The organism is Arthrobacter sp. SE2 (assembly GCF_058244265.1).
In genome coordinates this window covers 56930-168843 of sequence record NZ_JBZAYA010000006.1, presented here as the reverse complement: position 1 = coordinate 168843, position 111914 = coordinate 56930, and the positions used below count along the sequence as shown (strand labels likewise).

The window sequence follows — 111914 nt, the reverse complement described above, 5'->3', positions numbered from 1 at the left end:
CAGTACAGCGGCAGGCCCGTTTCTCGGGATCGTCGACGTAGCATACTCCTTAAGCGAAGGCCTCGACCTTTCCTCCCCTCTGACCCTGTCTTCCGCCAATGCCCGGTTGACCTTCCAGATCTAGGGCAATTCCGTAGTGCCGTTGGACAATCCTTTACCGGGCGCAGCGGGAAAAGCAGACTGACGACGTTGCTCGACCTTGCAGGTAATTCAAACCCGATGCCTAGCGATCTCGAGGTCACTCAAATGGAGGTTCTGTCTCCGTGGGATCGACGCGTTGCTCGGGCTTCGGAGTCGCCGCATGTGCCGAATCCGCGGGCGGAGCCCCAGGGCGCTTCAGCCAAGCGTTGGATTCCGAATCTCCGTGCGCGACAATCTCAACGGCCACAGAGTCCCAGCGATAGGCGATGGTACCGGCGGCTGGACGTTGCGATGTGATGTAGAACAGTCCGGGCCAAGCAAGGGCTCCGATGGGAGGCCCGTCCGGATCAGGATTCGCCAGGGTCACGCCGGCATCGTTTGCCACATCTCTGCCGACGTGAAATGGCAGCCCGACAACATCAGGCACCGTCACCCGATCGGCGAACCTCTCTTTCATTCTCCAAATCTAACTCCGAAGGTATCCGCTGTAACGGGTGCAAACCGTACGGTTGGGGATCCCTCTGCGTGTTGTTCGTTGTACTTGACCCCGCTCTCGGTTATCTGCACGGGCTCGGAGAACTCAACCTCGGCAGCACGCGAGCCGCCGTTGTGGAGCCGGAAGTCCAAACGGCACCAGAGCAGTATGTGCTCGCCATCGTCAATGGGCATCAAGTATTCCGCCGCGTCCAGCCCTGCGCCGTCAGGGAGAAGACACTTTGCGTGGGCGTCGGTCACGGTCACCACGGGCATGCCGGTGTCGATCCTCGCCTTCACGGCTTCGACGGCCATGAATATCGCCTGCCGCTGCTGCGCCTGGCTAAACCGGAGCGCCCGATACGCAGCGTCAGCGCTGCGCTCCGCCGCCTTCGCAGCTTTCGCGGTCGCAATAGTCTGAAGCCCGATCACGACGAGGGTCGCTGCAGTCACAAGAGCAGCAATCGCCGTCCAATTCCAGGAGTTTACGAAGTCAATCGCAAGGGCGAAGTCAATCGCAAGACTGGTGATGGCTTCCACGTCGAACCGCCTCTCACGTTCTTGAACAGGGCCGATCGTAGGTACAGTCCCCGATATCCTTGCAAAAATCGCACTCGGAATCGATCGTATCCGCCACAGCCTGCTGACGGCGCCCCGGAGCGAGGCGACACCGTGAGGATTCGGCGCCGGCTGGCGGGTGCCCGATAGCCTGCTTACGGGCAAGGTGCGAGGGCTCTTTGGACCGAACAACGTCCTCGGTTACTTGCCCACTGGTTCTGGGCCGTCGCCAACAAGGGTTCGGTGTCATTGTTCCCTCGTCTGGACCCCGCGGTTCCCTCGTCTGGACCCCGCGCCACGAAAAAGCCTGTGGCCTGGCGTGCCGGGGGCACCCAGTGAAGGGAAGGCATCGGAGAATTGATCAGGGCGTAGCGCTTGAACGAGCGTGCGGAATGGAAAGGATGACTGATGGATCCAACGGGTCAGAAACCAGGACTCCCACCGGGAGGCTGGTCTGCGGATCCCTACGGGTCAGGAACCTCCAAATGGGGAGACGGCGCCGGGCAAGCCGAAGGCGATACCGGCACCCAGAGTCCGCTGGCCGCACGGATCCCCGGACTACGGCTTCCCCGGCCTATGCTCGGAGCCCACGTGCGCGTGTACACCCCTTACATCTGGATGCTCCTTGCCGTGCCTGTCCTGGCTGCCCGCGGCGACGTCGTGCGCATGGTAGCGGCGATCCTCCACGCCGGCTCGGTCACGCCGGCCACCGTGGTTCTTTTCTCTGCCGTGATGTCCTTTGGTGCCACCGGTGTTCTGGGCTACCTGGACTGGCGGAAGCTGCGCGGCGTCGGGGTCGTACGGCCTTTCCATTGGATCTGGGCCTTCCTGCCCACGGTCTATGTCATCGGCCGGACAGCCGTCATCAGGAAAGTCGCCCCGCGCAGGGGCCTGGCACCGGTATGGGTGCTCATCGCCTCATTCCTCCTGATCGCGTTGTACCTCAACCATGCCATCTAGACACGCTCGCCCACACCATCGCCCAACAAACCGCAGGCTAACGCTCAGCGGCGGGACGTTCGGCTCTTCTGCGCAGATTCTTCTGCCTCGGCTTTGGCGGACTGAACTATCTCGAGGAAATCCGCCCGTTGCAGGTAGTCCTCTCCTGGTCCGCGGATGACCCTGCCTAGATATGGGTCGCGCTGCTCGAGTCTCGTGTTCCCGTATTGCAGGGTGGTGTAGCCGGCTTCTTCCTCGGCTTTTGTTTTTATCGCGACGTAGATGACCAGGACTGCGACTGAAAAGCCGCTCACGAGCATGGCAGCTGCAGCGGTGTACATGGGCCACAACAGGGGGGTGCCCGAAACGTTCAGGACGCCCATGATGGCGAGGAAGGCCAAAGTAATAGTCGTATTTCTGAGACGCATACGCATCAGGGCGTAGGCTATGGGCCCTCCAAGTAGCCGACGCTCAAGATCAGGGGTTACCAAGTCAAAGCTCCATATCCGCTCGTGAGTAAGTCGAGGGCAGGGTGCTCACGTCCGCCGGCTTCGTTCGCTTGAATACCCCATGCTGTCAGTGAATCACGAGGTTGCCGCGATTTGCCTGAGGACCGTTCAGGCGAAACGCCACACGGATAGCTCCGGACTCACACCATACGAGGCGGGGACATCCCTGATCGGTCCGAATTCGGCGGCCTGGTCAGTAGGCTCGTAGGTGGTCCTGGATCAGGCCGTCTCAGTGGTCCTCAATTGGGTTGACATACTCAGGAAGCATGAGCAAGAGCCGGGAACACAAGCAACAATCTTCGACGTGAGGTGCTGTATAGTGGCGAAAAGTAGCGGCCAACTCGGCTGGTGGTGCAGGGGAAAGTTATGGTCGAGGCTTGTTTGCCTCGGCGTGAGCCTGGGTATCGCAGCGGCATTAGTTCATCTTCTCAGTTACGCGTTGCCCACCTTCAACCCTGTCTTCGTCCTTTATTATCTGTTCGACCTATTCGCTGAAGTGCTTGTTATGACGGTGCTTGGGCTGGCAGTTGCCGGCGCAGTAATCGTTGCCATGTTGGCGGTGGCCGAGGAAGCGTCCAGCAAGACGCGGGCAGTTGTCACGGGAGTCGTTGCACTGATGACTTCAGGCGCAATGGCCTTTGCCCTCTGCAGCCTGGTTCAGTCAGGGAATCCCTGGGTAGTCTCGGGCGTCACAGGGGCTCTGGTAGGCAGCGCATTCGCCACGGTTACCTACCGCCACTCCTCCGAAGCCTGAAACAGGACCCGTTCCCCCGATTGCTGCTTACCCTCGTAGCCCCGACGACCGTCTTCGCCTAATAGGCCAATCAGAGGCTGACCATGCAAAACGGAGTGGCGCGGTGCCCGGAAAGGGATCGGTTTACCGGCGATCTGAGCGGTGTCTTGTCTCGTCGGCGTGACAACATGTGTCCGTGTCCTTCGATGTGTACTTCCAGCGCTTCAAAGACGGCGATGAGGCCCCAGGTGGCGGGGAAATAATGCGCCAGAGCCTTCAGTCATTCATCGTGCGTGAGAACCCCGAGCGGAATTTTGCACTCGTAGAGTACGGTGAGGGTTCGATCGACGTCTACCTTCGTGATGACAACATGCTGGCCAATCACATCGTTGGTGACAGGCCCTGGGACCTGCTCGTTGAAGGAGCTCGGGCCGCTGGATGGGTAATCCTCCCAGTGGGATGCCCACCCTGCATCACAGAAGGTTCGCAGCGAGGTCACTTGCCAGAAGGTCTCGGTCAGGACGTGGTGATGGTGTCTTCAGGAGAAGACTTGCTTCAAGTGATCCGCTCCGTGTGACAAGGGTGGCCGATGAGTGGGGTGCGCAGCCGGCTCTCTAGATACGGTGTCCGCAAGGGGATGGCGATCCTCTGCTGGGCCACATTGCTGCTGCCGGTCAGACCTCAACCTTGTACCCAAGAGTGAGGTCAGCTGCGTTGGCTCCTCTGATGCCCCAATTCACTTTGGGCGTCTCAGTGATAGTGATCTCAAGACTGTGCGGCGCGATTCCCGCTTCTACATCAACGCGGTGGAATAGCTCTGTGATCAGCGTGCGTTTCGCATCGTCTGATCGACCCTCGAACATGGAGATTTCGATAATCGTATAGTCCGTGCCGCGATCTTCGGGATGGATGAAATCGTCATCGTCAAGAGCGATAAAGCGCTGGAAACATTTGTCCGCAGGATATTCGAGAGCGGCCATGATCGCTCCATGAATCGCGTTTTTCAGTGCTGTCCGCCGCCGGCCAAGGCTTTCTCGATGCCCATAAACGATGATTTGTGCCATGCGAGCACGATACCCGAAAGCGAGATCGCGACTGCCCGTAAGCCGATCCCTTTACGGACGTGCCATATCGGACTCTTCATGCAGCCTCTATCTGTCCGCAGTTATCGATTCCAGGACGGCTTGGAACGCTGGGCCGACTAGGACCGCCAGGCCACCGGCCTCACGCACATGGGTAAGTTGTTCATAGCTTGTGCCGTTCCACCAGAAGACGTGTGGACTCACCGATCCGGGCGCATCGGCGTATCCCATGGCGCTGAAGCGGGCCATTCCGTTAAGCGCTGAGACGACGGTGGCGTCTTCGATGATGTGCCAGACGACTTGGTGCCGGTTCGGGACGCTCATGAGCCACCCGAAATCCTCTTGAACGCGCTGACCCGTGAGTTCTGTAGCCAAATCGGGAAGAAGCAGGGCCCGGCTCGCGGTGTATACAGATTCACCCAGGAGGGCGTTGAAGGTGCCCCCTCCGGGTGCGGGGAGGGTTTCGAGTTGTTCGATTTCCAACCCGCGGAGGTTTTCGATTCCCTGCCTTTGGAGGGTTTCCCATCCGCCGAACTTGTTCGCATTGTCATGGTTGAAAACCGCAACGGTGTCTGGGAGGTCCAGTGCGAGCATTTCGACGATGCCGGGTGCGAGCTCCCTGTGTGGGTAGCCGTCTATCCCTGGGATGCTTGTCCCGTCATAAAGCCGTGCGAAGGTCCGCCTCGCTACCTCTTGAGAGGCAAGGACGTCGAAGGGATCGGGTGCTTCGAAGCTTGCGAGCACGCGTTGAAGATGTTCGCGGATCACGCCCCGCCAATTGGACTGCGGCTGCTCATAACAAGCGGCAGCCACGTTCCAGAAGCCGAACTCCCGTCCGGAGTCATCGACAGCATGACCAGGGTGGATTTGAACTTCGAGTCCCATCTCGGCGAAGACTTCGCGCGCGATGGCTCGGAAGTTATTGGCGCCTGAAACCGTGAAGAACGTCAGATCGGAGTCAGCTGTCTCCGCCTCCGGAGACTTCCTCTTGAAGATACCCACAAGCTCGCTTTCGTTGGGACGGTCGATGGATTCAAGTCGACAATGGCTGGTCTGGGAGTTATCGATACCTCCCTGGCTCCACATGCTGAGCAAGATTCTGTCGCAATCCGACTGGAAACCATGCTTCGACCCGCCCGCCAGAGACCCACTCCAATGCCTCCCAGCGTGCTGAACCCAGTCCTCCCGCAGGTCCATGTCCGCATTAGGTCGGAGGCCCGCCTAAGCATCAAAACCGACTTTCGCGAACATCACGCTGCCCGTAAGCCGATCCCTATTAGGACGTTCCGTCATGCGTAGTCGGCTCTGCAGGACGAGAGGCGCCCGTGGGAGTGCTTGCATGACCGATCAGCAGCAGCCACTTATCCCGGTGCCACCCCAGCGGGATACTGACTGTTACTGGCTTCCCTATGAGGTCGGAGGTTTTGATCTGCGCCGTGGCAACTCGGGGCGAAACGCTGTTGTCTGCGTAGGTCACCGAATATCCGGTGTCGCTCACCCCGGTCCACTGCGAGATCATGGGAGCCGCATCGTCCATGGTCGCCAGATCGGGACCGGCGAGGCTCGCAAGGCGTCCGGGATCGCCGTCGTGGAGGGCAGCCATCACGGCATCCACCGTTTGCAGCCGCTTGTTGGCGTCGGGGGTCGAGAACACGTCGGGGGCCGAAGGATCCAACTCGCAGCTCGTGATCACGCCCGCAATCGCGACGGCGAGGAAGGTGAGCGCTAACGCCGTCCAAGAATGGGTACCACGCTGCCTCCGATTGGCCACTGTGGGAGTTCCCCGGAGCCCGCCGAGGGCCCAGTCCAACGCTTCGGACTGGCTCAGAGAATATCGGCACCCCTGTAAATGCACAATGTCCTGGCGCTTGAGGCGCCGTCCCGACGCGGTAGCCCCAGAGGCGTGGGAGCGGATCGGGTAGTGAGACACCATTCATGGCCTGAGCTCCGCAAAATGTCCCGATGTGTACGCTATCCCCATGAGCAAGTTGACCTCAGAGGGCAGTTTGTCGCGACGGATCCTGCGGGCGCTGAGGAGCTTATTTGCAGACGGGGGGCCATTGGCGCCTGGATGGGGCTTCGGCCGACGGAAGAATTAATAGGCCGGCTGGCGGCGCAACGTGAGGCCTGGCCGTCGGGAGCGACCCTGGTTGGATTCCGTCGGCTGTCCCATAAGACATGCCCTACCAAAATGCCGGGGTCACAACGCCTTCGCCATGGGGAGAAGTTCGTGCAGGCTTCTAATCGTAAGGTCTGGGACTGGTTCCGGGGTCGGGGCGCCTTCCCTGTTGAGCCAGACTCCGGTCCAACCTGCGGCTTGGGCTCCGGCGACGTCATTGGTCAGTGAGTCGCCGACCATGATTCGAGGTTCCCCGGGCAACAGGTCTGAGGCGATGTCGAAGATCCGGCGATCTGGTTTTTCGACGCCGTGGTCCTGGGACAGGACGGCGGCCTGGAAGCAATCTTCCAGGCCGAGGCGTTTCGGGTACGAGTTGCCGTTGGACAGGAGGCCGACGTGGTGGTTTCGTCGCAGCTCTGCCAGGACCGGCAGGACGTCGTCGTAGGGCATCACATCCGCGAAGCGACGCTGCAGGTAAAACTCGTTGAGGTGGGCCGCGAGATCGTCGTCCCCCAATCGCAGGCGGGCGAGGCTCTGTCTGAAGGCCTCGACGCGCACCTGCTCGAGGTTGGTCACTTGGCCCCGCAACCGTTCCGCGACGACCTCCCGGTCGGTGACGAATGCCTCGACGCTCATGTCTCCGGTCCCGGGCCGAAGCCTGCGGAGCTCGCCGATCGTGGCTGCCAGGGCCCGCCTCATCATCGCCTGGAAATCCCACAGCGTCTGGTCACCGTCAAAGAAGAAGACTGCCACACGGCCATCAAAACAGACGCGTGCCTCCGGCGTGAACTATGTCGCGGAGAGTCCCCGGTGCACGCCGTTACGAACGCGGCAGGGCCGTGCAGACGAGTAATGAAATTTGTGCAGACGACTCCTGAAAATGACATCAAAGCCGTCTCTGCCAGCCACAAAAGACACAACAAAATCGACGCAAAGAAACAGCTTGCCATCCACGGGTTTTGTTAGGCTCGGCAGTGTGGGACACAAAATCGGGTACGCACGATAGTTGCGCATGAGACGTGTCCGGCCTAGATGGTGTCGCACAATTCCAAGATGTCTTAACGTTGAACATCGGCGGGCGCGCGACTTCGTGTCTCACGATTGGCGGAACCTCCGAGAGTACCGAGGTCCAATCACCGTGGAATTCCGCACCCATTAGGATGCCAGGTGTCCCGCGGTGGGGACCACGGACATGTCTCCCCTGGTTTCGGCGATGATGATGTCGATGAGTCTCGACACCATTACGTTTCCCGGGCAAGGATGGGGGAGGTTCCAAACGGTGGAGCGAGGCTAAGGTCGACTGGGGATTGACGGCGGCGTGTAGTTAGCGGGGAACCCTGACGATACGGTCAGAGTGACTACAGTGCCGGTTGTGATCGGCGTCCCAGGCGCGGGCGATTCTTGGTAGATAACGCCGGCCGGGACTGACGTACTTGGCTCGCGGTCGACGATGAAGAGGGTTGGATTCTCGTTCATGACGGTCGTAACGGTCTCGGAGGTGATTGGCAGCCCAGACAACGTCGGAACGGTGGTCGGAGTGCTGCTCTGAGCTTTAGCCGTCGAGCCGAAGTACAAAAACCCCGCTGCCCCGATTACCGCAGCCAAGGAAGCCACTCCTATCGGCAAGAGGAAACGCCGACGACGTGTGACGCCTGCGGCGTCAGCAGTTGTAGAAGACATCGACCCATCCCGTGAACATGAACGAAAAACTGCAGGGGTTCGTGAAGTTGACGTACGCATAGCCGCAGCTGAGCGTGTTATCGGCAGTGTATCCGCCGGAGGTTATCGACACCAGCACCCGCGTTGACTGACTCGAAAATGGATGGTGAGTGGTTTCAGGTTGCTGCGGCGGTCTGATGGATGGGGTCGAAGCGGACGGTGAGGCCGAGTGCGTTGGCTTGTTTGGTGATGCGGCGCATGACCTGGGCGGGCTCGCGTCGGGTGAAGTGGTCAGGTCCGAGTTCGTGGTAGTCGAGGTTGTTCATGAGCATGTGCCAGATCGCGGTGAGCAGAGAATGCTCGATCGCGACGATGGCTCGTTGTTTGCCTCGTCTGGCAGCGAGGCGGTAGCAGCGTTCGCGGAGGTAGGTGTTTTTGGTCCGGGCTGCGCCCATCGCCGCGTTGCCCAAGGCGGCTCCTAGTGCTTTGTTGCCGTTTCGCCGGCCTCGTGGCTTCTTGATCCCGCCGGATTCGTGGCTGCCAGGGCATACTCCTGCCCACGAGGCCAGGTGCGCGGCGGTCCGGAACCTGGTCATGTCACCGCCGGTCTCGGCGATGATCACGGCGGCGCCTTTGCGGTCGATCCCCGGGATGGTCACCAGATGCTCGACCGTGTGAGCGAACGGGGCGAGTTCGGTATCGATCCGTGCGGTCACCTCGTCGATGACGGCGCCCAGTTCATCGATCCGGCGCAGGATGATTGCGCAGAGGAACGCGTGGTGGTCGTTGAAACGGCCTGTCAGCGCCTCGACCAACGCATCGTGTTTGAGCCGCAGCTTCTGTTTGGCCAGATCAGCGAGGACCTGTGGATCCCGTTCACCCTCGATGAGGGCCTGCATCATCGCTCGACCGGACACCCCGAGGATGTCGGTGGCCACCGCGGAGAGCTTCACGCAGGCGTCTTCGAGGACCTTCTCCAGCCGTTGCGCTTCCCGGTTGCGTTCCCGGACCGTGGTGGTCCGATACCGGGTGAGATCACGAAGTCGGCGGATCGGCTCGGGTGGGACCAGCGAGGGTCGCAGTAGCCCGCATTCGGTGAGCTGACATAGCCACGCTGAATCACTGACGTCTGTCTTGCGGCCCGGAAGCCCCTTGGCGTCGCGGGCGTTGACCAGCATCAACTCGAACCCGGCGTCCTCCAGCAGGTAATACGCGGGTTTCCAATAGTCGCCGGTGGCTTCCATCGTGACCACGCTGACCCGTTCGCTGATCAGCCAATCCTTTAACTCCAGCAGAGCATTCGTCATGGACGCGAAGGTTCGAACTTCCTGCCGCCTTTTACCCGTCCGGTGCGAGTCCGGCGCCCGGACACATGCCTTGACGTCACGCTTGCTGATGTCCAAAGCGGCACACCGTTCTTGTAGCGCTTCCATCGCTCGTCCTTTCTCCGGTCTGTCTCGGCGGTGCCGCCCGGGGAGGCCTGCAGGACGAGAGAGTCTGACTCACGTGCTCGAAGCAACAATCAGTAGTTCCTGTCGGCGGCCTCCGGTCTCCAAACTCATTTGCGGGCTCCAACCGCACCAAGTCAACGCGGGGTCACCGGGCGACCACAGAATTTTCCTCCATCCGTGGCGCGGCCGGTAGGCGGCCGATCAACTCATTTGAAAAGCTCCGCGTAGCGGCGTGGTTCGCAAGTGTGGCGGCGGTTGGGGGCTATGCCCGTTTTCATGGAGCTAACGATGGCCCAGCGGCAAGCTGTGACGAAGAAGAAGGCCCTCGCCTATAAGGGTGCTGATCGTGCAGGGAAGTCCCGGATCCTGAACGAACTGGTCGAGCTGACCGGTTGGCACCGCGACTACGCCAGGGCGGAGTTGCGGGATGCCCTGGTGTTGAAGATCGTCAGACCACGCCCGGGCTGGACCGCGCTGTACGGGCCTGATCTGCTGCCGGCCCGCATCAAGTGCTGGGCTGTGTTGCGCGCCCCTGCCGGCAGGCTGCTCGCCCCGATGCTGGCTGTCCTGGTGCCGCTGCTGCGCCGGGACCGGGAGCTTGAGCTGACCGATGAACAGGCCGGATTGCTGATCCGGATGAGCGCAGCGACCATCGACCGGAAACTCGCCGGCGAACGGGCGAAACTTTTCCCGCGGGGACGGTCCCGTACCAAGCCGGGCACGCTGCTCAAATCCCAGACCCCGGTCCGTACCTGGGCCCAATGGGATGACGCCGTCCCGGGGTTTGTGGAGATCGACCTGGTGGGCCACGAGGGAGGCAGCAGTTTCGGCGAGTTCTGCTGCACCCTGACGGTGACGGACATCGCCACGCGCTGGACCGTGAACCGGTCGGTGCGGAACAAGGCTGCCAAATGGGTCTTCGAGGCCCTCGAACACGTCACTGCCGTGTTCCCGTTCCCCGTCATCGGCATCGATTCAGACAACGGTTCCGAGTTCATCAACGAGCATCTGCTGGCCTACTGCCACGCGCACCAAATCACGTTCACCAGATCCAGGCCCGGCAACAAGAACGACGGAGCCCACGTGGAGCAGAAGAACTGGGCCAGGGTCCGGGAACTGGTCGGCTACCTGCGCTACGACACCACCGCGGAGCTGGAGAAACTCAACGAGATCTGGGAGCTTGACCGTGTCTTATCCAACTACCTGCTGCCCCAGCAGAAGCTACTCTCCAAGCAGCGGCACGGAGCGAAAGTCACCAAGAAACACGACGCCCCCGCCACACCCCACCAACGCGCGATCCGGCATGAACGGATGCACAAACGCCCGGTCATCCAGATGAACGCCGCCTTCAAACGCATCAAGCCCGGCGCCCTCTGCCGCCAGATCCTGGCGCTCACCGGGCAGCTGGAAACACTGGCCTTAGCCAAGAAACCAGGACCCGTCAACCGCGCCTGGAACCACTAGGCATCGCGGAGGCTCTTCAACGAGGCAACGAAACCACTCATCCAGAGGTTTTCACGTCAGGCAACGTATTACTCTTCCCGGAGGTATTGCAATGAGGCAACAGGTAGGCTCCGCAAGGGCGCAGCGGCCCAGGGACCGCCATCCAAAGGGGATTGCCTCTCGCCGCGGAAGGCGGCGAGACCTACTGTGGAGTTATGGACGCGACAGCAGCTCACGCCTTTGCGACTCCGCCGGTATCACTCCACCGCCCCACCACTGCCGTTGAAGACATCATCACCCTCGCGGCCGGCGTCTGGCTCCTCACCGGAACCTATGTTGACGGCTGGGCGCACAACAACCTCCGCGACCTCGAGACGTTCTTCACTCCGTGGCACGCGATCCTCTACTCGGGCTTCGCGGCCTGCGCCGTCTGGATCGCTGTCCTGACCTGGCGCCGGCACGCCCACGGCGCGCGGTGGACCGAAGCGATCCCCGCCGGCTATGGGGCCGCAGCTGCCGGGGTCGTCCTCTTCCTCGTCTCCGGAGCGGCCGACTTCGCCTGGCATTCGGTATTCGGCATCGAGCAGGGCCTCAAGGCGCTATTCAGCCCGTCCCATCTGGGGCTCGCGACCGGCGGATTCCTCATCCTCAGCGCGCCGTTCTCCGCAGCATGGCACTCACCCGTGCGGTCATGGCCGCGGCTGATGCCCGCCGTCGTGAGCGCCATGCTCTCCGGCATGGTTGCGGCGTTCATCCTGCAGGAGTTCGCGGTCTTCGCGCGCCATGGACTCATCCAGACATACGCCGGCGCTGCCGGGGCGCAGCCCGCGGTGACGGTTCCGACGTCGTCAAGCATCATGGTCTCTTTGGCATCGTTCTTCGTCTCAACGGCCGTGCTCTTCGTGCCCGTCCTCTTGCTGTCGCTGCGCTGGCGCCTTCACGCCGCGGTGCCCGCGGCCATGGCGCTGCTCCCCTCCGTGGCCCTTCAGATCATGGTCGCGCTGCGGGACGCCTGGCTCGTGCCGGTGGCCCTTCTCGGTGCCGTCCTCGTCGGAGTGGTGTGGACGGTGGTGCGACCCAAGCCGGACAGCCACGCACGGCTCATGACTGCGATCAGCCTCGCCCCCGTCGTGTTCTGGGCCCCGTACTTCGCCGGTGTGGCGCTGCACGACGGGGCGCTCAGCTTCTCCCCTGAAATTTGGGGCGGGACGCTCGCATGGACCGGACTCGAAATGCTCGCCCTCGCCGCGCTCACGCTCAAGGTGCGAGCCACTGCAGGCACCAGCCCGGTTTCACCAGCCCGCTGACTTGTCAGCAGCGCCGATCATGTCGCGCGGATTGCATCCCCTCACTGACGGAGTTCGAGAGCGTCGAGCAACCGCTTCACCGAGCCGCCAAGGTTCCAGTCGGTAGCGAGACGCTCGAGTTCTATGCGTGAATCTCCGACGACGGGACGCAACCTCGCTCCCGCCTCGTCGAGAGTGGGCAGTGCGAGGTCGCGCACGACGTTCACAACAACGGGCGCAACCGCCAGATAATCCGCGGAGGCAGCGAGTTTCGACTTCACGGCCGCCGACAGCCCGCTGCCTGGATCGATCGCAGCCGCGAGCAACGCGTCGAGCGTGCCGTACTCCGCGAGCAACGAAGCCGCCGTCTTTTCGCCGATCCCGGCGACCCCCGGCAGCCCGTCGGAGGGGTCGCCGCGCAACGTCGCGAAGTCGGCGTACTGCTCGGGCAACACACGATACTTTCCGACGACGACGGCATCGGTCACGATCTCGAGGTTCTTCATGCCCCTCGCCGTGTAAATGACCCGCACCTGGCGGGCGTCGTCGACCACCTGGAACAGATCGCGATCACCCGTCACGACGTCGACAGGAAGCTCCGCGTGGCTGGCATAGCTACCGATGACGTCGTCGGCCTCATGCGCGGCAGCCCCGACGACGGCGATCCCCGCAAGGCGGAGCACCCGCCGGATCATGGGAACCTGCACCTGCAGCGCATCCGGCACCACTTCGACGTCGGGAGCACCAGGTATCGCCTCCGCGACCCGATGCGACTTGTACGTCGGAATGAGGTCCACCCGCCACTGCGGACGCCAGTCCTCGTCCCAGCACGCCACCAGATGCGTCGAACCATAGTCGGAGGTGAGCCGCGCAATCATATCCAGCAGGCCGCGAACAGCGTTCACCGGGGTGCCATCGGCCCGGAGGATCGAATCGGGCACTCCGAAGAAGGCGCGAAAGTACAGCGAGGCCGTATCGAGGAGCATCAGGCGGTGAGGCATAACCGATCCTTACATCCACAAGCGGCAAAGGGCAGGTGCTTCCCGGTCTCCCCGAGAAGCACCTGCCCTCTGTGAAGACGTGTTACTTCTTGGCGCGGCGGCGAATCACCGCTGTGGAGGCTGCGCTGGCGGCCAAAGCACCTGCGCCCACCAGCGACCACAGGACCAGGTTGGACTCGGCACCGGTGTTGGCCTGGCCGCTTCCGGTGCCCGCGGCGGTAACGCTGGAAACAGCAGCAAGACCGGAATTGCCTTTGCCGTTGCCGCCGCCATGGTTGCCGCCCCCGTTATTGTTGCCTCCGCCGTTGCCGGAATTCACAACCACGGCTGCCCAGCGCCTGTTGCCGGACGTGGCGCCGACGGCGCCGATCATGTAGTTGCCACCGTCCATGAAGGTAATGGAGGTGGAGAAAGCGCCGGTGCCGTCAGCAATAACGCTGAAGTTGGACGGAGCGGGCCTCCCACCGTCCGAAGCCTTCTTGCCGCCGGTCCGCTCGAACGTGATGTTGACTGTTTCGCCGGCGATGTAGCCGCTGCCGGAGAAAGTGATGGATTCGCCGCGAGCTATGGTTCCGTCGGAAACGGTTCCGTACTCATTGCCCGGCGCCGGGTAGGTGGTGGATGCTACGGCCGGCGCGGTGCCAGCCAGTGCCAATGTTCCTGCAAGTGCAAGCGCTGCAATAGACTTCTTCATTTGTCCCCCCTGAGACGAATTACGAAATTCACGTGAATAGTGGGGAATATAAATCCCCATGCGATTGCGTGCTGAAATCCCAAATGTCTAGCCAGCGACGACGGTATCATTCACAGCAGCTTAGGTCGATAACGTGGGGGGCAGCCCTTCATTTCTTTCCCTGAACCGCTATTTGTGACGTGTCGCGCTGGGTGGCGGCCCAGCTGGCGAGGACCTTCAGGGCGTCCTCGGAGGGTGTCCCGGGGTCTGCCGTATAGACGTTGATGCGCAGTCCCGGGTCGGCGGGGAGCTCCAGCGCTTCAAAGCTCAGGTCCAAGTCGCCGACGATCGGGTGGTGGAGGTGTTTGCGGCCGGCGCGGTGGTACTTCACGTCGTGACGGGCCCACCGGGTGCGGAACTCCTCGCTGCGAGTGGAGAGTTCACCGATCAGGTCCGTGAGGTCCTTGTCGTACGGGTTTTTTCCGGCGGTGGAGCGCAGGACAGCAACGATGTCGTCCGCTGCGCGTTCCCAGTCGGCGAAGAACTCCCGCGCTTTGGGGTTCAGGAAGGTGAATCGCGCGCTGTTCGGCGGGGTGGCCACCTCTGCCATCATGTCCAGATAGAGTGCACGGCCCAGTTCGTTGGCGGCGAGGACATCCCCGCGGTCGTTGCGGACCCAGGCCGGTGCGGCAGTGATCGCATCGATGACGCGTTGCACGCTCGGCCGCACGGTCTGCGGGCTGTGCCTGCGCCGCACCCGGGGCGAAGCGGAGGCTGCGCGGGCCAAGTCGAAAAGGTGGGCCGTTTCGGCGTCGTCGAGCTTCAATGCACGGCCGAGAGCTTCGAGGACACTATCCGAGGCGCCGGAGAGGTTTCCGCGCTCGAGGCGTATGTAGTAGTCAATGCTCATCCCGGCAAGCATCGCGACTTCCTCGCGGCGCAGCCCGGAAACGCGTCGGTTGCCGCCGTAGACCGGCAGCCCGGCCTCATCGGGGGTGATCCTTGCGCGGCGGGAGGTCAGGAACTTCCGCACGTCGTCGCTATGTGTCATGGGACCACGCTACGCGCGGTCGACGGGACGAGGGAGGCACTGGCGTTACCCGGAACGGCCGTGACTCCCGGCCCGCACGGAATCACGGTTGCATGGAAAGCATGAAACCTGCACCGGCAACAGCCTCCCACCCGGGAGCGATCCTGGCGATCATCCTCCTCAGCTACTTCATGATCCTCCTGGACAACTCGGTCATCTTCACTGCCTTGCCGAGCCTGCAGGCGGATCTGCGGCTGAGTACCGGTGAGCTCTCCTGGGTTCAGGATGCTTACACGCTGGTCTTCGGTGGCCTGCTGCTCCTCGGATCCCGGGCAGGAGACCTCCTCGGCCGCCGGCGGGTTTTCGTGTTCGGGCTTGTGGTGTTCTCGATCGCCTCGCTGCTGATCGGCGTCGCACCGGAGGGCTGGTGGGCGATCGCCGGCCGTGCCGTGCAGGGTATCGGGGCTGCGGTCATCGCGCCCGCCTCGCTCTCCCTGCTCACCGCGAGCTTCCCGGAGGGCCGGGAGCGCACCCGGGCCGTGGCTCTGTACGGCGCCACCGCAGGGATCGGCGCCAGCCTGGGGCTGGTCATCGGCGGTGCCCTGGCCCACTGGATCTCCTGGCGGGCAGGGTTCTTCGTCAACGTGCCGATCGGCGCCGCGATGATCGCACTCGCTCCCCGGTTCATCCCGGAATCAGGCCGGGCCCGAGGCCGCTTCGACACATTCGGCGCGCTCAGCGCCACCCTCGGTGTCGGAGCTCTCGTGTTCGGCATCATCAACACCGCCGACGCCGGCTGGAACTTACCGGTCACCCTCACAGCCGCCAGCGCCGGCGTCGTGCTCCTCCTCGTGTTCGTGCTGATCGAACGCACGGCGGCCCAGCCGATCATGCCGCTGCGCCTGTTCCGGAGCCGCCGCCGCACCGGTGCCTACGTCGCCCGCTTCCTCTACCTGGGGGCCATGATCGCGTTCTTCTTCTTTACCACCCAGTTCATGCAGGAAGTGCTCGGCTTCGACCCCCTGCAGGCCGGTCTCGGGTTCCTGCCCATGACGGCCGTGAACTTCGCCGTCGCGATGAGCATTCCCGGGCTCGTTGGAAAGATGCCGGGCTCGCTCCCGCTCCTCGCCGGGATACTGCTCACCCTCGCCGGGATGTTCTGGCTCAGCCGCGCCGGCATCGACTCCAGCTATCTGCCCGGGGTGGCCCTGCCGATGATCCTCATCGGAGCCGGCCAGGGCCTCGCGTTCGCGCCCCTGACCTCCTTCGGCATCACCGGAGCCCCCGCGTCCGACGCCGGCGCGGCATCGGGGCTGGTGAACACCTTTCACCAGGTCGGCACCTGCCTCGGGCTCGGCATCGCGGTCGCCGCGGCAGCCACGGTCCCGGCGGCGGGTTCCGCCGTCGTGCACCTGGCCGCGCAGGTCAGTACCGCACTCACCACGGGCAGCATCCTCCTGCTCCTGGCACTGGCTGTCACCGCGGTCCTCATCCTGCCCGCCGACCTGGCAGCCCGCCGCACCAGAACGTTTCCTGCGGCGCGGCCCGTGGCCCTGGCCGAGACCACGCGCTGATCCACCAACCCCGCACTTCAAGGGGTACTGACGTGCACTCCCACATCCCCGCACATCTGCATACCGTGAAAGGCATGGACATGGAACTAACACTCAACAATGGCGTCACAATGCCCGCCATCGGGCTCGGCGTCTTCCAAAGCGCCCCCGAACAGACGACGGCGGCCGTTGAGGCCGCGCTTGCCGCCGGCTACCGGCACATCGACACCGCCGCCGCGTACGGCAACGAGCGGGAAGTCGGCGACGGCATCCGCCGCTCGGGACTGGATCGGGCGGAGGTGTTCATCGAGACCAAGGTCTGGGTCAGCGACTACGGCTACGACCAGACGCAGCATGCCTGGGACAAAGCGACAGGCAAGCTCGGCGTCGACTACCTTGACCTGCTCATTCTGCACCAGCCCGCCCCCGACCGCTTCGAAAAAACGATTGGCGCATACAAAGCGCTGGAGACATTGCTCGCCGACGGGCGGGTGCGGGCGATCGGCGTCAGCAACTTCATGCCGCACCACCTGGAGCAACTGCTCGACTCGACCGACATCGTCCCGGCCGTGAACCAGATCGAACTGCACCCCTACTTCACCCAGCCCGACGTCCGGGCCGCCGACGCCGAACACGGGATCCTCACCCAGGCCTGGTCGCCCATCGGCGGGATCACCTTCTACCCCGGCTGGGGCCAGGAGCGGCGGAACGTCATGGAAGACCCGGCAATCGCCGCCATCGCACGGGCCTACGGCAAGAGTCCGGCCCAGGTCATGCTCCGCTGGCACCTGCAGCAGGGCCGCTCGGCTATCCCGAAATCGACGAACCCGGCGCGCATCGCCGAAAACTTCGACGTCTTCGACTTCGAACTCAGTGCCGCCGAGCTCGCCGCCATCGACGCTCTCGACACCGGCAACCGCAACGGTCCGGACCCGGACGAAGCCCGGCCGGAGCGCTTCGCCATGGTCATCCCCGAAGCCTAAGACTCCAAGACCTACGACAGAGAGAAGGACCCACCATGGAATACCGTCCCCTCGGCCGCACCGGCGTGCAGGTCAGCCCCTTGTGTCTCGGTGCGATGATGTTCGGCCCCTGGGGCAACAACGACACCGCCGACTCCACCCGCATCATCCACCGCGCCCTCGATGCGGGCATCAACTTCATCGACACCGCCGACGTCTATTCCGGCGGCGCATCCGAGGAAATCGTCGGGCAGGCACTGGACGGGCGGCGTGATGAGGTGTTCCTTGCCACGAAGTTCTTCATGCCCATGAGCGAGGACCCCAACCAGCGCGGGGGCTCCCGCCGCTGGATCATGCGGGCGGTCGAGGACTCCCTCCGACGCCTGAACACCGACTACATCGACCTCTACCAGGTCCACCGGCCCAGCCCGGACACCGACGTCGAGGAGACCCTCGGCGCCCTCAGCCACCTTGTCCGTCAAGGCAAAGTCCGATACATCCGTCAGCACGTCCGAATGCCCGCTTCGATATGAGCAGCCCGGCCAACCAGCGAAAGCTCGACATCGTCGAAGAACTCGCCCAGCTCGCCGAACAGGCCGGACTGACGCTCATCGAGCTGGCCATCGCGTTCGTCATCAACCACCCCGGCGTCACGGCCGCGATCGTCGGACCGCGCACCATGGAACAGCTGGAGTCCTACCTGCCCGCCGCGGACATCACACTGAGCCCCGACGTGCTGGACCGCATCGACCGGCTCGTCGCACCAGGCGTGACCGTCAACCCGGAGGACAACAGTTACGGAGCCCACGAACTGACGCCGCTGGCACGACGACGGTGACCGACATGACCCAGCACGTTCGTAGAAACGGCTGATTCCGAGGCGGCCGAGAAGGGGCCGAGCTGTCCTTCAACGGCCCACCGGGTTTCCTCCTCAATGAGATCGGCGTTGATCCGCGCGCCGGTGATGACGCCTTCGGCCGCCGCGGTGATCACTTGGGCCATCAAATTGGAGACATTGCCCGCTGCATACACACCCTGGACGGCCGTCGCACCCGTAGCGTCGGTCTCGACAAACCGGCCCACCCCCATGGGGTGCACCTGAGTAGTTAGCCCGAGTGATTCCAGAACCGCGGACCTGGCCTCCATCCGTGCACTGACAGCCAAGGCCTGTATGTCGAACGAGGATCCCTGGCGGAGTGTGAGGCCCGTGAGGACACCGTCGACAGCGTCAACAGAGACCACGGCGCCGTCGACGACTGTCACGGACCGGGCGCCGAGCTTGTCCCACTCTTCATTGGCGGGTTCCACGGTGTCATTGAGGAAAAGGGTGATACTAGGGGACCACTGTCTGAACAACAGTGCCTGATGGACGGACATCGGACCGGTGCCCAGCACCCCAATCCGTTTCCCGCGGATTTCCCAGCCATGGCAGTAGGGGCAGTGCACAACACCCTTTCCCCATTGCTCCTGGAGCCCGTCGATGGGAGGCAGTTCGTCAGTCAAACCAGTGGTGACGAGGAGGCGCCTGCCGGAGAACCAGCGGGTATCTCCGAGCATCACCTCGAATCCATCGGTGGTCCGCCGTGCCGAAACGGCTTCGCCGTCAATGACCGTTCCTCCGTAGGAGAGCACTTCGCTGCGTCCGATGGACAAGAGGTCCCGGGGGCTCATACCGTCCCTCGAAAGATAGCCGTGCACACCCGCTGCGGGTGCGTTGCGTGGTGCTCCGGAATCGATGACCAGCACCGAGCGCAGCGCGCGGCTCAGCGTCGTGGCCGCGCTGAGCCCCGCAGCGCCGCCCCCGATAATCACAACGTCATACCGTGTGGTGTCCATAATTATTTGCCCTTCGTCGTGTCCTGAAAGTCCGCCGCCAGTGTCTTTGGGCGGTTACACCACCTTCCATCGCAAGGAGAGCAACTGGCAAAATCTTTTGCTGCTGTGGCAAACTGCGGGTATGGCAAATGAGCTTGATGATGTTCTCGGGGCTGTCGGCCCCCGGCTTCGGGCACTCCGTACGGAGCGGGATCTCACCCTCGGAGACGTGTCCTCTGCATCCGGAGTGTCGGTAAGCACCCTGTCCCGCCTGGAATCCGGCCAACGCAGGCCAAACCTCGAAATTCTGCTGCCCCTTGCGAGGTTGTACGGCGTTCCCCTTGATGATCTGGTCGGCGCCCCACCCACCGGGGATCCGAGAATTCACCTGCGGCCCATCACGCACGGCGGCATGACGGCTGTTCCTCTCACGCGCCGGCCGGGCGGTTTGCAGGCCTTCAAGATGGTGCTCACCGGTGATGCCCGTGGAGCCGAGCCCGATCCTCGAGTTCACGAAGGCTACGAATGGCTTTACATCCTCAACGGACGGCTGCGCTTGGTGCTGGGCGACAAGGACTTTGAACTCCGCCCTGGCGAAGCCGCGGAATTCGACACCCACACACCGCACTGGTTCGCCAGCGCCGACGGAAAGCCCGTCGAATTCATCAGCCTGTTTGGACAGCAGGGCGAGCGGATGCATGTACGCGCCCGCCCCAAGCCCTCATAACCCTCATTGCCCTCAGGCGGTGCGTACTTGCCCGGTGGTGATGGGCGACGGCCGGAAACCCTTGACCGCCATCCACACGCCCAGCGACAACTCCCAAACGAAGATCGGCAAGGTTGCGAGCCCCGACCACACCGAGATCCCCTGGTTGAGACCGAACATCGTTGAGATCGTCGACGAAAGCAGCAGCGGGCCGCCGATCAGTCCAAGAAGAGGAATCACACGCGGCACGAGCCCCGAACGGTACATCAGGTACCCCAGCAGCAGCCCGCTCACCCCCGGAACCAAGCTCGGCCCGAGAATGAACGTCCAATCACGGACCGCCACGAGCGCCTCGCCCACGGGAACCAAGGCCGGGTCCGCTCCGCCCTTCTGGCGCAAAGTGACCACAGCCAGGAGACTGACGACGCCGATCACGATGACCGCGGCTTCAAACATCCGGGCAGTGACGAAGCCGAGCGCGATGCCCTCGTTCTGCCGTTTGACGACAGGAAACAGTGCTACGGCGGTGCCCACGGCGGAAACCGCGTTGACGAGATCGAGGAGGCAGCCGAAGATGACGGTCGAGTCGGCGCCTGGGCCCGTGATGTAGTGCGGATCGTTCAGGACGGGGGAAATCAGGAACAGCGCCGGGATCGAGCTGACGAAGGTGACCAGGTACAGGATGCCTGCGACCATCGCGGTCTTCCGCAGCGGGTCCATCCGGACACGCTCAGTTGTTGGGGTATGGGTTGTGGTTTTCATGGTGTGGTCCTTCTTGGGGATGAAGATGCGAGTGTTCGACGCCGGGTGGCTGGGTTGCGTGGTTCCGGTTTGGGTGATTGCCAAGAGCGGCAGTGCCAAGTCCCGAAGCTTTTGCAGCAGACCGTGGAGCGCGGCTTGGTCGACGTTCCGGGTGCGGATGACGGTGGTTCCGTCGTGTTCGTTGGTGAGGCTCAGTCCTTCGAACCAAGCGGCCCAGCGGGAATCAAGATGGCCTTTGACGCGGACTTCGTACTCGACCTGTGTGTCGTCCCGGCCTACCGATCTCGCGTTCATCGCTCCTCCTTCTGCCTTCTGCCTTGCTGGATTTCAGCCGCCTTCGCGGATGAATTCCTTGATGCTTTGAAGGTAGAAGGAGATGTGGTGAGCGGGGATCACCACATCTGGTGATTGATGTGGTGATCTTTTCGCGACAAGAGATCCAGCTCTTCGGCCCGGCGGACGGCCGAGCGGCGGTTGTTCGCGCCGAGCTTGGCGTAGATGTTCTTTGTGTGTGTCCGGAAGGTGTTGAGGGAGACGAGCAACTCGCGCGCGATCTCCGGGCCGTCCAGCTCCGAGGAAAGAAGCAGAAGCACTTGCAGCTCGCGTTCACTCAGGGGCTCGATTAAGCGTTGCTGTGCCGGAGTGCTGTGGTCTCGAGTACTGCGGGCCTGAGTACCTTGGGCCCCGGTCTCGTGCGTTTCGATCCCGAACGACTCCAAGAGGCGGTCGACGTGGTCCGAGGCGTTCCCCTGCTTCGCGAGGGCTTCCAGCAAGTTGGCCATAGCCTCGCCCTCATCGAAGAACACTGAAACGTAGCCCTCTGGTTCGGCGAGCGCTACCGCGCGTTGCAGCGCTGCCAGCGCCCCGCCGTCGTCCGCTTCCTTTTCGTGTGCAAGGGCCAAAAGAACCAGAAGTTCGACGACGGTCCCCGTCCTGCCATCTTCTTCCGCGGCCCGAAGCAGGCGGTCGAGCAGGGCGACCGCACGTCCGGCGGATTCCTCCGACGGCTCCATACTGTCCTGGGCGAGGAGTGCCCTGGCCAGGGTGATGTGCTCGAACTCGTGCAGGTAGGAGAGCTCATCTTGGGCGGAAATGCCGCGCTCACGCGCCCAGCGGAGAGCGTCGGACGTCCTTCCGTGCGAAATCCACGTCCGCGCACGCACGGCCGCGACCGGGCGTACCTCGGGAAAGAAGTCGCCGACGTAGAGGCGCTCTGCCTCGTCGAGTTGCTCAAGTGCGCCGCTCACGTCCCCTTCCGCTTGGAGGACCCGGGCCATCGCGACCCGCGAGCGGTACGGGTTTTGGGGCAACGCGGCATTCTCGCCGAGCTTCTGGCTGGTCAGCAGGTGCTGCCTTGCAACGTCAAGTTCGCCGCGATCAAGAAGGAGCATGCTCATTCCTACGTGCATGTCGGCCGTTCCCCGGAGCGTTTGCGCGGGGTGCCTGCCCGCGACCTCGAGGCCCCGCTCGTAGATGGCCATTGCGTCGCGGAGCCGGCCCTGGGTAATCCGGATGTCGGCCAGGGCGATGGAGCAACCGAGCATGTCCGAGTGGTGTCCGGCCCTGTCAAGGTTGGAATAGGAATCGGACCACAGCCCGTACGCTACGCCGAGTTCGCCCCTCGTCCAGTGGCCGAGCGCCAACAACCCGGATGCCGCTCCGCGCTCAAGATGATCGTCCTTCCCGACAAGGCCGAGCGCGGTAGTCGCCTGCGTCATTGCCCCGGCGGTGTCCCCGACTGCGAGCGCCTGCGCTGCACGGTAGATCGCGATCGAGCTGGTGAGGTTTCCGTCGTCGCCGCCTTCCGCCGTCGTACCTGCCGACTGCTCTGCCTCCATGAGGCGGGCGTCGACGCCGGTGAGCTCTCCGCTTGCGAGGAGCGCCCCGGCGTAGGCAACGCCCAGCCCGGGCCGCGCATGTATCAGTTCACCGGGGAGCGCTTGGAGCCAGCGGCTCAGTGTGGCTTCCTGGCGGTCCTTGCGCATTGCAGGAATCGCGAGCTCGATCAGGTCCGCGGCCCGCTCGAAGTCCTTGGCGGCCAACGAGTGGCGGACAGCTTCCGGGATGTCGCCGTCTTGTTCGTGCCAGAGGCTCGCGCGCTCGTGCAGTTCGCGAACGCGGCTCGGCTGCTCGTCCATGAGTCGCGCCCGTAGCACGTCGGCGAAGAGGTGGTGATAGCGGTACCACCAGCGGCGGTCGTCGAGCGGAACCACGAACAGGTTCCCCCGATCGAGCGACTCGAGCATTGCTCTTCCGGTGTTTTGGCCGGTCACGGCGTCGCAGAGCGGACCGTTGAGCCGGTTCAGGATGGAGGTCTGCAGCAGAAAGTTCCGGACGTCGTCGGGCTGGCGCTGGAGTACCTCTTCCGCGAGGTAATCGACGATGTAGCGGTCATCACCTGCGAATCCCGCGATGAAGCTGGCGACGTCCGCCCTTCCCTGCATCGAGAGCGCCGCCAATTGCAGCGCCGCGATCCAGCCCTCGGCCCGGCCTTCGAGGGCAGCGATATCCTGCTCGGTGAGCCTCAGTCCCATCACGCCGTTGAAGTAGGCGGCAGCTTCCTCCAGGGTGAAGCGGAGATCGGCCGCACGGATCTCGAGGAGTCTGCCACGTGCCCTGAGTCGCGGGAGCGGCAAAGCCGGATCGGCACGGCTCGCGATAACCAATTGAAGCTGCGCGGGCAAGTTCTCGACGAGAAAGACCAACCCTTCCTGCACGTCCTGACTCTCGATGACGTGGTAATCGTCGAGCACCAACGTAAACCTGTCCTGACCACCCTGTAACTCGTTGATCAGGGTGGTCAGGAAGTCTTCAGTGCTCGATTGCGGGGATCGGAGCGTGGCGAGTGCTTCTGCGCCGAGACCGTTCGATGCCGTGTCCAGCGCAGCCACAAGGTAGGTCCAGAACAGCGTGGGATCGCTGTCCCGCTGGTCGAGCGAGAGCCACGCGAGCGATCGTCCATTGGCGGATGGTTCTGCCAACCATTCGGTAAGCACCGTTGTTTTCCCGAAGCCAGCGGGCGCTGAGACGAGGATCAGCGTTTGCTCGTCGGCCCGGTTCAGACGGTCGCTGAGCCTGGGACGCGTCACGAGCGCGCGTCGTAGTCCGGGGACGTGCAGTTTGGTCTCGAGCAATGGACCTGCCATCACGGACCTCCCTCGAGAGCCGGTCATTTTGCCTCGGCCCGGTGATCCCAGTGTAGTGCCGGAGAGGTTGGGCCGGGCGGGTCCTCCCCGCAACCAGGGCGCCACGCACTGCTCTCATGCACATAGTCACCACAACCTTGGAGGCCCCTCGACGGTTCGAGTCCAAGGCGTTCCGCCTGGAACAGGTCCTGCCCATGCAGGCCGCCGTTAGACGCGTTCCGGGAAGGATTCGACTTTGGCCGGGTCCCGCTCCACGATGTCGCCAAGCGCGCCGTCGATCCGGTCGAGAGTCTCCCGGTCCAGGACAAGGTCGGCGGCTTTGACAGTGTCGTCGAGTTGCCCGGGTCGGCTCGCGCCCACGATTGCGGCGGAAACGTTGGGGTTGGCCAGGACCCAGGCGACGGCCAGCGTGGCAAGCGGCACGCCGAGGTCTTCGGCGATCGGTTTGAGTTTCTCCACTCGTTCCAGTACCTGAGGCTGCATGAACTTGTGCTCTGTCTTCAGCGCGCCGTCCTCGGAGGTGAAGCGCGATGCGGACGGAACTGAACGGCCGCCGTCGTACTTTCCCGTGAGGACGCCTTGCGCCAGGGGGGACCAGCACACCTGTGTGATCCCGAGTTCTTCGCAGGCTGGAACCACTTCGGCCTCGATGACCCGCCACAGCATGTTGTACTGAGGTTGGCTGGACACCAGCTGGATGCCCAGCTCGGACGCCAGCGCGGCGCCGGCCCGGATTTCCTCCACGGTCCACTCGGAGACGCCGATGTAGTGGGCCTTTCCGGCACGGACAATGTCGGCGAAGGCACCCATGGTTTCGGCCAGCGGGGTCTCGTAGTCGTAACGGTGCGCCTGGTAGACGTCTACGTAGTCGGTCTGGAGCCGGCGCAGTGACCCGTTGATGGACTCCATGACGTGCTTGCGGGACAGGCCCCGGTCGTTCTTTCCCGTGCCGGTGGGGAAGAATGCCTTGGTCATGATCTCGATGCCTTCGCGGCGCACACCCTTCAGGGCGACCCCGAGCATGGTTTCGGCCTTAGTGTTGGCATAGGCGTCGGCCGTGTCGAAAGTGGTGATGCCCAGGTCCAGGGCCTTGAGTACGCACGCCGTCGCGACGTCCTGGTCCACGGTTTCGCCATGGGTTGCCCAATTGCCCAGCGCGATCGCGCTGACGTACATGCCACTGTTGCCGAGTTTGCGGTATTGCATGGGTGTTCCTTTCAGAAGGTTGCCGGATGCTCCGGCGGAGTGACGGAAGTCTTGCGTAGGGCCCGCGGGGATGCAGTGCTCTCACGGATCACAAGCCGCGCAGGCCGGCTGAGGGCCCCGGGGTGTCCGCCGTTCATGGTGTCCAGGAGGAGCCGGGCAGCGTCCTTGCCTTGTCCGGCCACGTCGTGGTCCATGGTTGTCAGGCCCACGACTTCGCAGAGTTCGTGATTGTCGAAGCCAAGCACCGAGAAATCCCGGGGGACGTCCAGCCCCGCCCGACGCAGGACCATAAGTGCACCGAAGGCCATCTCGTCGGAGGCGACGAAAGCCGCGGTCGGGGCGCCGGCCGCAACCAGCAGCCGGGACATGGCCGCTGCTCCCCCGGCGACACTGTTCTCATCGAATTGTTCAAGGATGTCGTCATGGGCCAGCCCCGCCTCTACCAATGCCTCGCGGTAGCCGACGAGCCGCTCCCGGGGCGGCACCCCGCCCAAGGTGCTGCCTTCCTCGTCGCGGATGCCGATGAACGCTACCCGCTCGTGGCCGAGGTTCAGCAGATGCCTCACGGCGTCCCGCCCGGCCCCGAGGTTGTCCACGGACACGGATCCGATACCGGGCCCTTCAGCGCCGAGCAAGGCCACCGCTTGTCCTTGGGAGGCGAGCGATTCCAGTTCTTTCCTGCCGGGCTGCAGGGCCATGATGATGACCCCGTCCGAGCGGCCGTGCAGGCGCGGGGATCCGAAGAATCTCTCACGCTGCCCAGAAGTGGCGAGCTCGTAGAGGAGAACGTCGTACCCGGCGTCCCGGAGCTCCTGAGTGGCCGCGCCAATGGTCTTGCCGAAGAACCACTTGGCTAGCACAGGCACAACGATGGCCACGGTCATGGTCCGACCCGTCGCAAGGCGTGACGCGGCCGGGGACACCGTATAGCCCAACTCGGCCGCCGCTTCCTGCACGCGCTTGCGCGTTTTCGATGAAACGCCCGGCACGGACCGCAACGCCCTCGACACGGTCGAAATCGACACTCCGGCGCGTTCCGCTACTGACTCAACACTAATAACCACGGGTTCAACCCTAGACGCCCAATCAGAAAGTTCGCAAGCGCTTGCAAAATATTCAACTCCCCAGCTTGAGGTCGGCGCCCTTCTGCTCGCCGTTGAAGGAGATCCTCCATGACCGCAGCGCCCGACCTCACCGCCTCTGCTGAGCCCGTGACGGGTCGTCTTGCCGGATAATGCCGCCCTTACGGGTTCATCGCGCAAGGAATCCGCCGTCCACGACGAGTTCAGTCCCCGTGACAAAGCTTGCGTCATCGCTGACGAGATAGGTTACAGCCGCGGCGAGCTCGGCCCGCGGCAGGCCATCCCTCGCGTTGTAGAAGATGGCAGGTTCCCACGCTTCTCTGGACGAACCCGTCAAACCGGCAGCCTGTCAGACTGTAAGTCCAACCCACGATCAAACAAGGTGGACCAAGTGCCGGGCGAATCCCAACAGACGAGCGGGCCGCTTACGACGCCCCGGACGGGTCTTGCGCGCCAGGTCACGGCGCTCTTGGGACTCCTCGCTCTCTCGTACACGGTGTCTTTGCTGGGGTCCATGGCCATCCTTGGCAATGCTTCCGGCTGGTACGCAACGGCCAACAAAGCGCCCTGGACGCCGCCGGGCTGGGTTTTCGCTTCGGTCTGGACGGTGCTGTACACGGCGATGGCCGTCGCCTCGTGGCTGGTCTGGCGCCAACGGTCGGCCAAAACCCGCGGAGCCATGACAGCGTACGGTATCCAAATGCTGCTCAACCTAGCGTGGGCACCCACTTTTTTCGGCATGTACCCCGCATGGGGCGACGCCGCACTCTGGCTTGCACTTCTCCTCATCGCCGCGCTGGCTTCGGCCGTGACAGCCACCGTCATCCTATTCGGCCTCATAAACACAACAGCAGGACTGCTCATGCTGCCCTACATTTCCTGGATCGTGTTCTCCGCTAGCCTGAACCTCTATGCCGCAGCCAACAACTAACCAAGCCTGATCGCTGAATATCGCCGCACAGCCGAAGTGCATCTCGTTGATGTACTTGTCATCGTGGAGAACGTGACGGCCATAATGGCGGAAGGAAAGCCCCTGGTTCTCGCGACGCACTCTCTTCCCCTATAAGGTCCAAAGAATAGGAGCAACAGTGAAAGCCATCGTGTACGCAAGGACAGGTCCGTCGTCGGTGCTGGTTCTGCGAGACAGACCACTAACATCGCCGGGACCGGGCCAGGTCAGAGTCCGGGTGATGGTGTCTGGAGTCAATCCCACCGACTGGAAGTCCCGGGCCGGCAGCGGGACCGGAAGCAAGCTGGAGGCACCAAAGGTGCCCAACCAAGATGGCGCCGGCGTCATCGACGAGCTCGGACCGGGCGTGACGGGACCGTCCATCGGAGATCGCGTTTGGCTTTGGGACGTTGCCTGGGGCAGCACCGAGGGCACAGCCCAGGAGTATGTGGTCGTGCCGGCCGCGCAGGCCGTTGCACTTCCGGACACGGAATCCTTCGACACGGGCGCATCCCTGGGGATTCCGGCGTTGACCGCACATCGTGCGCTGACCTCGAACCAAAACGGGCCGGCCAGGCTCTCCCCCGGATCTTTGGAAGGCCAGGTGGTGCTTGTCACCGGTGGCGCGGGGGCGGTCGGGCATGCTGCCATTCAGCTCGCCCGCTGGGCGGGAGCAACTGTCATCACGACCGTGAGCGGGGAAAGGAAGGGCGAACTTGCCCGCCAGGCCGGCGCACACTACGTGATCAACTACCGCACTGACAATGTTCCGTTGGCAGTATCACGGGTGGCCCCCAATGGCGTTGACACTATCGTCGATGTCAACGCTCCGGCGAACATCGGCACTGACCTCGAGGTGCTGAAGCCCGGAGGGACCATCTCCATTTATGCTGCTGCACCCGGTGAATCCTTGGCCATCCCCATTCGCGAGAGTATGGCCAAGAACGTTCAATACCAGTTCGTCCTCACGTACACCGTTACCGATCAGCAAAAGACGGCGGCCGTTGCCGCCGTCGCCGATGCACTAAAAGCAGGGGCACTGCGTGTCGGCAATGACCACGGGCTGCCCCTGACCCGCTTTCGGCTCGAGGAAACCGCGGCAGCACACGACGCCGCGGAGCAAGGCTCCGTCGGAAAAATCCTGATCGACGTGTCCGCATCCTGAACACCTTTCTGCGCGTGACGGTCCCCGCGGTTTCCACCAAGTACACCGTTGTGTCACCACGGAGCACCAATTTCAGTTTGTCCTAGATCCCGGGGGTCGTGGCCCCCGCAGCGATCCGGAGCAGGACCCCAGCATCGCGCACGACGTTTCCGGGGAGGTCTGCCTGGACGAACTCGAGCATCATGTCCATGTCCCGGCCGCTGCCCCTCAAGACGCCAACCACGGCTTCCCACAGATGCTTACGGTCCTCCAAAGGAAGCCGCTCCGCGCCGGGCCACCACGAGAAGCAATGGACGCCCACCACATGCTCGATCACTTGGTGCAGCGATTCGAGTGCCCCCTCGTCGCCCAGCGCGACAGCCGGCTGCCAGTACGTGCCCACATTGGGCCGGTCCACCCGGCGGAGGAGTTCGAGGGTGGTCTCGGGCGTGTCCGTCAGTGTGCCCCCGTGGTACTCGAGGGCCACTTCTGTTCCCCGAGCGGCGGCGAGCCTTGCGGTCCGCTGCATATCCCCGACCACGGCGTCCCACTGTGCCTCGCTTGCCTCAGCAGAACCCACATCACCGGCCCACACCCGGATCCGGGGCGCGCCGAGTTCCGCGGCGAGGGCGAGGACACCATCGAAATCGCCGAATGATCCGGCGCGGTAATAGGACCCGAGGGAAAGGACCTTGAGCCCGGCGGCCTCCGTGGCAATCCGGGCATGCTCCGCGGAGGCGGCATCCTGGACATGGACGTCGGAACCCCACTCGATTCCAGCCAGCCCGGCAGCTGCGGCCGTGCGCACGACCTCGACAATGCCGAGGGCTCGGAGGGTCACAGAACAGATGCCCGGGTTGAGTCTTGCTTCCGTCATGAGAGGAGTCATATGCTCCACCCTACCGGGAATGCGCTTACCAGCAGTGACTCAGCGGACCCCTCGGCCAGGTTCATCCAGAACGCCGGTGCCGGGGTGAGGTGCGCCCGGATGCCTTGACTCTTCACAAAATCTCAGATGTAGTTCATAGTGAACAGATCGCACAAAACTAAACATCATGGAGGCTGCCCGGGTGTTGACCGAGGACAGGAAGAACCAGATTCTTCGCGAACTGGCGCTTCGAGGGTCAGTGAATGCGGCCGAGTTTGCACGGCGAATGGGGATCTCCGGCATGACGGTGCGGCGCGATCTGGCCTTCCTCGACGGCCAGGGACTGCTTCAGCGTGTCCATGGCGGGGCCGTTGCAGTTATGGGCCCTCCCCGGGGTCCTGCGGTGCAGCTTCACGGAAATTCCGGCGGACCGGCCGGCGAACCAGGACCTCCCACCTTGGCCGGAAGCGGGACACGACCGCCCGCCAGGCAGCACCCACTCGCCACCGTCGGCATGATCGTGCCAACGGCCAGATACTATTTTCCCGGGATCATCCGGGGTGCCGAGACTGCAGCGCAGGAGCTGGGCGTCAGGTTGGTCCTCGGAGTCTCGAACTATTCGCCCGCCGAAGAGCAGCGGCAAATTCAACGGTTGCTCAAAAGCGGCGTCGATGGACTGCTGGTGACGCCCAGCGGAGAAACTCTGGCAAACACGCCTACCTTGGACCTTCTGGCATCCGCTGAAGTGCCTGTCATCGTCGTCGAGCGCTCCATCGACGACGTCATGGATGACGGCAGCCTCGAGTCGGTGAGGAGCGACCACGTACGGGGGGCGGAGATCGCCGTCAACCATCTGCTGGGACTCGGCCATCGAAAAATAGCGCTGTGCGTGCGCGAAAGCAGCCCCACTGCATCACGCCTCCTCGAAGGCTACCGCTCCGCCCTTCAGAAGGCCGGGATGTCGCACGATCCGGCCATGACGTGGACCATCATGACTGACACCAGCGACCCTGAAGCACTCCGGCAGGAGGTGGACAGCATCGTGGATGGGTTCAGGACCGCCGGGGCAACGGCCGGCATCGTCCACAACGACGAAGATGCTCTCATGTTTGTCGACTTGTGCGAAGCACGGGGACTCCGCATTCCGGCAGATCTCGCCGTGGTGGCCTATGACGATGAAATCGCCTCGTTTGGGACCGTACCCTTGAGTGCGATAGCTCCGCCCAAGTTCGACGTCGGATACCACGCAGTGCAAATGTGCCTGAACCGTCTAGGGCCCCGTCGCGGTTCGCGCTTGGCGCTTCAGCGGGTCAGTTTGTCGCCCACCCTGGTCATCCGGGGTTCGACGGCCGTCTAGGCCCACCAGGCCGGGACGTTTACCGGGTGCTGCCGAGCGGCGGGCGGCCCGGTCCGGTGGCTGCAGTGGTCCCTCGACCCCGGTCCTTGGTCCGTGATGTTCACTACTGTTCACTTTATTGGATCTGTTCAACTCTGCGTGTTTCATTGGAATACACCATGTGGCAACGACCACATTCCACCTTCGCATCGTAGATTCAAGGGAGAACCATGCAGCGTCGCAAACTACTCATCGGGGTGGCCAGCGTAGCCAGCAGCGCAATGCTGCTGGCAGCGTGCGGAACGGGACCCACCCCCTCCGCAGCCCCCACCCCGGCGGAGGACCCCTCGGGCACCATCACCTTCTGGTCATCACTGGCAGGAATGGACAAAGTCGCAGCCGCGTTCAACGCCGGCCAATCCAAAATCAAGGTCAATTTCGAGACCATCCCCAACGGCGACAACGGCGGTTACGCCAAGCTGTCCACCGCGATCACGGCAGGAAACGGCCCTGACGTGGCAACGATCGAGTACCCGCAGCTGCCCCAGTTCGTCAGCAACGGCCAGGTGCAGCCATTGGACGGACTGATCGACAAATCGGCCACCGTGGACAAGCTCGCCAACGAAATCAAGGGCATGGTCCAGTTCGCAGGCAAAACATATGGTTTGCCCTACGACGCGGCTCCAATGGTCATGTACTACCGCAAGGACATGCTGGCCAAGGCCGGCGTCGGGATCCCCAAGACCTGGCAGGAATTCGAAGAGGCGGGACGGAAGCTCAAATCAGTCGCACCCAACGCTTACCTGGCAAGCTTCAACCCCAACCAGGTGGCGGCCACCGCCGGACTGGCCTGGCAAGCCGGGGCCAAATGGTTCGGCACCTCGGGCGACAGTTGGCAGATCGGCGTGAACGATGACGCGACCAGGAAGGTGGCCGACTACTGGCAGAAGCTGATCGACAACAAGATCGTCAAGGTGCAGCAGGCCTTCAGCGACGAGTGGAGCCTTGACCTGGCGAACGGCACGGTCGTCGGTGTCCTGGGCGCCAACTGGAGCGCCACGGGCATCCAGAAGCGCACCGAAGCGAGCGGGCAGAAGGGACAATGGATCGCTGCGGAACTGCCGAACTGGGGCACCCCGGCGAGCGCCTTTTACGGCGGATCCAGCTTCAACGTCACCAAGAGCAGCAAGAACCCCGCAGCCGCTGCCAAGTTCATCGAATTCCTCGCTACAAGCCCGGAAGCCATCAAAGCGCGCGGAAACACGGGGTCGGCGTTTCTGGCTTATCCCGGATTGACCCCGGTGGCGCAGAACGCCTATGACGCCAGCTACTTCGGCAACGATATCTACGCCGTGTTCAACAAGGCGTACGCAACAGTCAGCGCGGGCTGGCAATGGGGCCCCAACTGGGACATCACCAACACGGCCCTCAAAGACGCCTACGGCAAGCTCGGCACAGGGGGCACAGTTCAGGAAGCAGTAAACACGGCCCAGACGGCCACGGTGGCCGGGCTTAAGCAGACCGGCCTGTCCGTCAAATAGCAATATCCCCACTGGGCTCCCCACTCCGAGGCAGTCCAGGCAGTTAGGAGATCCTCATGGCCTTTCAGGCCCTCATCAATGTTCCCCGCCGCAGGCGCACGGCAGCCTCAGGAACAGGCGGCAGGACCGCGGCCCTCTTCCTGGTCCCCTTCTTTGCCGTCTTCGCCCTGGCCATGGTCGCACCGGTTATCTACTCGATCGTGCTGAGCTTCTATGCACAGCAGAAGTCGGGCCTCGGTTTCGGCGAAGCCAAGACCGTGTTCGTCGGACTCGAAAACTTCGTGCAGGTCTTTCAGTCGGAATCGTTCGTGAGCGGTATCGCCCGGCTTGCTTTGTATTGCCTGATCTACATTCCCTGCATGGTGGGCGGCGCGGTGATCTTTGCGCTCCTCCTGGATGCGACGGTCGCCCGGGCGCGCAAGCTGTTCCAGCTGATCGTCTTCCTTCCGCACGCCGTGCCCGGCGTCATCGCTGCCCTGATTTGGGCCTACCTCTACACTCCGGGCATCAGCCCGCTGGTGCAGGTGCTCCAGGGCGGCGGCCTTCAGATCAACTTCCTGGATGCGCACATGGTCCTTCCAGCAATCGTCAACATCGGCGTTTGGGAATGGACCGGCTACAACGTCATCATTTTGTTCACCGCGCTGCAAGCCGTTCCCCGGGAAATCCTGGAGGCAGCCCGGGTTGATGGCGCCGGAGGGGTCCGGATGGCCCTGAGCATCAAGTTCCCCCTCGTCTTGCCCGCGCTGAGCGTGATCATGCTGTTCACCATCATTGGCACGTTGCAGCTGTTTACCGAGCCTTCCATCATCGCAAAGGCCACCCCGTCCATCACCAGCACCTGGGTGCCGAACCTCTGGGCCTATGACGCGGCGTTCATCAGGCACAACCTCAATCAGGCCGCGGCCGCATCGATCATCATTGCCGCGCTGGCAGCACTCCTGTCCCTGGTCGTCACCCGCTTCAACTCCAGGATGAACAAAGCATGAGCACCGATACCCTGACCCGCCCTAGAACGACTGCGACGAAACGGACGCCGCACGAGAAACCCTCAGCACGCCAAGGCGGTTTCCCCAGCAAGCTCACCGTCAACGGGCTGCTGATCCTGGGATCCGCCTACATGGTCGTTCCAGTCCTCTGGCTCCTCTTTGCGTCCACCAAGAATGCCGCTGATCTCTACGGCACCAGCGCGTATTCCTTCGGGAGCTTCGCACTCTTCGAAAATATCGCAGCTGTGGCCGCCAAGGACGGAGGAATCTTCTTCCGCTGGATGGGCAACTCGGTCCTCTACGCCGGCTTCGGCGCAGTCTTCGGCGGCCTCATCTCCGTCATGGCCGGTTACGCTTTTGACAAGTTCCAGTTCCGGGGCAAGAACTCGCTGTTCGGATTCGTCTTGGTGGGGGTTTTGGTCCCCAACACCGCGACGGTGCTGCCCATGTATCTGCTGGCATCGTTGGTGGGCATGACCAACACCGTCTGGGCAATCCTGGTCCCTGTCCTGTGCAACCCCTTCGGCGTCTATCTTGCGCGCGTCTATGCCGCCTCCTACGTCCCGATGGAGACCCTGGAGGCAGCCCGGATGGACGGCGCCGGACCCATTCGGTCTTTCTTCTCCCTGGGCCTGCCCATGATGATGCCGGGCTACGTCACCATCGCCCTTTTCCAGTTCGTCGGAGTATGGAACAACTACATGCTTCCCCTGGTCATGCTGCAGGATCCGCGCCTCCTGCCGGTCAGCGTGGGCATCTCGATCTGGCAGGGCTACGCGGTTCCGCAGCCCGAATTCGTGCCCATGGTGATCACAGGTTCGCTGCTTTCGGTGATCCCGCTGCTGGTGGCGTTCGTTCTTCTGCAACGCTTCTGGAAGTCCGGGCTGACTGCGGGAGCCGTCAAATGAGCACGGAAAGCCCCAATGTCGCGCTTGCCATGGGCGCCGACGTCGCCGCCAGGATCTTCCCGCAGCGGCGCCTGAACTCCCTGGAACCCGGCCTGCGGCTCCTGAGCCCGGAATCCATGGAGGACTTCACATCGTCCCGCTCGCTGGGATTGCTCGCCGAAACAGACATCCTCATCACCGGATGGGGCTGCCCCACCGTGGACGCCGCCGTCCTCGATTCGGCTCCGCGGCTGCGCCATATCCTGCATGCCGGCGGGTCCGTCAAGCACCATATAGGCGCCGAGTGCTGGGCACGGGGCATCCAGGTCAGCACCGCCGCGGACGCCAACGCCATCCCGGTAGCCGAGTACACGGTGGCCATGATCCTGCTGGCCAACAAGAGGGTTCTGCAAATTGCACGGACGCTACACACCGGAAAGTCGGCCATCGATCCGGAGCGGCTGTTCCCGGACATGGGCAACTACGGCAAACGAGTGGGCATCATCGGTGCGTCCAAGATCGGCAGGCACGTGATCCGGCTGCTCGCGCTCTACGAACTCGACATCATGGTGGCCGACCCGTACTTGAGCCCCGAGGATGCAGCGGCTCTCGGCGTGCAGCTGGTGAGCATGGAGAAACTCATGGAAAGCAGCGACGTCGTGTCCCTGCATGCACCGTCGCTTCCGTCCACTCGAAACCTGATCAATGCAGGGTTGATCGCGCGGCTTCGGACAGGGTCTACGTTCATCAATACCGCCCGCGGAGAGTTGGTTGACCAGGAGGCACTCCTCGTGCGCCTGGAACGGCACGAACTGTTCGCTGTTCTGGACGTCACCACCCCCTGGGTCCTGCCGCCGGACTCGGGCTTCTACGCCAATCCGAACGTCCTGCTGACCCCGCATCTTGCGGGATCGCTCGGCAATGAGCTGGAGCGTCTGGCCGCCACCGCGGTGGCCGAGGCCCACCGTGTCGCCCGGGATGAGCCACTGCGCTTCCCCGTCCATCTCGATGACCTGGCCTTCACCGCCTAACCGCGGCACTTCCGTGGCCGCCAGGGCACGTTCGCGGTCAAGAGGCCCGACGGCGACACCTTGCAATAGCCTTCATCTCCCCTTCAGAACAAAGGAAGTTCCATGAAGAATTCCCCCATCGGCAGGCGAGCCATCTTGCAGGCGGGCGGTGCGGCCGGCCTGGCGGCCGCACTCGGCCTGTCAGTGACGGGTCCGGCAGCATCTGCAGAATCGTCCGCTCAGCCTGGCGGGCACAGCACCACCGAAGTCCTGGACCTGGGGCCGGCGGTGGTTCAGTTCTCGTTGATGAGTTCAGTTCTCGTCGGCGATACCGTCTACATCGGTTCCCGCAACCTCGATCCTGTCCGCATCGTCGCGTTCCATGTGCCGACGCGGAAGGTGATAGGACAGACCGAGCTCGCGACGGGTTACAGCATCCAGGCATTGGCGGCGGATTCCACGGGCCGCTACCTGTACGCCGGTGTCCTTCAAGATGCTGTTGGTACCCTTCCGAACCTTTACCGCTGGGACCTGACCGCCCTGTCCACGCCGGCCACGCCGATCGGCCGGATCGGTGACCGCGACGTGCGCGACCTCAGCGTCGCACCGAACGGTCGCCTGTACGCGGTGGGCGGCGGGAGTGCTACAAAGCCGGCACTGTGGGAGTACGATCCTGCGACCGGCCAGGTCAACAACCTGGGAATCCCCGATCCCGGGGTTACGCTTGCGCGTGCGGTTGCCGCAACCGACACCACAGTCTTCTTCGGCGCCGGCAGCACCCTCGGTGGCGGCGGAAGTGCAGGCAGGGCGTGCCTCTACGCTTACAACCGCGCCACCCGAACCTTCACACCGATCACCCCATCGGAGATGTTGGCGGATCCCAGCATCCGGGAACTGGCCATCTTCGGAGACAAACTACTGGTAAGTTCTGCCGCTTCGGCCCAACAGTCGAAGGTTGCCCTCATGAGGCTGGACAACCTCGCCTCCTATTCTGTGGCGACGTCCATCGGTAAGACCGCCAAGAGCTTCACGAGCATCGGCGACCAGGTGTACTTCGCCAACGAGTCGGGCGTGTGCGTTTACTCGGTGACGTCGAACTCGATCTCGCAGCTGACGCTCAACGGCCCGTCGCTCGGCGAAATCTGGGGCGTGGACGCCGCAAACAACAAGATCCTCGCCACCTCGGGTTACGGTTTCGTCGCCGAGATCGACCCCGGCACAGGCGGCATGGCAGTCACCGACCTTGGAGAAGCCGGCGCGTCCGCCACGCCCCAGACTGTCATGGGCATTGCGGCGGGCTCGGGATTCGTCCACGCCGGCGGCAACGGCGTGATCGCCCGTCACTCGCTCGCCACCGGCCAAACGGTCAACCTGCAGGCCCCGGGCGAAGCCAAGGACGCCGTGATGGTGGCCGATGTCCTCTTCACAGGCCAGTACAGCTCGCAGGGCATTTGGACGTACGATCCGCGCAGTAGCCGGCCGATCCACCAGGCAGCCAGCTTTCCCGCGGCGCAGAACCGGCCGCTGGATGTCTGCTGGGACGAAGACAACAAACTCGTGCTGGTCGCTGCGCAGTCCGACACCGAGGGCGGCGGCTCATTCTGGACCTACGATCCAAGAACCGGGGCGAAGCAGTGCTTCCTCAACCCGATCGACAACCGTCAACTCTTGCGCGCCGTAGCCACCCGCGACGGCGTGGCCTACCTCGGCGGCGGCCTCCCCACACTGGACGGTCCCGGTACAATCGTCGCCTTCGACCCTGTTGCCGGCAAGGAGCTCTGGAGGATCGAACCGCAGATGGGGGCGGGCATGTCCGCGCTCGCGGTCCAGGGACGGAATCTCTGCGGGCTGACCCGCAAGGGCGGCATCTTCGTCATTGACATCCCCAAGCGCAAACTGGTGCACCAGGCAGACATCAGCTCCCTGTCGTATGGGTTCGGTGCATTGGTGGCCAACCGCAGCGTGGTCTACGGCGTTTCGGACACCACCGTGTTCCGCTTCGACCCCAAGACGTTCGAAGTGGCCACCGTGCTCGCGGACACCAAAGGCGGCTGGTACAGCGGATCACACATCACCAACGATGAAGATGGCTACCTGTACACCCTGCGTGGCCGCAACCTCGTTCGGATTGACGACCACCCGAGGAACTAGGGTCCCCGAACGACACAAGGGCGCAGACGACGCTACCACCCACCACACCTGGATCAACCCCGCCGGGGATACTCAACGAGGAGACCTTCCATGTCCAATTTTTCAATCAACCGCCGTCAATTGCTACAAGCCGGGGGCGTCGGGGGCCTCGCCGTAGCATTGGCATCCATGTCACAAGGCATCGCCGAGGCCGCCCCCAGCCAACAGGGCGCGGGCGGCCCCATCATCACCGATCTCGGCCCCGCGGTAGTCCAGTTCTCGCTCATGAGCTCGTTACTCGTCGGGGACACCGTCTACATCGGCTCCCGCAACCTGAACCCGCCCCGGGTCATCGGCTTTCACCTCCCGACGGGCACCATTACCTCGCGCACCGACCTCGGCTCCGGATACAGCATCCAGGCACTTGCGGCAGACGCAAGCGGCCGCTACCTCTACGCCGGCGTGCTCCGCAACGGGATCGATGGCAAACCGAACATCTACCGCTGGGACCTGAGCACGCCCAAGCAACCGGCGGCGGGAGTCGGCGAAACCGGTGACCGCGACATCCGGGCGCTCGCCGTCGCCCCGGACGGCAAGGTCTACGCTGCCGGCGGTGGCGAGACCACCAATGCCCCTTCTCTTTGGGAGTACGATCCCGCCACAAATGCCACCACCAGCTGGGGCGTGCCCGACCCCGGAGCCACGATCGCCCAGGCCGTCGCGGCCACTGCCAGCACCGTATACTTCGGCACGGGCAGCACGCTCGGCGGGGGCAACGGCTCAAGCCCCGGCCGCCTGTTTGCGTTCGACCGAGTCACCAAGTCATTCACCAATGTCCTCCCGGCCGAAGTTGCCACGGGTGTGTCCGTCACGTCACTGAGCGTGCTCGACGGCCAGCTCGGGGTCGGCGTGAAGGGACCCGGGAAGTCCGTGTTGATAAATCTGGCCGACTACTCGAAGTACACCATCATCCCGAAGACCGGGGTCATGTTCCGGCAGCTCGGGAACCAGGTGTTCTTCGTCAAAGAACCCAGCGTCTGGGCCTTCAACCTGACCACCAAAAGGATCACGCAGATCCTCACGGAGGATGTGGGTGCCATGTGGGGCCTGGACGTCTACGGCAACAAGGCGGTCACCGTATCCTCCTACGACGTCATCGAGATTGACCCGCCGACGAGGACCGCCGTCAAGCACGACCTCACTCAAGCCGGGGCCCCGGGCGGGCCACAGCTTTGCATGGGACTGGCAGCAGGTGCCGGGGAGGTCTATGTCGGCGGCACCGGAACCATCGCGCGCCACCAGCTCGCTTCGGGGCAGGTGTCCTACCTCCGGGCCACGGGCGAGGCCAAGGACGCCGTCATCGTGGGCGGAATCCTCTACACCGGGCAGTACAACTCCCAGGGCATCTGCGCCTACGACACCAACAGCGGCCAACTCCCCCACCAGGTCGCCGCGCTGCCCGCAGGACAGAACCGCCCCCTCGACGTGTGCTGGGATCCCGTCAACGGGCTGGTCATTGCAGGCGTCCAGAACGACACCACCGGCGGCGGCTGCTTCGCGGCCTACAACCCGGTCACCAGCCAGGTCCTCACCAAAGTCAACCCCATCGACAACCTCCAGATGGTCCGCGCCGTCGCAACGAAGGACGGCATTGCCTACCTGGGCGGCGACAACATCTACCCTGACGGTCCCCGCAGCACCGTGGTGGCCTGGGACCCGGTGGTCAACCAGGAACTATGGCGCCTGGACCCCGGACAGAGTGCCGGTATCGCCGCCCTGGCCATCCAGGGCAAGTACCTTTACGGCATGTCCCGCAAGGCCGCGGGCCTGTTCGTCGTCGATCTGGAAACCCGACAAGTGGTCCACAAGGGCGACCTGAGCACCGTATGCACGGACTTCGGCGCCTTGACTGTCAGCCGGGGCATCGTCTACGGCGTTTCCGACACCACGGTCTTCCGCGTCGATCCGAAGACGTTCGCCGTCTCGGTGGTCGTAGCCGACATCAACGGTGGCTGGTACAGCGGCCCGCACATCACTGCCGACGAAGACGGCCTGCTGTACACGATTCAGGGTCCCAATCTGGTCCGGATTGATGACCAAGGAGCAACGCAGACCATGAGGCGCTAGCCCTTTCCGTCGAGGCTGCCGGTCACCGACGGCAGCCTCGACCGACCCCGGCCACGCCATTCTTCCGCACATCACAAACAACCAGCCCCAAGCCGTACCCTTATCCCAAGGGCGACTCCCTCAGGCTTGCATTCGAACGGATACGGCATGTCAGATCTCACTGTCCAGGAGCGGCACTCCACACGGCTGCCGATCACAGACGCCGCGTGCCTTCATCCGGACGATGTCCTCGAACATCTGGGCTCCAGCCCGGAAGGGCTAACAAACAAAGAAGCTGCGGAACGCCTTGCAGAACACGGCCCGAACGCTGTCCGGACGCACCGGGCCAATGGATGGGCGGTGTTGGGGCGGCAGTTCGCCAGCCCCATCCTGATTTTGCTGATCATCACGGCCGGGTTGTCCCTCTTCCTGGGCGATGCGACGAATTCGATCGTGATCGGCGTGATCCTGCTGGTCAGCGTGGGTTTGGGCTTCACCAACGAATTCCGCGCCGAACGGGCCTCTGAAGCCCTGCACTCCCGGGTGACCCACCGCGCCGTCGTGCTCCGCGACGGGACCACACAGGACGTGGACGTGACCGCCTTGGTGCCTGGCGACGTCGTACACCTGAGTCTGGGCGCCATCATCCCCGCCGACATCCGCCTCCTGAGCACCAAGAACCTCCTCTGCGACGAAAGCATCCTGACGGGAGAGTCCCTGCCAGCCGGCAAAGATCCGGCCCCCGTGGCGCCGGGCTTGGCGCTGGGCGATCTCGCATCCTGCGCCTTCATGGGAACCGTCATCCAGTCCGGAGGCTGCACCGGCGTGGTGGTGGCCACCGGCGGCCGCGCCGAATTCGGCCGGATCGCGCTGGGCCTCGGAGAACGGCAGCCCCAGACCGAATTCCAGCTCGGGCTGAAGCGGTTCTCGTTCCTGCTTTTGCAGGTGGCTATCGGGCTCACCACGCTGATCTTCATCGCGAACCTGCTGCTGCACCGCCCGCTGATCGAGTCGCTGTTGTTCTCCCTGGCAATCGCCGTCGGCATCACGCCGCAGCTGCTGCCCGCCGTCGTAAGCACGAGCCTCGCTACCGGCACCCGCCAGCTGGCCCGGCGGAAAGTCCTGGTCAAACGGCTGGTCTGCATCGAGGACCTGGGCGACATGGACATCCTGGTCACCGACAAGACCGGCACCCTCACCGAGGGGCGCATCAGTTTCACCGGCGCGCTGCCCGCCTCCCCGGAAGTGTCCGACGTCGAACTCCTCACCTTGGGTCTGCTGGCCACCGAAACCGACTACGTCGAGGCCAAGCAATCCACGGCCGGGCAGAACCCGCTCGATGCCGCATTGTGGGAAAGTGCGGGTGCGGCAGTCTTTGATCCTGCCCGCTTCGAGCGCGTCGACCTGATCGACTTCGACCACCAACGCCGGCGCACCAGCGTGCTGGTGCGGGATGCCGGCGGCCCGGCACGCCTGGTCACCAAGGGCGCCCCCGAGGATGTCCTCGCCCTCTGCGGGCCGACTTCGCCCGACGTGCAGGCCATGCTGGACGAACAGTTCGATGCCGGATCGCGGGTCGTGGCGGTGGCCACCCGCCCAGCGTCGGGGCTGAGTCGCATCAGTCCCGATGACGAACGGGACCTCGTCCTGGCCGGCTTCCTTGTTTTCCTCGACCGGCCCAAGGCAAACGCGAAAGCGTCCCTGGACCAGCTGGCCACGCTGGGCATCTCCGTGAAGATCGCCACCGGGGACAACGCCAAAGTCGCCGAAAAGGTGTGCTCCGAACTCGGTGTAGTCTCCGGCGGAACCCTTACCGGCGCGGACGTAGATGCCCTGTCCGATACCGAGCTGGCCTCCATCGCCCGGGAAGCGACCATCTTCGCCCGCGTCTCGCCCGAGCAGAAAGCCCGCATCATCACCCTGCTGCGCCGAAGCGGCGGGGCAGTGGGCTTCATGGGCGACGGCGTCAACGACGCCCTGGCCCTCCACAAGGCCGACATCGGGATCTCCGTTGACAGCGCCACCGACGTCGCCAAAGACGCCGCCGACGTGGTGCTGATGGACAAGGACCTGGGCGTCCTGGCCGAGGGCGTGATGGAGGGCCGGAGGATCTTCGCGAACACCATCAAGTACGTGCTGATGGGCACGTCCAGCAACTTCGGCAATATGTTCAGCGCGGCCACGGCGTCGGTGGTGCTGAGCTTCCTGCCGATGCTGCCGGGGCAGATCCTGCTCAACAACCTGCTCTATGACAGCGGTCAACTGGCCATCCCGGGCGACCGCGTGGACAAGGAACAACTGCTGGCACCGTCGCACTGGAACATTGCCTTCATCCGGCGCTTCATGTTCCTCTTCGGGCCGATCAGCTCAATCTTCGACTTTGCGACCTTCGCCCTCATGCTGTTGGTCTTCAATGCCGTCCCGGGAGAATTCCGGGCGGGCTGGTTCATCGAATCCATCGCGACCCAGACCCTCATTATTTTCGCCATCAGGACCAGGCGGGTCCCGTTCCTGCGCAGCCGTCCATCGCTTGGCCTGTTGAGTGCATCCTTGGGCGTGGTGGCCGCGGGGATCTTCCTGCCGCTGTCTCCAATGGCGGGCCTGCTGGGCTTCGATCCATTGCCCGTGCCGTTCTTCCTGTCACTACTGGGAATGATCGTTATCTACATGGTGATGGTCGAATTCGCCAAGCAGTGGTTCTTCGCCCGGGCCGCGCAGCAGTTGCCGGGCGTGCCGACGCCCGTCCGCCGTCGCCCGGATACCCACCACATCTCCCGCCGCGCCGCCCGCTTCAGCGCGCCGGTTGTCGCGGTTGTGCCCGGGCGTTTTGCCCGTCCGGCTCGCAGGCGACGCAAGGTGACGGCCTAGCTTTCACCCTCTTCTTGATGTCACCCGTTGTTCCTCTACTACCGCCTGCCCCAGCTCGGTAGGCTCAGCTTCATGGAGAATTCAGAGTCGAGGCCGGACACCGAAGAGCTCAGTGTTCATGAGTGCTGGAAGTACCTTCGTTCTTCCTCCGTCGGCAGGGTTGCGGTCGTCAGCGGCGACAGCCCGGAGATCTTCCCTATCAACTACATGCCTGACGAGGGGACAGTAATCTTTCGGACAGGACCCGGTACCAAACTGGATGCAGTCCTGGCCGGCCAAACGATCGCGCTAGAAGCCGATGGTTTCAACATCTACGGCACAATTGCATGGAGTGTAATCGTCAAGGGACATGCAGAAATCGTCTCGGTCGACGAAGAACTGCAGGCATTTGCCGCAATGGAACTCTCACCCTGGGAGCCCGGCGCCAAAGACCACCTGATCCGGGTAACGCCGGCGGAAATGAGCGGCCGCAGGTTCGTGATCAGCCCACCATCCCGATGGTGGCCCCCACGGGATTCCTGACCGCTGATCCGGCCGCCCCGGCTCCTAACTGGCCGCAAGACAAATCCGGAAGTGGACGGAGAGGACCAAAGCCTCTGGGATCTATTCTCCGTGATTCGCATTCTGGGAGGGTCAGGCCGGTTCAGGCCTGACCGGATCAAGACAAGGAGGCAGCTATGACCGACTTAATCAGGTGGTTCGATAACCGTCGCTCACCCATCGAGATGATCGAACGGCTCTTCGAAGGTGATGTGGCGGCATCCGGGATTCGGGTCGAACAATTGGTTGAAGGCACTACCCTGGTCGTTCGCGCCGAACTGCCGGGGATCGATCCGGAGAAAGATGTTGAAATCACGCTTGGGAACGGGTTCCTTGAAATAAGGGCTGAACGGCAGGAGAGCAAGGAACGTAAGGACAAGGGCAGCTACCGATCGGAATTCCGTTACGGCTCCTTTGTGCGCAGGCTGCCTCTGCCCGACACCGTCCAACGGGAGGACGTCTCCGCTTCATACAAGGACGGCGTCCTTGAGGTGCGAGTTCCGATTCCGGAGAAGGTCCAGCCCTCATCCGCTCAGAGGATCCCGATAACGCGAGAGTAGGACACACAGTCCGGCCGATCGGCCGGACTATGCCTCGTCCGGGCGCAGGACAGTGACCTTCGGCCCTACAGCCCGGGGTCGGCGACCGTACACGCTAGCGGAGTACTGAATCACGCTTATCGGAGGAGGAAAATCATGACCGAGGAAACTACAGCCAGGATCGTTGTTGGTGTTGATGGATCGGAAGCCTCCATCGAAGCACTGAGGCAAGCCCAGAGCCTGGCGGTGCCAATGGGAGCGCAAGTCACAGCCAGTGCATACTGGGAGTTCCCTCAGGTCTATGGCGGCTACGTGGCCATGGGCATCGATGACTTCGAGGAAAGCGCCGAACAGGTCCTCAGGGATTCCTTGGAAAAGGCGTTCGGTCCGGAGCTGCCCGAGAATGTGGTTTCGCGTGTCGTCCGCGGTCACGCCCGGGAATCCCTCATTGAGGCTAGCCGGGAAGCGGACATGATCGTCCTCGGTAGACGTGGCCACGGAGGATTTGGAGGCCTGCTACTCGGATCAGTGAGTTCAGCCTGCGTTGCGCACGCCCACTGCCCGGTCCTTGTTGTCCATGCTCCGGAAAAGGGTTGAACGCCAAGGACGGCAGGAGAGATCACCTCCATACACTCAATATCCTGACCCACGGAATCTGTCCGAGGAGAAACAAATGCCCCTTTCCAACATGGAACCCGGCCGCATTGACGGTGCCCGTCATGTCACCGAGGAGCTCAGCGAGGAACGGTGCTGGGAGCTGCTGTGCTCACGGGACACGGGGCGCTTCGGCTTCAACTACAAGAACAGGGTGATGATCCTCCCCGTCAGCTACCTCGTCCACAACAGGGCGATATATTTCCGCACCTCTGCTGCCGGGACCATCGGCGACGCAGTACCTCGCCTCAATTCATCGTTTGAAATCGATGAGGCACGGTTCGACCGAAGCGAAGGGTGGTCGGTCCTGGTCAGCGGTCCTTCTTCGCATGTGGAGGAACCGGAGCTATTGACCTACCTTTGGGGACAGGTCATGAAAGAGCCCTGGGCCGGCGGGGTAAGGAATGACTTCGTCCGGATCCACGCAGCTGTGGTGACAGGCCGCCACCTGCACCTAGCCTGATTTCGGGTCCTGGCGCCAGCCGTCGACGGCGCCCTCCAGCGTCGGATAGTGCCGGGCCTGCCAGGATGGACCCGGCGGCGGCACCGAGCACCCCGAGCATGCGCCATCGGGCTGAAGACCGGGATGTCACGACAAGCAGGACCAGCACGAACGCACTGATCAAAGCCGCTGCAAGGTTCGTGTCCCCTTGTCCCACGTGAATCAAGGCGGTCGCCAGCTGCCCCCAGAGCCCGCTGGCCGCACTTAGGTGCTCAAGTCCCAGAAGGCCTGGAAGCTGGTTCACGGCGATGACCAGAGCTATCCCCGCGAGGTATCCGGTGCGGATCGGCTTCGGCAAGCGAGTACGCCATCCCGGCAGGGACAAACACTACACACAGCGAACCGCCGGCACCTAGATCAGCGAGCAGCGACTTGAACTTCGTGGAGTGGCGTTTTAAGAAGAATCGGGGTCCACCGGCGTCATCAGGCATCGTACGTCTGCCCTATCCCCAGGACAGAACTCCTACTTGGTGTTCTTGGCCCCGCGTACCCGGGTAATGATGGTTGGACACGACAACTGCGAAAGAACTGCGTGGGCAGTCGAGCCCAATAGGAGGCGTTTGAAACTTCCTCGCCCTCGACTGCCAAGCACCAGCAACTGTGAATTCGACGCAGCTTCAACCAAGGCAGCCGCCGGATGCTTGTCAATCTCCAGGAGTTGATGAACCACAAGGTCAGGATAATCTTCTGCCAAACCGGCCACCGCTTCCGAAAGTGTGACCCGTTCTTCTTCCAGCATCTTCTCGGCCGGGTTGCCCTCCGACCGCGCCAATAGCACCCAGGGGCGAAACGCGCGGAAGGCGTGCAGCACCGTCAACTCCTGCCCTTCACGGTCTGCTTCCGCGGCCGCGAATGCCACCGCTTGCGTCGACTCCTCCGAACCATCCACCCCGACGAGAACCCCTTGGCGGTTGCTCAAACCGTCCTCTCCGACGACGGCCACCGGGCACAGCGCTACCGCAGCGATCTGCAGCGCCCGGTCAGTTAGCCGACCTCCGGGCCTGACATGCGTGCCAGAACCGATGACCACGAGCGCCGCCTTCTTGGACCGCTTGCGGAGGGCATACCCGGCGCTACCCGAGATCAATAGTGTTCGGACATCAACGCTGGGTTCCGCTCCGGCCGCGTGGGCTTTTGCCTTGCCCAAAAGCTCTTTCGCAGCCTTCTTGGCCATCTCGTTGTAAGCAAAGGATTCCGACATCCACCGGTCATCCACCGCGTGCACGAGGTCTACGGGCAACTTCATTGCCGCGGCCCGGTGCATCGCCCAGGCCACAGCGGCCTCGTTCGCACCGGAATCGTTGACACCTACAACTATTGGTACTTTCATGGCATGTCCGATCTTCCCTGAGATTATCTCCAGCCAGTTCCCGGCCGTTGCACGTTTAGTTTCCGTCCGCTCGCTCTCGGCTGTTAGGGCCGGAAGTCCTGCGGGCTACTTCGAGGCCGTAGCTGGCTTGCCCAGCATCCGCGCGCCCTGCACTTCACGGCAACAGGCCGGCTGTGCCACCTACCCCAGCTCTGCGGGTCCCATGGACGGGGAGGAGCTCGGGCGCCGTCGGATCCGCAAGGAAGCGACTCGCATCGTTGCCAGGTATGCCCCGGCGCCCATGATGGTGAACCCGATGATTCCCAAAGCCGGGGCGCGGGCCGCGACCCCGGTCAGCAGCACAAGGCATCCGACGACGGCGGCGAAGATCCCGAAAGCCAGGTGCCTCCGCGTGATCGGCCTGGGGTTCGCTCTCATCTTGGACGCGAATTTCGGGTCATCACGCTCCAGCTCCTGGGCGATCCGTTCCAACGTCGTCTTTTCGTGTTCTGAGAGAGACATCATCGGCCTCCTGTGCTTGGGGTGGTTGAAGACTGCTGTTTTAGTGCGGGTTCTCGAGCGGGACTGATTCGAGGTATTCCGGGACGCGAGCGTTCCAGCCGAGTTCGCGTTTGATGCGGCGGCGCAGGGCATCGGAGGCGTCAGATTCGCCGTGGGTGATATAGGTCATTTGCGGTGCCTGGTTTGCTGAGTGCATCCAACGGATGATTTCGTCGGCGTCGGCGTGCGCGGAAAATCCTTCAAGGTGTATGACCTCGGCCTGGATGGGGACGTCCTGACCGTAGATTCTGAGATCCTTCGCTCCGGCTGCAAGATCGGCGCCGCGTGTTCCCCCGGCTTGGTAACCGCTGAGGATGATGGCGTTTTTCGGATCCGGACCATAGGCCTCGAGGTGGTGAAGGATTCTTCCTCCGGTGAGCATGCCACTGGCGGAGATGATGATCATTGGCCCTTCCCTCAGGTTGAGAAGCTTGGAATCGTCGGCGGTACGTGTCATGGTGGCCAGCTTGTACATGTCTTCGAACTCGTCAACGAGGAGGCGGTGTTCGTCCGGGTGCTGCCGGTACATGTAGGAGGCGTCGATCGCCATGGGGCTGTTGAGGTAGATCGGAATGTCCGGAATGAGGCGCTTGCGGCGGAGCCGGGAGAGATGGAGCATCAGGGTTTCTGCGCGGCCGACGGCGAACGCGGCGATCATGACGACTCCCCCACGTTTGGCAACGCGGGACACGACCGCGCCAAGCTCAGCCGCCGGGTCCTGGTCCGGGTGGCTCCGGTTGCCGTACGTGGACTCCGTGACAAGAATGTCGGCGGCCTCCAGTTCCCGGGGCGGGAACATGAGGGGATCGTCGGCACGGCCCAGGTCTCCGGTTAAGTGAATGGAATGCCCATCGACGTTTAGGTGGATCTGGGCTGCACCGAGGATGTGTCCGGCCGGGAGGAAGGTGGCCTCGATGCCATCTCCAAGTTCAAGCGGGGCATCAAAATCCCGGGGTTCGAAGGCGTTCAGGGACCTGACCGCATCTGCCGCGGTGTAAACGGGAAGCGCTGGAACATGCACCGAGGATCCCCGGCGGTCGGCGTAACGCGCCTCCTCTTCCTGAAGGTGGCCGCTGTCCGGTAGCAGCAGCTTGCAAAGTTCGCTGGTCCCGTGGGTTGCGTAGATCGGCCCGGTGAAACCGTCCCGGACAAGAGCAGGAACATATCCGGTGTGGTCCAGATGCCCGTGGGTAAGCAGCACAGCATCGATCGAAGCGGGCGGAACGGGAAACGGGATCCTGTTGCGGGCGCGGATGCGTTTGTAGCCTTGGAAGAGGCCGCAGTCGACCAGGATCCGCGTGTCCCGGGATTCGAGGAGATGGCGGGACCCGGTGACAGTGTCGGTCGCGCCAAAAAACCGCAGGCGGGCCGGGTGATCGCTGTTCATGCTGGTCTCCTCCAAGTTGGACGGATACCGGGCATCCGGCGTAGCCGGACGCCCGGTTCGGAGTTGCGCGGTTACGCCGCAGGCATCGTGTGGTGGTGCCGGTATTCCTCCGTGCTGGGCTTGATGGCCAATGCCGTAACCACGAGGGCGACCGCGCCCGGGATCCAGGCGCTCCAGGCCGCACCGGTCATGGAGGCGAAGCCTCCAAGCCAGGGCGCGAAGAGGAGGATGACGGCGAATAGGGCTTGCGCCCATTCGGCAGCCGGCATCCCTGGCATGGCCAGGTTCGTGGCCCCGACGGCGACCAGCAGCACGCCGAGGATGACCACGAAGGCTGTGGACGATCCGCCTTGACTTGTCCACAGCACCGAGAGTGCGGCATAGGTGCCGGCGGCGATGACCGTCCAGTCCTGCCAACGGGTCCACTTCTTCATCTGGATTGCGCTCCTTTGATCGGTTGGGGTTTCTGGATGGCCGCCCCTGTGGTGCCGGGACGGGGCTCGGCGTGCCCGTTTGCTTCAGGCGCATGGACGACAAGGACGGGGCAATGGGCGTGGGCGACACATGCCGCGCTGACCGAGCCGAGCAACAGGCCGTTGAACCCGCCGTGTCCGCGGCGGCCTACGACCAGCAAAGAGGCGAATCTACTGGCGTCGATGAGCGACTGCCGGGCGGCGCCGAGGACGAGCCTGGTCCGGACGTTCCCGGGCAATTCCGGGCCGAAGGCCTTCGTCATAGCGTCCTGGAGGATTTCGGATGCTTGGTGGCTGAATCCGTCCTGCCCCATCATTTCGTAGGCCTCATGTCCGGCGGGAAAATCCCAGCAGATCAAACCCTCGACGCTCGTTCCCAGTGCCGATGCGAGGCGGTGGGCTTGGCGCAGGGCCTCGACGGAGGCATCCGAGCCGTCGACGCCGACGACGATCTTGTCATGCCGGGTTCGCGTGGCCATGGGGTTCCCCTCCATTCCGTCGGTTTCTCTAAGAATGGGCAGAAAGTGGCGCCGTCAAACAGGGCCGAAAGTCATGGCATCGGCCCGGGTCCTTCGGCCCTTGTCTGCCGTTGGCGGGCAGTGAACAATGACATAGCCGGGAAAGCATGACCTGCCGGTGCTACAGCGGCCACGGGCTGCCGGATAGGAGGATCATGGAACGCCCAGTACCACCCCAAAACAACGCCGGAGTCGCTGGGCTGCCGCCTATCCGGGTCTACGTCCTTGACGATCATGAGCTTGTCCGCCGGGGACTGCAGGAATTGCTGGAAAGCGAAGGCTTTGTGGTGGTGGGCATGTCCGGTTCGGCCGAGGAGGCTGCCCGACGCATTCCGGCGTTACGCCCGGACGTGTCGGTGCTGGACGCCAGGTTGCCCGACGGCACCGGAATCGAAGTGTGCCGGGAGGTGCGCTCCGTTGACCCCACCCTGAATTGCTTGATTCTGACCAGTTATGACGACGAACAGGCCCTTCGTGGAGCCGTACTTGCGGGTGCAGCAGGGTACGTCTTGAAGGAAATCGGGGGCACTGACCTGCTCGGCGCGCTCCGCCGGGCTGCGCGGGGTGAGTCCTTGTTTGACGCGGCCGTGAAGGCGAAGATCATTCAGGGGTTCACGGAACCTCAGCGCTTGGATCCGAGGGTCGCCTCATTGACTCCCCAGGAGCGACGGGTCCTGGATTTGGTGGGCCAGGGTCTGACGAACCGGCAGATCGGGGAACAGATGATACTGGCCGAGAAAACCGTGAAGAACTACGTGTCCTCGATGTTGGCGAAACTGGGATTCGAGCGGCGCACCCAGGCGGCCGTCTACATTGCCCACGGACGAGAAACGGAAACCTGAACCGTCCGTCGACGGTTCAGTGGATGGGGACCTTCCACACCAGCGTGGTCCCTTTCCCTGGTGTTCCGGTGACCTCGAATGAACCGCCCAATTCCAAGGCCCGTTGTTCCATGTTCACCAGGCCATTCCCGTGGACGGGATCCCTGAAGCCTTTGCCGTCGTCTTCAATGATCAGAGTCAACATCCCGTCTTCCGCCGAGACTGAAACACTGATTGCGTGCGCTTCGGAGTGGCGGACTGCGTTGCTGAGGCCCTCAGAGATGACTGCCAGCGCGTTGGTGACGGTTCCGTCGTCGGGCACTGAATCGACCGCCCCGTTGAGTGTCAGGTGCGGGGCGAACGGCAAGGACCTGGTGGCATTGCGGACTGTCTGCAGTATGCGGCTGCTCAGCAGCTCCTGCTCACCGGAGCTTGCCCGCAGCGAATAGATGGTGTTTCGGAGGTCCCTGATGGTCTCATCCAGTTCCGCCGTGACTGCATCGATCCGGGCCAGGGCAGGCTCCCCGGTCGTGAACCGCCGCAGGCTCTGGATGCTGAGGCCCGCAGCGAAAAGGCGCTGGATCACGACGTCGTGCAGGTCCCGGGCGATGCGATCCCGGTCCGAGAAAACGACCAATTGTTCACGGAGCCGGTGAATTCGGTCCAGTTCCAGGCCCAAGGCAACGTGGGAACCGAAGACGGCCCCCATCTCCACATCCGTCTTCGCGAAAGGTCCCGTTCCAGGCGTTCGAACCAGAAGCAGGAGTCCATGGTGGGCTCCCTGGGCGCTGAGATCGATCGCGAGTAGCTTTCCCATGGACAAGCCGTCAGCCGGTCCGAGGATGTCTCCGGCCTCGTCCATGCATGCGGGCGCCCCGGTGGCGGAGACTGTCATGATCGCAGCGGAATCCAGCGGCAGGAGGTTCCCCGCAAATTTTGCGCTGTCGCCCCCCGCGGCACCTGCGACGCGGTACGAACCTACGCCCCCGTCCGGAACCAGGATCAGCGCCAGCTGGGATGCAGATTCCCGAAGCGCCCTCTCAGCAATCAGGTCCAGGGCGGCCCTGTCAGGCGCCGCCGACCGATCATCGCCCAGCATCCGGCCCGTCACATCCATGCATGCCTCAAGCCAGGACCCGCGGCGGCGGGCGTCCTCATAGAGGCGTGCGTTTTCGATGGCCACGCCGGCAGCTGCGGCCAACGCGATGGCGAGGTCCTCATCTTCGGGAGTGAAATCGCCGCCGCCCTCTTTTTCGGTCAGGTACAGATTCCCGAAGACGACGTCACGGACCCGCACCGGGACACCGAGGAAAGACTTCATGGGTGGGTGGTTTTCGGGGAATCCGTAGGACTTCGGGTGCTGGTGCAGGTCATGAAGGCGAAGAGGGGCGGGTTCGCTGATCAGTAAGCCGAGGACCCCGTGTCCGGTAGGTAGCGGGCCGATGCGGCGTGCAAGGTCTTCGTCGATACCGACCGTGACGAAGTGGCTCAGCGACTTGTTCTCACCGATGACACCCAGCGCGCCGTAGCGGGCATGCAGCAGCCTGCAGGCGGAAGTGACCACCCTGTCGAGCACGGCTTCAAGGCTCAAGTCTTCGGCGACCGCGACAACCGCTTCCAACAGTCCACGCATCTGTTCCTGGGCGTCCAGGAGTTCTCCGGCCCTGGCCAGAAAGTCCCTGAGCAGGTCTTCGATCCGGGTCCCGGTCACGTGAAGGCGATCAGCCTCCACAGGTTCTGGAATGGAGCCGTTCATCTACTGCCTTTCGAGCGGTACCGCCCACACAGGGCAGGTAGCCCGTGTTGTGGCAGGTGGCGTATCCGATGCCAGACTACCCCCGAGTCCCGTGTTCCTCCAGACGCCTGCGAGGCGAGGGTCTTTGTGCCCTGTTCCCCGCATCGCGCCCCGGCGTAGCCTCGGCGACATGACGAACAAACCATCAACACCAGAGCCAGAGGTCCTGCAACCTCAACAGTGCTGGGAACTGTTGCGCGGCGTCTCGGTGGGGCGCCTCGCCGTCTGGGTGGAAGACCACCCCGACATCTTCCCGATCAACTACAAGGTAGATCACGGCACCCTCGTCTTCAGGACAGGGGAAGGAACCAAGCTCCACTCGGCCCTGAGTGAAACACCCGTGGCGTTGGAAGCCGACGGCGTCAATCCGGACACCGGGGTGGCGTGGAGCGTGGTTGTGAAGGGGCAGGCTGCCGCCATTAAGCTCACCCAGGAGATCCTCGATACCGTCGGGCTGCTCCTTTTCCCGTGGCAGGCGGGCCGCAAAGACCATTTTGTCCGCATCGTCCCGACGTCGATCACCGGGCGCCGCTTCACCGTTACCCCTCCCCTGACGTGGTGGAGTCCCCTGGACGACGCCACCCGCGCCGGACTCGAATGATGGGGGCGCCCGGCGGGTCCAAAGACCCTAACGACGGCGGACCGCCGCCGGTAGCGTCAGGGCCATGAACCCCCAATCAGCGGACGCGATCGAAAGACTAAACCCTGACGAATGTTTCGAACTGCTTGGCCAAACCACCGTGGGCAGGCTAGCCGTGATCGTCGAGGACCATCCGGACATCTTCCCCGTGAATTACGTCGTGGACCACGGCTCCATTGTCTTCAGGACGGGCATCGGGACGAAATTCCGGAGCACAATGCGGGATCGCTGCGCACTCGAAATCGATGGCTTCGATGCAGGCTCCGGGAAGGCCTGGAGCGTCGTCGCCCGGGGCCAGGCCCACCTCATCGTCGACCGGGAGGAAAAGGCTGCCGCCGACGCCCTCCATCTTGATCCCTGGCAGCCGGGCGGCAAGAGCCACTATCTGCGTCTGACCCTGGATGCCGTCACGGGCCGGCGTTTCAAGGCCACCCGGCCCGATATTTGGAACACTCCCGTGTGGGATGCCCGCTCCGAGCTGTTCCGCTAACTTTGCTGCTGGCGTCGCCGACGGTACGGCTTGCCCTTCTTGGATGGAGCATCATGAAAGCACTCGTCTATAACGGACCCGGACAGAAGGCCTGGACCGACGTTCCGGATCCCCACATCATCAACCCCACCGACGCCATCGTCCGCATCGATACCACCACGATCTGCGGAACGGACCTTCACATCCTTAAAGGCGACGTTCCCGCCGTCCAAGAGGGACGGGTTCTCGGGCATGAGGGCGTGGGAACGGTGATCGAAGTGGGTTCCTCCGTCACCGGGCTCCGGACCGGAGACCGCGTCCTCATCTCCTGCATCAAGTCCTGTGGGCATTGCGGCAACTGCAAGAAGGGCCTCTACTCGCACTGCTCAGGAGAGGAGGGCCAAGCCGGAACGGGTTGGATATTCGGCCATCTCATTGACGGCACCCAAGCCGAGTACGTGCGCGTCCCCTACGCAGACAACTCCCTGTACAAGCTGCCCCACGGGGTGACCGACGACCAGGCCGTCATGCTCTCCGACATTCTGCCCACGGCGTTCGAAATCGGAGTCCAGGCCGGTCACATCAAGCCAGGTGACGTCGTCGCCGTCGTCGGAGCCGGCCCCATCGGGCTGGCAGCAATGCTCATGTCAGGACTTCACGGGGCTGCCGCGGTCATTGCGATCGACCCGGACGAGGGGCGCCTTGCGAGAGCCCGGGAGTTCGGCGCAACCGAGGTGGTGAACCCGGACAATCCCGGGTGGATCAACGACGTCATGTCCTACACCGACGGCGCAGGAGTGGATGTCGCCATCGAAGCAGTCGGAATCCCGGACACCTTCGACATGTCCTTGCGGCTCGTGCGCCCCGGCGGGAATGTGGCCAACATCGGCGTGCATGCAAAATCCGTTGAACTGCGCCTCCAGGACCTCTGGATCCGCAACATTAACATCAGCATGGGTCTCGTCAATACCAACACGACCCCGATGCTGCTCCGGTTGGTGGCCCAGCACAAAATCCCGGCCGAAAAATTTGCGACCCACCACTTCTCACTGGAGAAAATCATTGATGCCTACGACACGTTCTCAAGGGCATCAGAAACGCACGCTTTGAAGGTCATCCTCAGCCGGGACTCCCACCACTGAGCAATCAGAAGACTGAAGATCCTCCCCTGAGGAGGCAACCAAGAGCGGCGGCTCCCATGCCCACGATCCTTCGTTTTCCATTAGTGGCTGCCACCCTCCTTATGGGGGGCTGCGTTGGGGTACTGCTGGGTGCCGGGCAGGGGCCAGCGGCACAGGGAACAGCAAGTATCTATGCTCTGGCCGTGGCGGCGTACCGGGCCGTGTCCATGTTCCGAGATCTCTTTCGAGGACGATGGGGCATCGACTTGTTGGCAGTGACGGCCGTCGTCAGCACCCTCGTGGTCGGGGAATATGTTGCCTCCCTCATCATCGTGCTCATGCTCACCGGCGGAGACGCCCTGGAGGAATTTGCCCACGGCCGGGCTACGCACGAGCTGAAAGCCCTCCTTGAGCGGGCTCCCCGGACCGCGCATCGCGAGACCCCGGGCAACCCTGTGGAAGAGGTACCCGTGGGGAGGGTTCGTTCCGGAGACACACTCTTGGTCAAACCCTCCGAAATCGTCCCCGTAGACGGACTCTTGCTCTCCGCCGCCGGGACCTTCGACGAATCCTCGCTGACGGGTGAAAGCCTGCCGGTCGAACACCGCGCAGGCGATGCACTGCTGAGCGGCACCATCAACGGCGAGGACGCAGTTCGCATGGTTGCGAGCGCCACTGCCGCAAACTCCCAGTACAGCCGGATCGTGGCCCTGGTCCAGGAGGCTGCGGCAAGCCGAGCGCCCACCGTCAGGCTTGCGGACCGATATGCCGTGCCCTTCACGGTGTTTGCGTTCCTGTTGGCCGGAGTCGCTTGGTACATCAGTCACGATCCAGAACGGTTTGCCCAGGTGCTCGTCGTTGCGACCCCGTGTCCCCTGTTGATCGCAGCACCTGTAGCGTTCCTTGGCGGCACCAGCCGGGCAGCCCACTCGGGGATCATCATCAAGAATGCCGGCACCCTCGAACAACTCGCCCGCGTCAGGACGGCGGTCTTCGACAAAACGGGGACACTCACGCGCGGCCGCCCTACCCTGCACGACGTGCAGGTCTCCACGGCCGCAGCCGTGGGAATATCCGCTTCTCGGATCCTGCAACTCGCAGCGTCCGCTGAGCAGTCGTCCTCCCATGTGCTGGCAGCCTCCGTGATTGAGGCCGCGCGATCCCGCGGCCTGCCACTGCTACCCGCCAGCAGCGCCAACGAGCACGCGACCCAAGGTGTCACGGCTGTCTGCGGGAACCAGACTGTGGTGGTTGGCAAAGCTACCTTTGTTGGATCGGCGACGACAGGCTTCGAAAAGGCCGACGTGGCCAGCGGACAACTTGGAATCTACGTCGGTGTGGACGGGCGTTTCGCCGGAACGCTGATCATGAGCGACCCTTTGCGGGAAAACGCGGTGGCCACCTTGGCCCGGCTGCGACGCCTCGGCGTTCGGGAAACCATGCTCCTGACCGGTGACACCCGTTCCACCGCGTCACACATTGCGGCCGAGGCAGGGATAACCCGGGTCCTGGCGGATTGCCTGCCTGCCGACAAGGTCGCCGCCGTCGCGCGGTTAGTGGGGCGACCGGTGATGATGGTGGGTGACGGAGTCAACGACGCACCGGTCCTGGCCGCGGCCGACGTTGGCATAGCAATGGGAGCCAAGGGAGCAACCGCGGCCAGCGAATCGGCCGACGTCGTGATCATGCTCGACGACCTGTCCAAGGTCGCCGTTGCCGTGGATATTGGCAGGCACACCATCCACATCGCGCGCACGAGTATCTGGACAGGCATCCTCCTCAGCGTGGGGTTGATGGCCGCGGCAGCATGCGGGGTCGTCCCGGCAGTGGCCGGCGCTCTCCTTCAGGAGTTGGTGGACCTCGCCACAATCCTGAATGCACTTCGGGCATTGGGGCACAGCCGAATGCCGGGCGCCGATTCGTCGGCGCTTGTTCCCCCATCCCAGCTCCGAAAATTGGACCGTGACTTTCGGCCCTAGCCGGTCTGAAGGCGTCGTGCTCTTCCAAGCCCCGGCGCATCCGGAGCGTCCTCTGCTAAGGCGGGGCGGGTTATCAGGGTAGGGCACTGGATGTTGAGCAGGACGTGCTGGGCAACCGAACCGAGTAGTACGCGGGCCCCGCCCCTTCCTTTGCAGCCGATGACCAGCAGACGCGCACGGGCGCTGGCGTCGAGGAGCGCTTCAGCCGGCGCGCGCTCAAGGTCCAGGATCTCGCGTACGACCAAACCAGGGTCCCGCTCCGTCAGGCCCTGGGCCGATTCGGACGACAGCGCGTGCCCATCGAGCCCAGGCCATGCGCGACCGGCCCCCCGCACAGGTCTCCCGGACGGAGCGGGCTCATTGCCGCTACCGGCATGGAGGATTACGAGCTCCTGTCCCATTCGCTGTGCCTCGTCAGCTGCACACTCGACGGCGAGTTCGGAGTCCCGGGAGCCATCGACACCAACCACCACGCCGGACGACTCACGCGTTGAAGGAGCAGGCACAATCGCGACGGCGCAGTGGCTGATGATGGCGATCTGAAAACTGACCGACCCAAATCCTTCGCCGTGGTTATCTGGCCGTCGATCGGTTCCCACTACGACCATTTCCGCGTCCGCAGAGAGCCTGCGCATGCTCTCGGAGGGTTCTCCCGCGCTCAGGGTCGTGACGACGTCCAGCGCGGGAATCTGCGCGCTGATCCGAGCCGACTCACTGTTGAGCAGGTCCTTGGCCTGCGCGATTGCGTTCTCGTGGAGGGCTTTCTCCGGGAACGCCCACGGTTCGGGAACGGCGTGCACCAAATTGAGCTGAAGACCAAGATCGCGGGCGCGTTCCGCCGCCCAGTCCGCGGCAGTACTTCCCACCGATGCCCCATCGACACCAACAAGAATCTGTTTCTTCACGCGCCCACGTGCCTTCCGGGAAGCTGCAGCCATCTCTCCTCAGTGTCATCGGCCTCTTGGGCGAGCCGCTAGGGCCGGAAGGCCCTCCCTGATGACGGGGATGCAGGGTTATGGTCCTCGAGGGTGACACGTCTTGTGGCACTGTGCTGTGTGATCGTCGTGAAAGGGCTTCGGCATGCTGATCCTGGTACTGAATCCGGGTTCCTCTTCCTTGAAGTACCAGCTGCGGCGCATCGGAGCACCCGGAACGAAGCCGGACATCCTGCTGGATCGAGTCGTTGATGGATCACCGGAGGGCAGTCTGGGTCCCGTCTTCCTTGGCAACGTATTCGATGTGATTGACGCGGCAGTCCCGCACTCTTCCGGTGGTACCGGCCTCGATGCCATCGGTCATCGGGTGGTGCATGGCGGGGAACACTTCAGCTCCCCGGTCCGCGTGACGTTGGACGTGATGGCGGCTATCGAGGAACTGGGCGAGTTGGCCCCGCTCCACAACGCAGCAAGTGTGGCATGCATGCACGCGGCCGACGCCCGGTGGCCTGGCACACCACAGGTAGCCGTCTTCGACACAGCCTTCCACCACACCATGCCCGGATACGCCTCGCGCTACGCCATTCCGGAGGACCTGTATACGAGATACGGGATCCGGCGCTACGGCTTTCACGGGATCTCCGTCGAGATCGCCTGCCGCGAGGCCGCGGCGTTCATCGGAGTCCCGGTGTCTTCACTGAATACTGTCGTGGCGCATCTTGGCAATGGCGCTTCTGTGACCGCCGTCAAGAACGGCCGCAGCGCCGACACATCAATGGGCATGACCCCCCTGGAAGGGCTGGTCATGGGCACCCGCTCGGGCGATCTTGATCCGTCCATTGTCACGCTGTTGCAGCGCCGCGGCCTCAGCCTGGATGAGGTGGACCGGCTCCTCAACCATGAGTCCGGCCTGCTGGGCGTGGCCGGATCAGCCGACATGCGCACAGTGCAAGACTCAGCGCAACTCGGGGATCCCAGGGCTGTCCTCGCCTCTGACATGGCCGCATACCGCCTGGCCAAATACATCGCGGCCTACAACATGGTTGTCGGCGGAGCCGAGGCCTTGGTCTTCACCGGCGGTATCGGTGAGCATTCCGGTCAGTTCAGGTCACGGGTGATGTCGATGCTCGGTCCGCTTGGCATTTACGTCGACGAGGACAGGAACCATGCCGGAGGCTCAGGCATCCGCACCATCAGCACGGACGGATCAATGTTTCCCGTCCTGGTTGTCCCCAGTGACGAGGAACGCGCAATCGCGGAGGCGACAGCCGCCGTCGTCCTTTCGAACGATCAAACGATTCGGAACCTCTAGGGCCCTATGGCCCTAACCGCACCGCCGGGTCTCTGGCACCGTGAAGACCAGCACCGTGAAGACCAGCACTGTGAAGACCAAGCAGCCCAGGCACCAGTAACGCGTGCCTTCAGCGTGCCGTCGAACCCGGAAGAGGCTACCCCATGGAAACAGCAGGCTATGAAGCTGCCGGCGAGGACTTTGAGCCGCTGAACCGGTATTGGTTCGCGGCAAATTACCTCACTGTTGCCCAGATCTACCTTCAGGAAAACCCGCTGCTGCGGGGACCCTTGCTGCCAAGCCACATCAAACCACGGCTGTTAGGACACTGGGGAACCAGCCCTGGATTGTCGCTGATCTACGCCCACTTGAACCGCCTGATCAGGCGAACCTCCGCCGATGTGCTCTTCGTTGCGGGTCCCGGCCACGGTGGGCCCGCCGTCGTCGCCAATATCTATCTTGAAGGCACATACTCGGAGATCTATCCCAAAGTGGGGATGGACCTCCCGGGGCTCCGGAGACTTGTCCGGCAATTTTCAACTCCGGGCGGGGTATCGAGCCACGTCGGCCCAGCCACTCCTGGTTCCATCCACGAGGGAGGCGAGCTTGGCTACTCCTTGATGCACGCCACAGGCGCCGCCATGGACAACCCCGGACTGATTGTCGCCTGCGTTATCGGCGACGGCGAAGCCGAGACCGGCCCATTGGAAGCATCATGGAAAGCACCATCTTTCCTCAACCCGGCCCGGGACGGTGCCGTGCTGCCGATACTGCATCTGAACGGGCACAAGATCTCCGGCCCAACCGTCCTGGGCCGGAGAACCAACGAGGACGTGGAAGCGCTGCTCAAGGCCCACGGCTGGGACCCGGTGACCGTCTCCGGCGAGGATCCGTTGCTAGTTCACCGCGCCTTGGCCACCGCGATGGACGAGTCTTATGGGCGAATCCGCGAACTGCAATCCAAGGCGCGCAGCCAGGGCGTGCACGGCCCGGCACACTGGCCCGCCATCATCTTGCGAACGCCCAAAGGATGGACCGGGCCGGCCATGGTGGACGGGCTCCCCGTCGAAGGAACCTTTCGTTCCCACCAAGTACCTCTGGCAAGCGTTCGCGAGAATCCCGACCACCTGGCGCAGCTTGAGGCCTGGATGCGCTCCTACAGGCCGGAAACCCTCTTCGACAGCACAGGCCGGCTCGTCCCCGAGTTGGCCGCACTTGCCCCGGCGGGCAGCCTCCGCATGGGTGCAGCCCGTGCGGGCCGGGGCGGGACCGGGGCTGCCCTTGAGATCCCCGACCTGGAACGGTACGCGGTACCGGCGGTCCCGCGGGGGTCGATCGTCCACGAAACCACCAGGCCGCTGGGGGAACTGCTCCGGGACATCTACATCGCGACGGCCACCGATCCCCGGTTCCGGCTCTTCTGCCCGGACGAAACCAACAGTAACCGGCTCGGGGCTGTCTTCCAGGCCACCGACCGCTGCCTTCTGGAACCTGCCAGGGACGGTGAGCATGCCCTTGCTGAAGACCACGTCTCGGCGCAAGGCAGGGTCATGGAAGTCCTCTCCGAGCATTTGTGCCAGGGCTGGCTGGAGGGTTACCTGCTCACAGGCCGCCATGGACTCTTTGCCAGCTATGAGGCCTTCGCAATGGTCAGTGCGTCGATGACCATCCAACACGCCAAATGGCTCCAGCACGCGAGGGAACTTGAATGGCGCGCACCCGTACCGAGCCTGAACATCCTCCTGACCTCCACCTGCTGGCGCAACGACCACAACGGCTTCAGCCATCAGGGACCCGGCCTGATTGACACTGTGCTGTCCCTGTCTGGAACCGTCACCCGCGTCTACCTGCCTCCGGACGCCAACACCCTCCTGGTCACCGCCGAACACATACTGCGGAGCAAGGACTACGTGAACCTGGTGGTAGTTGACAAACAACCGCACCCGCAATACCTGACGCTGGAGGAGGCAAGGCGTCACGCCGCGGCAGGAGCGTCCAGCTGGTCGTGGGCCGGGAACGAGGAGCCGGACGGCTCCCGGGCCGTACCCGACGTCGTCATGGCCTGTGCCGGGGACATCCCCACCGAAGAGACACTTGCCGCAGCCTGGTTACTGCAAAAACATCTCCCTGAACTCACGGTCCGCGTCGTCAACATCATGGATGCCATGGTCCTTCCGCCCCGCGACACCCACCCCCACGGGCTGTCCGATGAAAAGTTCGAAGAACTGTTCACAGCCGACGGAGAAGTCATCATGGCCTGGCACGGCTACGCCCGGGCCTTGCACCAGCTCCTGCATGGGAGGCCCCGCCCGGAACGGTTCCACGTCCGCGGCTACAACGAACAGGGAACCACCACCACTCCCTTTGACATGGTGGTCCTGAACAAGATGAGCCGATACCACTTGGTCGTCGAAGCGCTGCGACGCGTTCACCGCCAGGTCACGGGCGCGGCTGAGCTTGTCGACCTCTGCCGCAGGCAGCTGGATGCCCATGCGCGATATATCCGCGAGCATTTCGAAGACCTCCCGGAAATCCGGGACTGGGCCTGGACACCGCCCCGTCCCTAACGTCTGTGCGAAAGGCATCAAGTCTCCAGGAAAGAATCATGTGACCCAGCATCCAGCCCTGAACCATCCCGGCGCTTACGGGACCCGCTCCCCTATCGAACTCGGGTTGTCCAGCGCTGAGGTCATGGCCCGAACGGAAGCAGGACTGGCCAACACCGTTTCCGACACTCCAAGCAGACCGCTGTGGCAGATCTTCCGGGCGAACGTTCTGACGCTGTTCAACGCGATCGTGGGCTGCAGCTTCGGCCTGCTGACGGCACTTGGAAGCGCGCTCGGAGGAATCCTCGCTATCGAAGCCCTTCACCGGTTCCAGCGCCGGCGTCCAGTGTCGCTCGTTTCCGGCCCCTCCCACAGGGTATTTAGTCACACCGCCGGGCCTTTTGGCCCTACAGCAGGAGAAGGGCGCTCAATAGGCTGCAGGGAGTTGCAGGTCTCCGTACCCGCGATCGTGTGCCGAACAAGGAATAGAGCTAGACGACATAGGAGCAGACATGTCACTCCCCAGCATGGACGCAGGCCGCGTTGACGGCGGACTGCACGTTGCGGAAGAACTCAGCCAGGAACAGTGCTGGGATCTCCTGCGCTCAAACACCACCGGCCGTTTCGGCTTTGTTCAGCAAGGACTGGTGGTGATCCTGCCCGTGAACTATCTGGTCGACGGCGAGTCCATATACTTCCGCACGGCCGGGGATGGATCGATCGCGGAGGCAGTCCCTTCGCTCGGGTCGTCCTTTCAGATCGACGATTCACGTGCCGATCGCAGCGAAGGTTGGTCTGTGCTCGTCAGCGGGGCTTCGTCCCGTGTTGAGGACAAGGATCTGCTGACCAGGCTATGGGGAAAGGCCATGTCGGAGCCGTGGGCCGGCGGAACGCGGAATCTCTTCATCCGGATCCAGGCCCACAGGGTCACCGGACGCCACGTGCATCTGGAGTGAGCCCGGAGCCATTCCACGTTCAAGCACCCTCACGGGCAAGGAGACCATGGAGACCGCGGCAGAAATCATCGTTGGCTACGACGGGTCCGCAGCAGCCGTCCCGGCAGTCCGTTGGGCTGCCCGGCAGGCGGCTGAGCGGAACTGCGGACTACGCGTGGTCCACAGCACGTTGTGGCCGGCAATCACCCGCGAGCTGGGTCCCGTACCGGGCGTCGAAGGCAGCGGTTTGCGACGTGCGGCCGAGGACATCCTGGCCGAGGGCGTGGAACGGGTCCACGATGAGGTTCCTGGATTGGCTGTCAAGACGACGCTGTTCTATGGGTGGCCTGCCGAACACCTCAGGACTCTCTCTTCCGGCGCCGCATTGCTGGTCGTCGGAACCAGGGGCGCGGGGGGTTTCATGGGACTGCTGATCGGCTCGGTCAGCTTGGAACTCGCGGCGACGGCCGATTGCCCCGTCGTTGTCATCCGTGGCGGAGAACGCCCGGGCGGTCCAGTTGTAGTCGGCGTCGACTTCGACGATTGGGAACTACCGCTCCGGCATGCCTGCAACCTCGCCGCGTTGGCCGGTGCAGCCCTTCGAATGGTGCACGTCCAGAAGAAACACTGGATTCCGCGCCCCATCCCTGAAACGGGCACCTCGGCTCAAGGCCCAACGGAACCCCGGATCCAGGCGCTTCTCGACTCCGCGGCGCGGAGCGCCCACGAAACGATTCCGAACCTCGATCTCCAAATAAGATCGCCGATCGGCACGTCCATCCCAGGCTCGATTTTGACGGAGGCTCAAGATGCCTCCATCATCGTCGTCGGGACCCAGGGACGGGGACTCGTCCGGGGCACCATCGGTTCGACCGCACACGCTGTGCTTCATCACGCCACCTGCCCGGTCATGCTGGTGCGTCGGCCCAAACCAGGCCCCTTGTGAATCAGATGTGTTCAGTACAAGTCGCCAGGGGCCAGCTCGTCGTTTTCCGGTCCCCGGTGAATGCGCCTACCGGTGATGGACGTCGGGACGATCTCAACGAAAACCCGTTTCCTTGTAGAGGTCAATTGTTGGCGGGGAATCCTTTCGGCGGCTTCAATCTCGGCACCGGACTCCAGTTGCCGTGCCTTGCCTTTAACCACGATGCTCCAGACAGACTGGCTACCGACCCCGTCGGTCTCCAACGCAACGTGGTCATTGATCCTGAGCGCGAACAGCTTCTCCCCGGGATTCGTGCGGAGGAGGATTTTTCCGTCGTGGGCGACGAAGTTGATCGGATAGATCTCGGGTTCGTTGGCGATGCTCAATGCCAACCGCCCCAACGTCGCGCCCAAAAGGATGTTCCAGCATTCTTCCTCGTTCAGGACTTCCACGGGGTTTGCGGTATCCGGTGACATGGTCGGTCCTTTCGATGGTCGGCATTCCAGGCCATTCCAGCATGCACGCGGCCGGCATCATCCAATAGGGCCGTTGGACCCGTGTGTGTCGGCCAGCAAGCTTGTAGCGTCATTCATATGAAGGCTTCCCACCCGAGGTTCGCCTTTCATCGAAAGAGGCCGTGATGTTCGGAATACAACAGGCGGATGCCGGAATGCCGGAGCCCGGAATCTATTTCCAGTGGGGTGATTTCCTGATCCAATTCGGCAATCTGGTGGTCATTGCCACGATGGTCGTGCTATTCATTCTCGCCTTGGTGATTCCGTTTCCACACGGAAGGAAGCGGAAATGACCGGCGACCGCGGCCCGGTTTCGACTGCCGACGACGGCGAACCACGCTTTTCCACCTGGACAGGAAAAGCCCGGGGGTGGGCCCTGCGCCGGCTCCCGCCGGACAAGCTGCTTCCGGAAGGCCAGCCGAGCTACGTATCGTCCTGGATTTACGTTTTCGGCATGGGCGCTGTTGCCGCCCTCGTCTACATCATTGGATCCGGCGTCGTATTGGCATTGAATGGTCCGACCTGGTTCCATGTCTCCGGTCTTGGCCGTTTCATCAACAGCACCCATCTGTGGAGCGTTGAACTGTTCTTCATGTTCCTGGTGATCCACCTCTGGGGCAAGTTCTGGATGGCCGCCTGGCGGGGCGGGCGCGTGCTCACCTGGATCACCGGGATGCTCGCGTTTGTCGTCTCGATCGTCACGGCGTTCACCGGATACCTTCTTCAAACAAATTTCGATTCGCAGTGGATTGCCTTCCAGGCCAAGGACGCCCTGAACGCGGTCGGTATGGGTGCGTGGTTCAACGTCGCCGATCTAGGTCAGATACTCATGTGGCACATCACGCTCCTTCCCCTTGCTGTCGCCGTCGTCGTCGCCCTCCATGTCGTGCTCGTACGGATGCACGGCGTAGTGCCCCCGTTGGAAGCTGCGGCATCTGACGCCCAGCTGCGCACGGCGGCACCAAACCCGGCCACCGAGAGCGAGAGCCTGAAATGACCAAGTCCCCAGTATCAACCTCGTGGCGCGCACGAAACGACATCGCCAGCAGGCCATGGTCCGGCACCTTGCGCGACTACGATCTGTTCAAGGAGCTCGTTGTTGGAGTGGTCGTTGTCGGGCTGCTGGTTCTCGGCCTCTCCGCGGTCTTCAGCTCGCCGGACGACCCGAGTGTGACGCTCAAGTCATGGGCCCAGGCCCAGCCCGCGGACTTCGTGGCAACAGCCACGGCCGAACTTGGCGGTACCAGCGGCACCGCCGGGTATGGACCACCCTACAATTCGACGCCCGATGCCTCGCAAAAACTCGGCCCGATCGATCTGCAAAGCCTTTCCGGTGTGCGGCTCCCGATCGACACCGCCAACGACTTCGTCATCGGTCCGCTCCAAGCCCTTCCAACACCCCCGGCCGCGATCGACGAATGGACCAAGGCAAGCGACGCGCAACACGCCGCCTGGACCACCGCGTACGGGGACGCACTTGGCAAAGCCCCGGACAACGATCCGGCGAAGGTTCCGCCCGGCGACTACGGCCCGGTACCGGCCCTCACCGGAGCCCTTCTGGCCATGGCGCAGCAAGGGACCCTTGATCCGGTCCTGAGCGCAAAAGGTTCGTTCTACAACACCGATTACAAAGCCAGCATTCTATTCCTCGGCGACGGCAGCTACTTCCCCGGCCTCGCCGACGCCCAGCATCTGACAGGCGACCAGTGGGGAATGATGAACGAAACCGGCAACTACCCCGGCCAGTCATGGCTGTGGCTCTTCTCGGCCCTTTACCAAGTGGAACCCTTCAAATCATCGCCGAACGCCGACGTCCTGGTTGTGTTTTCCATGGTGATCCTGACGCTGCTCCTGACTTTGGTGCCCTTCATCCCCGGACTCAGGTCGTTGCCCCGCCGCATCCCCGTGCACCGGCTGATCTGGAGGGACTACTACAAGCACCGCTAGTCCAACGCACGAACCGCATCGGAACACAAGGGCCTTTCGGTCATTCAAAAATTTGTGAAAACTACGTATGTTTGTCGTCATGGACACTGTCATCCAGACTGTCGGCTTGCACAAGAACTTCGGGCGGGTCAAGGCGCTCGACGGCCTCGACCTTGAGGTCCACGAGGGTGAGATCCACGGCTTCCTCGGGCCTAACGGCGCAGGGAAGACCACCACGCTGCGTATCCTTCTCGGGCTAGCCCGCGCGTCGTCGGGCAGCGCGACGGTCCTGGGCATGCATCCGTGGGCGGACGCCGTCGAACTTCACCGACGCATCGCGAGCATCCCGGGCGATGTGAGCCTCTGGCCCAACCTCTCGGGCGGCGAGGCTATCGACCTGCTCTCCCGCCTCCGCGACGGCGCTGTCGACCAAGCCACCTACAAGGAGCGCAAGCATCATCTCTGCGAACTCTTCGACTTCGACCCGAGCAAGAAGGGCCGCGCCTACTCAAAGGGAAACCGCCAGAAGGTGGCGCTCATCTCCGCCCTCGTCATGGACGCCGAGCTGTATCTCCTCGACGAGCCCACCAGCGGCCTTGATCCGCTCATGGAGGCCGTCTTCACGCGCGAGATAAGGCGGATCGTGCACGAGAACGGCGCCACAGTACTGCTCTCGAGCCATATCCTCTCCGAAGTCGAACAGCTCGCCGACCGCGTGAGCATCATCCGCGCCGGCCGGATCGTTGACGGCGGCACGCTCGACGCACTGCGCCACCTCACCCGCACGGAAATCTCTTTCGCGCAGGACAGCGTGGACACCCACGCCCTCGCTACGCTCTCGCAAGTCCACGACCTCACCGTGGCCGACGGGCGGGTCAAGTTCGGTGCCGATTCCGATCGCGTCCACGAGGTCCTGCCACTTCTGGGCACCCTCAGGGTCAAAGGACTGCTCGTCGCGCCCCCGTCGCTCGAAGAGCTGTTCCTTCGCCACTATGGCGACACGGTCACCCCGCCCGCCCCGCGGGCAGCGGACGACGGCGGCACCCACCACCGGCGCCATCGCGCCGCCACAGCCGGCGCCTGACATGGGCGCGCTCTGGATCCTGTACCGGCAGCGGTTGCGCCGGGACCGCTGGCAGGTGATTGTCTGGGTCCTCTCGATCGGAATGCTCGCGTTGTTCGCCGCCGCGGCCATAGCGAAGACCTTCGGCGACGACGCGACGCGCGCGCAGGTGCTGCAGCTCGCGACTGCGGCGCCTGCGATCCTCGTGCTGCGCGGCCTCCCGCGCGGTCCGGGGCTCGATTCGTTCACGTTCTTCGAGATCTTCGCGTTCCTGGGCGTCCTCGCCGGACTCATGAATACGTTCTTGGCCGTCCGCCACACCCGGGCGGAAGAGGAGTCGGGCCGGGGTGAGATGATCGCAGCGACGGCCGCCGGGCGCTGGGCTCCGCTCGGGGCGACCGTCCTTCACGGCACCGTGGCCAACGTGCTCATAGCCATCGCGACTGCGCTCGGCTTCATGGCCGGCGGGCTTGACCCGGCCGGCTCGCTCGTGGCTGGCTTCGCGACGGGTGCGGTGGGCTTCGCCTTTCTCGGCGTGGGCCTGTTGGCCTCCGAGGTCTTCAGCACCTCGCGAGGGGCCAACGGCATCTCGTCGGCGCTCGTGATGGTCGCGTACCTGCTGCGCGGCTTCGGGGACGCGACCGGGCAGGTCGGTCCTGACGGGACGACCATGACGGCCGCATGGCCGAGCTGGATCTCCCCCATCGGCTGGGGCCAGCAGACTTTCCCCTACTCAGGCAACCGATGGTGGCCGCTGCTGCTGCCACTCGCGCTCGGAGCCGCGTGCACCGCCATCGTCGTAGCTATCATGGCGCGCCGGGACGTCGGCGCGAGCGTGTTCGCCGGACGATCCGGACGCGCCGACGCCAGGCCCTGGCTGCGCGGGAGCTTCTCGCTCGCGCTGCGCCTCCAGCAGGGCGCGATCATCGGCTGGTGCATCGGTGGCCTCGCGACGGGCCTCCTCACGGGCTCGCTCGGGTCGGCGATACAGTCCTCGATCACCTCCAACACCCAAATCACAGCCGTGCTCCGCGGAATGATCGAGGCACAGGGCACATCAATGACCCAGCTCCTCGTTGCGGCACTATTCGAAGTAGCCGGAATCCTTGCCGCAGCGTGCGGTCTCCAGGCCGTCCTTCGCCTCCGTCAGGAGGAGGTGGCCGGAACCGCCGAGCCCGTCGTGGCCGAGTCGGTGAGCCGGATGCGCTGGCTCGGGAGCTTCCTCGGCCTCGGCGCCGTCTCGGTCGTGCTCGTCATGGCGTTCACGGCTCTCGGAGCGTGGCTCTCCCTCCTCGCGTCCGGAGACACCTCAAGCGCCGTCGGCGACGTCTGGCAGACTTCCGTCGACCAGCTCCCCGCGGCACTCATTTACCTCGCTGTGCCCGCCGCAGTGTTCGTCGTCTGGCCCCGTGCCACGATCCCTGCCGCGTGGGCGTTCCTGGGTGTGGGCGTCGTCCTCGGAATCTACGGCGGCATGCTCGGCCTCGACCAGAAGCTCCGGGACCTTTCGCCGTTCTCCCACACCCCCGTCACCACAAGCACCGGGACCGACTGGAGTGGCGGCTTCTGGATGCTCGGCATTGCCGCAGTCCTCACGGCGCTCTCGCTCGTGGCGGTGCGTCGCCGGGAGGTGGGCACAGCGTGACAGATCCCGGGAGCAAGCGCATGCCCGGCTCCGCCGAGACATCCGCGGCTGTCCTGACGGCCGCGGGCTTCCCCAAGATGCCGGCCCGTGCCCTCATGGCCCTTGTGGTCTCCGACGAAGGCTCGCTGACTGCGGCCGAGCTCTCTGAGATACTGGGCGCGAGCGCGGCAGCTGTCTCCGGCGCCGTGCGGTACCTGCAGACCGTCGGCTTCGTGCACCGGGTCTCGCAACCGGGCAGCCGACGCGACCGCTACGCCCTCCCCGACAACGCGTGGTATGTCGCCTCGCTCCGCCAGAACCCCGTCTACGAGCACCTCGCCGACCTCGCCGACTCGACCGTGTCAAGCCTCCCGGAAGGATCAGCGGCGAGGGCAAGGGTGAACGAGATGGGGGCCTTCTACCGGTTCCTCATGACCCGGCTGCCGGGGCTCCTCGATGAGTGGGAACACACGCGGGCCAAAGTTGACCATCCTTTGCCATTGCCTGAGCCTCAAGCCTGAGGCGGATATGGCTGCGGCGGATACGGTGGCGGATATGCCTGCACAGGTCGGTCGAAGCGCTGACCCCCGGGATTGGCCGGCAGGAGCACAAACACGAGCAGCGCAATCCATCCGAGCACCGGGATCAAGGCGAGTAACAAGAAGAACGCACTGAGATTCGCGTCGTGCAGGCGCCGTGCAGCCAGGGCGAGCGAAGGCACGATCGTCGCCAGGAACCAGAGGCCGCCAAGGGCCGTCGAGGTGCTGGTGTTGCCGTTCCCTGTCGCACCGGCCGCATTGATGACACCTGAGACGATAGCTGAGGCGAGGAACCACCACCAATACTCACTGCGGCTTGCCCGCCCGTGGAAGACAGCGTACTTCTTCCAGAATCGTTTGACGGCCTCGATCGGCGGGGCTCCATAGTAAGGCAGCTCAAGTGGAACTCCACCTTGGGGAAGATTCTGAGGCTGATAGCTGGACATCATTCAAGCCCTTCCGTGCAGACTATTCGACACCGGCATGGTAGACCCAGTCGGCCTGTCGCAACAGGGCACAAAGCCCCGCTTCGGAGTGACGACCGCATTAGGATCCGCGAGTGCGTTTGGTTCCTCGTCACGGCGGCAGCAAGAGCTTCGCCGGCGGGACTTCCGGCCCTGCCGGCCTTGGCCAAAAGGGCAGAAAATGGTGCGCAAAGCATCCCGAAAGTGGGAGCCACATTCATGGAGGCGGACAGAGGCATGAAAAAACCAATCGTTGTGGGCGTCGTTGACACCAAGGCGAGCCGGGCCGCGTTGGCTTGGGCGATGGACCGGGCGGCACGACATAAACTCACGGTGCTGCTCGTTCACGCGGTCGACAGTCGATGGCTCGACGAATCAGTCGGTTCCGGCGAGGTGGTCAAGGCCGCGGCAAACGAGCTGCTGAGCAAAACCGCCGCATATGCGGGCGAATTGGAGCCGTCGGTCCAGGTGAAGACCTTGCTGTTCTCCGGTAGCCCCGGGCAGGCGCTCAGGAAGCACTCGAAAGGGGCCTCGATGGTTGTCATCGGAACCGGCCACAACTGGCCTGGAGGACCTGTGGCTGACAGGGCGCTGCAGATCGCCGCCGTCGCCCTCTGCCCTGTGGCAGTAGTCGGGGAGCAGGACATGACGGGGCGCCGCGGCATCGTGGTCGGCGCTGACGGTTCAGAAGAATCAACGCAAGCAGTTTCCTTCGCGGCCGCCGAAGCGGACAGGGACAGCCAGGAGCTGACAGTGGTTCACGCCGTCCTCGCGCCGCCGCTCATCCAGCGCGTGATGCCGGCGAGCGACGTTGCCGAGACGGTCTTGGAGGAAGAACGAATCATCCTCGCCGAGACTGTTGCCGGCCTGGCCGAAAACTACCCCGACCTGGTTGTCCATCAGGTTCTGGTGTCCAACAACGAACCGGCGGAAGCACTCACGGACGCCGCCGCCGGCGCCACATTGCTGGTGCTGGGAAGCCGCGGAAGGGGCAGCTTCAAACGCCTCCTCCTGGGATCGACCGCCCACACCGTACTCAGGTCCTTGCCCTGCCCAACCGTCATTACCCGGGTGCGTCGGGTGAAACTCACGAGCTAAGGAGCTAGCCCGGTCATCACAATTTTTCGCCACGGGTGGTCGCGTCCCGTCTCTGATCGACATCAAGGCTGACTTGTCGGGGCCGGTTTGGGGGTGTCTGATGGACACTGCCACCGGCCGCCGCGGCTGCGTAGCGTGGTGGATGTGGATAAAAGTGACGAAATCCGTGAATTCCTGATCTCGCGGCGGGCGAAGATCAGTCCGGAACAGGCCGGCATCCCTACATACAGGGGCCTTCGCCGAGTGCCGGGCTTGCGCCGTGAGGAAGTGGCGCATCTCGCGGGGGTGAGCACGGATTACTACACCCGCCTGGAGCGCGGCAGTGTCCGCGGCGTCTCTGACGCTGTGCTCGAGGCCGTGTCATCGGCCCTTCAGTTGGACGAGGCTGAGCGGGCGCACCTGATGGATCTGGCAAAGACGGCCAACGCGCCGTCGCGCCGGTTGCCACGCCGGCCACCGCTGCAAAGGGTCCGTCCCGGGGTGCTGCGTCTGCTGGACGGCATGACCGGAGCGGTCGCCATCGTCCAGAACGGCCGTTCGGACGTGCTGGCCGCGAACCTGCTGGGCCGGGCACTGTACGAGCCGGTGTTCAGCTCCGCCGAACAGCTCAACCCCGCCGGAGAGTCGGGACCGGGGAACCCGGCCCGGCTGCCGAACCAGGCGCGCTATCTCTTCCTCGATCCGGGCGCGGGTGACTTCTACCCGGATTGGCGCGCGGTCGCGGCGACCACGGTCGCGATGTTGCGCTTGGAATCGGGGCGGAATCCCGACGACCGGGCGTTGAACGAGCTGGTCGGGGAACTGACCACACGCAGCGCACTGTTCGCTGCGCTGTGGGCCGGGCACGACGTGCGGATCCACACCGCCGGGACCAAACGCTTCCATCATCCGGTCGCCGGGGACCTGTCCCTGCAATTCGAGACCCTGGACCTTCCCGGCGACGAGGGACAGACCCTGTTCACCTTCACCGCGGAGCCTGGCTCCGCGTCCGAAAACGCGCTGGCGTTCCTCGCCAGCTGGGCGGCATCGCCTCCCGAAACCACCATCGCAGGGGATCCCGCCGGTGGATCCACGACCCCCGGCCTGCGCTCCCCCGCGCGGCCGGGAACACCCAACCCAGGAAAGACAGAACCATGACTGAACAGAAAACCAGCACAGAGCAGGAAAACATGACGGAGAAAAAAGTCTGGTTCATCACCGGCGCCGGCCGCGGCATGGGAACCGACATCGCGAAGGCAGCCCTGGCCGCCGGCCACGCGGTCGTCGCCACCGGCCGCAACCCCGAAAAAGTCGCCAAGGCCGTCGGCAAGAACGAGAACCTCCTGGCCCTCAAGCTGGACGTCACCGACCCCGCCGAGGCGGAAGCGGCCGTGCAGGCCGCCGTCGACCGCTTCGGCCGGATCGACGTGCTCGTCAACAACGCCGGCAACTTCTACGCCGGATTCTTCGAAGAAATCACCCCCGAGGACTTCCGGGCACAGATCGAAACCACCATGTTCGGGCCCATGAACGTCACCCGCGCCGCCCTGCCGGTCCTGCGCGCCCAGCGCTCGGGCCTGATCGTCACGATCTCCTCGACCGCCGGCATCGCCGGCGGGGAATTCCTGACCGCCTACGCCGCATCCAAGTTCGGCATCGAAGGCTGGGCCGAGTCCCTCGCCCCCGAAATCGCACCCTTCGGGATCCGCACCATGCTCGTCGAACCCGGATTCTTCCGCACCGAGCTCCTCACCCCCGAATCCACGAGCTACGCCGCATCCACCATCGCCGACTACGCCCAACGCACCAAGCAGACCGTCACGGCGTGGAAGGGCATGAACGGCCTCCAAGGCGGAGACCCCGCCAAACTCGCCGACGCCCTCATCCAACTCGCCGAACTGGAAGAGCCACCGCTGCGCTTCGCCGCCGGCGCCGACGCAGTCGGGCTATTTGACTCCCGGGCCAAGGAACTCCAGGACCAAGCCAACGCCCACCGCGAACTCTCCAGCAACCTCGCCCACGACAACGCCTAACACCGCCCACCGCGAGCTCTGGATCATGCCCACCGAGCAGACCTGATGCACGACGGTCATGCTGGGTCATAGAGGCACCACCCCGACGTCGAGGTTGCGGCCGAAGCCGACGTCCTAGTTGGCCTTACCGACGGCCTGGCCATGCAAGCCATGATGGAGAGACTTTCGGTGGAAAGGGTCGAACGGGCGTTCGAAGCCTACCTCTCCACCCTTCGAGAAAAGCCGCCCCTCGGCATTCCGGCCCCCTAGACGAGTAGAGACCGATCTCCAACGGCACCCGCCAACGGTCTGGCGACGGCGGTCTCCGGCAGCGTTTCATCTCTGCGAGGGACCCGACGGTCATTTTTCAGCCGTGGAACAGTGGGGGCCACCCACCCGGTGCCTGTCCCGGTTAGATGCTGTCGCGGATGATGATCTCCGGAGGCAGCAACGAGCCTGCCACGGCAGGCTTCCCGCCCTGCACCTGAGCCAGCAGCCGGGCGATCAGCTCGTTGGCGATGCCCCGCAGCGGCATCCGGACGGAAGTCAGCCGCGGTGACAACAGTCCGCACAAGGGCAGGTCGTTGAATCCCACGACGGCGACGTCCACGCCAACGCCGAGACCCTCGCCTCGGACTGCGTCATAGGCTGCCAAGGCCAGCAAATCGGCGGCGGCGACCAATGCACTTGGACGTTCGGCTGACTGCAACAGCCCCCGGACGGCTGCAGTGAGCTCTTCGCGGTCTTCTCCGGACTCCGACGGTTCAAAGACGGTGGCGACCTCCAGCCCGAATTGGCGGGCACCGCGGCGAAATCCTTTGTAGCGATTGCTCATCCAAGGCACACCTGTGGATGATCCGATGTATCCGACCCTACGGTGGCCCCGGGTCGCCAGCAAGGCAGCGACGTCGTACATCCCCTGGGCATTGTCCACGTCAACCCAATCCTGCGGCCGGCCGGGGCCCGTCTGGCCAAACGCGACAAACGGAAACCCGAGTTCAGTGAGGTGGTCCACCCGCGGATCCTCGAGGAGGACGTCGGAGAGGACGAATCCATCCACTTGCCGTGCTGCGATCAGGTCATCGAAGGCCTTGCGCGGATCCGATACGGCCGACTGGGGCCGGAATAGGAGCACCCTGTAGCCCACCGCCGCCGCGGCATCGCACAGAGCAGTCAGGAAGCCACCCATCACCGGGTTCGGGTTGAATGGGTCGTCGTCTGGCGCCAGGTAGCCGATGGTGTAGCGCAGTCCGGTCTTGAGACTCCGCGCTGATTGGTCCGGCTGGTAGCCCAGGCCCTCAATGACGGCCGTGACCCTTTTCAGGGTTTCCTCGCGCACGCGGTGGGGCGCATTGAGCGCATTGGAAACGGTCTGCCGGGAGACTCCGGCAACGCGGGCCACATCCTCGATGGTGACCCCGCTGCCGGAGCGTCCGCGGCTGTTTCTAACTGTCATTCACCCTCAGATGTCCGATTGGCCAAGGTCAGCAGTCCGCCCGTGGGCACGCAGACCTCCGTGATGCTCAGCTCGAAAGATACCATCCCGCTGGACACCGTCCGGCCCCGCGCGTCCTGCACCGTGGCGTGAAGCTGCCCCTGGATGTCCCCGAGCAACACCACACGTGTGTCGTGGTCGGCGTTGGCCACCAGGAAACGGGTCCACCCGGTGGCCGGCACCTCGACGGGCAGCGGAGCGTATCTGGCGACAACCACGGTTTCCCCGCTGCTGGCCCGCACCATCGGATACCCCAGCTCGGGGCGGGCAGGCTCGAACTGGCCCAATTGAAGGACCTCCCTGTGGCTGCGGAATTGGCCCAGCCAGAACCTGAGCGCCTCGAGCTGTTCGGCTGTCTGTGTGGTCAGGTCCACCGAAATCTGCGGCACCGAGAAAAGCACATTGATCAGATGTACACCGACCTGTTCCGGCGTTTCGCCCGGATGCCACATCAGCATGTCGGCGTGGACTGCCAGCGGTCCGGAGGTTAGCCGCAGGTCGACGGTGCGCTGGCGGTTTTCGGCGGGACTCAGCGGACAGTCGGTGGCACGGATCATCGAGGCGTACGGCCACAATCCATGGCTCACATAGGGCTGGCGGTGTTCCACCATGGCCTCCGGGTTGGCCGCGGTGATGCGGCCGTGGATTGCCGCCAGCAGGCGTTCGACGCCATCAGCGACCTCCTCGTAATCGGCCTCGGGTCCGGGCACCGGGGCATCGGGTGTAGCGAACCAGTCGACAAAGTCGATCTTGAGTCCGTCCATGCCCCATTCCTCGACGGCGCGGGCGAGCCGGTCCACCAGGTATTCCCGTACTGCCGGGTACCGGGGGTCCACCACCATGGCCTGCATGTGTTCCAAATTGCGCAGCGCGTAGGGTTTGAATTGGTCCCATACCGCACTGTCCCAGCCGATGAAGGGCAATGCATACCAGAGCATGTAGGCCATGCCTTGATCGTGGACCCGCTGGACGTGCTTTCCCGTCTCCGGCAGCGACAGCGGCTCCCAGTCGCCGCAGTGGCCGTATCCGCGCGTGCGGTCCGCCGTCATCCAGCCGTCGTCGACAATGATGACATCGCACCCAAGGTCTTTGGCCAATGCGGATTGCGTTTCCACGGCGGCCGGGCTGATGTTTTGGTGCATCGAGTACCAGGTGGAGTACGCCGGCATCCGTGCAGCATCGGGAACGTGCCGGGCAACCCCTCCGGACCACCATGAGGCGACGTCGGCCAACGTCCGGGCGTAGTGCCGGGCGGACACGTCGATCCGGACCGTCAACCGGCCCCGTGACTGGATCCAGATGCGGAACTCCCCCGATTCCTCGGCGACGCCCGCGCTGGCCAATGCGATCGTCTGGGCCGCGGCGAAGGTACAGATAGCCTTGTCTCCCGAGCCGATGAGCGACCCCACAGTCGATCCGTTGGCGAGGGTGCTGGACTGCGGCTTGGCCCATGCCGCAGGCAACCAGCGCGAGCTGGAACCGCCGGGGGTCCAGTAGGCCACGGCGTCGATGCACGGAAGGCGCCATTCGAGTCGCACGTCGGAGTCGCCGGTGATGTCGATTTCCATGACGCCCGGGGCGATCCGGCGGCCGGCCGCAACGCCGCCGTAGACGTTCAGGGCCAAGCCGTCGAGCTCTATCGATTCAGGCAGTGCCCCGGCTTGGGGGGCGTGTGGTTCCCACAGTGCAATCATGTTTCTATCCTTTGGTTGCGCCGGCCAGCAGGCCGGAAATGAACTGTCGTTGAAGCACTACAAAGAGGATCATCATCGGCACCGTGGAGACTGCAGTCCCCATCAGGATGGCGCCGTAATCGGTGTTGGCCTGCATGCCGTGCAGGGAGGCCAGAGCCACCGGAAGCGTCTGCATGGACGGACTCCGGAGGGTAATAAGCGGCCAGACGAACTGGTTCCAGGTGCCCAGGAAAAGGAAGACGGACAGTGCCGCCATGACGGGCCGCATGACCGGGACAACGATGTTCCACAGCACCCGCAGCTCGCCCGCGCCGTCCACCCTGGCCGCGTCCAACAGCTCATTGGGCATACTGCCCAAGGCCTGGCGCATGAGGAAGATACCGAACGGGACACACAGCCCCGGCAGGATCACCGACGGGTAGCTGTCCATCAGGCCGAATTTCATCATCATTTCGAAGAGCGGCACTAACATGACCTGGTCCGGCACCACCATGGTGGAGAGCAGGAGTACGAAGAGGACGGTCCGTCCGCGGAAGGAGAATTTCGCGAAGGCGTATCCGGCAAGCAGGCTCACTATGAGCGCGCCGAGCGTCTGGGCGCCAGCGATTAGCAGGGAGTTGCCGACCACCCGGACCAAGCCGATCTTTTCGTCGAGCACCATCAGGTTCGCCACCAGGTTTGCGCCGGGAAGCAGCTTCGGCGGCCAGGCAAAAATGTCGTTGCTGTTTTGCGTGGACATCACGATCAGCCAGTAGAACGGGCCGATGGACAGTCCGGTCACGCCCGCCAACAGCAACGTCAGCGGGAGGCCCTTAGTCCTCGGGAGGCCCTTAATCTTCATTTTTCTCTCCCATGAACTTCATTTGGAGCGCACCAAGAACCACCACAATGATGGTCAGTGCGTAGGCAATCGCGGAGGCGTAGCCGAAGTCGAAGTAGCTGAAGCCATTGGCGTAGAGGTACATCGACACTGTCATGGTGGCGTTGTCCGGGCCGCCCCTGGTGAGGACGAACGGCTCGTCGAACAGCTGCAGTGTGCCGATCGTTGAGAGCACCACGGTGAACAGCAGGATCGGGCGAAGATGCGGGATGGTGACCGAGACGAACCTGCGTATGGGCCCCGCGCCGTCGGTCATGGCGGCTTCGTAGAGCTCTTTCGGCACGCCCTGCAGACCCGCCAGGTAAATGACGGCGTAGTAGCCCGTGTAGTGCCACGTCAGGACCAGGACTATGGCCATGCGGGCCCACACCGGGTCGCCCAGCCAGTCGACTCCCGGCAGGCCCACCAGTGACAGGAGCCAGTTCAAAGCACCCTGGTCCTTGTTGAGCAGGAAGGAGAAAATGATGCCGGTCGCCACCAGGCCTGTTACGGACGGCATGAACACACCTAGCCGCCAGACAACGCGGAGCCGCACATAGATCGAGTTGATGCCCAGCGCCATGAGGATGGCCAGCCCGAGCATGATCGGAACCTGGACCACCAGGATTTCCCCGGTGTTCCGCAGCGACGTCCAGAACACGGGATCCGACAGCAACCGCTGGTAGTTGTCCAGCCCGGTGAAATGCCGCGCTGCTCCTGCCCCGGAGGTCAGGCTGATCCACATTGACGCGACGATCGGGTACGCCTTGAAGATCGCGAAGGTCAACAAGGCCGGCAGCAAGAGCAGGTACGGCACCATCCAGCGCGTGGTGCGCTTCTTCCGGCGGGCGCTTGGCGCGAGTGCCGGAGCGGGCCTGGTCTGAGTTAGGGTCATGCTATCTTCCGCCCGGTCTGCTGGGCGAGCTGTGCCGCAGCGTCCTTCAGGACTGTTGCCGGTTCACCGTTCTTGAGGAAGACCTTCACCTGGGCGTCGCTGACCAGCTTGAGTGCGCGAGCGTAGTCGCCGGAGTAGTTGGTTGCGTCGGCGCCCTCGGCCAGCAGTCCGGTGAACGTCTTCAGCACCTCCTGGCCACCGTAGAACGCCTCGGGCTGGCTGAACACCGGGTCGGTGTAGGCGGAAGTCAAGGCCGGGAAGACACCACCTGATTTGAACATCGTGTTCATGGCAGCCGGGGTGGTCAGCGCGTACTGGATGAACTTCCATGCTGCCATTTTGTTGGGGCTGGATCCCGCAATCCCCAGGTTGGTCGAGTTGACGATGGCGGTCCGCTTGCCGCCTGCTGTGACCGCCGGCGGCTGGGCAAGACGCCACTTGCCCTTCTGGTCCGGGAACTTTGTGGCCAAATAGTCTGCGGCCCACGCCGGGTAGGCGGCGATGCCGACTTTGTTGGCTCCGACCAGCCGGCTCCAGCCGTGTTCGCCGGCCGCATCGCCCACCAGCCCGGCGTCGTTGAGCTTCTTGATGATAGTCATGGCGGCGACGGCCTTGTCGGAGCCAAGGGTGATCTGACCTTCAAGGTTGAAGTAGAACTCTCCCTGCAGCTGCAGCAGCGACTGGAAGAAATCGAGGTCCGGTGAACCCGAGGCGGGCTTGTCGATCGCGATCATGGCGGCGTTAGGGTTGGCCGCCTTGAAGGCAGGCCCGGCGGCCAGGACATCGTCCCAGGTCTTGAAGGCCTTGGGATCGATGCCCGCGTTCTGGAAGAAGTCCTCGCGGTAGAAGAAGCCCAGCGGGTTGACCTCCCACGGCAGGGCATAGATGCCGCCGTCTTTGCCCGTTACGGTGGGCCAGAGGCCCTGGACAAAATCGGCTTTGTGGTCGTTGGCGCCGTACTTGGCCAGGTCGGCCAGGCCGCCCGGGAACTTTTCCATGTAGCCGGGCAGGTAGTCGCAACCGATGTGCAGGACATCGGCCAGCCCCTGCCCGCCTGCGGCCATCCCCACCGTAATCTTGTCCCAGATGGCGGGGTTGCCGATGTCCTGGACGTCCACCGTGATGCCCGGGTTGTTCTTCTCGAAGTCGGGGACGACGCCGCGCAGGGCCTGTGCGGCACTGGTCCAGCTCCACACGGTGATCTTGCCTGTGGCGCCCTCGCCACCGGTGGAGCCTGCAGCGCTGGACCCACAGGCGGCCAATGATCCGGCTGCTGCGAAGGTGAGCAGTCCTGCCCCTGTCAAACGGAGCATGCCGCGGCGGGAAAAGTGTTCCATGAATATCTCCTTATGGGTGGTGGTTGTGCCGCTCATCGGGCAGCGGCCGGCCTGGTGGTCAGGACGGCTAGGAGTAGTTGGCCAGGACTCTGGCCAACTCGTGGACAATCTGGGGATCGGTGGATGCATGGGGCGACAGCCGAATCCATCCATCCCGGAGCGTGGTGGTCAGGCCCGCCTGTCCAAGGGCTTGGTGCAGGCCACGGGCTTTGGACCCGGGAATGGTGAAGGAGCCGATGCCGCCGCCGGGCCGTGTATCCCGGACGTGTGCCCCGTGCGCCTCGGCCGTGTCCAGTAGCGCCGCCAGGCTCTCGGTGATCCGACGGTGGATCTGCCGGATGCCCGTCCGCAGAACGAGGTCGACGGCGACGCCAAAGGCAGCCACCGCGGCGGGGTCCGGGTTGGTCAGGGTATGCGCGGCAGCGCCGGGAAGCGCCGGATGCGGGTGCGGCCGGCCGTCAAAGGGATCCTCTACACCGGACCAACCGCCCAACCCCGGCTCAAGCATCCCTGCCACGCGATCCCTGACCATCAAGGCCGCCGCCCCCCAGCCGGACCGGAGCCATTTCTGCCCGCCGGAGGCCAGCACGTCGGCTGCTTCCACGTCGAACTCGATGGCCCCCACGGCCTGCACGGCGTCAACCACGAGAACCCGCCGGGGACCGATCATTTCCTTGAGCACCGCCAACGGCGCCAGAGATCCGGTAAAGGAATCGACGGCGCTGACTGCGACGGCGACGACCTGCCCATCCAGCAGGGGCCGGATCGTGTCTGCTGTGACCGGACCATCAATCCACCGGACTTGCGGGCCGCCACGCTCGGCCGCGCGGAGCCAGGGGTAGATGTTGGACGGGAAATCCGACCGCGGCACCAGCACCACGCCGGAGCGGTGGCTCAGCGCCTGGGCCGCCGCGAACAGCCCATGGCTTGTGGAACTGACGAACGCTACCTCGGATTCGGCCGCCTCCAACATCCGGGCAGCCGCTCGACGGGCCTGCCCCTGGAGGGCTTCCAGCTGGTGCAAACCGCCGCCGCCCTGGGTATGCACGGTTAGGGCCGATTCAGCCATCTGGCCGGCGACGGCGGCCGACACCGGTCCAAAGCGGGCAAAGTCCAAATACCCCTGGGGTTCAGCGAACTGCTGGAGATAGGTGGCCATCTCCGGGTTTTGATTTGAAATATGAACGTTCAAATTTCTTCCACTTCTAAAGCGCGTTTCAAAGGGAATAGTGTATATGAACGTTCAATTTAGCAGCACATGAGCTGGATCACAACTACGAGATTCGCCGCTTGTCCCGGCAGCTAGGCCAGCTCAGGCCACGATGCGCCCATGCTGGATGACCGTCCGCGGCCGCGTCTCGTCCCAAAGCACCGACGGGTCCTCAAAAGGATTGCCGTCCAGAAGGACCGAATCTCCCACGGAACCCGCCCCGAGGCGCCCGATGTCCGGGTTCTGCAGGAGCTCGCTATTGACGGCCGTCATCGACCGCAGCGTCTCCAGCACGCCGGCCGCCTCGATCTGCAGGCGCACCCCCACCAACTGGTCATCCTCCAGATCACCCATCAGGTCCGAGCCAAAGCCCACCTTGACGCCTGCTTGAAGCGCCAGCCCGATAGCCTCTTTGCCGGCGAAGAGCACCTCGGCATTCTTGGCCTGCGAGATCGGATTCAGCCCCAGGTCCTCGCCGCGCCGGTTCATCGCGTCGTAGGCGGCCAGCGTCGGCACCAGGAATGCCCCGTGCCCGGCCATCAGCGCAGCCGTCGGACGGTCCAGCAGGTTCCCATGCTCAATGGAGCGGACACCGTTCTCCACCGAATGCACGATGGCCTCCGGCGAATAGGCGTGCGCCGCCACGTAGCTACCCCTGCGCGTGGCTTCGTCCACCACCGCACGAATCTCCTCGGCGGAATACTGCGGAAGCCGGATCGGATCCGTCAAGGACACCACCCCGCCGGAGGCCATGATCTTGATGGCGTGGCTGCCCGTGCGGAACCGTTCCCGCACGGCCCGCCGGAGGTTGTCCGTTCCGTCCACCACGGCACACATGTGGCCATGGCTGAAGCAGATGTCGACGTCGGCCGAGCGGGGATCCCCATGGCCGCCGGTCTGGCTGAAGGCCGGTCCGGTGAAGTAATAGCGCGGCGCGGGGAAGAGTCCGGCGTCGATGGCGTTCGCCAGCCCGATGTCGCCACCGGCTACGTCGCGGACGGTGGTGAACCCGCGCCGCAGCGCCGCCCCCAACCGTTTGGCTCCCACCAACGCCGCATAGCTCAGCGGGCAGCGCTCCACCTCAAATCCACCCAGCCCCACAGCGTAGGCATGGAAGTGGGCGTCGATCAGACCGGGTACCACCACCCTGCCCCCGGCATCAACCACCTTTCCCTGATGCGCAACATCCCCCACGTCGACCACCCGGCCGCCGAGGAACACGATGGAGCCTTCGATGAGATCAGGCGACGAGCCATCGAAGATGAGGGCATTGGCTAGGGTAAGGGGTTGTTCCTGTGCGGTATGCATCGTTTTTTATCTCCGGTCGACCGTTTGGTTGGGTCCTTCGGGAATTCTATGCGGTCCCCTGGAACCAAGACGGCAAATGCATACGACATCAGGCTCCCGCCAGAGGGTTCAGCTTCGGGCCTGTGCGGTGGGGGCCCTCGATTGGGACCGCACCCAAAAGACGACGGGGACAAGCAGCAGTGACAGGACTCCTCCGGCTATCGAAAGGACCTGATAGCTCGTTTGGTCCATGACCACCCCTGACATGGCGCCGCCGCCGGCACCAGCGATGGCGACCAGAACGTCCACCGTTCCCTGGACGCGGGCACGGTTGGCCGGAACGGTCCCGTCAACCACCAGTGCGGTACCGGCAATGAGCCCGAAGTTCCAGCCCAGGCCCAGCAGCGCCAGCGCCAATATCAGCAGCTCCAGCGAGTCGGCAGGTGCCACGGCGGCGGTCAGTCCGGCGGCGAGCAGGGTCAGTCCGGAGGCGATGGCCATCGGGATGCGCCCGATGCGGTCAACGAGGACGCCGGTGAACAGGGACGGCAGATACATCGAACCGATATGTACCCCGATGACCAGGCCGACCTCGGAGAGATGGTGGCCGTGGGAGCGCATGTGGACGGGGGTCATTGTCATGATCGCGATCATCGCGATCTGTGTGAGGACCATGACCGCGGCCCCCACGTAAATCCCATTGCCGGCGCGGGCGACGGCTTGCGACGGCTCCCCCGGTCTGCCAGCTGCCGGTTCCAAGGTTTTGAGCTCCCTCGCGAGCAGGAAGGGATCCGGTCGAAGGAAAGCGAACAGGACCGCCCCGGCTGCGGCATACGCAACAGCAGCCAGGAGGAACGGCCCGGCCAGGGCAGGGATGCCAAGGCTCTCGGCTAGACCGCCCAGGGGGCCAACGAGGTTCGGTCCGGCGACGGCGCCGAGGGTCGTGAAGACCATGGCAATGCTCACCGCAGTGCCGCGCTTGTGGGCCGGAGCCAGATCGGTGCCCGCGTAGCGTGCCTGCAGGTTGGTTGCCGTGCCTGCCCCGTAAATGAACAACGAAACAAACAGCATCGGGACGCTGCCCAGCACTGCGGCGGCCACCACGCCAACCGCGCCAAGCGCTCCTGCGGCGAAGCCTAGGCCAAGTCCAGTCCGCCTGCCCACCCGCTGGGTGAGGGTGCCCACAAGAAATGCGGCCACGGCCGATCCGAGGGTTAACAATGCTGCGGGAAGTCCAGCGGCGCCATCGCCACCGAGCATGTCCTGGGCCAGCAAGGCCCCCACTGTCACCCCGGCGGCAAGTCCGGCCCCGCCCAGAACCTGGCTCGCCGCGACCACCCGCAGAGTACGGCGCTGCAGGGTCTCCTGAAAGGCGTCTTCAGTGCGGATCCGCACACCCGATACCGCCATCGGCTTACGCAGTTGCATCAAGATCCACCAGACGCGTTGCCCGCCACTCGATGACGCCTTCATCCATGGCCATGGCATCGATGCCGCGTGCCGAGAGCCAGGCCGCGGCGTCCCGGGCCAGTTTGCAGAATTCGCCCCGGCAATAGACCACCACCTGCTTCCCGGGTGGTATCTCGCGGTGCCGCTCCTCCAGTTCAGCCAGGGGAATGGACAACGCCCCGGGAAAATGGCCTGCCTGGAACTCATGCAGTGGCCGGACGTCGATAACAGCCATGGCCTCAGTGACCGCGGCCGGATCAATCCTCCCGACCGCGGCGCTGTTGTCGCCGGAGGAGAGATAGTTCGCCAACGCTTCGCGCAAAGCGGGCGAGCGCAGCATCCCTACCCGTTTGATAGCAAGGTACATCCCGGCAACGTCGTCACCGGCAAGTTGGTACAGAATAGTCGTCCGCACCCGGCGTGTTCGGACCAACCCCGCAGCCTTGAGTTGCTGCAGATGAGCCGAAACCGTCGTCAGTCCCAGACCCAGCATCCCGGAAAGGGCCTCAACTGATTGCTCGCCCTGGGCGAGCAATTCAACCAACTCCAGTCGCTTGCCGTTCGACATCGCCTTCGCGATGCGGGCGAGCTGATCGAACACTTCCAGTTTTTCGCCATCCGAAGGGCTATTCCATGACTCCATGGAATAAGAGAATACATCAGACGCAGACCTCAGCTCGGTGGCTAAATTTTGGGGTGAGCCCCAACGCATGACGCCCCCGGCACCGAGGTAGGGGCCGCGTTCCGCGCCCAAGTCGCTGGTCCGCTGACTAGTCGCTCTCCAGCAATGCCAGGCCCCTCTTGAATGACGCGGCGACCGGCTTGCCCTTGGACCTACGGATCATCCCGCAGATCAGCCGGCCCATCACAGTGCTGCCGGTGCGGTCCCAGGTGACGTGGACGACACTGCCACCGTCGCCGCCGGGCCCGACCGTGGCCGCCACGTAGCTGCCCGGCGCGGAAAAGTTGCTCGCCTGGACCGTCCAGCGCACGGTGTGCGGGTCGGACCAGTCGTAGTGCTCGCGTGCCCAGACCTTCCCGCCCGGGGAATTGCTGCCCTCGCGCACGTCCGCAGTGCTCTCGCCCACCGAGTAGACCTCGTACAAGGAAGGCTCAATGCCCGGCCACAACCCGGGGCGGCGCTCAGAGAAATCAATGAGCGCGGCGCGCACCTTCTCCGGGCTTGCAGTCGTTTCAAGATCAAACTCGATCGCGCTCACAATGCCGTTCATGTCTCAAGTATCCTGCTCAAGACGGACGCCTAATCCTTAAGCTGCTGGGTTAGCACATCAAATTCGTCCACTCCAAGGACCTCCATGTGTTGCTCCGCGCTGGTCTCGGAGCGGATACGGTCCGTAACCTGACGGCTGCCTGCAAGCGCGTCCTCGTCATCCCAAAGCGTTATCGAGAGTGACGTGTTCTCTTTTCCCAGCAGGTAATAGATCCCCTTGCATCCTGGCAGGCCAAGCACTTGGCTGACGGTTTCTTCTGAAGGCGCTCCCGTGCTGTCAGGAGCGGGCCGGTACGTGCTGACGCGAGCGAACATTGTGTTTCGTCCTCCGATAGCCGTTGGTTAAGCCTCCACGCCCCAGGAGCTGTTGGTGGCAGGCTCGGGAGGCTTCGCCTCCTCCCACTAGTAAGGACCCGGGCTGTTGGAAGCGCAAGCCTGGTGAATCTGGCTTAGGGGAGAAAGCAAGAGTAGCGTCGTCCGAAGAATTGGCGGCGAGGTCAGCGCCTTACAGGGCCAGGTTACGTGGCGTCGGTTTGTCGAGGGGGCCGGGATGGCTGGGTGGAATGCGGATACGGCGGCCGGGCCATTGGGTGCCGGGGCGGTCACTTTGGTGGAGGGATCATCGTTCTGCATCTCCTTGCCGAACGGGGATATGCACTCCGAACACCCTCACGGTCTCTTCGTCCAAGACACCCGAATCCTGTCCGACTGGAGGCTCACGGTTGATGGCCAGCCTCTTGAGCCCCTGGCGGCAGAAACGAAGGCGCCGTATCGGGCACTTTTCGTCGGCCGCGTCCCCCGCTCCGACGGGTATGCTGACAGCGCTCTGATCGTCGAGCGGTTGCGCGAAGTCGGAGCCGGAATCCAGGAGCAGGTGACCGTCCGTAACTTCTCGCCTGCGCTGGCCGAATGCGTGATGGCCCTCAGCATTGCGGCGGACTTCGCGGACGTCTTCGAGGTGAAGGAGGCACGGATCCAGCGGCGCTGGGATGAAACCCGCCAGGCCGCCGGCGAGACACTGGCCATCCGGGCTTCCTGGCAGGACGTCCGGAAGGGCGTCACGATCGAAGCACCCGGAGCCGACATTACACCGGAGGTCCTCACCTACCACGTGTCCGTCCCGCCGCACGGCCACTGGAGCACCGTCCTGACCGTGGTGCCCAGCGCAGAGGGAGCCTCTCCGGCGTCGGCATTCGTCCATTCTGACGCCGACGGGTTGTCCCCCCGGGACCGGCGCCGACAGGAATGGGTGGCCAAGATCCCGGTGCTGCACATGGGAAACCGCTCCATCGAACGGACCCTGCGCCGCAGTTACGACGATTTGGGCGCCCTTCGCATCGAGGATCCGAACCATCCGGACCGCGTCGTCGTGGCCGCAGGGGCGCCCTGGTTCATGACCCTGTTTGGCCGGGACTCGTTGTGGGCATCTGTCATGGCGATGCCGGTGGATCCGTCACTGGCCTTGGGCACGCTACAGACGCTGTCGGACCGCCAGGGCCGCGTCGTGGATCCCATGAGCGAGGAGGAGCCGGGTAAGATTTTGCACGAGATCAGGCTCGGTGTCTCCAGCGGGCTTTCCCTGGGCGGCAAGTCCGCCTACTACGGCAGCGTCGATGCGACCCCGCTGTTCGTGACGGTACTGGCATCGGTGAGCCGCTGGGGTTTCGCCAAGGAAACCATTGCGGCGCTGTTGCCTCACGCGGACCGCGCGCTGGACTGGATCCGGGACTACGGCGACAAGGACGGCGATGGGTTCGTCGAGTATGAGCGACTCAACCCTCAAGGGCTGATCAATCAGGGCTGGAAGGACTCCTGGGACGGCGTCAACTTCGCCGACGGCACCTTGGCCGAGCCGCCGATTGCACTCTGCGAAGTACAGGCCTACGTCTACAGCGCCTATATGTCGCGAGCCTGGATGGCGTACGACGCCGGCGATGCGGCTTTGGCCGATGAGCTCACCGACCGGGCGGCGCAGCTGAAGAAGCGGTTCAACGAGCAGTTCTGGATTCCCGAGCGCGGGTACTACGCCATCGCGCTCGACGGCAAAAAGCGGCAAGTCGATGCCTGCGCTTCAAACATGGGCCACTGTCTATTCCTCGGCATCGTCGACGAGGACAAGGCGCCTCAGGTAGCGGAACGGCTCATGTCGCCGGAGATGTTCAGCGGGTGGGGAGTGCGCACCCTGGCCAGCAACATGGGCGCCTACAACCCTGCCAGCTATCACAACGGCTCAGTCTGGCCCCACGATAATGCGATCATCGCGGCTGGTCTGCTGCGCTACGGTTTCGTAGTGGAGGCACAACGGATCGCGACTGCCCTGCTGGAGGCGGCCGATTACTCCGAAGGGAGGCTACCGGAATTGTTTTGCGGCTTCAGCCGAGAGCAGCTCGCCGCACCTGTCCCCTACCCAACGGCCTGCTCACCCCAGGCATGGGCTGCGACTACACCGATCCGGTTAGTGACCAGCCTGATGCGGTATGACGCGCACGTATCCCGCGGCGGCCTGTGGATGGATCCCGTGCTCCCGGAATCCTTCGGCGACCTGCACATCACCAATGCACCCTTGGCGGGCGGCCGGATCACCATCGACATCATCAATTCCGCCCCAACCGTGCACGGGCTTCCCGAAGGAATGGTCTTCCACCATGGGCACCGGCCATGGATGACCGAACTCGTGGAGCAAGCGGACCGCCGCAAAAGCGATGAGTGAAGAGGCGGCCAGGCGAAACAATCAAAGCTTGTTTCGCCCGCCGAGTCCGTCAGACCGCCCTGCGCGGTGGGGCGCGGCCTAGGCTAGCGTCAACCGCAGGGGCACAGAGTCCCAGCCACGAAGGGTGTTGTTGTGGTGGCGTTCGATCGGTGCGGCCAGTTCGATGCCCTTGATCCTTGGCACCAATTGCTCCAGCAACGACGCTGCCTGAAGGCGGGCTGCGTGCTGGCCCACGCACTGGTGGATGCCCATGCCGAAGGACAGGTGCCCGGACGGGTCGCGGGAGAGGTCGAACTTGTCGGGGTTTTCCCAGCGGCGCGGATCGCGGTTGGCCGCCGCGAAGCACAGCATGACCCTGCTGCCTTCCGGGATGGTGCTACCGCCGATGGTGACGTCGCTCGTGGTCTTGCGGAAAATCTGCTGGACCGGGGTTTCCCAGCGCAACGATTCGTCGAAGGCAACGCGCGCCATGTTGGGGTTCCTGCGCAGCGCTTCCCACTGCTCCGGGTTGGAGGCAAAGGCATAGAGCATGCCGGAGATCCCGTAGACGGTGGTGTCCACGCCGGCCGAGAGCAACGAGCGGGTCAGCAGCGGGGCCTGCTCATGCAGGATGTCGCCGCGGTCGGCGGCGGCCCAGATGTCGGCGCCGAAACCCTCAGGCTTCAAGGCGTCGCGCTGGCACTTGGCGGTGGCCCACTCGGTGTATTCGGCGGCCTTGCACTTGCCCTGCTCCACCAGCTCGTTGTCGGGACCGAGCGCATTGAAGATGTGGTCGGCATAGGGCACCAGGTTTTCGCGGCCCTCCTCGGAGATGCCGGAAGCCTCGGGGAAGAAGTTCACCGGAAGCTTCGAGCCGATGTCGCGGTGCCCATCGACCTCGACCAGCCCGCCGGGGATGGAGCCCTCCAGCAATCCGTCGATGATGCCGCCAGCCATTTCCATGCAGCCGTCCTTCATGGAGCGCAGCACCCTGGAGGACATGATCGCCTGGAGCACCTCGCGTGGTGCGTCGTGTTCCGGCGGATCCATTTGCAGCAGGCCCCTGGCACGCCACGGCTCGTTAAGGCCCACGCCGGAACCTGAGGTCAGTTCCTGCCAGTTCGCGACGGCGGCCGAGAGGTCCTCGTAGCGTCCGATCGCGTACGCGTTGTACTTGGACAAAAACACCACGGGGCCGGCCTCGCGCAGGCGCTCCTGGAACGGCAGGGGATTTTCAAGGATTTCCGGGGAGAACGGGTCATCGTCGAGGACCGGGATGGTTCCGTGGTTAACGGGGCATTTCGTCACTGTCGACATCGGGGTAGCTCCTAAAGATCCAGCACGAGGCGATCGGTGATCGCGCGTGAGACACAGACAAACATTCGGTCGTTCTTGGCGCGCTCCGCGTCATTGAGGAGCGAGTCACGGTGCTCCGGGGTACCCCGGAGGACGCTGACCTCACAGGTGCCGCAGACGCCTTCGTTGCACGAGGAGAGCACGGGGACGCCGGCGTCACTCAAGGCCGAAAGCACGGTTTCATCGGTGCGGACGGTGATGCACCGCTTGGAGAGCGCCAGTTCGAGCGTGAACGGTTCGGTCCGCACCGGGGCCGGCAGGGTTGCCGGAACGAAGCGTTCGAAGCGCACCGCCCAGGACGGCCAGGTGGCTGCGGCACCGGCTACGGCGTTCAGGAGCGGCTCCGGTCCGCAGCAGTAGACCCGTCCCGCGTCAAGGGGTTCGTTCAGGAAGGTGAGATTCAGGTGGCCCAGCTCGTCCTGCGGCCAGATCGTGACTTTGTCGCCGTACTGGGCCAGCTCGTCGAGGAAGGCCATCGAGGCGCGCGTGCGGCCGCCGTAGTGAAGGTGCCAGTCGATGCCCAGCTGTTCGGCGGCGGCGATCATCGTCATGATCGGAGTGATCCCGATGCCGCCGGCAATGAATTCGTAGCGGGTCGCCTGAGTCAGGTGGAAGTTATTGCGAGGAGTTCCCACCGTGAGCATGTCCCCGACGGCGAGAACGTCATGGATGTACCGTGAGCCGCCCTTGGAGTTCGGTTCGTTCAGGACTGCCACCTCGTACGCGTGTGCGTCCCAGCGGTCCCCGCACAGCGAATAGTGGCGCGAAAGGGCTCCGGCGTCCTCGGTCGGGAGCACAAGTTCGACGTGTGAGCCGGGTGTCCAGTCAGGGACGCGGCCGTTGTGTGGCTCCTCGAGACGCAACCGCACGACGCCGTCGGCGATGACATCCTTCCGTGCGACCCGGAGGGACTGGATTCCAGGGTGACCGGCAGCGGGCTTGGAGGCCGACGGAGCGTCGACCGTGAGCGAAGCGGCATGAGTAGGCATATGACGATCATCCGCGCAAAGCACCGCTGTAATCAATCTCACATAACTTATCAAGGCGATAGCCACATATGCATGCGCCGGAACTTGACAGCAATCATCGAGGATCTGCGGACATGGCAAAGTCCCCTTCACCACTGGTTGTGGTGAAGGGGACTTTGAACCACCTTAAGCCTTGCTCCGTTACGCGGTGCGTCGCGCGCGCTGGCGCTTCAGCTCATTGCGGGCCAGAGCATTCTTGTGCACCTCGTCCGGGCCGTCGGCGAACCGGAGGGTGCGCGCGTAGGCGAACGCGGAGGCCAGGAAGAAGTCCTGCGAGAGCCCGCCCGCACCGTGGACTTGGATGGCCTTGTCAAGGATCCATTCAACGGTCGCCGGCGTGGCGATCTTGATGGCCTGGATCTCCGTATGGGCACCCTTGTTGCCCACGGTGTCCATGAGCCAAGCGGTCTTGAGCACCATCAGGCGCAGCTGCTCAACGCGGACTCGGGACTCCGCGATCCAGTCGCGGATCACGCCCTGTTCGCTCAGCGGCTTGCCGAAGGCAACGCGCTCGTCGGCACGTTCGCACATCATCTTGATAGCGCGCTCAGCCATGCCGATAGCACGCATGCAGTGATGGATGCGGCCGGGACCCAGACGCGCCTGGGCAATCGCGAAACCGTCACCCTCGCCGCCGATAAGGTTGGTGGCCGGGACCCGCACATTGGTGAACACGATCTCGGCGTGGCCGCCGTTGTAGTGGTCCTCGTACCCCAGGATCTTCATGGCGCGCTTGACCTCGACGCCCGGCGTGTCCCGCGGAACCAGGATCTGGCTCTGCTGGCGGTGCCGTTCGGCGAGAGGATCGGTCTTCCCCATCACGATGAAGATCTTGGCGTTGGGATTCATCGCGCCCGTAATAAACCATTTGCGACCGTTGATCACATAGTCGTCGCCGTCACGGACGATGCTGGTCTCCATGTTTGTCGCATCGGAGGAAGCTACGGCCGGCTCCGTCATCGCGAACGCCGATCGGATCTCACCTTCGAGCAACGGCTTGAGCCACTGTTCCTTCTGCTCTTCGGTGCCGAACTCGGCGAGCAATTCCATGTTGCCGGTGTCGGGGGCCGAGCAGTTCAGTGCAGCCGGCGCAAGCGTCCGGCTGCGTCCGGTGATCTCAGCCAGCGGGGCGTACTGCACGTTGGTCAGACCCGCTCCACCAACACCGGGGAGGAACAGGTTCCACAGCCCACGGCGGCGTGCTTCGGTGCGCAACTTCTGCAGGATGGGAGACTCCGACCACGCGTACGGGTTCTCGAGGTTTTCCAGCTCTTCCTGGTATGCCGCTTCGGCCGGGTAGACGTGCCCGTACATGAAGTCGACGAGCTCCTTCTTCAGAAGTTCGGTCCGCTCGTCTGTTGAGAATTCCATCTATTTGTACTCCTTGAGTGAGTCGAGCCCGAGCCCCAGCAACAAAGGCACAGTTCTGCCGCTGTCTTCGAAGCCCGCGCCAACCGTCTGGCGATTGATGTGTCTGAAGCGGACGCCCTCGGAGATCCCCGCCAGCTTGAAGCAGGCCAGTCCCAAGTAGAATCCGAATCCGTCGAGTGTGCGGCCGCTCTGCGCCTCGTAGAGCCCCATGATCTCTTCCGCGGACGGGTATCCCGGCGCCAGCGTGACGTCGTAGGTGGCAGGGTCCGTCGATTCCCGGGCTGCCACGATCCGTGCGCGGCGCTGATAGGTCAGCATGAGCGCCAAATCAAGCAGCGGATCCCCGAGCGTGGCCATCTCCCAGTCGATGACGGCCGCAGGCAGATCGTCCGCACCCATCAGCACATTGTCCAAGCGGAAATCGCCGTGGACGATGCCCGAGTAGGACCTGGACGGAACAGCAGCAGCGAGCTTGTCGTAAAGCTCCTGCGCGCCTGGAAGTTCGCGGGTGAATGAGGCGTCAAGCTGCGTCTTCCAGCGTTGAACCTGCCGGCCAAGGAAGCCCTCCGGCCGTCCCAAACCGCCCAGGCCGACGGCGGAGGGATCCACCCGGTGCAGCTCCGCCAAGGTGCCCACCAGCTCCTTCGCGATGGCCCGCGTGCGTGGCGCCCCGAGCGGTTTGATCTCGTCGGCGTACCGGTATGGTACGCCGTCGATCCGCTCCATGATGTAAAAGTCGGCACCCAGGACGTCTTTGTCGCCGCAATAGGCAAACATCTTCGCCACCGGGACATCCGTGTGTCGAAGTGCATCAGCAATGGTGTACTCGCGGCGCATGTCGTGGGCGGTCGCCATGATCGTTCCCAGCGGCGGGCGGCGCACGATCCATTGGCTGACCCCGTCGGTGAGCTCATACGTGAGGTTTGATTTTCCGCCCTGGATCAGGCTGGCTGACAGCTCCCCCGCAACCAGTCCGGGGTATTCCCGGTCCAACCAATCCCTCAGTCGGTCAAGGTCGAGACCGGTGGGCGATTCACGGCGCGTCGCCACGCCGCCGTCGTTTGCTGTCTTCATCGTTTCACTCATGCCCGTGCGAACTCCGGAACGAGCTGTTCGTAAGTGATATCACCCTTCTTGACGCTTCCGAAGCGCAAGGCCAGATCGGCCATGCGTTCGACCGTCTCCCTCGGCGCCTTGAACATCGGCTTGAGGTTCGGTGCCACCTGGTTCACATAGTGGTCGACGTAGGCCGCGGCGATTTCGGGCGCCTTGCCGCCAAGTCCGCTGGCGTTCAGCAGATCGGCGGCCGCCTTTTTGTTGTTGATAATCCATTGGCTGCCATCGTCCTGGGCTGCGAGCCAGTTTCTGACAAGCTCCGGTTGCTGCTGCGCCGTTTCCTCGCGGACCGCGATCGCGACGACTGCCTGGTTGCGCATCAGGTCGGGGGCGCTCGCTTCGGCGAAGTCGATGAGGACCGTTCCACCGGACTCCTTGGCTACGAAGCGCGTCGCAGTCCACTGGACGGTGACGTAGGCGTCGATGCGATTGGCGGTCAGGTTCGGGATGCCCTGGGCGGTGGGACCGACGGCAAGAACCGTGACATCGCTGTACTTCATTCCTGCCAGCTCAAGGGCGAGCTTCAGTTGCAGGTCGCCACCCGCGCCCACGGAAGAGACACCGATCCGCTTGCCCTTCAGGGAGCGGATCTTATCCTCGAAGCTCGCATCGGCTCCCGGCCAGCTGGAAGTCTTGCTGCCGACGATCCCATACGTGGTTTCGACCGTGCGGAAACCGGCAAGCACCGGACGCTTGCCTTTGGAGCTGTTCGCGTGGGTCGCCATCAGCAGCAGGGTGTCGGAGGCGTACCCATCGACGGCACCGGCAACCAGCAGTTGGAATGCCTGGACTCCACTTTGGGGGCTGAGGTGCTTGGGGACGTCAAGTTTGTGCTTCGCGTAGTCCTTGTTGCTCAGGTTGATCGCATCAAGGAAGTACGCATCGCCGGGAAACGCCGCAACGGCGAAACTCTGCGGCTGGCTGGCGGCAGCAGCACCGTTACCGCTCCCACAGCCCGCCAACAACGAGGCCGAGCCAAGTGCCGCTGTCCCAAGGCCGAAATACTTCAGCAGCGAACGTCGCGATACGCCGCTGTCCAACGCCAGCAGATTCCCCAAGGGTGATCCGCTGTTCTGTGACTCAAACATTTCTACTCCTGTGTAGTTTTGAGGCCGGATGGCCTGGACCGGGCGCGTGGCCCGCAGTGTGGCTATCGGTCGTTCCTGGCGTGTTCCATGACCACCCGGCCTACTGTCTTTCCATCGGCGAGCCGCTGGAGGGCTTCGGGCACGCCGTCCAAGGTGAATCTTTCGCTGACGAAGGGATCGATTGCCCCGGAGTCGGCCAGACGGCTCAGCTCCCTGTGGCATTCATCCACCGCCGCCGGGTTCTTGGTGTTGTACAGGCCCCAGTGGATGCCGATGATCGAGTAGTTCTTCACCAATGCGTGGTTCAGCGGGGCGGACTGGATCTCACCGCCGGCGAAGCCGACCACAATGATCCGGCCCTCGAACGCGATGCATTTGGTCGAGCGCTGGTAGGTCTCCCCGCCGACCGGGTCGTAGATCACATCCGCGCCCTTCCCGCCGGTGAACACGTTGACTTGCTTGACGAAGTCCTCGTTGCGGCGGTCGATGACCAGGTCGGCGCCGAGCTTCCTGGCGTATTCCGCCTTTGCCTCTCCGCCGACCACGCCGATCACCCTGGCGCCGGCAGCCTTGCCGAGCTGGATGGCGGCACTGCCCACCCCGCCTGCTGCGGCGTGGACCAGCAGCGTCTCGCCGGGCTGGATCCGGGCCAGCCGGTGCAGGCCGAACCAGCCGGTCTGGTATCCGATGAACAGGCAGGAGGCCTGGGCGTCGTCGAGCGAGGCGGGCGCCTGGTGCACCTTGTCCTGGTCCATCAGCGCGTACTCGGCGAACCCGCCGTGCGGAAGCGTGGTCAGGCCCAGTACCCTGTCGCCCACCGAGGCGCGGGTGACGCCAGGACCCGTGGCCACGACTTCGGCGCAGACTTCGCGTCCAGGCGTGAAGGGCAGTTCCGGCTTGACTTGGTACACGCCGCGGCACATCAGCACATCGGGGAAGTTCGCCGCCGAGGCCAGGACGCGCACCACCAGCTGGCCTTCGCCCGGGACGGGTACGGCGCGTTCGACAAGCTGCAGGGCGTCGACGGGTTCACCGAGTTCGGTGACCGACCACGCCTTCAAGGTGCTGGGGATCGACATGGCTTACTCCGCCGCGAATTCGACGAGTGCCTGGCCAGCCGAGACCGTGTCGCCCTCGGCAACGTGGATTGCCAGCACTGTTCCCGCGTCCTCCGCGATGACGGGGATTTCCATCTTCATGGCCTCAAGGATCATGAAGACGTCGTCTTCCTCGACCCTGTCACCCGGTCCCACCAGGATTTTCCATACGCTGGCACCCATTACTGACTGGATTGTCTCCGCCATGCTCATGCACTCCTTTTGGCCGCGGCCTTGAGGCGCTTCTGGATCTTCTCCACCACGCCGGTGTCATAGTTTCCTGCCGTGAATTCCTCCGAGGCGAGGATTTCCTCGAGGAACGGCTGGTTGGTTGTCAGACCCTCGATCACGAACTCGCCGCAGGCGGCGATGGCACGGACCAGGGCTTCCTCGCGGGTCTCGCCGTAGGCGCACACCTTGGCGACGAGCGAGTCGAAGTGCGGGGTGACCTCGGTGCCGGCCACGTAGCCGGAATCGACGCGGATGCCCTCTCCCGTGGGTTCGACCCAGACATCGATGGGGCCTGGGCTTGGGAAGAACCGCTTGGGGTCTTCGGCGCAGATCCGCAGCTCGATCGCGTGTCCGCGGGCGACCGCGTTGAAGTCCGCGGTGGTGGTGCCCGAGGCGGCTATGCTCAGCTGCTGCTCGATCAGGTCCACACCGTGGGTCAGTTCGGTGATCGGATGCTCGACCTGGATGCGGGTGTTCATCTCAAGGAAAACGAAGCCCCCCGTGTTCGTGTCGAGCAGGAATTCGACGGTGCCCGCGTTGCGATAGCCCACGGATCCGGCCGCCGCGATGGCCGACTCGATCAGGCGTGCGCGCACGGCCGGATCGAGGTTCGGGGCCGGCGATTCCTCGATGAGCTTCTGGTGGCGGCGCTGGGTGGAGCAGTCGCGCTCACCCAAGGCGACGATCGTGCCGTCGTCCAGGCCCAGGACCTGGATTTCCACGTGGCGTGCCGATTCGACGAAGCGTTCCACAAAGACGCGGTCGGAGCCGAAGCTGCGCTCGGACATCGATTTGGTGTTCTCGAACGCCTTGCGCAGTTCGTCGTCGTCGCGGGCCACGGCCATGCCGATGCCCCCGCCGCCGGCCGAGGCCTTGACCATCACCGGATAGCCCACGCGTTTGGCTTCGGCGACGGCCTCGTCGCCGGTCTTCAGGGCCGCACCGGCGTCGCCGGAAATCGGCACCCCCGCGACGGCCACGGCGCGCCGCGACTCGACCTTGTCACCCATGACGTCGATGACCTCGGCAGACGGGCCGACCCAGGTCAACCCGGCCTCGGAAACGGTCCGGGCAAAGCCGGCGTTCTCGGCCAGGAACCCGTATCCCGGGTGGACGGCGGTGACGCCGTTTTCCTTGGCGATGGCCACGATCTGGTCACCGTCGAGGTACGCCTGCACGGGAATGTCGCCCTCGAGCTGAACGGCGACATCGGCCTCGGCGACATACGGAAGACCCGCATCGACCTTGTGGTAAACCGCTACCGTGCGCACACCCAGCCGTTTGGCAGTCCTGATGATTCGTCGTGCGATTTCGCCGCGATTGGCGATCAGCAGGCTTTCTGGAAATGAATTCATGGTTCCGTCCTCTTAGAAGCTTGTCGGCCAGGTGCTCAAGTTGTGTTCGCCCACCCCGTTGCTCCGGGCCCGGTAGTGGTCCTTCAAGGCGCCGAGGATAAATTCGCGCGTCTCGGCGGGGTCGATGACCTGCTCGAATCCGTAGACACGGGCCACGTCATAGGCGGTGGTCCCCTTGGCCATCTCGGCAAGGCGCAGCTCGTACATCTCCGGGTCGGTTTGGGGGTCGAGTCCGTGGACCACGGAGACCGCAGAGGTCGGGTCCATGAAGCTGACCTCGGTGGACCACCAGCCGGCCGTGGCGTCGGCGGTTCCGCCGCCGCCCATGTTGATAAAGGCCTGGCCGTAGTTCTTGCGCATGGTCACCGAGATCTTGGGCACGGTGACGAGCGAGAGCGCGTTCATCCAGTTGATGATCTTGCCGGCGACCTTGTTGTGCTCGGCTTCCAAGCCGATCAGGAATCCGGGCTGGTCCACGAGCATAATGACCGGGATGTTGTAGGAGTCGCAGAGCACCAGGAAGCTGGTGGCCTTGTCGCAGGCAGCACCGTCCAGCGCGCCGCCTTTGAACATCGGGTTGTTGGCGATGATGCCCACGGACTGGCCGCCGATGCGGGCCAGCGAGGTAACAAGTGACTTGCCGTAGCGGGCCTTGATCGGGAAGACCGAGTCGGTGTCGGCGATGATGTCGATGACCTTGCGCACATCGTAGGTCTTGGTACGGGACTCGGGGACAATCTGGTTCAGCTCGGCGGCGCGCTTTCCCGAGCCTGCGGGGACCGGTGCCAGCGGCGGCGCTTCGCCGTTGTGTGCGGGCATGTAGGAGAGGAAGCGGCGGACCAGTTCAATGGCTTCCTCATCGGTGTCGGCCACCGCGTCGGCGTAGCCGGTGACCTCGGCGTGCACCTTCCAGCCACCGAGCTCCTGGGCTTCAACCTGCTGGCCTGTGGCGCGGCTGACCAGGCCGGGGCTGGAGACGGCCAGCACGCTGCCTTTGCGGAAGACCGCGAAGTCGGCGGCGACGGTGTGCCAGGCGGCAGAGCCGAAGCAGTAGCCAAAGGCCGCCGAGACCCAAGGGCTTTCACGCTTGCGCAGGAACCGGGTCTTGCCGTTGGCGTTGCCCATCCCGGTGCCGCCCATGGCGTCTGGCATGCGCACGCCGGTGGACTCGGAGAGGTAGACCAGCGGCATGCCGACCTTGCCCGCGAGTTCCTTGAAGTTGGACATCTTCTTGTTGCTGACCGGGCTGGACGAGGAACCTTTGACGGTGAAGTCGTAGGCAATGACCGCTGCACGCCGGCCGTCGACCTCGCCGGTGCCGGTGACCTTGCCGTCGGCCGGGGTCTTGTGTCGGTCAGCTTCAACGGCGGAGGTCGTGAACAGGCCGGACTCGCGGAACGTGCCCGGGTCCAGCAGCAATGCGAGACGCTCGCGGGCGTTCAGCCGTCCTTCGGCGCGGCGGGCCTCAAGCTTCTTGGGGCCGCCCATGGCCAATGCGGCCGCGCGGCGCTCTTCATGTTCCTGCTCGCGGCTGAGCTTGATTTCCTCGGTCTTGACTGCTTCCTGGGTCATGTCTTACTGCCTTCCGTTTGCGCGACGCGGCGCCTGGTGTGTCTGACGGCTCTGTTCGAGCACTGCCCGCGCGGCGAGGGCCGCGTCTTCGAAAGCCGGAAAGACCGGGATTCCCATCTTGCGGGCACGTTGTGCGTACGCCGTGATCAGCTCCGCGGTTCCCGCGCTGCCGTCCGTTTTCAGGACCAGGATCTGGTGGGTTCCCGGCTGCGACTCGTCGCGTGCCTTGGCGATCGAGTCGATGATGTTGCCCGTGACGTCTCCATGGGTGGCCCCGAGGTTGCGCTGGATGATGCCCACGTTCAGGTGGGAAATCAGCACTGCCGGGTGGCTGTCGGCGAGCACAGTCTTGAGAATGTCCGCAGCGACCGCGCCGCTCCTGACGGCCAGCGTGCCGGCCGGCACGTCGATGGGGTTGTGGAATCCGTTGCCCGGAGGCAGGTCCAGCGCCTCGAGAGCCTCGATGACCTGGGCGGGAAGCGGCGAGGTTGCCATCCCCTGGCGGTCAAGGGCATCTGCGCCCAGCACGCTGGCACCGCCTCCGTTTCCGAAAAGCACTGCCTCACGGCCGTTGGGATGCACGCTCAAATCGAGTGTCGAAAGGGCGTGCAGCGCGGAGGCGAAGTCGGCGAGGGAGTCCACGAGGGTCATGCCGGACTGGCGGGCGATGGCCGGCCACAGGCGGTGGTTTCCTGCAAGCGCGCCGGTGTGGCTGGTGGCCGCACGTGAGCCCTCGGCGGTCCGGCCTCCGGCCAGCAGCACTATAGGCTTCCGGGTTTCGGCCGGGGCAAGCACGTCCAGGACCTGGCGGGCCACGGCCAGCGACTCCAGGTACAGGCCGATGACCTGCACCTCATCGTTGCGCAGGAAGGACTCGACGAGTTCGGCGGCGTCGACGTCGGCGCTGTTTCCGATGCTGATCACGCTGTGGAAATCGATGCCTCGAGCCGCCCCGACGCGCAGGATGTCAACGCTCAGCCCGCCGCTCTGCGAGACCACTGCAGTGGTTCCTGGCGTCAGCGGGGCCTCGGGGACGAAGGAAAGCTTCCCGGCCGAGGCGTGTGTGCCCAGGCAGTTCGGGCCGATCAGGCGAATGCCCGCCTCGCGCACTGTGGCAACGAGCGTGGCCTCGAGTTCCTTGCCTTCCTCGACTTCCCCAAAACCGCTGGAAACTACCTGGGCGAACCGCACCTTGCCGGCGCCCTGCCCCAGCGCCTCGGCGACGCGTGCCCCGGGCAGTGCCACGAAGGCGTAGTCGATGGGTTCATCGACGTCGCCCAGCGAGGCGACGGTGGGCAGGCCCTCGATTTCGTCGGCGGCCGGGTGGATCGGGACGATGGCGCCCTCGAAGCCGCCCGCGCGGATGTTGCGGATGAACCGGTTGGCAAGGTTTGGGCGTTTGCCACTTGCACCGAGTACTGCGATCCTGCGGGGCTGGAACAACGGCGAGAAATCCGTTGCCCGGCCATCCTTGCGGTCGGCGACCACGACGCGGTCGGCTCCCAGCGGCCCGACGACGAAGCGGGCATCCACTGCGACCGCACGCGTGTCGGAAACGATCACCGGGTTGAGATCGATTTCGACGACGTCATCGGGAAGGGAAGCCAGAAGGCCTCCAGGGCCGGCAAGTCGCGTGATCAACGTGACAAGGGCCGGGACATCTGCTTTCACGCCGCCACGTGCACCGTTGAGCACCTTCATGCCGCGCAGTTCCTGCAGCATGTCAAGAATCTGCTCGTTGGACAGGGGCGCCAGGCCAAAGGCAACGTCTTCGAATACCTCCACAAGGACACCGCCAAGGCCGACCATGACGGTCCAGCCAAGTCCGGGCGTGCGCACCGCGCCGACGATGATCTCATGGCCGGCCGGCACCATTTCCTCGACAAGCAGGCCATCCAGCGTGTGCCCGAAGTCAGCCAGGCTCTCGCGCATCTGTGCCGCGACTTCTTCAAGTTCGGCGCGGGTCACGCCAACCCGCACGCCGCCGGCGTCGGACTTGTGCACGAGCGTCGCCGAGATCGCCTTGACGACCAGCGGTTCGCGCAGGTGGCCCGGAAGTTCCTGGCCCACCGCGATTTCGACGCCTTGGGGGGTATCAATTCCACATGCCGACAGCAGGGATTTTCCTTCGGCCTCGGTAAACATGGCCGATTCTCTGTTTCTGGCCTGTGCGATGAACTCGACGATTGTCTCGGAGCGACTCGCTAGGGCTGTTTCAACTAACAACGGGGGGCACCTCACTGAACGTCGGATCCGGACGGCATACTCTCGCGTCCGGTGTGATTTCAGTCTCGCCAGCCAACTCGGCCCTGGGAAGGTCGCCAGCGCTGGCAGGGTGATATGCCTGCGCTATCGGCGGGTACCGAACGCCCCTAAGGGGCCGGCCGTTGGGCATGCCAAAAAGGCCGCCGGCTAGAAAGGCGCGGCGGGCCTGTCTGTTGGTTAGAAGGTCTTGGCGGCTTCCCTCAAGAGACGCAGGAACGCCTGCACTGCCGAGGACCTGGCCTCGTCTTTCCTGACGATGGCGGAAGTACTGGCACGTGCCCATTCGAAGGGAAGAGGCACGAGCGCAACACCCTTGCCGCTGATGGTCGAATCGAGAAGCGTGTTCGCCATGCAAATTCCGACGCCGGCGCGCACCATGGCTTGCGCGGCCTCAGCATTGGGTGTGGCGTAGACGATTCTGGCCTCGATCCCTTCCAGCATTCGTTCAAAGGCCACGCGCAGGATGCTTGACTCTGCAGGAAAGATCAGTGCCTCCCCTTCCAGGTCTGCGGGTTCGAAGTCATCCTTGCCGGCAAGCCGATGGCCCTCGGGAACGGCCAGAACCAGCCGGCCTGAGACGAGATCGATGTGGTGCAGCAAAGCATCTTCGGCCGGAACCAGTTCGATACCGGGCAGGCGGGTCACCAGGCCGACGTCGAAATGGCCGCTGAGGACGCCGCGAACCACCATCTTCGAGGGACCCTCGTCGACTTCGAAACGCACATTGGGGAATTCGGTCAACAGCCGTTTGACCACCGTGGGAAGAATCGACTGGGACCCGGCCGGCACCGTTCCGAGCCGGACCGTGCCCAACTTCAGGCCGCCGATAGCGCTGGCTTCCTCGCGCAGCATACGCTCGGCCTGAACAGCCGCGACCACGTGCGGCATGATCCTGTCTGCCGCATAGGTTGGCCGCACACCCTTGGCACCGCGGGTCACCAGGATGACGCCCAAGTCCTCTTCGAGCCGCTGTACCTGGTTCGTAATGGTCGGCTGGGAGATGTCGAGTTCCTTGGCAGCTTGCCGGAATGAGCCCGTCCGCAAGGCTGCCTCCAGATAGCGCAACTGTGCGAACCTCATGGCTTTTTCTCCTCTGCTGCCTCGGTCGATTACCGGTGGATGACCACGTTACTCCGATCACAACTCCGGGGATATTTCCTCTGCGGTCACAAAGGATCCGAACGGGATGATGGGTTGTTGTCGACCCTGGTCAGGACTATCTTGTCCACTTGGTCACGAGCTTCTGCAAGCCCGAGATGGAAAGGTCAAGGACCATCGACAGCAAGCCCATGGCGAGCAGGATGGCGAAGGTTTCCGAAACGTGGAAGTTGTTGGTCACCACCACCAACCGCTGGCCAAGTCCGGTGTACGCGCCGACCATTTCCGAGACCACCGCACCGAGCACCGAGTACACGGCGCCAAGCCGTAGCCCGCCCACGATGGACGGCAACGCGGACGGCAGCTCGATCTTGAAGAATCGTTGCTTGGCCGTCATTCCCAGCGACGTGGTCAACTGTTTGATGTCGTGGTCGATCCCCTGCAAGGCACCGATGGTGCTGGTCATCAGGACGAAGAACACCACACTGAAGGCAACAAGCGCTTTCGGGCCGAAGCCCAGGCCGAACCAGAGGATGAAGATCGGCGCCAGTGCCGGACGGGGAAGGCTGTTCATCAGGGTCAGGAAGGGCCTCGCTGCGACATGAAGAACTTCGACGCGGGCGAAGATGACCCCTGCCAGGATGCCCAGGATCGCACCGGAGACCAAGCCGGCCATGGCACCGCTGAAGGTCGCGGTCACATCGACCCAGAACGTGCCATCCCCCAGTTGCTTGATGAAGGATGTCCCGACATCACCGGGGGTGGAAACCAGTGTCGGATCCACGATCCCTTGACCGGTCACAAACGACCAGCTGAAGACGAAGACGGCGAGGGCACCGATCCTCAGTGCCCAGACGCTCAGCTCCCGCTTGATGCGTGATCGGCGCCGTTCTGTGAGTATCGTGTTGTCGTTGTAGGCCCGCGAGCCTGCGGCGGCGACCAAGGTGTCCGCCTTTGCGATCGTTTCCATGTCAAGCCCTTCCCTTGCGGTCTTCGGTGGTGCTGGCTGAATCACGCATTGCGCGGTGCCCGGACGAGCTTCGAGTCCAAAGGCGATGAGGTGTGCGGACCGCCGGTGACCTGCAGGACCGTTCCGGTGATGAAGCTCGAGGCCTCGGAGCACAGGTAGAGGCAGGCGTCGGCGACTTCTTCCGGCAGGCCCACGCGGCCCAGGGCCAGGAACTCGCCGAAGGACTTCTCGACGTCCGCGTTGGCGAAGCGCGAGGACGGGGTCAGCGTGGCGCCAGGCTCAACGCAGTTGGCGCGCACGCCGCGGTCGGCCCATTCCCAGGACATGGTCTTGGTCAACGATGCAAGCCCCGCTTTGGCAGCCGCATACGCACCACGCATCGGGTGGGCGTAGTTCGCCGAACCCGAGCCGACGTTGATGATGTTGCCGCCGCCCTGCCTCTCAAAGACCGGGAGGCAGGCGACCGAGACGTGGAAGGCACCGCTGAGGTTGGTGCCGATCGTTGCGTTCCATGCGTTGGCTGACAGGTCTTCCAGGCGTGCTGCGAAGTTGCCGCCGGCGTTGTTGATCAGGATATCGATCCGACCGAATTCCTCCAGGGCGGCACGGACCAGCGCATCGGCGGTCTCGGGTTCCTTGATGTTGCCTGTGACCACGATGGCCTTGCGTCCGAGTTCGCGGATCTGCTCGGCCTTCGCTTCGAGCGCCTCGGCCTTGCGTCCGTGCAGGATCAAATCCGCGCCGGCTTCGGCGAACTTGTCGGCAAGCGCCGAGCCGATACCGCCGGAAGCGCCTGTCACGATGACGACCTGGCCGGTGAAGTCGAAGGTGGTCTGACCCGACTTTTTGCTGGTGCTGACTGTGTTCGTCATCTGACGTCCTCCTGATTGATGTGTGCCCGGTGTGCGGCCGGCTTCACGCATGGCGGGCCCTCCATGGCAATGGTGCGTTTGAGAAAGCTTCCTTCCATTCGAGGCGGTGGGCAACGTCAGAATCGCTATCGAGGTGATAGCCACGGATCGGGCCTGTTTTTCTTGACTCTGCAGCCAAGGTGTTCAACGATTCATTGACCAGTGGGTGACGTGCACCACAGGATCAGACTTCCCGGTTCCTCGTGTTCATTGCTGTGCCAGCGTGATCATCCTTGGTGCCGGCTCCGCAATCGTCAGCCAACGAAGACTGCCAAACGGGTCGGCCCCGCAAAATAACGACTGGAGCGACAATGCCCAATACAACCCTCCGCTCAACCGGCGATAGTGGGACCCTCACGACTGGAACGGCATCGCAGCCCACCGCAGCTAGGGGAGTTTCAGTCGAGTTCGAGAATGTGAACCACAGCTTCCTCCACGGCAATCGACCAGTGCGGGTGTTGGACAACTTCAATCTGCGCATCGAGCCGTCGGAGTTCGTCAGCATCGTCGGCCCGTCGGGCTGCGGCAAGACGACGGCCCTCGGCATGGTGGGCAACCTCTTGAAGCCGCGCAGTGGCAATGTTCGCATCGATGGTGCCGAGGTACGCCCCGGAAGCAATGACGCGGCCTTCCTTTTCGCCCGTGACGCTCTTCTGCCCTGGCGCCGGGTCCGCAGCAACGTCGAACTCGGCATGGAAATCCGGGGGGTTCCCAAGGACGAGCGTCGCGAACGCGCCGAGGCATGGCTGCGCCGGGTTCGACTGCACGAGTTTGCGGACTCCGACGTCCTCCACTTGTCCCAGGGCATGCGCCAGCGCGTCGCAATCGCCCGGACCCTGGTGCAGAACCCCAAAGTACTGCTGATGGACGAACCGTTCGCGGCGCTGGACGCACAGACCCGCGCGATCCAGCAGGAAGAGTTTACCCAGCTCTGGGAAGCTGAGCGCCCAACGGTCATCTTCGTGACCCATGACCTTGAGGAAGCCATCCTGCTCAGCGACCGGGTTATCCTGATGGCCAGCCGGCCCGGCCGCATGGTGGTCGACATGAAGATCGAACTCGAGCGGCCGCGACGGCAGGAGATGCGGCGGGACTCCGATCTGTTCAAGTCCTATTTCCACGAGATGTCCGATCGACTTCGAAGCGAAGTCGAACTCGCCGAACAGCGCATCAGGGAGGAGAGCCAGAATGGCTGAGAACCTGCAAAAGGTTGCCGGCGCCGATGGCACCATCGTCGCCTACCGCCAGTACGGCGAAGGCCCGCGCCTGATCACCTGCCTGCACTCGTTGGCGTTGGACGGATCGTGGTACGCACCGTTGGCCGGGGCACTTGGCGAAGACTATCGTCTGCTCGCACCTGACTTCCGCGGACATGGACAAAGCCCACATGGAGTCTCGGACCTCACACTGGGGCTTATTGCCCAGGATGTCGCCGCGATGTGGGACGCCGAAAACATCGAGAGTTCCGTGGTGCTCGGCATCTCACTGGGCGGCATGGTCGCCCAGGCTGTCACCGGTAGCTTCCCGGACCGGGTCGATGCACAGATCCTGATGGCAACCCGGGGCGGCTTCGATGAGGCAGCCACCCGTGGAACCCTGGCACGCGCTGCTGAGGTCCGGGCTCCCGGCGGACTTGAAGCTGCCGTGGACATGACAATGCGCCGCTGGTTCGGTGACGGCTCCCAGGATGCCGCGAACCCCTTGGTTCGGCAAGCCCGCGCACAATTCCTCGGCGCCGGTGGCAACACCCTCGCCGAGTATTTCGAAGCCATGACCCAGGTCGGCGACTTCCACACGGACTCGCCGCCTCCAACCCTCGTGATCGGCGGCGACGACGACCAAAGCACCCCGCGTGAAGTGATCGAACAGCTCGCCGCCTCAATCAAGGACGCCGAGCTGCGCATCGCCCCGGGCGGGCATCTTCTCGCGTTCGAGAACCCCCACCAGGTCGCCGCAACACTGCTGCCCTTCCTCGAAAATCTGGCTTGCTGGCCGCGCTGACGATCAGCGAGCAGACTAGTCCATATACCTGTTTTACGGAGACGACATGAACAAAACACTCGATCGCGCCATGACGGAGATGAGCGAAGAAGCTCTGAGCGCCCACCTTGAATCGGCCCAGGTGCCGGCGCTCGTCATGCTGACGGCCCACGTCACAGGCGACGCAAGTGTGCTGCGCGATGAATGGCGGCCGAACCTGAAGACGCTTCCGCTCAGCGGCCTGGATCCGGCAACCGAGGCGGAGGCCCGCAGCTATTGCTTGGAACTGCTCGCGCCGTTCCTGGCTACCCAGGACGAATGGGCAGCGGTCCCCGACGAGTCGCTGCGGCGAAAGCTCGCCACTTGGCTGATGGGCGGGGAGAACGAAGACGCCCAGGCGATGGCTGCGGTCGCGTTCACCCCCAACAAGGTGGACCCCCGCCAGCCCCATTGGACGCTCCAGGACATCGCCCCGGACAGCGCACTAAACGCCGTGGTGATCGGCGCAGGGTTCTCCGGCCTGCTGGCCGGCCTGCGCCTGAAGCAGGCGGGTGTTCCGTTTAAGATCATCGAGAAGAGCCTGGACGTTGGCGGCACCTGGTGGGAAAACACGTACCCCGATTGCCGCACCGACGTCCGCAGCCACATCTACACCTATTCCTTCGTCCAGCACGACTGGGAAACCCATTATGGGCGCCAGGAAAAGATCCACGGCTACCTGCACCGGTTCGCCGCGGACAACGGCCTGCTCGAGCACATGATGTTCGGCACCGAGGTCACGGCCACCCGTTGGGACGAGGAAACCGGTACATGGACCCTTGAAACCAAGACGGCCGCAGGCGTCGGGGAAACCATCGAATCCAACATTGTGGTCAGCGCCGTGGGCCAGCTCAACCGGCCCTCGATCCCCAACCTCCAGGGACTGGATTCCTTCAGCGGTCCGGTGGTCCACTCTGCGCAATGGGACCACAGCATCGATTTCAGCGGCAAGCGCGTGGTTGTCATCGGCACCGGTGCCAGTGCCCTGCAGTTCGCGCCCGCCATCTCCAAGGTTGCCGAGCAGGTAACGATTTTCCAGCGCAGCGCCCCGTGGTTGCGTCCCACACCGGTGCTGCGGCAGGAGATCGAAAGCGGTGAACGCTGGCTGCTGAACAACCTGAACCAGTACCGCGCCTACTACCGCTTCTCCATTTTCCTGCCCCGGCTCATCGGCAACCTGCCGGCCGCGACTGTGGACCCGGACTTCCCGCCGACCGAGGTCTCGGTCTCCGCCGCCAACGAGGCGCTGCGCCAGGAGCTGACCGCATACCTGGAGGAGCAGGCCGGGGACGACGAGGAGCTGCGCAAGCAGATCATCCCCGACTACCCGCCGGCCGCCAAGCGGGTCATCTGCGACGACGGCACCTGGGTGAAGACGCTCAAGCGGGACAACGTCCGCTTGGTCAGCCAGGGAGTGAACCGCATCGACTCCGACGGCGTGTGGCTCGGCGACGAGCACGTCCCGGCCGACATCATCCTGCTCGGCACCGGCTTCAAGGCCTCCGACTTCCTGCTGCCCATGTCCGTATCCGGCATCGGAGGCAAGGACCTGCACGAGACCTGGGGCATCGACGCGAGCGCCTACCTGGGCGTGACACTGCCTGGCTACCCGAACTTCTTCTGCATGTACGGGCCCAATACCAACACTGTTGTCCACGGGAACCTGGTGTTCTTCCTGGAATGCCAGGCGAACTACATCATCGATGCAGTGAAGACGTTGGCCGCCGGCGGCCACCGTGCCATGTCCCTGCGCCCCGACGTGTTTGCCGAGTACGACAAGGAAATCACCGAAGCCAGCGCCAAGCGCACCTGGGGCTGGTCCAAGACCCACAGCTGGTACATGAACGCCGAGGGCCGATCCACCATCATGTGGCCGCTGCCGGCCCGCGAATACTTCGAACGCACCAGCCATGTGCGCACCGAAGACTACAACCTCGGCTGACCAACTCCCCTCTTACTTCCACCATCCGAACCCATCACCGGAGACTCAATGCTCACCGAGACATCCTTGATCACCGAGGCCACGACGATCGTCGCCAACCTCGAAACCCGCTACCTTGCCGGGGGCCCCGACGACGGCGTTCCCGTAGTTTTCCTGCATGACGGCGCCTGGGGCGGCGCCTCCGACGTGACCTGGAGTCATGTCCTTCCACTGGCCGCGGAGAAATTCCGCGTCATCGCTCCGGACTTTCTCGGCTACGGCGGATCGGCCAAGTCGATCCGCGTGGACGTCTCGCCGTTCGCCTTCCGCATCCGTCACGTCTTCTCCCTGCTCGATTCCCTGGGCATCACCGGGCCGGTGCACCTGGTCGGAAACTCGTTCGGCGGATCGATCGGCCTGCGCGCGCTGGCCGATGAGACCTACCGAGGACGGATCGCCTCAGTCACCACGATCAACGGTACGGGCGGCCCGTGGAAGGCCCCGGACATGGCCAAGATCGGCGACTTCGACGGAACCCGGGTCCGCCTTGAGGAGATCCTCGACATCCTCTGCGACCCTTCCGACGGCCGGGAAGCCCAGCTCGATGCCCGCTTTGGCTGGGCAGCCGCGCCCGGGCACTTCACGGCCATGCGGGGACCACACATGCCGGTACCCGAGGCGCTCAAGGTTGAGCGACCGGCCGATCCCTACCCCGCGCCGCTACACGGCGTGGAAACCCCTGTCCTGCTCGTGGAGTGCACCGGGGACACACTGCTGGAAAGCGGCTGGTCCAAGAACCTCCGGGCCGTGCTGCCCAACGCACAGGCCGAACTGCTGCCGTACAAGCACTGCCCCAACATCACCCACCCGCAGGAGACCTGGGACCTGATCGGCGGATTCCTCGAATCGACCATCGAAGGCGGCAAGTAATGACGGATAACGGCTCCTTCCCGGCCCTGGTCCTCAGCGGCGGGTCCTCCGGCATCGGCGAGGCGTTGGCCGCGGACCTGCGGAACGACTGGGCGGTCACGTCCGTCTCCCGGTCCCTGCCCAGCAACCCGCTTGACGGGGTGAACTACGTCGCCGGCGACGTCGCCGGCGATGCCCCGCAGGCCGTGCGCGAATCCCTCGCGGCACAGGGCCGCACCAGCATCCACGCCCTGGTCCACTGTGCGGGCATCGGGGTGTTCGGCCCATTCATGGACATGCCCAAAGCTGAGTGGGAGCGCGTGCTGCTGCTGAACCTGCATGGCACCCTGAACTTCGTCCAGGGCGTTGCGGACCTGGTGGAAGACGGCGGCAGGATTGTGCTCTTCTCCTCCGGGACCGTTTTCAAGGCCCCGGCGGGCGCGGCAGCCTATGCGGCCTCCAAGGCCGGCATCATCGGCTTCTCCCGGAGCCTCGCCGCGGAAATGGGCGCACGAAATATCACTGTCAACGTGATCGCCCCCGGCTTGGTCATGACCCCGCTGGCCACCCAGCTCGCCGGCGGTGAGGCAAAGAACATCGAGACCAGGGCCATCAAGCGAGCCTCGGTGGTCGAAGATTATGTCGGCCCCACCCGTTTCTTCCTCTCCCCCGGCGCCGGGTTCGTGACCGGGCAGACGCTGGTGGTCGACGGCGGCTCGATCCGCCGCTGACCGCCGAGGTCCACACCATAGCCCGACCGGCACCGGCGCAGACCGGCTCAGTACTGCATTTGAAAGGTTCAAAGATGACCACAACGGCCGACCGTCAAACAGCTACCTCCGACTACTTCCAGCTGGATGATGACCTCAGCCAGGAGGAGATCGGCATCCGGGACAAGGTCCGGACGTTCGCCGAGAATCAAGTTTTGCCTGTCATCAACGAGTACTGGGAGAGGGCCGAGTTCCCCGCTGTTCTGCTGCCGCCGCTGGCCGAGTTGGGCATCATAGGCACGATCATCCAGGGTTACGGCTGCCCGGGCATGAGCCGCAAGGCCGCCGGCATGGTGGCCCGTGAGATGGCCCGCGCAGACGGCAGCCTGAACACCTTCCTGGGTGTGCACTCCAATCTGTGCATGGGAGCACTGAATATCCTCGGAAGCGAGCAGCAAAAGGAACGCTGGCTTCCTGCCCTGGCACGGATTGAAAAAACAGGAGCCTTCGCCCTGACCGAACCGGACCACGGCTCGGACTCCGTCGCGCTGGAAACCCATGCCCGGCGCGACGGGGACCAGTGGGTGATCAACGGGCACAAGCGGTGGATCGGCAACGGACATGTCGCGGACGTTGTTGTCCTGTTCGCCCGCAACACCGAGGACGGGAACGTCAACGCGTTCGTTGTCGAAAAGGACGACGACGGCCGCTACCCGGCGGGCTACTCCCCCACCGTGATCACCGGCAAGGTGGGCAAGCGGGCCATCCTGCAGGCCGACATCGTCATCGAGGAAATGCGCCTGCCCGCGGCCAACAGGCTCGAAGGTTGCCACTCCTTCCGCGACGTATCCCGGGTCCTGCAGGCGACCCGTGGCGGGGCTGCCTGGGAAGCCGTCGGACATGCCATGGCAGTTTTCGAGATTGCCGCCGATTACGCCCAGACCCGCCACCAGTTCGGCAAGCCGATCGCCTCCTTCCAGCTGGTTCAATCCCGGCTGGCGAACATGCTCAGCGAACTGACCACCATGCAACTGCTGTGCACCCGGATGGCCGAACTCGCCGACCGCGGCCAGCTCACCAACGCCCAGGCGTCCATGGTCAAAATGGCCACCGCCCAAAAAGGCAAGTGGATCTGCAACGAGGCACGCGAGCTGCTGGGCGGCAACGGCCTGCTCCTGGAGAACCACGTCATCCGCCACATGACCGACATGGAAGTCGTCTCCACCTATGAGGGAACCGACTCGATGCAGGCGCTCATCGTGGGCCGCGACATTACCGGCATTTCCGCCTTCAGCTGACGCCCTTCAACTAAACCGTCGCCCCTTACCGCGGATCGCGACAGCACGACACAGACACGGACTTAAGGACTGAAAAAGTTATGGCTGATGCCTTCCTGATTGGTGGCGCCCGCACGCCCGTGGGCCGCTACGGCGGCTCCCTCTCGTCGATGCGCCCTGACGACCTTGCGGCACTCACCGTACGCGCCGCCGTCGAACGCGCCGGTATAGATCCGGCGGTTGTGGATGAGGTGATCCTCGGCAACGCCAACGGCGCCGGTGAGGAGAACCGCAACGTGGCCCGCATGGCCTGGCTCCTGAACGGCTACCCGGACAGCGTCCCGGGAATCACCGTCAACCGCCTCTGCGCCTCCGGCCTGTCCGCCATCATCATGGCCTCCCACATGGTCAAGGCCGGCGCCGCGGATATCGTGGTGGCCGGCGGGGTGGAGTCGATGAGCCGTGCCCCCTGGGTCATGGAAAAACCTGACAAGGCCTTCGCCAAGCCCGGAGCCGTCTTCGACACATCCATCGGCTGGCGCTTCACCAACCCGGCGTTCCTCTCCGGGCAGCACTCCCGCGACGGCAAGGCCGCGTTCTCCATGCCGGAGACCGCCGAGGAAGTGGCCCGCGTTTACGGCACGTCGCGTGAGTACTGTGACGCCTTCGCCGTCCGTTCCCACGAACGGGCCCTGGCGGCCATCAACGCCGGCCGGTTCGCCGACGAGATCGTGCCCGTGGGCATCACCGGACGCAAGGGCGCCACCACCCTCGTGGACACTGATGAGGGACCCCGGCCAGGGACAAGCCTGGAAGTCCTTGCCGGGCTCCGGCCCGTGGTCAGGGGCGGCTCAGTGGTCACCGCCGGCAATGCCTCCAGCCTCAACGACGGATCGTCCGCCATCATCGTCGCCTCCGAGGCCGCTGTGCAGAAATACGGGCTGACGCCCCGCGCAAGGATCCTCGAGGGCAGCTCCGCGGGAGTGGCGCCTGAAGTGATGGGCATCGGTCCCGTCCCCGCTACCCGGAAGGTGCTGGATCGCGCCGGCCTCTCGGTCAGTGACCTGGGCGCCGTCGAACTCAACGAGGCCTTCGCCTCCCAGTCGCTCGCCGTCATGCGGGAGCTCAAGCTGGAAGAGGACATCGTGAATTCCGACGGGGGCGCCATCGCCCTCGGCCACCCGCTCGGCTCCTCCGGGTCCCGGCTCGTCGTGACCCTGCTCGGACGCATGGAACGCGAACTCACCGGCAACGCCCGCAAGCTCGGCCTCGCGACCATGTGCGTCGGCGTCGGCCAGGGAACAGCCCTGCTCATCGAGGGCGTCTGATGACGGCGGTGGTGAACGACGCCGGAACCTCCCTGGACGCATCCTCCTTCACGGCGCTGCTGATTGACGAACGCGGGGACCGGTTGGCGGTCCGGCTGCACAGGCCGGAGATGCGCAATGCAATTGACCAGACCACTGTCGATGAGCTCCATGCAGTCTGCGCGCACCTTGAACGGACACCCAAAGTCCTGATTCTCTCCGGCACTCCTGGTGAGCCGGCCACCGGAACAAAGGCCATTTTTGCCTCCGGTGCGGACATCGCCCAATTGCGCGGACGTCGTCGGGATGATGCCCTGGCCGGGATCAACTCCGGCGTCTTCGACCGGATCGCGAAGCTTCCCATGCCCGTCATCGCGGCACTGGACGGCTTCGCGCTGGGTGGCGGGGCGGAACTGGCCTACGCGGCCGATTTCCGCATCGGCACGCCGGACCTGCGGATGGGCAACCCGGAAACCGGGCTGGGCATCATGGCCGCCGCCGGGGCAACGTGGCGACTGCGCGAGCTCGTCGGGGAACCCTTGGCCAAGGAAATCCTCCTCGCCGGACGCACCCTGACAGGCCAGGAATGCCTCAGCGCCGGCCTGATCACAGAACTCGTTGAACCCGGGCACCTCCTGGATGCCGCCCACGCCCTGGCCGACCGCATTGCCCGGCAGGACACCCTCGCCGTGCGCCTGACAAAAACCGTCTTCCACTCGCCGCGGGAGGTCCATCCACTCATCGACAACCTGGCCCAAGGCATACTCTTCGAATCCGCGGCCAAATTCGACCGCATGCAGCAGTTCCTGGACAGGAAGAAGCAGTAATGACAAACACCATCGAAGCATCCTTCGACACGGCTGCCGGACTCCTGCCAGCCACCGTCGGGGTACTGGGCGGCGGCCGGATGGGTGCCGGCATCGCCCATGCCTTCCTCCTCAACGGTTCGAAAGTGACCGTCGTCGAGCGCGACGACGACTCCGCCCGCGGCGCCCAGGAGCGCGTCGCTGCTTCCATCGCTGCGTCGTTTGACCGCGGCGCCCTGTCGGGGGATTGCGGTGAGGTCCTGAAGAGGTTCGAAACGAGCACCGACTACGCCGCCTTCGCCTCCTGCGACCTCGTGGTCGAGGCCGTTCCCGAGGACGGAAAGCTGAAGGCGACCGCACTCAGCGCCGTGGCGGAACACCTTTCCCCGCACGCCTATCTCGCGACCAACACCTCGTCCCTGTCGGTCAGCAGGCTCGCCGAGGCGCTGCCTAAGCCTGAGTCGTTCCTGGGCCTGCATTTCTTCAACCCTGTCCCCGCCTCCACGCTCATCGAGGTTGTTGTCGGTGAGAAAACCTCCGAAGAGACTCTCGCCGCAGCAAAACAGTGGGTGTCTGGGCTGGGTAAAACCGCCGTCGTGGTCCGGGACGCGCCCGGCTTTGCCTCCTCCCGCCTTGGCGTCGCCATCGCACTGGAGGCGATGCGCATGGTCGAGGCAGGAGTCGCTTCTGCCGAGGACATCGACAACGCCATGGTTTTGGGCTACAAACACCCCACCGGACCCCTGAAGACAACGGACATTGTGGGCCTTGACGTGCGCCTCGGCATCGCCGAGTACCTGCATGCCACCCTCGGCGAGCGTTTCGCACCGCCGCAGATCCTGCGCGACATGGTTGCTGCCGGTGATCTGGGGCGCAAGACCGGCAAGGGCTTCTACAGCTGGAACTGATCCGGCGGCGGGGCGCAGCGGCGCCGCTCCGCCCTCGCTCCCGGAACACCCGACCACCACCATGAAAGGCCCACAGATGTCTGATATCAGTGATTTGATTGACTTCGATTCCTTGCTCACCGCGGAAGAGCGTACGCTGCGCGATTCCGTGCGGTCCTTCGTTGACAGCGAGATCAAGCCGAACATCGCAGGCTGGTATGAAAATGGCCACTTCCCGGTGGAGATCGTCCCGGAACTGGCCAAGCTCGGCCTGCTGGGCATGCACCTGAAAGGCTACGGCTGCGCCGGCCGTTCCGCCGTGGACTACGGCCTGGCGGGTGCGGAGCTGGAAGCCGGCGACTCGGGGACGCGGACCCTTGTTTCCGTGCAGGGATCGCTGGCCATGAGCGCCATCTACAAGCACGGCTCCGACGAGCAGAAGCAGGAATGGCTGCCGGCAATGGCCAAAGGCGAGGTGATCGGCTGCTTCGGCCTGACCGAACCCACTGCCGGATCGGATCCGGGCAGCATGACTACTTTCGCCCGCCGCGACGGCGGCGACTGGGTGCTCAACGGCGCCAAGCGCTGGATCGGACTGGCGTCCGTGGCCCAGATCGCCATCATCTGGGCCCAGACCGACGGTGGGGTGCGCGGTTTCCTGGTGCCCACTTCGACCCCGGGATTCACGGCCACGCCGATCGGAGCGAAGCTGTCCATGCGCTCCTCCATCCAGTGCGACATAGAACTCACAGACGTTCGCCTGCCCGAATCCGCCGCATTGCCGAACGTCGTCGGGCTCAAGGGCCCGTTCTCCTGCCTGAATGAGGCCCGCTACGGTATTATCTGGGGCGCCATGGGAGCGGCCCGCGACTCCTTCGAGGCCGCCCTGGACTATTCCAAGGGCCGTATGCAGTTCGGCAAACCACTGGCCGGCTACCAGCTGACCCAGCAGAAGCTGGTGGACATGGCTTTGGAGATCAACAAGGGCTTCCTGCTCGCCCTGCACCTGGGCCGGAAGAAGGACGCCGGAACGCTGCAGCCGGACCAGATCTCGGTTGGTAAACTGAACAATTGCCGTGAGGCCATCAAAATTGCCCGCGAAGCCCGCACCATCCTCGGGGGCAATGGCATCACCTTGGACTACTCACCGTTGCGG

General features: G+C 64.0%; 105 protein-coding genes and 2 pseudogenes (2 of these 107 running past the window's edge). 54 read left to right on the top strand and 53 right to left on the bottom strand.

The genetic code is table 11. From position 1 onward, the window contains the following. Window positions 1–124, top strand: partial view of a hypothetical protein gene (locus tag AC4CS3_RS10680; RefSeq protein WP_490783441.1) — the final stretch only. It extends 212 nt beyond the left edge of the window; the window shows 124 of its 336 coding nt (coding positions 213–336); the start codon falls outside the window, past its left edge; its stop codon occupies window positions 122–124. A gap of 114 nt (window positions 125–238) precedes the next feature. On the opposite strand, the gene AC4CS3_RS10675 is transcribed toward AC4CS3_RS10680, so the two are convergent. Continuing rightward, window positions 239–598: a PASTA domain-containing protein gene (locus AC4CS3_RS10675; RefSeq protein WP_490783440.1), complete on the bottom strand. Its 360-nt coding sequence runs from the start codon at window positions 596–598 to the stop codon at window positions 239–241. Further along, window positions 595–1155, bottom strand: coding sequence for a hypothetical protein (locus AC4CS3_RS10670; protein WP_490783439.1), 561 nt, complete (start codon window positions 1153–1155; stop codon window positions 595–597). The genes AC4CS3_RS10675 and AC4CS3_RS10670 overlap by 4 nt, the downstream gene beginning before the upstream one ends. A gap of 426 nt (window positions 1156–1581) precedes the next feature. On the opposite strand from AC4CS3_RS10670, the gene AC4CS3_RS10665 reads away from it, so the two are divergent. Then, window positions 1582–2133: a hypothetical protein gene (locus AC4CS3_RS10665; protein ID WP_490783438.1), complete on the top strand. Its 552-nt coding sequence runs from the start codon at window positions 1582–1584 to the stop codon at window positions 2131–2133. Between the two features lie 44 nt (window positions 2134–2177). On the opposite strand, the gene AC4CS3_RS10660 is transcribed toward AC4CS3_RS10665, so the two are convergent. Then, window positions 2178–2546: a hypothetical protein gene (locus tag AC4CS3_RS10660; RefSeq protein WP_490783437.1), complete on the bottom strand. Its 369-nt coding sequence runs from the start codon at window positions 2544–2546 to the stop codon at window positions 2178–2180. 283 nt (window positions 2547–2829) lie between these two features. On the opposite strand from AC4CS3_RS10660, the gene AC4CS3_RS10655 reads away from it, so the two are divergent. Beyond that, on the top strand, window positions 2830–3375 hold the full coding sequence (locus AC4CS3_RS10655) for a hypothetical protein (RefSeq protein ID WP_490783436.1): 546 nt from the start codon (window positions 2830–2832) through the stop codon (window positions 3373–3375). A 175-nt stretch (window positions 3376–3550) separates the two neighbouring features. After that, entirely contained in the window at window positions 3551–3931 is a 381-nt protein-coding gene (locus tag AC4CS3_RS10650) for a hypothetical protein (RefSeq protein ID WP_490783435.1), read from the top strand. 97 nt (window positions 3932–4028) lie between these two features. On the opposite strand, the gene AC4CS3_RS10645 is transcribed toward AC4CS3_RS10650, so the two are convergent. The 6 genes from AC4CS3_RS10645 to AC4CS3_RS10620 form a co-directional block, all read right to left on the bottom strand. Next, window positions 4029–4418 carry a tautomerase family protein gene (locus AC4CS3_RS10645; RefSeq protein WP_490783434.1) on the bottom strand — a complete coding sequence of 130 codons (390 nt, stop codon included), beginning with the start codon at window positions 4416–4418 and terminating at the stop codon, window positions 4029–4031. A gap of 87 nt (window positions 4419–4505) precedes the next feature. Beyond that, complete coding sequence (locus AC4CS3_RS10640; RefSeq protein WP_490783433.1) at window positions 4506–5522, bottom strand: hypothetical protein; 1017 nt, start codon at window positions 5520–5522, stop codon at window positions 4506–4508. A 190-nt stretch (window positions 5523–5712) separates the two neighbouring features. Beyond that, window positions 5713–6207: a hypothetical protein gene (locus AC4CS3_RS10635; RefSeq protein WP_490783432.1), complete on the bottom strand. Its 495-nt coding sequence runs from the start codon at window positions 6205–6207 to the stop codon at window positions 5713–5715. Window positions 6208–6636: 429 nt separating this feature from the next. Beyond that, window positions 6637–7308 (bottom strand): HAD family hydrolase, encoded by a 672-nt coding sequence (locus tag AC4CS3_RS10630; RefSeq protein WP_490783431.1) that lies wholly within the window; start codon window positions 7306–7308, stop codon window positions 6637–6639. A gap of 537 nt (window positions 7309–7845) precedes the next feature. Further along, window positions 7846–8031 carry a PASTA domain-containing protein gene (locus tag AC4CS3_RS10625; RefSeq protein ID WP_490783544.1) on the bottom strand — a complete coding sequence of 62 codons (186 nt, stop codon included), beginning with the start codon at window positions 8029–8031 and terminating at the stop codon, window positions 7846–7848. 359 nt (window positions 8032–8390) lie between these two features. Beyond that, window positions 8391–9647: an IS110 family RNA-guided transposase gene (locus AC4CS3_RS10620; RefSeq protein WP_490783430.1), complete on the bottom strand. Its 1257-nt coding sequence runs from the start codon at window positions 9645–9647 to the stop codon at window positions 8391–8393. Between the two features lie 306 nt (window positions 9648–9953). Between AC4CS3_RS10620 and AC4CS3_RS10615 the strand changes: the two genes are divergently transcribed. Beyond that, window positions 9954–11129 (top strand): DDE-type integrase/transposase/recombinase, encoded by a 1176-nt coding sequence (locus AC4CS3_RS10615; RefSeq protein WP_490783429.1) that lies wholly within the window; start codon window positions 9954–9956, stop codon window positions 11127–11129. 194 nt (window positions 11130–11323) lie between these two features. Then, window positions 11324–12415: a hypothetical protein gene (locus AC4CS3_RS10610; protein WP_490783428.1), complete on the top strand. Its 1092-nt coding sequence runs from the start codon at window positions 11324–11326 to the stop codon at window positions 12413–12415. 41 nt (window positions 12416–12456) lie between these two features. On the opposite strand, the gene AC4CS3_RS10605 is transcribed toward AC4CS3_RS10610, so the two are convergent. From AC4CS3_RS10605 to AC4CS3_RS10595, 3 genes are all read right to left on the bottom strand, one after another. Next, window positions 12457–13395 carry a 5'-3' exonuclease gene (locus AC4CS3_RS10605; RefSeq protein ID WP_490783427.1) on the bottom strand — a complete coding sequence of 313 codons (939 nt, stop codon included), beginning with the start codon at window positions 13393–13395 and terminating at the stop codon, window positions 12457–12459. Window positions 13396–13477: 82 nt separating this feature from the next. Continuing rightward, entirely contained in the window at window positions 13478–14089 is a 612-nt protein-coding gene (locus tag AC4CS3_RS10600) for a hypothetical protein (RefSeq protein WP_490783426.1), read from the bottom strand. Window positions 14090–14237: 148 nt separating this feature from the next. After that, the gene (locus tag AC4CS3_RS10595) at window positions 14238–15119 is read right to left on the bottom strand and encodes a helix-turn-helix transcriptional regulator (RefSeq protein WP_490783425.1); all 882 of its coding nucleotides are present in this window, start codon (window positions 15117–15119) and stop codon (window positions 14238–14240) included. A 101-nt stretch (window positions 15120–15220) separates the two neighbouring features. Here AC4CS3_RS10595 and AC4CS3_RS10590 point away from each other — a divergent pair, with 101 nt between their 5' ends. From AC4CS3_RS10590 to AC4CS3_RS10580, 3 genes and pseudogenes are all read left to right on the top strand, one after another. Next, window positions 15221–16672 carry an MFS transporter gene (locus tag AC4CS3_RS10590; RefSeq protein WP_490783424.1) on the top strand — a complete coding sequence of 484 codons (1452 nt, stop codon included), beginning with the start codon at window positions 15221–15223 and terminating at the stop codon, window positions 16670–16672. Window positions 16673–16752: 80 nt separating this feature from the next. After that, window positions 16753–17634 (top strand): aldo/keto reductase, encoded by an 882-nt coding sequence (locus AC4CS3_RS10585; RefSeq protein WP_490783423.1) that lies wholly within the window; start codon window positions 16753–16755, stop codon window positions 17632–17634. A 35-nt stretch (window positions 17635–17669) separates the two neighbouring features. Then, window positions 17670–18451, top strand: a pseudogene (locus AC4CS3_RS10580) (aldo/keto reductase). On the opposite strand, the gene AC4CS3_RS10575 reads toward AC4CS3_RS10580, so the two are convergent. After that, window positions 18409–19449 (bottom strand): NAD(P)/FAD-dependent oxidoreductase, encoded by a 1041-nt coding sequence (locus AC4CS3_RS10575; RefSeq protein ID WP_490783422.1) that lies wholly within the window; start codon window positions 19447–19449, stop codon window positions 18409–18411. The pseudogene AC4CS3_RS10580 and the gene AC4CS3_RS10575 sit on opposite strands and share 43 nt — an antisense overlap. A 121-nt stretch (window positions 19450–19570) precedes the next feature. Here AC4CS3_RS10575 and AC4CS3_RS10570 point away from each other — a divergent pair, with 121 nt between their 5' ends. After that, window positions 19571–20155 (top strand): helix-turn-helix domain-containing protein, encoded by a 585-nt coding sequence (locus tag AC4CS3_RS10570; RefSeq protein ID WP_490783421.1) that lies wholly within the window; start codon window positions 19571–19573, stop codon window positions 20153–20155. Window positions 20156–20167: 12 nt separating this feature from the next. On the opposite strand, the gene AC4CS3_RS10565 is transcribed toward AC4CS3_RS10570, so the two are convergent. From AC4CS3_RS10565 to AC4CS3_RS10545, 5 genes are all read right to left on the bottom strand, one after another. Then, entirely contained in the window at window positions 20168–21190 is a 1023-nt protein-coding gene (locus tag AC4CS3_RS10565; protein ID WP_490783420.1) for a DUF4386 domain-containing protein, read from the bottom strand. Between the two features lie 98 nt (window positions 21191–21288). Further along, window positions 21289–24042, bottom strand: coding sequence for a winged helix-turn-helix domain-containing protein (locus AC4CS3_RS10560; protein ID WP_490783419.1), 2754 nt, complete (start codon window positions 24040–24042; stop codon window positions 21289–21291). Between the two features lie 207 nt (window positions 24043–24249). Further along, window positions 24250–25248, bottom strand: coding sequence for an aldo/keto reductase family protein (locus AC4CS3_RS10555; protein ID WP_490783418.1), 999 nt, complete (start codon window positions 25246–25248; stop codon window positions 24250–24252). Between the two features lie 11 nt (window positions 25249–25259). Then, window positions 25260–26312, bottom strand: coding sequence for a LacI family DNA-binding transcriptional regulator (locus AC4CS3_RS10550; protein ID WP_490783417.1), 1053 nt, complete (start codon window positions 26310–26312; stop codon window positions 25260–25262). Between the two features lie 187 nt (window positions 26313–26499). After that, window positions 26500–26667 (bottom strand): SDR family oxidoreductase, encoded by a 168-nt coding sequence (locus AC4CS3_RS10545; protein WP_490783416.1) that lies wholly within the window; start codon window positions 26665–26667, stop codon window positions 26500–26502. Between the two features lie 54 nt (window positions 26668–26721). Here AC4CS3_RS10545 and AC4CS3_RS10540 point away from each other — a divergent pair, with 54 nt between their 5' ends. Together AC4CS3_RS10540 and AC4CS3_RS10535 are read left to right on the top strand one after the other, a co-directional pair. Next, window positions 26722–27261 (top strand): TspO/MBR family protein, encoded by a 540-nt coding sequence (locus tag AC4CS3_RS10540; RefSeq protein ID WP_490783415.1) that lies wholly within the window; start codon window positions 26722–26724, stop codon window positions 27259–27261. A gap of 157 nt (window positions 27262–27418) precedes the next feature. Beyond that, window positions 27419–28444, top strand: a complete 1026-nt coding sequence (locus AC4CS3_RS10535) for an NADPH:quinone reductase (protein ID WP_490783414.1) — start codon at window positions 27419–27421, stop codon at window positions 28442–28444. A gap of 82 nt (window positions 28445–28526) precedes the next feature. On the opposite strand, the gene AC4CS3_RS10530 is transcribed toward AC4CS3_RS10535, so the two are convergent. Further along, window positions 28527–29300 carry a sugar phosphate isomerase/epimerase family protein gene (locus AC4CS3_RS10530; protein ID WP_490783413.1) on the bottom strand — a complete coding sequence of 258 codons (774 nt, stop codon included), beginning with the start codon at window positions 29298–29300 and terminating at the stop codon, window positions 28527–28529. A gap of 178 nt (window positions 29301–29478) precedes the next feature. Here AC4CS3_RS10530 and AC4CS3_RS10525 point away from each other — a divergent pair, with 178 nt between their 5' ends. The 12 genes from AC4CS3_RS10525 to AC4CS3_RS10470 all read left to right on the top strand — a co-directional run bounded on the left by AC4CS3_RS10525 (window position 29479) and on the right by AC4CS3_RS10470 (window position 44354). After that, window positions 29479–30648 carry a substrate-binding domain-containing protein gene (locus AC4CS3_RS10525; protein WP_490783412.1) on the top strand — a complete coding sequence of 390 codons (1170 nt, stop codon included), beginning with the start codon at window positions 29479–29481 and terminating at the stop codon, window positions 30646–30648. 209 nt (window positions 30649–30857) lie between these two features. Next, window positions 30858–32168 (top strand): ABC transporter substrate-binding protein, encoded by a 1311-nt coding sequence (locus tag AC4CS3_RS10520; RefSeq protein ID WP_490783411.1) that lies wholly within the window; start codon window positions 30858–30860, stop codon window positions 32166–32168. Window positions 32169–32224: 56 nt separating this feature from the next. Next, entirely contained in the window at window positions 32225–33157 is a 933-nt protein-coding gene (locus tag AC4CS3_RS10515) for a carbohydrate ABC transporter permease (RefSeq protein WP_490783410.1), read from the top strand. Beyond that, the gene (locus AC4CS3_RS10510; protein ID WP_490783409.1) at window positions 33154–34065 is read left to right on the top strand and encodes a carbohydrate ABC transporter permease; all 912 of its coding nucleotides are present in this window, start codon (window positions 33154–33156) and stop codon (window positions 34063–34065) included. Before AC4CS3_RS10515 ends, AC4CS3_RS10510 begins: the two co-directional genes overlap by 4 nt. Next, window positions 34062–35075, top strand: coding sequence for a hydroxyacid dehydrogenase (locus AC4CS3_RS10505; protein ID WP_490783408.1), 1014 nt, complete (start codon window positions 34062–34064; stop codon window positions 35073–35075). The genes AC4CS3_RS10510 and AC4CS3_RS10505 overlap by 4 nt, the downstream gene beginning before the upstream one ends. 102 nt (window positions 35076–35177) lie before the next feature. After that, the gene (locus AC4CS3_RS10500) at window positions 35178–37205 is read left to right on the top strand and encodes an outer membrane protein assembly factor BamB family protein (protein WP_490783407.1); all 2028 of its coding nucleotides are present in this window, start codon (window positions 35178–35180) and stop codon (window positions 37203–37205) included. A 90-nt stretch (window positions 37206–37295) separates the two neighbouring features. Beyond that, window positions 37296–39311: a hypothetical protein gene (locus AC4CS3_RS10495; protein WP_490783406.1), complete on the top strand. Its 2016-nt coding sequence runs from the start codon at window positions 37296–37298 to the stop codon at window positions 39309–39311. A 147-nt stretch (window positions 39312–39458) separates the two neighbouring features. After that, on the top strand, window positions 39459–42158 hold the full coding sequence (gene mgtA / locus AC4CS3_RS10490; RefSeq protein WP_490783405.1) for a magnesium-translocating P-type ATPase: 2700 nt from the start codon (window positions 39459–39461) through the stop codon (window positions 42156–42158). A gap of 72 nt (window positions 42159–42230) precedes the next feature. Beyond that, window positions 42231–42680 carry a pyridoxamine 5'-phosphate oxidase family protein gene (locus tag AC4CS3_RS10485; protein ID WP_490783404.1) on the top strand — a complete coding sequence of 150 codons (450 nt, stop codon included), beginning with the start codon at window positions 42231–42233 and terminating at the stop codon, window positions 42678–42680. A 155-nt stretch (window positions 42681–42835) separates the two neighbouring features. Next, on the top strand, window positions 42836–43258 hold the full coding sequence (locus AC4CS3_RS10480) for an Hsp20/alpha crystallin family protein (RefSeq protein WP_490783403.1): 423 nt from the start codon (window positions 42836–42838) through the stop codon (window positions 43256–43258). Between the two features lie 135 nt (window positions 43259–43393). Beyond that, the gene (locus tag AC4CS3_RS10475; RefSeq protein ID WP_490783402.1) at window positions 43394–43834 is read left to right on the top strand and encodes a universal stress protein; all 441 of its coding nucleotides are present in this window, start codon (window positions 43394–43396) and stop codon (window positions 43832–43834) included. A gap of 76 nt (window positions 43835–43910) precedes the next feature. Then, entirely contained in the window at window positions 43911–44354 is a 444-nt protein-coding gene (locus tag AC4CS3_RS10470) for a pyridoxamine 5'-phosphate oxidase family protein (protein ID WP_490783401.1), read from the top strand. On the opposite strand, the gene AC4CS3_RS10465 is transcribed toward AC4CS3_RS10470, so the two are convergent. The 6 genes from AC4CS3_RS10465 to AC4CS3_RS10440 all read right to left on the bottom strand — a co-directional run bounded on the left by AC4CS3_RS10465 (window position 44263) and on the right by AC4CS3_RS10440 (window position 48602). After that, window positions 44263–44691, bottom strand: coding sequence for a SulP family inorganic anion transporter (locus AC4CS3_RS10465; protein WP_490783400.1), 429 nt, complete (start codon window positions 44689–44691; stop codon window positions 44263–44265). The genes AC4CS3_RS10470 and AC4CS3_RS10465 overlap by 92 nt on opposite strands. Before the next feature lie 165 nt (window positions 44692–44856). Then, a complete protein-coding gene (locus AC4CS3_RS10460) occupies window positions 44857–45723 on the bottom strand; it encodes a universal stress protein (protein WP_490783399.1) in 867 nt (288 codons plus the stop codon). A gap of 180 nt (window positions 45724–45903) precedes the next feature. Next, the gene (locus AC4CS3_RS10455) at window positions 45904–46224 is read right to left on the bottom strand and encodes a DUF3040 domain-containing protein (RefSeq protein ID WP_490783398.1); all 321 of its coding nucleotides are present in this window, start codon (window positions 46222–46224) and stop codon (window positions 45904–45906) included. A 40-nt stretch (window positions 46225–46264) separates the two neighbouring features. After that, a complete protein-coding gene (locus AC4CS3_RS10450; protein WP_490783397.1) occupies window positions 46265–47650 on the bottom strand; it encodes an MBL fold metallo-hydrolase RNA specificity domain-containing protein in 1386 nt (461 codons plus the stop codon). A 71-nt stretch (window positions 47651–47721) separates the two neighbouring features. After that, window positions 47722–48084: an SPW repeat domain-containing protein gene (locus tag AC4CS3_RS10445; RefSeq protein ID WP_490783396.1), complete on the bottom strand. Its 363-nt coding sequence runs from the start codon at window positions 48082–48084 to the stop codon at window positions 47722–47724. Then, a complete protein-coding gene (locus AC4CS3_RS10440) occupies window positions 48081–48602 on the bottom strand; it encodes a universal stress protein (protein ID WP_490783395.1) in 522 nt (173 codons plus the stop codon). Before AC4CS3_RS10440 ends, AC4CS3_RS10445 begins: the two co-directional genes overlap by 4 nt. 194 nt (window positions 48603–48796) lie before the next feature. On the opposite strand from AC4CS3_RS10440, the gene AC4CS3_RS10435 reads away from it, so the two are divergent. Further along, window positions 48797–49483 carry a response regulator gene (locus AC4CS3_RS10435; protein ID WP_490783394.1) on the top strand — a complete coding sequence of 229 codons (687 nt, stop codon included), beginning with the start codon at window positions 48797–48799 and terminating at the stop codon, window positions 49481–49483. A gap of 16 nt (window positions 49484–49499) precedes the next feature. On the opposite strand, the gene AC4CS3_RS10430 is transcribed toward AC4CS3_RS10435, so the two are convergent. After that, the gene (locus AC4CS3_RS10430) at window positions 49500–51218 is read right to left on the bottom strand and encodes a GAF domain-containing sensor histidine kinase (protein WP_490783393.1); all 1719 of its coding nucleotides are present in this window, start codon (window positions 51216–51218) and stop codon (window positions 49500–49502) included. A gap of 169 nt (window positions 51219–51387) precedes the next feature. Between AC4CS3_RS10430 and AC4CS3_RS10425 the strand changes: the two genes are divergently transcribed. From AC4CS3_RS10425 to AC4CS3_RS10410, 4 genes are all read left to right on the top strand, one after another. After that, on the top strand, window positions 51388–51858 hold the full coding sequence (locus tag AC4CS3_RS10425) for a pyridoxamine 5'-phosphate oxidase family protein (RefSeq protein WP_490783392.1): 471 nt from the start codon (window positions 51388–51390) through the stop codon (window positions 51856–51858). 64 nt (window positions 51859–51922) lie between these two features. Continuing rightward, window positions 51923–52387 carry a pyridoxamine 5'-phosphate oxidase family protein gene (locus AC4CS3_RS10420; RefSeq protein ID WP_490783391.1) on the top strand — a complete coding sequence of 155 codons (465 nt, stop codon included), beginning with the start codon at window positions 51923–51925 and terminating at the stop codon, window positions 52385–52387. Between the two features lie 53 nt (window positions 52388–52440). Then, window positions 52441–53508, top strand: coding sequence for a zinc-dependent alcohol dehydrogenase family protein (locus AC4CS3_RS10415; RefSeq protein WP_490783390.1), 1068 nt, complete (start codon window positions 52441–52443; stop codon window positions 53506–53508). A gap of 56 nt (window positions 53509–53564) precedes the next feature. Beyond that, complete coding sequence (locus AC4CS3_RS10410) at window positions 53565–55466, top strand: heavy metal translocating P-type ATPase (protein ID WP_490783389.1); 1902 nt, start codon at window positions 53565–53567, stop codon at window positions 55464–55466. Here the strand turns inward: AC4CS3_RS10410 and AC4CS3_RS10405 are convergent. Beyond that, window positions 55463–56371: a universal stress protein gene (locus AC4CS3_RS10405; RefSeq protein ID WP_490783388.1), complete on the bottom strand. Its 909-nt coding sequence runs from the start codon at window positions 56369–56371 to the stop codon at window positions 55463–55465. The two genes, AC4CS3_RS10410 and AC4CS3_RS10405, sit on opposite strands and share 4 nt — an antisense overlap. A 175-nt stretch (window positions 56372–56546) precedes the next feature. Between AC4CS3_RS10405 and AC4CS3_RS10400 the strand changes: the two genes are divergently transcribed. From AC4CS3_RS10400 to AC4CS3_RS10385, 4 genes are all read left to right on the top strand, one after another. Further along, window positions 56547–57713, top strand: a complete 1167-nt coding sequence (locus tag AC4CS3_RS10400; RefSeq protein ID WP_490783387.1) for an acetate/propionate family kinase — start codon at window positions 56547–56549, stop codon at window positions 57711–57713. A 143-nt stretch (window positions 57714–57856) separates the two neighbouring features. After that, complete coding sequence (locus AC4CS3_RS10395; protein WP_490783386.1) at window positions 57857–60259, top strand: phosphoketolase family protein; 2403 nt, start codon at window positions 57857–57859, stop codon at window positions 60257–60259. 491 nt (window positions 60260–60750) lie between these two features. After that, a complete protein-coding gene (locus AC4CS3_RS10390) occupies window positions 60751–61194 on the top strand; it encodes a pyridoxamine 5'-phosphate oxidase family protein (RefSeq protein WP_490783385.1) in 444 nt (147 codons plus the stop codon). A gap of 46 nt (window positions 61195–61240) precedes the next feature. Further along, window positions 61241–62119 (top strand): universal stress protein, encoded by an 879-nt coding sequence (locus tag AC4CS3_RS10385; protein WP_490783384.1) that lies wholly within the window; start codon window positions 61241–61243, stop codon window positions 62117–62119. An 11-nt stretch (window positions 62120–62130) separates the two neighbouring features. Here the strand turns inward: AC4CS3_RS10385 and AC4CS3_RS10380 are convergent, their stop codons facing one another. Continuing rightward, the gene (locus tag AC4CS3_RS10380; protein WP_490783383.1) at window positions 62131–62574 is read right to left on the bottom strand and encodes a pyridoxamine 5'-phosphate oxidase family protein; all 444 of its coding nucleotides are present in this window, start codon (window positions 62572–62574) and stop codon (window positions 62131–62133) included. Between the two features lie 164 nt (window positions 62575–62738). Here AC4CS3_RS10380 and AC4CS3_RS10375 point away from each other — a divergent pair, with 164 nt between their 5' ends. The 6 genes from AC4CS3_RS10375 to AC4CS3_RS10350 all read left to right on the top strand — a co-directional run bounded on the left by AC4CS3_RS10375 (window position 62739) and on the right by AC4CS3_RS10350 (window position 67747). Beyond that, window positions 62739–62906, top strand: a complete 168-nt coding sequence (locus AC4CS3_RS10375) for a hypothetical protein (RefSeq protein ID WP_490783382.1) — start codon at window positions 62739–62741, stop codon at window positions 62904–62906. Next, window positions 62903–63610 carry a cytochrome b N-terminal domain-containing protein gene (locus AC4CS3_RS10370; RefSeq protein WP_490783381.1) on the top strand — a complete coding sequence of 236 codons (708 nt, stop codon included), beginning with the start codon at window positions 62903–62905 and terminating at the stop codon, window positions 63608–63610. The genes AC4CS3_RS10375 and AC4CS3_RS10370 overlap by 4 nt, the downstream gene beginning before the upstream one ends. Next, a complete protein-coding gene (locus AC4CS3_RS10365; RefSeq protein ID WP_490783380.1) occupies window positions 63607–64560 on the top strand; it encodes a hypothetical protein in 954 nt (317 codons plus the stop codon). The genes AC4CS3_RS10370 and AC4CS3_RS10365 overlap by 4 nt, the downstream gene beginning before the upstream one ends. A gap of 79 nt (window positions 64561–64639) precedes the next feature. Beyond that, window positions 64640–65623, top strand: a complete 984-nt coding sequence (locus AC4CS3_RS10360; protein ID WP_490783379.1) for an ABC transporter ATP-binding protein — start codon at window positions 64640–64642, stop codon at window positions 65621–65623. Beyond that, window positions 65532–67247, top strand: coding sequence for an ABC transporter permease (locus AC4CS3_RS10355; protein WP_490783378.1), 1716 nt, complete (start codon window positions 65532–65534; stop codon window positions 67245–67247). Before AC4CS3_RS10360 ends, AC4CS3_RS10355 begins: the two co-directional genes overlap by 92 nt. After that, complete coding sequence (locus AC4CS3_RS10350; protein WP_490783377.1) at window positions 67244–67747, top strand: GbsR/MarR family transcriptional regulator; 504 nt, start codon at window positions 67244–67246, stop codon at window positions 67745–67747. Before AC4CS3_RS10355 ends, AC4CS3_RS10350 begins: the two co-directional genes overlap by 4 nt. On the opposite strand, the gene AC4CS3_RS10345 is transcribed toward AC4CS3_RS10350, so the two are convergent. Continuing rightward, window positions 67738–68211, bottom strand: a complete 474-nt coding sequence (locus AC4CS3_RS10345) for a DUF805 domain-containing protein (RefSeq protein ID WP_490783376.1) — start codon at window positions 68209–68211, stop codon at window positions 67738–67740. The two genes, AC4CS3_RS10350 and AC4CS3_RS10345, sit on opposite strands and share 10 nt — an antisense overlap. Before the next feature lie 255 nt (window positions 68212–68466). Here AC4CS3_RS10345 and AC4CS3_RS10340 point away from each other — a divergent pair, with 255 nt between their 5' ends. From AC4CS3_RS10340 to AC4CS3_RS10325, 4 genes and pseudogenes are all read left to right on the top strand, one after another. Further along, window positions 68467–69327, top strand: coding sequence for a universal stress protein (locus AC4CS3_RS10340; protein WP_490783375.1), 861 nt, complete (start codon window positions 68467–68469; stop codon window positions 69325–69327). A gap of 144 nt (window positions 69328–69471) precedes the next feature. Continuing rightward, window positions 69472–70464 (top strand): helix-turn-helix transcriptional regulator, encoded by a 993-nt coding sequence (locus tag AC4CS3_RS10335; RefSeq protein ID WP_490783374.1) that lies wholly within the window; start codon window positions 69472–69474, stop codon window positions 70462–70464. Next, on the top strand, window positions 70461–71339 hold the full coding sequence (locus tag AC4CS3_RS10330) for an SDR family oxidoreductase (RefSeq protein ID WP_490783373.1): 879 nt from the start codon (window positions 70461–70463) through the stop codon (window positions 71337–71339). Before AC4CS3_RS10335 ends, AC4CS3_RS10330 begins: the two co-directional genes overlap by 4 nt. Before the next feature lie 90 nt (window positions 71340–71429). Then, window positions 71430–71588: pseudogene (locus tag AC4CS3_RS10325) on the top strand (hypothetical protein); the annotation flags it as partial. A gap of 142 nt (window positions 71589–71730) precedes the next feature. Here the strand turns inward: AC4CS3_RS10325 and AC4CS3_RS10320 are convergent. The 11 genes from AC4CS3_RS10320 to AC4CS3_RS10270 all read right to left on the bottom strand — a co-directional run bounded on the left by AC4CS3_RS10320 (window position 71731) and on the right by AC4CS3_RS10270 (window position 83090). Continuing rightward, window positions 71731–72774 carry a LacI family DNA-binding transcriptional regulator gene (locus AC4CS3_RS10320; protein WP_490783372.1) on the bottom strand — a complete coding sequence of 348 codons (1044 nt, stop codon included), beginning with the start codon at window positions 72772–72774 and terminating at the stop codon, window positions 71731–71733. Next, window positions 72771–74507: a glycoside hydrolase family 36 protein gene (locus AC4CS3_RS10315; protein WP_490783371.1), complete on the bottom strand. Its 1737-nt coding sequence runs from the start codon at window positions 74505–74507 to the stop codon at window positions 72771–72773. The genes AC4CS3_RS10320 and AC4CS3_RS10315 overlap by 4 nt, the downstream gene beginning before the upstream one ends. 4 nt (window positions 74508–74511) lie before the next feature. Next, window positions 74512–75348, bottom strand: coding sequence for a carbohydrate ABC transporter permease (locus AC4CS3_RS10310; protein ID WP_490783370.1), 837 nt, complete (start codon window positions 75346–75348; stop codon window positions 74512–74514). Next, window positions 75338–76261 carry a carbohydrate ABC transporter permease gene (locus tag AC4CS3_RS10305; RefSeq protein WP_490783369.1) on the bottom strand — a complete coding sequence of 308 codons (924 nt, stop codon included), beginning with the start codon at window positions 76259–76261 and terminating at the stop codon, window positions 75338–75340. Before AC4CS3_RS10305 ends, AC4CS3_RS10310 begins: the two co-directional genes overlap by 11 nt. Then, entirely contained in the window at window positions 76258–77598 is a 1341-nt protein-coding gene (locus AC4CS3_RS10300; protein ID WP_490783368.1) for an ABC transporter substrate-binding protein, read from the bottom strand. The genes AC4CS3_RS10305 and AC4CS3_RS10300 overlap by 4 nt, the downstream gene beginning before the upstream one ends. A 67-nt stretch (window positions 77599–77665) precedes the next feature. Next, the gene (locus tag AC4CS3_RS10295; RefSeq protein ID WP_490783367.1) at window positions 77666–78757 is read right to left on the bottom strand and encodes an aminotransferase class V-fold PLP-dependent enzyme; all 1092 of its coding nucleotides are present in this window, start codon (window positions 78755–78757) and stop codon (window positions 77666–77668) included. A gap of 153 nt (window positions 78758–78910) precedes the next feature. Next, complete coding sequence (locus tag AC4CS3_RS10290; protein WP_490783366.1) at window positions 78911–80116, bottom strand: metal-dependent hydrolase family protein; 1206 nt, start codon at window positions 80114–80116, stop codon at window positions 78911–78913. 108 nt (window positions 80117–80224) lie between these two features. Further along, window positions 80225–81523: an MFS transporter gene (locus tag AC4CS3_RS10285; protein ID WP_490783365.1), complete on the bottom strand. Its 1299-nt coding sequence runs from the start codon at window positions 81521–81523 to the stop codon at window positions 80225–80227. After that, window positions 81510–82187 (bottom strand): ArsR/SmtB family transcription factor, encoded by a 678-nt coding sequence (locus AC4CS3_RS10280; protein WP_490783364.1) that lies wholly within the window; start codon window positions 82185–82187, stop codon window positions 81510–81512. Before AC4CS3_RS10280 ends, AC4CS3_RS10285 begins: the two co-directional genes overlap by 14 nt. 127 nt (window positions 82188–82314) lie before the next feature. Beyond that, entirely contained in the window at window positions 82315–82776 is a 462-nt protein-coding gene (locus tag AC4CS3_RS10275; protein WP_490783363.1) for a hypothetical protein, read from the bottom strand. Window positions 82777–82805: 29 nt separating this feature from the next. Beyond that, complete coding sequence (locus AC4CS3_RS10270; RefSeq protein ID WP_490783362.1) at window positions 82806–83090, bottom strand: hypothetical protein; 285 nt, start codon at window positions 83088–83090, stop codon at window positions 82806–82808. Between the two features lie 235 nt (window positions 83091–83325). Here AC4CS3_RS10270 and AC4CS3_RS10265 point away from each other — a divergent pair, with 235 nt between their 5' ends. Next, the gene (locus tag AC4CS3_RS10265; RefSeq protein ID WP_490783361.1) at window positions 83326–85485 is read left to right on the top strand and encodes an amylo-alpha-1,6-glucosidase; all 2160 of its coding nucleotides are present in this window, start codon (window positions 83326–83328) and stop codon (window positions 85483–85485) included. A 78-nt stretch (window positions 85486–85563) separates the two neighbouring features. Here the strand turns inward: AC4CS3_RS10265 and AC4CS3_RS10260 are convergent, their stop codons facing one another. The 13 genes from AC4CS3_RS10260 to AC4CS3_RS10200 form a co-directional block, all read right to left on the bottom strand. Then, window positions 85564–86781, bottom strand: coding sequence for a cytochrome P450 (locus AC4CS3_RS10260; protein ID WP_490783360.1), 1218 nt, complete (start codon window positions 86779–86781; stop codon window positions 85564–85566). 11 nt (window positions 86782–86792) lie between these two features. Then, a complete protein-coding gene (locus AC4CS3_RS10255) occupies window positions 86793–87809 on the bottom strand; it encodes a PDR/VanB family oxidoreductase (RefSeq protein WP_490783359.1) in 1017 nt (338 codons plus the stop codon). A 180-nt stretch (window positions 87810–87989) separates the two neighbouring features. Continuing rightward, window positions 87990–89219 carry an acyl-CoA dehydrogenase family protein gene (locus AC4CS3_RS10250; RefSeq protein ID WP_490783358.1) on the bottom strand — a complete coding sequence of 410 codons (1230 nt, stop codon included), beginning with the start codon at window positions 89217–89219 and terminating at the stop codon, window positions 87990–87992. Continuing rightward, window positions 89220–90293, bottom strand: coding sequence for a phosphotransferase family protein (locus AC4CS3_RS10245; RefSeq protein WP_490783357.1), 1074 nt, complete (start codon window positions 90291–90293; stop codon window positions 89220–89222). 8 nt (window positions 90294–90301) lie between these two features. After that, a complete protein-coding gene (locus AC4CS3_RS10240; protein ID WP_490783356.1) occupies window positions 90302–91423 on the bottom strand; it encodes an ABC transporter substrate-binding protein in 1122 nt (373 codons plus the stop codon). Between the two features lie 62 nt (window positions 91424–91485). Further along, window positions 91486–92502: an NADPH:quinone oxidoreductase family protein gene (locus AC4CS3_RS10235; protein ID WP_490783355.1), complete on the bottom strand. Its 1017-nt coding sequence runs from the start codon at window positions 92500–92502 to the stop codon at window positions 91486–91488. 3 nt (window positions 92503–92505) lie between these two features. Continuing rightward, window positions 92506–92727 carry a biotin/lipoyl-binding carrier protein gene (locus AC4CS3_RS10230; protein ID WP_490783354.1) on the bottom strand — a complete coding sequence of 74 codons (222 nt, stop codon included), beginning with the start codon at window positions 92725–92727 and terminating at the stop codon, window positions 92506–92508. A gap of 2 nt (window positions 92728–92729) precedes the next feature. Continuing rightward, window positions 92730–94106, bottom strand: a complete 1377-nt coding sequence (locus AC4CS3_RS10225; protein WP_490783353.1) for an acetyl-CoA carboxylase biotin carboxylase subunit — start codon at window positions 94104–94106, stop codon at window positions 92730–92732. A gap of 12 nt (window positions 94107–94118) precedes the next feature. Next, window positions 94119–95678: an acyl-CoA carboxylase subunit beta gene (locus AC4CS3_RS10220; protein ID WP_490783352.1), complete on the bottom strand. Its 1560-nt coding sequence runs from the start codon at window positions 95676–95678 to the stop codon at window positions 94119–94121. A 3-nt stretch (window positions 95679–95681) separates the two neighbouring features. Continuing rightward, on the bottom strand, window positions 95682–97919 hold the full coding sequence (locus AC4CS3_RS10215; protein ID WP_490783351.1) for an acetate--CoA ligase family protein: 2238 nt from the start codon (window positions 97917–97919) through the stop codon (window positions 95682–95684). A 201-nt stretch (window positions 97920–98120) separates the two neighbouring features. Further along, window positions 98121–99023 carry a LysR family transcriptional regulator gene (locus AC4CS3_RS10210; protein WP_345046555.1) on the bottom strand — a complete coding sequence of 301 codons (903 nt, stop codon included), beginning with the start codon at window positions 99021–99023 and terminating at the stop codon, window positions 98121–98123. 136 nt (window positions 99024–99159) lie between these two features. After that, window positions 99160–100011 carry an ABC transporter permease gene (locus AC4CS3_RS10205; protein ID WP_490783350.1) on the bottom strand — a complete coding sequence of 284 codons (852 nt, stop codon included), beginning with the start codon at window positions 100009–100011 and terminating at the stop codon, window positions 99160–99162. A gap of 41 nt (window positions 100012–100052) precedes the next feature. Then, window positions 100053–100883: an SDR family NAD(P)-dependent oxidoreductase gene (locus tag AC4CS3_RS10200; RefSeq protein WP_490783349.1), complete on the bottom strand. Its 831-nt coding sequence runs from the start codon at window positions 100881–100883 to the stop codon at window positions 100053–100055. A gap of 350 nt (window positions 100884–101233) precedes the next feature. Here AC4CS3_RS10200 and AC4CS3_RS10195 point away from each other — a divergent pair, with 350 nt between their 5' ends. The 10 genes from AC4CS3_RS10195 to AC4CS3_RS10150 form a co-directional block, all read left to right on the top strand. Then, window positions 101234–102118: an ABC transporter ATP-binding protein gene (locus AC4CS3_RS10195; RefSeq protein WP_490783348.1), complete on the top strand. Its 885-nt coding sequence runs from the start codon at window positions 101234–101236 to the stop codon at window positions 102116–102118. Next, a complete protein-coding gene (locus AC4CS3_RS10190) occupies window positions 102111–102923 on the top strand; it encodes an alpha/beta fold hydrolase (RefSeq protein WP_490783347.1) in 813 nt (270 codons plus the stop codon). The genes AC4CS3_RS10195 and AC4CS3_RS10190 overlap by 8 nt, the downstream gene beginning before the upstream one ends. A 46-nt stretch (window positions 102924–102969) precedes the next feature. Then, window positions 102970–104883: a flavin-containing monooxygenase gene (locus tag AC4CS3_RS10185; protein ID WP_490783346.1), complete on the top strand. Its 1914-nt coding sequence runs from the start codon at window positions 102970–102972 to the stop codon at window positions 104881–104883. Between the two features lie 48 nt (window positions 104884–104931). Then, entirely contained in the window at window positions 104932–105792 is an 861-nt protein-coding gene (locus AC4CS3_RS10180) for an alpha/beta fold hydrolase (protein WP_490783345.1), read from the top strand. After that, window positions 105792–106502 (top strand): SDR family NAD(P)-dependent oxidoreductase, encoded by a 711-nt coding sequence (locus tag AC4CS3_RS10175; protein ID WP_490783344.1) that lies wholly within the window; start codon window positions 105792–105794, stop codon window positions 106500–106502. Before AC4CS3_RS10180 ends, AC4CS3_RS10175 begins: the two co-directional genes overlap by 1 nt. 74 nt (window positions 106503–106576) lie before the next feature. After that, window positions 106577–107779, top strand: coding sequence for an acyl-CoA dehydrogenase family protein (locus AC4CS3_RS10170; RefSeq protein WP_490783343.1), 1203 nt, complete (start codon window positions 106577–106579; stop codon window positions 107777–107779). A gap of 80 nt (window positions 107780–107859) precedes the next feature. Continuing rightward, window positions 107860–109086: an acetyl-CoA C-acyltransferase gene (locus AC4CS3_RS10165; RefSeq protein ID WP_490783342.1), complete on the top strand. Its 1227-nt coding sequence runs from the start codon at window positions 107860–107862 to the stop codon at window positions 109084–109086. Then, window positions 109086–109892 (top strand): enoyl-CoA hydratase/isomerase family protein, encoded by an 807-nt coding sequence (locus tag AC4CS3_RS10160; RefSeq protein WP_490783341.1) that lies wholly within the window; start codon window positions 109086–109088, stop codon window positions 109890–109892. The genes AC4CS3_RS10165 and AC4CS3_RS10160 overlap by 1 nt, the downstream gene beginning before the upstream one ends. After that, window positions 109892–110779: a 3-hydroxyacyl-CoA dehydrogenase family protein gene (locus AC4CS3_RS10155; protein WP_490783340.1), complete on the top strand. Its 888-nt coding sequence runs from the start codon at window positions 109892–109894 to the stop codon at window positions 110777–110779. The genes AC4CS3_RS10160 and AC4CS3_RS10155 overlap by 1 nt, the downstream gene beginning before the upstream one ends. Before the next feature lie 76 nt (window positions 110780–110855). Then, window positions 110856–111914 carry the 5' portion of an acyl-CoA dehydrogenase family protein gene (locus tag AC4CS3_RS10150; protein ID WP_490783339.1) on the top strand. The gene runs 102 nt beyond the window's last position, so the window shows 1059 of its 1161 coding nt (coding positions 1–1059); its start codon is at window positions 110856–110858; the stop codon falls past the right edge of the window.

What these genes read in the sequence shown, in the direction of transcription:
- AC4CS3_RS10185 (WP_490783346.1), top strand. Translation starts at nt 102,970, where the DNA reads ATGAACAAAACACTCGATCGCGCCATGACGGAGATGAGCGAAGAAGCT.
- AC4CS3_RS10555 (WP_490783418.1), bottom strand. Translation starts at nt 25,248, where the DNA reads ATGCAATACCGCAAACTCGGCAACAGTGGCATGTACGTCAGCGCGATC.
- AC4CS3_RS10415 (WP_490783390.1), top strand. Translation starts at nt 52,441, where the DNA reads ATGAAAGCACTCGTCTATAACGGACCCGGACAGAAGGCCTGGACCGAC.
- AC4CS3_RS10360 (WP_490783379.1), top strand. Translation starts at nt 64,640, where the DNA reads ATGGACACTGTCATCCAGACTGTCGGCTTGCACAAGAACTTCGGGCGG.
- AC4CS3_RS10375 (WP_490783382.1), top strand. Translation starts at nt 62,739, where the DNA reads ATGTTCGGAATACAACAGGCGGATGCCGGAATGCCGGAGCCCGGAATC.
- AC4CS3_RS10645 (WP_490783434.1), bottom strand. Translation starts at nt 4,418, where the DNA reads ATGGCACAAATCATCGTTTATGGGCATCGAGAAAGCCTTGGCCGGCGG.
- AC4CS3_RS10180 (WP_490783345.1), top strand. Translation starts at nt 104,932, where the DNA reads ATGCTCACCGAGACATCCTTGATCACCGAGGCCACGACGATCGTCGCC.
- AC4CS3_RS10365 (WP_490783380.1), top strand. Translation starts at nt 63,607, where the DNA reads ATGACCAAGTCCCCAGTATCAACCTCGTGGCGCGCACGAAACGACATC.
- AC4CS3_RS10295 (WP_490783367.1), bottom strand. Translation starts at nt 78,757, where the DNA reads ATGGCCACCTATCTCCAGCAGTTCGCTGAACCCCAGGGGTATTTGGAC.
- AC4CS3_RS10575 (WP_490783422.1), bottom strand. Translation starts at nt 19,449, where the DNA reads ATGGACACCACACGGTATGACGTTGTGATTATCGGGGGCGGCGCTGCG.
- AC4CS3_RS10300 (WP_490783368.1), bottom strand. Translation starts at nt 77,598, where the DNA reads ATGGAACACTTTTCCCGCCGCGGCATGCTCCGTTTGACAGGGGCAGGA.
- AC4CS3_RS10610 (WP_490783428.1), top strand. Translation starts at nt 11,324, where the DNA reads ATGGACGCGACAGCAGCTCACGCCTTTGCGACTCCGCCGGTATCACTC.
- AC4CS3_RS10320 (WP_490783372.1), bottom strand. Translation starts at nt 72,774, where the DNA reads ATGACAGTTAGAAACAGCCGCGGACGCTCCGGCAGCGGGGTCACCATC.
- AC4CS3_RS10595 (WP_490783425.1), bottom strand. Translation starts at nt 15,119, where the DNA reads ATGACACATAGCGACGACGTGCGGAAGTTCCTGACCTCCCGCCGCGCA.
- AC4CS3_RS10290 (WP_490783366.1), bottom strand. Translation starts at nt 80,116, where the DNA reads ATGCATACCGCACAGGAACAACCCCTTACCCTAGCCAATGCCCTCATC.
- AC4CS3_RS10270 (WP_490783362.1), bottom strand. Translation starts at nt 83,090, where the DNA reads ATGTTCGCTCGCGTCAGCACGTACCGGCCCGCTCCTGACAGCACGGGA.
- AC4CS3_RS10245 (WP_490783357.1), bottom strand. Translation starts at nt 90,293, where the DNA reads ATGAAGACAGCAAACGACGGCGGCGTGGCGACGCGCCGTGAATCGCCC.
- AC4CS3_RS10195 (WP_490783348.1), top strand. Translation starts at nt 101,234, where the DNA reads ATGCCCAATACAACCCTCCGCTCAACCGGCGATAGTGGGACCCTCACG.
- AC4CS3_RS10430 (WP_490783393.1), bottom strand. Translation starts at nt 51,218, where the DNA reads ATGAACGGCTCCATTCCAGAACCTGTGGAGGCTGATCGCCTTCACGTG.
- AC4CS3_RS10400 (WP_490783387.1), top strand. Translation starts at nt 56,547, where the DNA reads ATGCTGATCCTGGTACTGAATCCGGGTTCCTCTTCCTTGAAGTACCAG.
- AC4CS3_RS10175 (WP_490783344.1), top strand. Translation starts at nt 105,792, where the DNA reads ATGACGGATAACGGCTCCTTCCCGGCCCTGGTCCTCAGCGGCGGGTCC.
- AC4CS3_RS10380 (WP_490783383.1), bottom strand. Translation starts at nt 62,574, where the DNA reads ATGTCACCGGATACCGCAAACCCCGTGGAAGTCCTGAACGAGGAAGAA.
- AC4CS3_RS10240 (WP_490783356.1), bottom strand. Translation starts at nt 91,423, where the DNA reads ATGTTTGAGTCACAGAACAGCGGATCACCCTTGGGGAATCTGCTGGCG.
- AC4CS3_RS10480 (WP_490783403.1), top strand. Translation starts at nt 42,836, where the DNA reads ATGACCGACTTAATCAGGTGGTTCGATAACCGTCGCTCACCCATCGAG.
- AC4CS3_RS10200 (WP_490783349.1), bottom strand. Translation starts at nt 100,883, where the DNA reads ATGACGAACACAGTCAGCACCAGCAAAAAGTCGGGTCAGACCACCTTC.
- AC4CS3_RS10530 (WP_490783413.1), bottom strand. Translation starts at nt 29,300, where the DNA reads ATGACGGAAGCAAGACTCAACCCGGGCATCTGTTCTGTGACCCTCCGA.
- AC4CS3_RS10210 (WP_345046555.1), bottom strand. Translation starts at nt 99,023, where the DNA reads ATGAGGTTCGCACAGTTGCGCTATCTGGAGGCAGCCTTGCGGACGGGC.
- AC4CS3_RS10220 (WP_490783352.1), bottom strand. Translation starts at nt 95,678, where the DNA reads ATGACCCAGGAAGCAGTCAAGACCGAGGAAATCAAGCTCAGCCGCGAG.
- AC4CS3_RS10410 (WP_490783389.1), top strand. Translation starts at nt 53,565, where the DNA reads ATGCCCACGATCCTTCGTTTTCCATTAGTGGCTGCCACCCTCCTTATG.
- AC4CS3_RS10230 (WP_490783354.1), bottom strand. Translation starts at nt 92,727, where the DNA reads ATGGCGGAGACAATCCAGTCAGTAATGGGTGCCAGCGTATGGAAAATC.
- AC4CS3_RS10470 (WP_490783401.1), top strand. Translation starts at nt 43,911, where the DNA reads ATGCCCCTTTCCAACATGGAACCCGGCCGCATTGACGGTGCCCGTCAT.
- AC4CS3_RS10305 (WP_490783369.1), bottom strand. Translation starts at nt 76,261, where the DNA reads ATGACCCTAACTCAGACCAGGCCCGCTCCGGCACTCGCGCCAAGCGCC.
- AC4CS3_RS10225 (WP_490783353.1), bottom strand. Translation starts at nt 94,106, where the DNA reads ATGAATTCATTTCCAGAAAGCCTGCTGATCGCCAATCGCGGCGAAATC.
- AC4CS3_RS10640 (WP_490783433.1), bottom strand. Translation starts at nt 5,522, where the DNA reads ATGTGGAGCCAGGGAGGTATCGATAACTCCCAGACCAGCCATTGTCGA.
- AC4CS3_RS10395 (WP_490783386.1), top strand. Translation starts at nt 57,857, where the DNA reads ATGGAAACAGCAGGCTATGAAGCTGCCGGCGAGGACTTTGAGCCGCTG.
- AC4CS3_RS10615 (WP_490783429.1), top strand. Translation starts at nt 9,954, where the DNA reads ATGGCCCAGCGGCAAGCTGTGACGAAGAAGAAGGCCCTCGCCTATAAG.
- AC4CS3_RS10525 (WP_490783412.1), top strand. Translation starts at nt 29,479, where the DNA reads ATGGAGGCTGCCCGGGTGTTGACCGAGGACAGGAAGAACCAGATTCTT.
- AC4CS3_RS10205 (WP_490783350.1), bottom strand. Translation starts at nt 100,011, where the DNA reads ATGGAAACGATCGCAAAGGCGGACACCTTGGTCGCCGCCGCAGGCTCG.
- AC4CS3_RS10390 (WP_490783385.1), top strand. Translation starts at nt 60,751, where the DNA reads ATGTCACTCCCCAGCATGGACGCAGGCCGCGTTGACGGCGGACTGCAC.
- AC4CS3_RS10675 (WP_490783440.1), bottom strand. Translation starts at nt 598, where the DNA reads ATGAAAGAGAGGTTCGCCGATCGGGTGACGGTGCCTGATGTTGTCGGG.
- AC4CS3_RS10570 (WP_490783421.1), top strand. Translation starts at nt 19,571, where the DNA reads ATGGCAAATGAGCTTGATGATGTTCTCGGGGCTGTCGGCCCCCGGCTT.
- AC4CS3_RS10370 (WP_490783381.1), top strand. Translation starts at nt 62,903, where the DNA reads ATGACCGGCGACCGCGGCCCGGTTTCGACTGCCGACGACGGCGAACCA.
- AC4CS3_RS10280 (WP_490783364.1), bottom strand. Translation starts at nt 82,187, where the DNA reads ATGGAGTCATGGAATAGCCCTTCGGATGGCGAAAAACTGGAAGTGTTC.
- AC4CS3_RS10495 (WP_490783406.1), top strand. Translation starts at nt 37,296, where the DNA reads ATGTCCAATTTTTCAATCAACCGCCGTCAATTGCTACAAGCCGGGGGC.
- AC4CS3_RS10165 (WP_490783342.1), top strand. Translation starts at nt 107,860, where the DNA reads ATGGCTGATGCCTTCCTGATTGGTGGCGCCCGCACGCCCGTGGGCCGC.
- AC4CS3_RS10340 (WP_490783375.1), top strand. Translation starts at nt 68,467, where the DNA reads ATGAAAAAACCAATCGTTGTGGGCGTCGTTGACACCAAGGCGAGCCGG.
- AC4CS3_RS10160 (WP_490783341.1), top strand. Translation starts at nt 109,086, where the DNA reads ATGACGGCGGTGGTGAACGACGCCGGAACCTCCCTGGACGCATCCTCC.
- AC4CS3_RS10665 (WP_490783438.1), top strand. Translation starts at nt 1,582, where the DNA reads ATGGATCCAACGGGTCAGAAACCAGGACTCCCACCGGGAGGCTGGTCT.
- AC4CS3_RS10520 (WP_490783411.1), top strand. Translation starts at nt 30,858, where the DNA reads ATGCAGCGTCGCAAACTACTCATCGGGGTGGCCAGCGTAGCCAGCAGC.
- AC4CS3_RS10250 (WP_490783358.1), bottom strand. Translation starts at nt 89,219, where the DNA reads ATGGAATTCTCAACAGACGAGCGGACCGAACTTCTGAAGAAGGAGCTC.
- AC4CS3_RS10285 (WP_490783365.1), bottom strand. Translation starts at nt 81,523, where the DNA reads ATGCAACTGCGTAAGCCGATGGCGGTATCGGGTGTGCGGATCCGCACT.
- AC4CS3_RS10565 (WP_490783420.1), bottom strand. Translation starts at nt 21,190, where the DNA reads ATGAACGCGAGATCGGTAGGCCGGGACGACACACAGGTCGAGTACGAA.
- AC4CS3_RS10560 (WP_490783419.1), bottom strand. Translation starts at nt 24,042, where the DNA reads ATGGCAGGTCCATTGCTCGAGACCAAACTGCACGTCCCCGGACTACGA.
- AC4CS3_RS10445 (WP_490783396.1), bottom strand. Translation starts at nt 48,084, where the DNA reads ATGAAGAAGTGGACCCGTTGGCAGGACTGGACGGTCATCGCCGCCGGC.
- AC4CS3_RS10510 (WP_490783409.1), top strand. Translation starts at nt 33,154, where the DNA reads ATGAGCACCGATACCCTGACCCGCCCTAGAACGACTGCGACGAAACGG.
- AC4CS3_RS10260 (WP_490783360.1), bottom strand. Translation starts at nt 86,781, where the DNA reads ATGTCGACAGTGACGAAATGCCCCGTTAACCACGGAACCATCCCGGTC.
- AC4CS3_RS10435 (WP_490783394.1), top strand. Translation starts at nt 48,797, where the DNA reads ATGGAACGCCCAGTACCACCCCAAAACAACGCCGGAGTCGCTGGGCTG.
- AC4CS3_RS10420 (WP_490783391.1), top strand. Translation starts at nt 51,923, where the DNA reads ATGAACCCCCAATCAGCGGACGCGATCGAAAGACTAAACCCTGACGAA.
- AC4CS3_RS10315 (WP_490783371.1), bottom strand. Translation starts at nt 74,507, where the DNA reads ATGATTGCACTGTGGGAACCACACGCCCCCCAAGCCGGGGCACTGCCT.
- AC4CS3_RS10515 (WP_490783410.1), top strand. Translation starts at nt 32,225, where the DNA reads ATGGCCTTTCAGGCCCTCATCAATGTTCCCCGCCGCAGGCGCACGGCA.
- AC4CS3_RS10440 (WP_490783395.1), bottom strand. Translation starts at nt 48,602, where the DNA reads ATGGCCACGCGAACCCGGCATGACAAGATCGTCGTCGGCGTCGACGGC.
- AC4CS3_RS10605 (WP_490783427.1), bottom strand. Translation starts at nt 13,395, where the DNA reads ATGCCTCACCGCCTGATGCTCCTCGATACGGCCTCGCTGTACTTTCGC.
- AC4CS3_RS10155 (WP_490783340.1), top strand. Translation starts at nt 109,892, where the DNA reads ATGACAAACACCATCGAAGCATCCTTCGACACGGCTGCCGGACTCCTG.
- AC4CS3_RS10660 (WP_490783437.1), bottom strand. Translation starts at nt 2,546, where the DNA reads ATGCGTATGCGTCTCAGAAATACGACTATTACTTTGGCCTTCCTCGCC.
- AC4CS3_RS10590 (WP_490783424.1), top strand. Translation starts at nt 15,221, where the DNA reads ATGAAACCTGCACCGGCAACAGCCTCCCACCCGGGAGCGATCCTGGCG.
- AC4CS3_RS10455 (WP_490783398.1), bottom strand. Translation starts at nt 46,224, where the DNA reads ATGTCTCTCTCAGAACACGAAAAGACGACGTTGGAACGGATCGCCCAG.
- AC4CS3_RS10275 (WP_490783363.1), bottom strand. Translation starts at nt 82,776, where the DNA reads ATGAACGGCATTGTGAGCGCGATCGAGTTTGATCTTGAAACGACTGCA.
- AC4CS3_RS10235 (WP_490783355.1), bottom strand. Translation starts at nt 92,502, where the DNA reads ATGTCGATCCCCAGCACCTTGAAGGCGTGGTCGGTCACCGAACTCGGT.
- AC4CS3_RS10625 (WP_490783544.1), bottom strand. Translation starts at nt 8,031, where the DNA reads ATGAACGAGAATCCAACCCTCTTCATCGTCGACCGCGAGCCAAGTACG.
- AC4CS3_RS10620 (WP_490783430.1), bottom strand. Translation starts at nt 9,647, where the DNA reads ATGGAAGCGCTACAAGAACGGTGTGCCGCTTTGGACATCAGCAAGCGT.
- AC4CS3_RS10450 (WP_490783397.1), bottom strand. Translation starts at nt 47,650, where the DNA reads ATGAACAGCGATCACCCGGCCCGCCTGCGGTTTTTTGGCGCGACCGAC.
- AC4CS3_RS10460 (WP_490783399.1), bottom strand. Translation starts at nt 45,723, where the DNA reads ATGAAAGTACCAATAGTTGTAGGTGTCAACGATTCCGGTGCGAACGAG.
- AC4CS3_RS10255 (WP_490783359.1), bottom strand. Translation starts at nt 87,809, where the DNA reads ATGCCTACTCATGCCGCTTCGCTCACGGTCGACGCTCCGTCGGCCTCC.
- AC4CS3_RS10600 (WP_490783426.1), bottom strand. Translation starts at nt 14,089, where the DNA reads ATGAAGAAGTCTATTGCAGCGCTTGCACTTGCAGGAACATTGGCACTG.
- AC4CS3_RS10330 (WP_490783373.1), top strand. Translation starts at nt 70,461, where the DNA reads ATGACTGAACAGAAAACCAGCACAGAGCAGGAAAACATGACGGAGAAA.
- AC4CS3_RS10355 (WP_490783378.1), top strand. Translation starts at nt 65,532, where the DNA reads ATGGCGACACGGTCACCCCGCCCGCCCCGCGGGCAGCGGACGACGGCG.
- AC4CS3_RS10585 (WP_490783423.1), top strand. Translation starts at nt 16,753, where the DNA reads ATGGAACTAACACTCAACAATGGCGTCACAATGCCCGCCATCGGGCTC.
- AC4CS3_RS10385 (WP_490783384.1), top strand. Translation starts at nt 61,241, where the DNA reads ATGGAGACCGCGGCAGAAATCATCGTTGGCTACGACGGGTCCGCAGCA.
- AC4CS3_RS10425 (WP_490783392.1), top strand. Translation starts at nt 51,388, where the DNA reads ATGACGAACAAACCATCAACACCAGAGCCAGAGGTCCTGCAACCTCAA.
- AC4CS3_RS10345 (WP_490783376.1), bottom strand. Translation starts at nt 68,211, where the DNA reads ATGTCCAGCTATCAGCCTCAGAATCTTCCCCAAGGTGGAGTTCCACTT.
- AC4CS3_RS10485 (WP_490783404.1), top strand. Translation starts at nt 42,231, where the DNA reads ATGGAGAATTCAGAGTCGAGGCCGGACACCGAAGAGCTCAGTGTTCAT.
- AC4CS3_RS10190 (WP_490783347.1), top strand. Translation starts at nt 102,111, where the DNA reads ATGGCTGAGAACCTGCAAAAGGTTGCCGGCGCCGATGGCACCATCGTC.
- AC4CS3_RS10500 (WP_490783407.1), top strand. Translation starts at nt 35,178, where the DNA reads ATGAAGAATTCCCCCATCGGCAGGCGAGCCATCTTGCAGGCGGGCGGT.
- AC4CS3_RS10505 (WP_490783408.1), top strand. Translation starts at nt 34,062, where the DNA reads ATGAGCACGGAAAGCCCCAATGTCGCGCTTGCCATGGGCGCCGACGTC.
- AC4CS3_RS10170 (WP_490783343.1), top strand. Translation starts at nt 106,577, where the DNA reads ATGACCACAACGGCCGACCGTCAAACAGCTACCTCCGACTACTTCCAG.
- mgtA (WP_490783405.1), top strand. Translation starts at nt 39,459, where the DNA reads ATGTCAGATCTCACTGTCCAGGAGCGGCACTCCACACGGCTGCCGATC.
- AC4CS3_RS10475 (WP_490783402.1), top strand. Translation starts at nt 43,394, where the DNA reads ATGACCGAGGAAACTACAGCCAGGATCGTTGTTGGTGTTGATGGATCG.
- AC4CS3_RS10265 (WP_490783361.1), top strand. Translation starts at nt 83,326, where the DNA reads ATGGCTGGGTGGAATGCGGATACGGCGGCCGGGCCATTGGGTGCCGGG.
- AC4CS3_RS10310 (WP_490783370.1), bottom strand. Translation starts at nt 75,348, where the DNA reads ATGAAGATTAAGGGCCTCCCGAGGACTAAGGGCCTCCCGCTGACGTTG.